113 protein-coding genes (2 of these 113 cut by a window edge) are annotated in these 112,698 nt (G+C 65.0%); 77 read left to right on the top strand and 36 right to left on the bottom strand.

Translation table 11 applies throughout. The features are described 5' to 3' along the window. Together L2Y97_RS07995 and L2Y97_RS07990 are read left to right on the top strand one after the other, a co-directional pair. Positions 1-767, top strand: the 3' portion of a protein-coding gene (locus tag L2Y97_RS07995) for a hypothetical protein (protein WP_247435158.1). 724 nt of this gene lie to the left of the window's left edge; only the last 767 of its 1,491 coding nucleotides appear in the window; the start codon falls outside the window, past its left edge; it ends in the stop codon at positions 765-767. 242 nt (positions 768-1,009) lie between these two features. Continuing rightward, complete coding sequence (locus L2Y97_RS07990; RefSeq protein WP_247435155.1) at positions 1,010-1,996, top strand: glycosyltransferase family 9 protein; 987 nt, start codon at positions 1,010-1,012, stop codon at positions 1,994-1,996. Between the two features lies 1 nt (position 1,997). Here L2Y97_RS07990 and L2Y97_RS07985 read toward each other — a convergent pair whose 3' ends face one another. The 3 genes from L2Y97_RS07985 to L2Y97_RS07975 all read right to left on the bottom strand — a co-directional run bounded on the left by L2Y97_RS07985 (position 1,998) and on the right by L2Y97_RS07975 (position 5,606). After that, positions 1,998-3,401, bottom strand: a complete 1,404-nt coding sequence (locus L2Y97_RS07985; RefSeq protein WP_247435153.1) for a sensor histidine kinase — start codon at positions 3,399-3,401, stop codon at positions 1,998-2,000. Further along, the gene (locus tag L2Y97_RS07980) at positions 3,398-4,063 is read right to left on the bottom strand and encodes a response regulator (protein ID WP_247435151.1); all 666 of its coding nucleotides are present in this window, start codon (positions 4,061-4,063) and stop codon (positions 3,398-3,400) included. The genes L2Y97_RS07985 and L2Y97_RS07980 overlap by 4 nt, the downstream gene beginning before the upstream one ends. A gap of 64 nt (positions 4,064-4,127) precedes the next feature. After that, positions 4,128-5,606, bottom strand: a complete 1,479-nt coding sequence (locus L2Y97_RS07975) for a SulP family inorganic anion transporter (protein WP_247435148.1) — start codon at positions 5,604-5,606, stop codon at positions 4,128-4,130. A 324-nt stretch (positions 5,607-5,930) separates the two neighbouring features. Here L2Y97_RS07975 and L2Y97_RS07970 point away from each other — a divergent pair, with 324 nt between their 5' ends. After that, positions 5,931-6,425: a hypothetical protein gene (locus L2Y97_RS07970; protein WP_247435146.1), complete on the top strand. Its 495-nt coding sequence runs from the start codon at positions 5,931-5,933 to the stop codon at positions 6,423-6,425. A gap of 288 nt (positions 6,426-6,713) precedes the next feature. On the opposite strand, the gene L2Y97_RS07965 is transcribed toward L2Y97_RS07970, so the two are convergent. From L2Y97_RS07965 to L2Y97_RS07945, 5 genes are all read right to left on the bottom strand, one after another. After that, the gene (locus L2Y97_RS07965) at positions 6,714-9,719 is read right to left on the bottom strand and encodes an outer membrane beta-barrel protein (RefSeq protein ID WP_247435143.1); all 3,006 of its coding nucleotides are present in this window, start codon (positions 9,717-9,719) and stop codon (positions 6,714-6,716) included. Positions 9,720-9,831: 112 nt separating this feature from the next. Continuing rightward, the gene (locus L2Y97_RS07960; protein WP_247435141.1) at positions 9,832-11,790 is read right to left on the bottom strand and encodes an alpha-galactosidase; all 1,959 of its coding nucleotides are present in this window, start codon (positions 11,788-11,790) and stop codon (positions 9,832-9,834) included. Positions 11,791-11,813: 23 nt separating this feature from the next. Beyond that, positions 11,814-12,737 (bottom strand): 1-phosphofructokinase family hexose kinase, encoded by a 924-nt coding sequence (locus L2Y97_RS07955; RefSeq protein WP_247435138.1) that lies wholly within the window; start codon positions 12,735-12,737, stop codon positions 11,814-11,816. Then, positions 12,734-13,657, bottom strand: a complete 924-nt coding sequence (locus L2Y97_RS07950; RefSeq protein WP_247435135.1) for a carbohydrate kinase family protein — start codon at positions 13,655-13,657, stop codon at positions 12,734-12,736. Before L2Y97_RS07950 ends, L2Y97_RS07955 begins: the two co-directional genes overlap by 4 nt. Further along, on the bottom strand, positions 13,654-14,829 hold the full coding sequence (locus L2Y97_RS07945) for an SIS domain-containing protein (protein ID WP_247435132.1): 1,176 nt from the start codon (positions 14,827-14,829) through the stop codon (positions 13,654-13,656). The genes L2Y97_RS07950 and L2Y97_RS07945 overlap by 4 nt, the downstream gene beginning before the upstream one ends. A gap of 80 nt (positions 14,830-14,909) precedes the next feature. On the opposite strand from L2Y97_RS07945, the gene L2Y97_RS07940 reads away from it, so the two are divergent. The 3 genes from L2Y97_RS07940 to agaR are packed head-to-tail and all read left to right on the top strand — an operon-like array spanning position 14,910 to position 17,860. Next, positions 14,910-15,815, top strand: coding sequence for a class I fructose-bisphosphate aldolase (locus L2Y97_RS07940; RefSeq protein ID WP_247435129.1), 906 nt, complete (start codon positions 14,910-14,912; stop codon positions 15,813-15,815). A 12-nt stretch (positions 15,816-15,827) separates the two neighbouring features. Further along, positions 15,828-17,048: an amidohydrolase family protein gene (locus tag L2Y97_RS07935; protein WP_247435126.1), complete on the top strand. Its 1,221-nt coding sequence runs from the start codon at positions 15,828-15,830 to the stop codon at positions 17,046-17,048. 8 nt (positions 17,049-17,056) lie between these two features. Next, positions 17,057-17,860: a transcriptional repressor AgaR gene (gene agaR, locus L2Y97_RS07930; protein WP_247435123.1), complete on the top strand. Its 804-nt coding sequence runs from the start codon at positions 17,057-17,059 to the stop codon at positions 17,858-17,860. A gap of 62 nt (positions 17,861-17,922) precedes the next feature. On the opposite strand, the gene L2Y97_RS07925 is transcribed toward agaR, so the two are convergent. Next, positions 17,923-18,849: a LysR family transcriptional regulator gene (locus L2Y97_RS07925; protein WP_247435121.1), complete on the bottom strand. Its 927-nt coding sequence runs from the start codon at positions 18,847-18,849 to the stop codon at positions 17,923-17,925. A 114-nt stretch (positions 18,850-18,963) separates the two neighbouring features. Here L2Y97_RS07925 and L2Y97_RS07920 point away from each other — a divergent pair, with 114 nt between their 5' ends. Beyond that, a complete protein-coding gene (locus L2Y97_RS07920) occupies positions 18,964-20,148 on the top strand; it encodes an MFS transporter (RefSeq protein WP_247435118.1) in 1,185 nt (394 codons plus the stop codon). 9 nt (positions 20,149-20,157) lie between these two features. On the opposite strand, the gene L2Y97_RS07915 is transcribed toward L2Y97_RS07920, so the two are convergent. Beyond that, positions 20,158-20,574: a hypothetical protein gene (locus tag L2Y97_RS07915; RefSeq protein ID WP_247435115.1), complete on the bottom strand. Its 417-nt coding sequence runs from the start codon at positions 20,572-20,574 to the stop codon at positions 20,158-20,160. Between the two features lie 126 nt (positions 20,575-20,700). On the opposite strand from L2Y97_RS07915, the gene L2Y97_RS07910 reads away from it, so the two are divergent. Both L2Y97_RS07910 and L2Y97_RS07905 read left to right on the top strand, forming a co-directional pair. Then, complete coding sequence (locus tag L2Y97_RS07910) at positions 20,701-21,462, top strand: helix-turn-helix transcriptional regulator (RefSeq protein WP_247435112.1); 762 nt, start codon at positions 20,701-20,703, stop codon at positions 21,460-21,462. A 64-nt stretch (positions 21,463-21,526) separates the two neighbouring features. Next, positions 21,527-22,447, top strand: coding sequence for a DMT family transporter (locus tag L2Y97_RS07905; protein ID WP_247435109.1), 921 nt, complete (start codon positions 21,527-21,529; stop codon positions 22,445-22,447). An 11-nt stretch (positions 22,448-22,458) separates the two neighbouring features. On the opposite strand, the gene L2Y97_RS07900 is transcribed toward L2Y97_RS07905, so the two are convergent. From L2Y97_RS07900 to L2Y97_RS07890, 3 genes are read right to left on the bottom strand one after another with little or no spacing between them, the layout of a single operon-like run. Next, entirely contained in the window at positions 22,459-23,121 is a 663-nt protein-coding gene (locus L2Y97_RS07900) for a DUF1345 domain-containing protein (protein WP_247435107.1), read from the bottom strand. Positions 23,122-23,172: 51 nt separating this feature from the next. Next, complete coding sequence (locus L2Y97_RS07895) at positions 23,173-25,377, bottom strand: M28 family peptidase (protein ID WP_247435104.1); 2,205 nt, start codon at positions 25,375-25,377, stop codon at positions 23,173-23,175. Between the two features lie 5 nt (positions 25,378-25,382). Beyond that, the gene (locus L2Y97_RS07890) at positions 25,383-27,767 is read right to left on the bottom strand and encodes a TonB-dependent receptor plug domain-containing protein (protein ID WP_247435102.1); all 2,385 of its coding nucleotides are present in this window, start codon (positions 27,765-27,767) and stop codon (positions 25,383-25,385) included. Positions 27,768-28,221: 454 nt separating this feature from the next. On the opposite strand from L2Y97_RS07890, the gene L2Y97_RS07885 reads away from it, so the two are divergent. Continuing rightward, positions 28,222-28,755, top strand: coding sequence for a DUF6630 family protein (locus L2Y97_RS07885; RefSeq protein WP_247435099.1), 534 nt, complete (start codon positions 28,222-28,224; stop codon positions 28,753-28,755). A gap of 10 nt (positions 28,756-28,765) precedes the next feature. Here the strand turns inward: L2Y97_RS07885 and L2Y97_RS07880 are convergent, their stop codons facing one another. Continuing rightward, entirely contained in the window at positions 28,766-29,659 is an 894-nt protein-coding gene (locus tag L2Y97_RS07880; RefSeq protein WP_247435096.1) for a LysR family transcriptional regulator, read from the bottom strand. A 119-nt stretch (positions 29,660-29,778) separates the two neighbouring features. Here L2Y97_RS07880 and L2Y97_RS07875 point away from each other — a divergent pair, with 119 nt between their 5' ends. From L2Y97_RS07875 to mfd, 5 genes are all read left to right on the top strand, one after another. Continuing rightward, positions 29,779-30,411 carry an NAD(P)-dependent oxidoreductase gene (locus L2Y97_RS07875; RefSeq protein WP_247435093.1) on the top strand — a complete coding sequence of 211 codons (633 nt, stop codon included), beginning with the start codon at positions 29,779-29,781 and terminating at the stop codon, positions 30,409-30,411. A 70-nt stretch (positions 30,412-30,481) separates the two neighbouring features. Then, positions 30,482-31,384 (top strand): 23S rRNA (adenine(2030)-N(6))-methyltransferase RlmJ, encoded by a 903-nt coding sequence (locus tag L2Y97_RS07870; protein ID WP_247435090.1) that lies wholly within the window; start codon positions 30,482-30,484, stop codon positions 31,382-31,384. Between the two features lie 28 nt (positions 31,385-31,412). Continuing rightward, on the top strand, positions 31,413-31,919 hold the full coding sequence (locus L2Y97_RS07865) for a Slp family lipoprotein (protein WP_247435086.1): 507 nt from the start codon (positions 31,413-31,415) through the stop codon (positions 31,917-31,919). Positions 31,920-31,951: 32 nt separating this feature from the next. Continuing rightward, complete coding sequence (locus L2Y97_RS07860) at positions 31,952-32,860, top strand: cation diffusion facilitator family transporter (RefSeq protein ID WP_247435083.1); 909 nt, start codon at positions 31,952-31,954, stop codon at positions 32,858-32,860. Between the two features lie 78 nt (positions 32,861-32,938). After that, on the top strand, positions 32,939-36,388 hold the full coding sequence (gene mfd, locus L2Y97_RS07855) for a transcription-repair coupling factor (protein WP_247435080.1): 3,450 nt from the start codon (positions 32,939-32,941) through the stop codon (positions 36,386-36,388). A gap of 87 nt (positions 36,389-36,475) precedes the next feature. Here mfd and egtD read toward each other — a convergent pair whose 3' ends face one another. Then, positions 36,476-37,459, bottom strand: a complete 984-nt coding sequence (gene egtD / locus L2Y97_RS07850) for an L-histidine N(alpha)-methyltransferase (protein ID WP_247435078.1) — start codon at positions 37,457-37,459, stop codon at positions 36,476-36,478. Beyond that, a complete protein-coding gene (gene egtB / locus L2Y97_RS07845) occupies positions 37,456-38,724 on the bottom strand; it encodes an ergothioneine biosynthesis protein EgtB (RefSeq protein WP_247435075.1) in 1,269 nt (422 codons plus the stop codon). Before egtB ends, egtD begins: the two co-directional genes overlap by 4 nt. Before the next feature lie 187 nt (positions 38,725-38,911). On the opposite strand from egtB, the gene L2Y97_RS07840 reads away from it, so the two are divergent. Beyond that, positions 38,912-39,349, top strand: a complete 438-nt coding sequence (locus tag L2Y97_RS07840) for a DUF6491 family protein (RefSeq protein ID WP_247435072.1) — start codon at positions 38,912-38,914, stop codon at positions 39,347-39,349. A gap of 61 nt (positions 39,350-39,410) precedes the next feature. On the opposite strand, the gene L2Y97_RS07835 is transcribed toward L2Y97_RS07840, so the two are convergent. The 3 genes from L2Y97_RS07835 to L2Y97_RS07825 all read right to left on the bottom strand — a co-directional run bounded on the left by L2Y97_RS07835 (position 39,411) and on the right by L2Y97_RS07825 (position 42,545). Continuing rightward, a complete protein-coding gene (locus L2Y97_RS07835; protein WP_247435070.1) occupies positions 39,411-39,809 on the bottom strand; it encodes a hypothetical protein in 399 nt (132 codons plus the stop codon). Positions 39,810-39,885: 76 nt separating this feature from the next. Beyond that, entirely contained in the window at positions 39,886-42,030 is a 2,145-nt protein-coding gene (gene rlmKL / locus L2Y97_RS07830) for a bifunctional 23S rRNA (guanine(2069)-N(7))-methyltransferase RlmK/23S rRNA (guanine(2445)-N(2))-methyltransferase RlmL (RefSeq protein ID WP_247435067.1), read from the bottom strand. Next, entirely contained in the window at positions 42,027-42,545 is a 519-nt protein-coding gene (locus L2Y97_RS07825; RefSeq protein ID WP_247435064.1) for an alpha/beta hydrolase, read from the bottom strand. Before L2Y97_RS07825 ends, rlmKL begins: the two co-directional genes overlap by 4 nt. A 45-nt stretch (positions 42,546-42,590) precedes the next feature. On the opposite strand from L2Y97_RS07825, the gene L2Y97_RS07820 reads away from it, so the two are divergent. From L2Y97_RS07820 to L2Y97_RS07810, 3 genes are read left to right on the top strand one after another with little or no spacing between them, the layout of a single operon-like run. Beyond that, positions 42,591-43,148, top strand: coding sequence for an N-acetylmuramoyl-L-alanine amidase (locus tag L2Y97_RS07820; RefSeq protein ID WP_247435061.1), 558 nt, complete (start codon positions 42,591-42,593; stop codon positions 43,146-43,148). 46 nt (positions 43,149-43,194) lie between these two features. Then, complete coding sequence (tesB, locus tag L2Y97_RS07815) at positions 43,195-44,061, top strand: acyl-CoA thioesterase II (RefSeq protein ID WP_247435059.1); 867 nt, start codon at positions 43,195-43,197, stop codon at positions 44,059-44,061. A 4-nt stretch (positions 44,062-44,065) separates the two neighbouring features. Next, positions 44,066-44,956: a LysR family transcriptional regulator gene (locus L2Y97_RS07810; RefSeq protein WP_247435056.1), complete on the top strand. Its 891-nt coding sequence runs from the start codon at positions 44,066-44,068 to the stop codon at positions 44,954-44,956. A 34-nt stretch (positions 44,957-44,990) separates the two neighbouring features. Here L2Y97_RS07810 and L2Y97_RS07805 read toward each other — a convergent pair whose 3' ends face one another. The 8 genes from L2Y97_RS07805 to L2Y97_RS07770 all read right to left on the bottom strand — a co-directional run bounded on the left by L2Y97_RS07805 (position 44,991) and on the right by L2Y97_RS07770 (position 50,551). Then, positions 44,991-46,220 (bottom strand): MFS transporter, encoded by a 1,230-nt coding sequence (locus L2Y97_RS07805; RefSeq protein ID WP_247435053.1) that lies wholly within the window; start codon positions 46,218-46,220, stop codon positions 44,991-44,993. 176 nt (positions 46,221-46,396) lie between these two features. Further along, positions 46,397-46,852, bottom strand: a complete 456-nt coding sequence (locus L2Y97_RS07800; RefSeq protein WP_247435050.1) for a hypothetical protein — start codon at positions 46,850-46,852, stop codon at positions 46,397-46,399. A 54-nt stretch (positions 46,853-46,906) separates the two neighbouring features. After that, the gene (locus L2Y97_RS07795; RefSeq protein ID WP_247435048.1) at positions 46,907-47,875 is read right to left on the bottom strand and encodes a multidrug resistance efflux transporter family protein; all 969 of its coding nucleotides are present in this window, start codon (positions 47,873-47,875) and stop codon (positions 46,907-46,909) included. A gap of 55 nt (positions 47,876-47,930) precedes the next feature. Continuing rightward, complete coding sequence (locus L2Y97_RS07790) at positions 47,931-48,269, bottom strand: hypothetical protein (protein ID WP_247435045.1); 339 nt, start codon at positions 48,267-48,269, stop codon at positions 47,931-47,933. A gap of 107 nt (positions 48,270-48,376) precedes the next feature. Next, complete coding sequence (locus L2Y97_RS07785; protein ID WP_247435043.1) at positions 48,377-48,724, bottom strand: hypothetical protein; 348 nt, start codon at positions 48,722-48,724, stop codon at positions 48,377-48,379. A 111-nt stretch (positions 48,725-48,835) separates the two neighbouring features. Next, positions 48,836-49,246 carry a hypothetical protein gene (locus L2Y97_RS07780; RefSeq protein WP_247435040.1) on the bottom strand — a complete coding sequence of 137 codons (411 nt, stop codon included), beginning with the start codon at positions 49,244-49,246 and terminating at the stop codon, positions 48,836-48,838. Between the two features lie 235 nt (positions 49,247-49,481). Beyond that, complete coding sequence (locus L2Y97_RS07775) at positions 49,482-49,898, bottom strand: hypothetical protein (RefSeq protein WP_247435037.1); 417 nt, start codon at positions 49,896-49,898, stop codon at positions 49,482-49,484. 11 nt (positions 49,899-49,909) lie between these two features. Continuing rightward, positions 49,910-50,551, bottom strand: coding sequence for a DUF5671 domain-containing protein (locus L2Y97_RS07770; RefSeq protein ID WP_247435034.1), 642 nt, complete (start codon positions 50,549-50,551; stop codon positions 49,910-49,912). A gap of 104 nt (positions 50,552-50,655) precedes the next feature. Between L2Y97_RS07770 and L2Y97_RS07765 the strand changes: the two genes are divergently transcribed. Beyond that, positions 50,656-51,879: a hypothetical protein gene (locus L2Y97_RS07765; protein WP_247435031.1), complete on the top strand. Its 1,224-nt coding sequence runs from the start codon at positions 50,656-50,658 to the stop codon at positions 51,877-51,879. 19 nt (positions 51,880-51,898) lie between these two features. Here L2Y97_RS07765 and recJ read toward each other — a convergent pair whose 3' ends face one another. Genes recJ through abc-f form a run of 3 tightly spaced genes read right to left on the bottom strand, consistent with a single transcriptional unit; the run spans position 51,899 to position 56,438 of the window. Next, the gene (gene recJ / locus L2Y97_RS07760; RefSeq protein ID WP_247435030.1) at positions 51,899-53,605 is read right to left on the bottom strand and encodes a single-stranded-DNA-specific exonuclease RecJ; all 1,707 of its coding nucleotides are present in this window, start codon (positions 53,603-53,605) and stop codon (positions 51,899-51,901) included. Then, on the bottom strand, positions 53,602-54,543 hold the full coding sequence (locus L2Y97_RS07755; protein WP_247435027.1) for a phosphoglycerate mutase: 942 nt from the start codon (positions 54,541-54,543) through the stop codon (positions 53,602-53,604). The genes recJ and L2Y97_RS07755 overlap by 4 nt, the downstream gene beginning before the upstream one ends. 2 nt (positions 54,544-54,545) lie before the next feature. Then, positions 54,546-56,438 carry a ribosomal protection-like ABC-F family protein gene (abc-f, locus tag L2Y97_RS07750; RefSeq protein ID WP_247435024.1) on the bottom strand — a complete coding sequence of 631 codons (1,893 nt, stop codon included), beginning with the start codon at positions 56,436-56,438 and terminating at the stop codon, positions 54,546-54,548. Between the two features lie 177 nt (positions 56,439-56,615). Between abc-f and L2Y97_RS07745 the strand changes: the two genes are divergently transcribed. The 6 genes from L2Y97_RS07745 (at position 56,616) to L2Y97_RS07720 (ending at position 61,223) form a co-directional block, all read left to right on the top strand. After that, entirely contained in the window at positions 56,616-56,945 is a 330-nt protein-coding gene (locus L2Y97_RS07745; protein ID WP_247435022.1) for a hypothetical protein, read from the top strand. Between the two features lie 81 nt (positions 56,946-57,026). After that, positions 57,027-58,064 carry an agmatine deiminase family protein gene (locus tag L2Y97_RS07740; RefSeq protein ID WP_247435020.1) on the top strand — a complete coding sequence of 346 codons (1,038 nt, stop codon included), beginning with the start codon at positions 57,027-57,029 and terminating at the stop codon, positions 58,062-58,064. Positions 58,065-58,085: 21 nt separating this feature from the next. After that, positions 58,086-58,976, top strand: a complete 891-nt coding sequence (locus tag L2Y97_RS07735; RefSeq protein WP_247435017.1) for a carbon-nitrogen hydrolase — start codon at positions 58,086-58,088, stop codon at positions 58,974-58,976. Between the two features lie 88 nt (positions 58,977-59,064). Beyond that, on the top strand, positions 59,065-60,315 hold the full coding sequence (locus L2Y97_RS07730; protein ID WP_247435014.1) for a TraB/GumN family protein: 1,251 nt from the start codon (positions 59,065-59,067) through the stop codon (positions 60,313-60,315). A gap of 201 nt (positions 60,316-60,516) precedes the next feature. Next, positions 60,517-60,855 carry a c-type cytochrome gene (locus tag L2Y97_RS07725; RefSeq protein WP_247435011.1) on the top strand — a complete coding sequence of 113 codons (339 nt, stop codon included), beginning with the start codon at positions 60,517-60,519 and terminating at the stop codon, positions 60,853-60,855. A 14-nt stretch (positions 60,856-60,869) separates the two neighbouring features. After that, a complete protein-coding gene (locus L2Y97_RS07720; protein WP_343218394.1) occupies positions 60,870-61,223 on the top strand; it encodes a c-type cytochrome in 354 nt (117 codons plus the stop codon). 83 nt (positions 61,224-61,306) lie between these two features. Here L2Y97_RS07720 and L2Y97_RS07715 read toward each other — a convergent pair whose 3' ends face one another. Beyond that, entirely contained in the window at positions 61,307-61,900 is a 594-nt protein-coding gene (locus L2Y97_RS07715) for an NfuA family Fe-S biogenesis protein (RefSeq protein ID WP_247435008.1), read from the bottom strand. 142 nt (positions 61,901-62,042) lie between these two features. On the opposite strand from L2Y97_RS07715, the gene L2Y97_RS07710 reads away from it, so the two are divergent. Beyond that, on the top strand, positions 62,043-62,384 hold the full coding sequence (locus tag L2Y97_RS07710; protein WP_247435005.1) for a 4a-hydroxytetrahydrobiopterin dehydratase: 342 nt from the start codon (positions 62,043-62,045) through the stop codon (positions 62,382-62,384). Position 62,385: 1 nt separating this feature from the next. After that, the gene (locus L2Y97_RS07705; protein WP_247435003.1) at positions 62,386-63,777 is read left to right on the top strand and encodes a CPBP family glutamic-type intramembrane protease; all 1,392 of its coding nucleotides are present in this window, start codon (positions 62,386-62,388) and stop codon (positions 63,775-63,777) included. Between the two features lie 27 nt (positions 63,778-63,804). Here the strand turns inward: L2Y97_RS07705 and L2Y97_RS07700 are convergent, their stop codons facing one another. Next, positions 63,805-64,752, bottom strand: coding sequence for an RluA family pseudouridine synthase (locus tag L2Y97_RS07700; RefSeq protein WP_256452080.1), 948 nt, complete (start codon positions 64,750-64,752; stop codon positions 63,805-63,807). A 360-nt stretch (positions 64,753-65,112) separates the two neighbouring features. Here L2Y97_RS07700 and rne point away from each other — a divergent pair, with 360 nt between their 5' ends. Next, the gene (rne, locus tag L2Y97_RS07695) at positions 65,113-68,481 is read left to right on the top strand and encodes a ribonuclease E (protein ID WP_425492852.1); all 3,369 of its coding nucleotides are present in this window, start codon (positions 65,113-65,115) and stop codon (positions 68,479-68,481) included. A gap of 106 nt (positions 68,482-68,587) precedes the next feature. Here the strand turns inward: rne and L2Y97_RS07690 are convergent, their stop codons facing one another. Further along, the gene (locus L2Y97_RS07690) at positions 68,588-69,241 is read right to left on the bottom strand and encodes a response regulator (RefSeq protein ID WP_247434994.1); all 654 of its coding nucleotides are present in this window, start codon (positions 69,239-69,241) and stop codon (positions 68,588-68,590) included. A 220-nt stretch (positions 69,242-69,461) separates the two neighbouring features. Here L2Y97_RS07690 and L2Y97_RS07685 point away from each other — a divergent pair, with 220 nt between their 5' ends. After that, positions 69,462-69,722: a hypothetical protein gene (locus L2Y97_RS07685; protein WP_247434991.1), complete on the top strand. Its 261-nt coding sequence runs from the start codon at positions 69,462-69,464 to the stop codon at positions 69,720-69,722. 18 nt (positions 69,723-69,740) lie between these two features. Here the strand turns inward: L2Y97_RS07685 and L2Y97_RS07680 are convergent, their stop codons facing one another. Beyond that, entirely contained in the window at positions 69,741-69,932 is a 192-nt protein-coding gene (locus L2Y97_RS07680) for a hypothetical protein (RefSeq protein WP_247434989.1), read from the bottom strand. 239 nt (positions 69,933-70,171) lie between these two features. Here L2Y97_RS07680 and L2Y97_RS07675 point away from each other — a divergent pair, with 239 nt between their 5' ends. From L2Y97_RS07675 to L2Y97_RS07510, 34 genes are all read left to right on the top strand, one after another. Continuing rightward, positions 70,172-71,287, top strand: a complete 1,116-nt coding sequence (locus L2Y97_RS07675) for a serine hydrolase domain-containing protein (protein WP_247434986.1) — start codon at positions 70,172-70,174, stop codon at positions 71,285-71,287. Positions 71,288-72,142: 855 nt separating this feature from the next. After that, positions 72,143-72,898, top strand: a complete 756-nt coding sequence (locus tag L2Y97_RS07670) for a hypothetical protein (protein WP_247434983.1) — start codon at positions 72,143-72,145, stop codon at positions 72,896-72,898. Positions 72,899-73,017: 119 nt separating this feature from the next. After that, positions 73,018-73,230: an AlpA family transcriptional regulator gene (locus tag L2Y97_RS07665; protein WP_011347600.1), complete on the top strand. Its 213-nt coding sequence runs from the start codon at positions 73,018-73,020 to the stop codon at positions 73,228-73,230. A 42-nt stretch (positions 73,231-73,272) separates the two neighbouring features. Further along, on the top strand, positions 73,273-74,148 hold the full coding sequence (locus L2Y97_RS07660; protein WP_247434980.1) for a ParA family protein: 876 nt from the start codon (positions 73,273-73,275) through the stop codon (positions 74,146-74,148). Continuing rightward, entirely contained in the window at positions 74,132-74,380 is a 249-nt protein-coding gene (locus L2Y97_RS07655) for a type II toxin-antitoxin system HicA family toxin (protein WP_242558360.1), read from the top strand. Before L2Y97_RS07660 ends, L2Y97_RS07655 begins: the two co-directional genes overlap by 17 nt. Further along, positions 74,373-76,031, top strand: coding sequence for a ParB family protein (locus L2Y97_RS07650; RefSeq protein ID WP_247434977.1), 1,659 nt, complete (start codon positions 74,373-74,375; stop codon positions 76,029-76,031). The genes L2Y97_RS07655 and L2Y97_RS07650 overlap by 8 nt, the downstream gene beginning before the upstream one ends. Positions 76,032-76,046: 15 nt before the next feature. After that, positions 76,047-76,607 (top strand): DUF2857 domain-containing protein, encoded by a 561-nt coding sequence (locus L2Y97_RS07645; RefSeq protein ID WP_029044111.1) that lies wholly within the window; start codon positions 76,047-76,049, stop codon positions 76,605-76,607. A 3-nt stretch (positions 76,608-76,610) separates the two neighbouring features. Continuing rightward, on the top strand, positions 76,611-77,843 hold the full coding sequence (locus L2Y97_RS07640; protein WP_247434975.1) for an STY4528 family pathogenicity island replication protein: 1,233 nt from the start codon (positions 76,611-76,613) through the stop codon (positions 77,841-77,843). A gap of 317 nt (positions 77,844-78,160) precedes the next feature. After that, on the top strand, positions 78,161-78,940 hold the full coding sequence (locus tag L2Y97_RS07635) for a PFL_4669 family integrating conjugative element protein (protein ID WP_028690963.1): 780 nt from the start codon (positions 78,161-78,163) through the stop codon (positions 78,938-78,940). Further along, positions 78,937-79,464 (top strand): DUF3158 family protein, encoded by a 528-nt coding sequence (locus tag L2Y97_RS07630; RefSeq protein WP_242558359.1) that lies wholly within the window; start codon positions 78,937-78,939, stop codon positions 79,462-79,464. The genes L2Y97_RS07635 and L2Y97_RS07630 overlap by 4 nt, the downstream gene beginning before the upstream one ends. A 73-nt stretch (positions 79,465-79,537) precedes the next feature. Continuing rightward, positions 79,538-79,978: a single-stranded DNA-binding protein gene (locus L2Y97_RS07625; RefSeq protein WP_028690961.1), complete on the top strand. Its 441-nt coding sequence runs from the start codon at positions 79,538-79,540 to the stop codon at positions 79,976-79,978. 282 nt (positions 79,979-80,260) lie between these two features. Next, positions 80,261-82,273: a DNA topoisomerase III gene (locus L2Y97_RS07620; RefSeq protein WP_247434972.1), complete on the top strand. Its 2,013-nt coding sequence runs from the start codon at positions 80,261-80,263 to the stop codon at positions 82,271-82,273. A gap of 531 nt (positions 82,274-82,804) precedes the next feature. Continuing rightward, positions 82,805-84,400: a DNA cytosine methyltransferase gene (locus tag L2Y97_RS07615; protein ID WP_247434969.1), complete on the top strand. Its 1,596-nt coding sequence runs from the start codon at positions 82,805-82,807 to the stop codon at positions 84,398-84,400. Between the two features lie 243 nt (positions 84,401-84,643). Next, positions 84,644-85,201: a hypothetical protein gene (locus tag L2Y97_RS07610; protein WP_242558355.1), complete on the top strand. Its 558-nt coding sequence runs from the start codon at positions 84,644-84,646 to the stop codon at positions 85,199-85,201. 332 nt (positions 85,202-85,533) lie between these two features. Further along, on the top strand, positions 85,534-85,746 hold the full coding sequence (locus tag L2Y97_RS07605; protein WP_033465114.1) for a hypothetical protein: 213 nt from the start codon (positions 85,534-85,536) through the stop codon (positions 85,744-85,746). 21 nt (positions 85,747-85,767) lie between these two features. Further along, positions 85,768-86,160 (top strand): hypothetical protein, encoded by a 393-nt coding sequence (locus tag L2Y97_RS07600; protein ID WP_247434966.1) that lies wholly within the window; start codon positions 85,768-85,770, stop codon positions 86,158-86,160. Between the two features lie 175 nt (positions 86,161-86,335). Next, positions 86,336-87,022, top strand: coding sequence for a hypothetical protein (locus L2Y97_RS07595; protein ID WP_247434964.1), 687 nt, complete (start codon positions 86,336-86,338; stop codon positions 87,020-87,022). A gap of 79 nt (positions 87,023-87,101) precedes the next feature. Beyond that, the gene (locus L2Y97_RS07590; protein WP_247434961.1) at positions 87,102-87,839 is read left to right on the top strand and encodes a DUF5983 family protein; all 738 of its coding nucleotides are present in this window, start codon (positions 87,102-87,104) and stop codon (positions 87,837-87,839) included. A gap of 97 nt (positions 87,840-87,936) precedes the next feature. Then, the gene (locus L2Y97_RS07585) at positions 87,937-88,215 is read left to right on the top strand and encodes a uridylate kinase (RefSeq protein WP_242558351.1); all 279 of its coding nucleotides are present in this window, start codon (positions 87,937-87,939) and stop codon (positions 88,213-88,215) included. Between the two features lie 284 nt (positions 88,216-88,499). After that, positions 88,500-89,309 (top strand): GTPase, encoded by an 810-nt coding sequence (locus L2Y97_RS07580; protein ID WP_242558350.1) that lies wholly within the window; start codon positions 88,500-88,502, stop codon positions 89,307-89,309. Further along, entirely contained in the window at positions 89,306-89,524 is a 219-nt protein-coding gene (locus tag L2Y97_RS07575) for a hypothetical protein (protein WP_242558349.1), read from the top strand. Before L2Y97_RS07580 ends, L2Y97_RS07575 begins: the two co-directional genes overlap by 4 nt. Before the next feature lie 92 nt (positions 89,525-89,616). Further along, positions 89,617-89,970, top strand: a complete 354-nt coding sequence (locus L2Y97_RS07570; protein ID WP_242558348.1) for a DUF3085 domain-containing protein — start codon at positions 89,617-89,619, stop codon at positions 89,968-89,970. 148 nt (positions 89,971-90,118) lie between these two features. Then, complete coding sequence (locus L2Y97_RS07565) at positions 90,119-90,961, top strand: phosphoadenosine phosphosulfate reductase domain-containing protein (RefSeq protein ID WP_242558347.1); 843 nt, start codon at positions 90,119-90,121, stop codon at positions 90,959-90,961. A gap of 40 nt (positions 90,962-91,001) precedes the next feature. Then, a complete protein-coding gene (locus L2Y97_RS07560; RefSeq protein WP_247434958.1) occupies positions 91,002-91,286 on the top strand; it encodes an XF1762 family protein in 285 nt (94 codons plus the stop codon). A 452-nt stretch (positions 91,287-91,738) separates the two neighbouring features. Further along, on the top strand, positions 91,739-92,656 hold the full coding sequence (locus tag L2Y97_RS07555; RefSeq protein WP_247434955.1) for a DUF3577 domain-containing protein: 918 nt from the start codon (positions 91,739-91,741) through the stop codon (positions 92,654-92,656). A 57-nt stretch (positions 92,657-92,713) separates the two neighbouring features. Continuing rightward, positions 92,714-93,415, top strand: a complete 702-nt coding sequence (locus L2Y97_RS07550; protein WP_247434952.1) for a DUF3275 family protein — start codon at positions 92,714-92,716, stop codon at positions 93,413-93,415. 95 nt (positions 93,416-93,510) lie between these two features. After that, positions 93,511-93,834, top strand: coding sequence for a hypothetical protein (locus L2Y97_RS07545; RefSeq protein WP_247434949.1), 324 nt, complete (start codon positions 93,511-93,513; stop codon positions 93,832-93,834). 102 nt (positions 93,835-93,936) lie between these two features. Continuing rightward, the gene (locus L2Y97_RS07540) at positions 93,937-94,344 is read left to right on the top strand and encodes a hypothetical protein (RefSeq protein ID WP_247434947.1); all 408 of its coding nucleotides are present in this window, start codon (positions 93,937-93,939) and stop codon (positions 94,342-94,344) included. A gap of 16 nt (positions 94,345-94,360) precedes the next feature. After that, positions 94,361-94,621 carry a hypothetical protein gene (locus tag L2Y97_RS07535; protein WP_247434944.1) on the top strand — a complete coding sequence of 87 codons (261 nt, stop codon included), beginning with the start codon at positions 94,361-94,363 and terminating at the stop codon, positions 94,619-94,621. 76 nt (positions 94,622-94,697) lie between these two features. Beyond that, the gene (locus L2Y97_RS07530) at positions 94,698-95,345 is read left to right on the top strand and encodes a hypothetical protein (RefSeq protein ID WP_247434941.1); all 648 of its coding nucleotides are present in this window, start codon (positions 94,698-94,700) and stop codon (positions 95,343-95,345) included. Positions 95,346-95,409: 64 nt separating this feature from the next. After that, positions 95,410-96,519 carry a DUF6094 domain-containing protein gene (locus L2Y97_RS07525; RefSeq protein WP_242558342.1) on the top strand — a complete coding sequence of 370 codons (1,110 nt, stop codon included), beginning with the start codon at positions 95,410-95,412 and terminating at the stop codon, positions 96,517-96,519. A 103-nt stretch (positions 96,520-96,622) separates the two neighbouring features. Then, positions 96,623-96,934 carry a hypothetical protein gene (locus L2Y97_RS07520; RefSeq protein WP_247434939.1) on the top strand — a complete coding sequence of 104 codons (312 nt, stop codon included), beginning with the start codon at positions 96,623-96,625 and terminating at the stop codon, positions 96,932-96,934. Positions 96,935-97,038: 104 nt separating this feature from the next. Continuing rightward, positions 97,039-99,318 (top strand): helicase-related protein, encoded by a 2,280-nt coding sequence (locus tag L2Y97_RS07515; protein ID WP_247434936.1) that lies wholly within the window; start codon positions 97,039-97,041, stop codon positions 99,316-99,318. Between the two features lie 138 nt (positions 99,319-99,456). Beyond that, positions 99,457-99,903 (top strand): competence protein CoiA, encoded by a 447-nt coding sequence (locus L2Y97_RS07510; RefSeq protein WP_247434934.1) that lies wholly within the window; start codon positions 99,457-99,459, stop codon positions 99,901-99,903. 381 nt (positions 99,904-100,284) lie between these two features. Here L2Y97_RS07510 and L2Y97_RS07505 read toward each other — a convergent pair whose 3' ends face one another. After that, the gene (locus tag L2Y97_RS07505; RefSeq protein WP_081651628.1) at positions 100,285-102,099 is read right to left on the bottom strand and encodes an ATP-dependent helicase; all 1,815 of its coding nucleotides are present in this window, start codon (positions 102,097-102,099) and stop codon (positions 100,285-100,287) included. Then, positions 102,086-103,849, bottom strand: a complete 1,764-nt coding sequence (locus L2Y97_RS07500) for an ATP-dependent nuclease (protein ID WP_247434931.1) — start codon at positions 103,847-103,849, stop codon at positions 102,086-102,088. The genes L2Y97_RS07505 and L2Y97_RS07500 overlap by 14 nt, the downstream gene beginning before the upstream one ends. 243 nt (positions 103,850-104,092) lie before the next feature. Between L2Y97_RS07500 and pilL2 the strand changes: the two genes are divergently transcribed. From pilL2 to L2Y97_RS07435, 13 genes are all read left to right on the top strand, one after another. Continuing rightward, positions 104,093-104,692 carry a PFGI-1 class ICE element type IV pilus protein PilL2 gene (gene pilL2, locus L2Y97_RS07495; RefSeq protein ID WP_247436735.1) on the top strand — a complete coding sequence of 200 codons (600 nt, stop codon included), beginning with the start codon at positions 104,093-104,095 and terminating at the stop codon, positions 104,690-104,692. Then, on the top strand, positions 104,689-105,342 hold the full coding sequence (locus L2Y97_RS07490) for a hypothetical protein (RefSeq protein WP_247434929.1): 654 nt from the start codon (positions 104,689-104,691) through the stop codon (positions 105,340-105,342). The genes pilL2 and L2Y97_RS07490 overlap by 4 nt, the downstream gene beginning before the upstream one ends. 14 nt (positions 105,343-105,356) lie before the next feature. Beyond that, positions 105,357-106,082: a TIGR03759 family integrating conjugative element protein gene (locus tag L2Y97_RS07485; RefSeq protein WP_020207151.1), complete on the top strand. Its 726-nt coding sequence runs from the start codon at positions 105,357-105,359 to the stop codon at positions 106,080-106,082. After that, positions 106,064-106,654: a transglycosylase SLT domain-containing protein gene (locus L2Y97_RS07480; RefSeq protein WP_242558338.1), complete on the top strand. Its 591-nt coding sequence runs from the start codon at positions 106,064-106,066 to the stop codon at positions 106,652-106,654. Before L2Y97_RS07485 ends, L2Y97_RS07480 begins: the two co-directional genes overlap by 19 nt. Then, positions 106,651-107,199, top strand: a complete 549-nt coding sequence (locus L2Y97_RS07475; RefSeq protein WP_242558337.1) for an integrating conjugative element protein — start codon at positions 106,651-106,653, stop codon at positions 107,197-107,199. The genes L2Y97_RS07480 and L2Y97_RS07475 overlap by 4 nt, the downstream gene beginning before the upstream one ends. Before the next feature lie 4 nt (positions 107,200-107,203). After that, entirely contained in the window at positions 107,204-109,390 is a 2,187-nt protein-coding gene (traD, locus tag L2Y97_RS07470) for a type IV conjugative transfer system coupling protein TraD (protein WP_247434928.1), read from the top strand. Continuing rightward, complete coding sequence (locus L2Y97_RS07465) at positions 109,387-110,136, top strand: TIGR03747 family integrating conjugative element membrane protein (RefSeq protein WP_247434927.1); 750 nt, start codon at positions 109,387-109,389, stop codon at positions 110,134-110,136. The genes traD and L2Y97_RS07465 overlap by 4 nt, the downstream gene beginning before the upstream one ends. Before the next feature lie 98 nt (positions 110,137-110,234). Continuing rightward, positions 110,235-110,621, top strand: coding sequence for an integrative conjugative element protein, RAQPRD family (locus tag L2Y97_RS07460; RefSeq protein ID WP_020207137.1), 387 nt, complete (start codon positions 110,235-110,237; stop codon positions 110,619-110,621). Beyond that, positions 110,618-110,851: a TIGR03758 family integrating conjugative element protein gene (locus L2Y97_RS07455; RefSeq protein ID WP_003050225.1), complete on the top strand. Its 234-nt coding sequence runs from the start codon at positions 110,618-110,620 to the stop codon at positions 110,849-110,851. The genes L2Y97_RS07460 and L2Y97_RS07455 overlap by 4 nt, the downstream gene beginning before the upstream one ends. Positions 110,852-110,867: 16 nt before the next feature. After that, on the top strand, positions 110,868-111,227 hold the full coding sequence (locus L2Y97_RS07450; RefSeq protein ID WP_027015295.1) for a TIGR03745 family integrating conjugative element membrane protein: 360 nt from the start codon (positions 110,868-110,870) through the stop codon (positions 111,225-111,227). Between the two features lie 12 nt (positions 111,228-111,239). Then, on the top strand, positions 111,240-111,650 hold the full coding sequence (locus L2Y97_RS07445) for a TIGR03750 family conjugal transfer protein (protein ID WP_242558334.1): 411 nt from the start codon (positions 111,240-111,242) through the stop codon (positions 111,648-111,650). After that, positions 111,647-112,339 (top strand): PFL_4703 family integrating conjugative element protein, encoded by a 693-nt coding sequence (locus tag L2Y97_RS07440; protein ID WP_247434925.1) that lies wholly within the window; start codon positions 111,647-111,649, stop codon positions 112,337-112,339. The genes L2Y97_RS07445 and L2Y97_RS07440 overlap by 4 nt, the downstream gene beginning before the upstream one ends. 53 nt (positions 112,340-112,392) lie before the next feature. After that, a protein-coding gene (locus tag L2Y97_RS07435) for a TIGR03749 family integrating conjugative element protein (protein WP_425492851.1) crosses the window boundary here: on the top strand, positions 112,393-112,698 show its beginning. The gene runs 567 nt beyond the window's last position; only the first 306 of its 873 coding nucleotides appear in the window; its start codon is at positions 112,393-112,395; its stop codon lies beyond the right edge, outside the window.

Genomic DNA, 112,698 nt, shown 5'->3' with positions numbered 1-112,698 from the left:
CGACATGGGGCAACCGCACGCAACGCGATGCGTCCGTTGCCAGCTACCTCGATCAGATCGATGCCGCGGCGCGCCGCGGCCATGCCGATGCGTCGCTGGTCAGCCTGTTCAAGGATGGCTTCAGCCAGCTCAACAGCCACTACCCCTCCACGCCCGCGAGCGCATCGACCCGTAGCTCGGTGCGCAACCTGTCGGGCAATGACCATGCCATGCTCACCGGCCTGGCGGATTTCGACGTGTCCATCTCGCAGGCAACGCAGGCGCCGAATCCCCGGCAAGGCAGCGAGCTGGATACCTTCAACTACGATGCCTCGCAATCGACGGCACTCAGCGGCCGCAACGCCAGCGACAGGCACATCACGCAATCGCAACAAAGCCACCTGAAAGCGAGCTTCCACACCTCGCCCTGGCCCGACGTTCCACTCAACCTCACCGACAAGATCGGCTCGCAGAACTACAACTACACACAGATCGACGACTCTGCCCACGCCAGCACGAATATCGCGTACGCCAAGGGCGAGCTGGTCGCAGCCACGATCAGCCAGGATGCGAGCCAGGATACGCACGTTATGAAGTACATGGTCGGCCAGCTGATTGATGACAGTGACACGCCCTCGCACCGGGATGCGACCCGCGACCTGTTGCCCTTGCTGACGCAAAACGCGCGCCACCCAGGCACTGCGGAGGAACAGGCCATGGCGGCGGATACGCTGCACGCCTACACGAAGCTGCAGGCGGATCCGTCACGCATCGCTTTGCACGATTAATTCAGTACTCGTCCCGCTAAGGCGCCACTAAGTAAGCAACTTGTCATGCCATTGACAGGAGGCACTAAGGTGGGGGCGGCAAGGTGTGCGCATCACTCGCCCCCTGTCGTGCCATCGGAACCCGTATGCCAACGATTGCTGCCGCCTCACGCACCGCGCCCTCGCCGGAGGGGAAGCGCACGCCCATGCACGGACGGCTGCAATCCTTTCGCCGGCGTGCTGCCGCGTGGATGGCAAAGCGAATGGTTCCGCACAGCGCCAATATCGTTGGGCCGGGTGAACTTCCGCGGGGTGGCATCCAGCGGATCCTCGTGTGCCGGCCGAACCATCGGCTGGGCAATACATTGATGGTGACACCGTTGATCGCCGAGCTCGAGGCGCGCTTCCCGGGCGCGGAAGTCGATATCCTTGGATCCGGGGCGGCGACGCAAAGCGTCTTTGCCGGGTACCCGTCGATCGGCGAACTGTTCCTGCTGGACCGGCGCGCGCTACGCAGGCCGATCGCCACCGCGCGTACCATCGGCCGTTTGCGTTCCAAGCGCTACGACCTGGTGATCGATGCGGCATCAGGCTCATCCTCGGGCCGCATTGCGTCCAGCATGGCGCAGGCGCGGTACCAGATAAGGGTCGAGGGCACCGGCGGCTCGCCCACGCATTTTGCGATGCGTCCGGTACATGCGCTACGCGTGGCACTAGGTATCAGCCCAACAAAGTGGCCATCACTCGATCTGCGCCTGCGCGATACCGAGCGCGCAACGGGGATGGAAACGCTGCAACGCGTATTGCACGCGGGGCCCGAAGGAAATGCGGCCCCCGTCCTGGCGATCTTTCCCAACGCGACAGGTGCAAAGCGGCACGACACGACGTGGTGGCAGCGCTTCATCGCCGAGCTCACCGCGGGCATCGGCGAACGCCGGATCGTCGAACTGGTGGCCGCTGATGGTGTGTCGCGACTGGATAACGCCTACCCCACCTATTTCACCAGCGATCCGCGCAAGCTGGCCGCCTTTATCGATGCCGCAGGCACCTACATCAGCGCCGATTGCGGGGTGATGCACCTGGCCGCTGCGACGCGTGCCACCACCATCGGCCTGTTTAGCCGGACGGATCCGAAGCGCTATGCCCCTATCGGCGATGCGAATGCTTCGGTGATCTGTGAAGATGGCTGCCCCGAGCGCACCGCCGCGCGGGTCGCGGCTTTGCTGTCAGGCGCAAGCACGCGCGCTTAGATCACGCACCCTGCACCACGGGCACTGCGAGGGGGATGGACACCCGCACCTTCAGGCCATGCCCCCACGGTGCATCGCCCAGGCTGACGGTTGCCCCATGCAACTGCGCCACGCGTTGGACGATGGAAAGGCCGACACCAAACCCATCGCCCAGGCCAGTGGCTTCGCGATGGAAGCGCTGGAACACGGCATCTCGACGGTCGGGCGGAATGCCGGGGCCATCGTCCACGACATCCATGGTGGCGGTGCCGTCGCTCGCCGCCAGGGCCAACATGACGCGACCACCCAACGGTGCATGGCGCGCGGCGTTTTCGAGAAGGTTACGGAGCATCGCGGCGAGCGCTTCCGGGTAGCCCGGCACCGTGACGGCCTCCTCAGGCATGTGTACGGTGAGCAGGAAACGGGTGCAATCCACGGTCGGTGCCCATTCGGCCAGCACATCGCTGGCCAGGCCTTTCAGGTCGACGCGTTCCAGCGGCAAGCGCGCGTGTTCATCCAGGTGGGCCAGCACGAGCAGCTGCTCCGTGCGCCGCGACAGGATCCGCAGGCTCGCGAGGGCATCCGGCAGCAGCTCCGCCGAGGTGGCCGTCGTACCGAACGCGACGGCGCTATCCAGGTTGATCATCGTGGCGGCGATCGGGGTCCGTAACTCATGGGCCACATCGGCGCTGAAACGGCGCTCGCGCTCAAGCGCCGTTTCGATGCTATCGATCTGCGTGTTGAGGGCTTCGACGATGGGTGCCATCTCGCGCGGCGTATCGGCGACCACGACCGGCTCACGCGCCCCGGGTTTGCGCCGGGCCAGCAGCGCCGCAAGGGTATCCAGTGGCCGGAGGCCCTTGCGCACCGCCCAGCGCAGCGCGATGAACAGCAATGGCAACCCGATCAGGATAGGCAGCGTCCGTTCCATCGCCACTGCATTGGTCACGTCACGGCGCGTATCGTGCCGCTCGGCCACGCTGATCGTGACACCCAGCGTCGGATCCATGCGCGTATACACGTGCCAGCGGCGCCGGCGAATCTCGAGCGACACCACCTGGCCATCTGCGGGCAGGTCACGCGGCAGCTCACGCATGTTATCCGTCACGAGGATCGGATCGCCTTCCTTGTCCGTTACCCGGTATCCCACCTCGGCCTCGTAGGTGGACGCGGGCCCGACACCATTGGCAATGACGGGGACGGACGGCAGGGCTTCCAGGCGGGCGTGGTTCTGCACGGCCATGACCCCGGTCTGCCGCAGCAGCGCATCCAGGGTTTCGGCGGTCTGCCGTAGCCGAACATCGGAAAGCGCGTTGAGTTCCGAAATGGTGCGCAGGGCCGCGAGGAGCCCGAGCGGAAGCAGCACGGCCAGCACGGCGAGGGCAACACGACGACGCAGGCCCTGCTGTAGCGAACCGTGGCTCACGCGGGATCGACCGGCACCATGTAGCCAAAACCGCGCACCGTACGAATGCTGTCGGTGCCGAGCTTGCGGCGCAGGGAGTGCACCAGCACTTCCAGCGCATTGGGTCCCACCTCGGATTCGCTACCGTAGACGGAGCTTTCGATCGCGTCGCGTCGGACAATGCGCCCTGCCCGCTCCATCAGCACGTGCATCAGGGCGAACTCGCGCCGGGTCAGGTCCACCCGCTGGCCACCCACCGATAGCTCCATCCGCCCGACATCCAGGCGCATGTGCCCCGCCTCGATCAGGTTATCGGCCAGGCCTTGCGCACGCCGGGCGATCGAGCGGATGCGCGCCGCGAGTTCATCCAGGTGGAACGGCTTGACCAGGTAGTCATCGGCCCCGGCATCGAGCCCCTCCACCCGCGCCTCGATGCTATCCCGGGCGGTAACCACGAGAACCGGGGTGCGGATGCCGGCCCGGCGCGCCTCGCGCAGGACCTGCACCCCGTCCTTGTTCGGCAGGCCCAGGTCGAGCAGCACCAGGTCGACGTTTTCCTGGCGCAGGGCCTCAAGGGCCTCGTTGCCCGTGCGCAGCCACATCACGACATGGGTGAGCTGTTCCAGCGCGCGCTTGATCGCGGCACCCAGCCGCTCGTCGTCCTCGACCACGATGATGTTCACAGGGACCTCCGAGTCTTCAACGCCCCTATTCTGCTACATCAACCCCGAACGGAAACCTGCGCCGTCAATGCCCGGGGGCTGGCCGATCTCCATCCTTGTCATGAGTGGCAAGACGCGCAACCAGTGTGGCACTGGCCCGGTTGAGCCCGCGAATATCCACGGGCAGGCCGCGATCGCGGAATTTGAGCACGACCTTGTCCAGCGCCCCGACCGCGGTCAGGTCCCAGAAGTGCGCCTCCTCGACATCGATGATCACGGCCGACAGCCCATCTTCACGCACGTCGAACTCGTCCACGAAGGCATCGGCCGAGGCAAAGAAAACCTGCCCTTTGACCGAATACGTGCGTTCGCCCTGGCCGGAGAGCGAGCTATCCACATCGAGCAGCTTCCCCACCTTGGTGGCGAAGAACACCGCCGAGAGGACGACCCCAGTCAGCACGCCGCGGGCGAGATCATGCGTCCACACGGTCACCACCACAGTGGCCAGCATCACCACGCTCGAACTGGTGGGATGCGAGCGAAGCGTTGCCAGCGAGCGCCAGCTGAACGTGCTGAGCGAGACCATGATCATCACGGCGACCAGCGCGGCCATCGGGATCTGGCTTACCCATGGCGCGCCGAACACGACGAGCATCAGCAAGACCACGCCCGCAACGAGGGTGGAAAGGCGCCCGCGGCCACCCGATTTCACGTTGATCACCGACTGACCGATCATGGCGCAACCGGCCATGCCGCCCATCAGGCCCGTGGCGATATTGGCCAGGCCCTGTCCCACGCACTCACGATTCTTGTCCGATCGCGTATCGGTCATATCGTTGACGATCTGCAACGTCATCATCGACTCCAGCAGGCCAACCACCGCCATGGTCAGTGCATGCGGCAACACGATCTTCAGCGTATCGAGGTTCAGCGGCACATCCGGCCAGAGGAAGCGCGGCAGGGAATCAGGCAATGCACCCATGTCGCCAACGCGATGGATATCCATACGAAACACGATGGCTACGATCGTCAGCACGACAATCGCGACCAGTGGAGACGGCACGGCCTTGGTCACGTAGGGGAACAGGTAGATGATGGCCAGCCCCGCCGCGCACATGGGATAGACCATCCATGCCACGCCAACCAGTTCAGGTAGCTGGGCAAGGAAGATCAGGATGGCAAGCGCATTGACGAACCCGGTCACCACCGAACGCGATACAAATCGCATCAGCGAGCCGAGCTTCAACGCGCCGATCACCATCTGGATCACGCCGGTGCACATCGTGGTGAGGAACAGGTATTGCAGGCCATGCTCCTTTACCAGCCCCACCATCAGCAGCGCCATGGCACCGGTGGCGGCCGAAATCATGGCCGGGCGGCCGCCCGCGAACGCAATCACCACGGCCATCGAAAACGACGCGTAGAGGCCGATCTTCGGGTCCACGCCCGCGATGATCGAAAAGGCAATGGCTTCAGGGATAAGGGCAAGGGCAACGACGAGGCCCGACAGGACGTCGCCGCGCACGTTGAAGAACCATTGCTGGTTCCAACGGGTGGTATGCATAAGGTGTTTTCCAGGTGCGCCGGCGAAACGCGCGGCAAGCGTCAACCCCGCGGCGCAAGGCCACGGCCGTGATGAATCAAACGGCGGCAGATCAGGGTGGCGTAAGCACCGGGCAAGTCTCGGGAAGCGTGCGAAGCCCCAAAGAATACCATGCCCCTGCAGGAGCGCGCTTGCGCGCGATGGGAGGCGCAGGTGGCAACGATGACAGTCTGACGGGACAGGACCTCACGCCACTACAGGAATAGACCTACAATCAACGCGTCGCGACTGCCTCAGACTGGCAAGCCCTGAGCCAACGCCGAGCCCCCCATGGAAGCCCTCCGCATGTCAGATGACGATTTCAGCAGCAAGGTTCGACAATTCGCGCGGGAACGGACATCCGAACCTGCCATCGACTGGGATGTCAGGCGGACATGGTGGACATCACGGGTCGACGATCTCTTTCAGAAGATCGGGGCATGGATTGAACCCCTTCTTAGCGACGGAACGGCAGACCTCCAACCTGGAATGCTGACCCTCAAGGAGGACTACATTGGCACCTACCCAATCACTCAGGGTGTTATCCGCATCGGCGGCGAGTCGGTTCAGATCATCCCCCGGGGCACATTGATCGTTGGTGCAGCCGGCCGTGTCGACCTCAAAGGCCCCGTAGGCGACGCCATGCTCTTGCTCGTGCAACCGAGCACCCCATCGACCGATCCGCAGTGGATTCACGCATCCTGGTACCTCGCCAACGCGCAGTCGCGAACGGCCCTGGCTCCCCTGGACCAACAGGTATTTCAGAATACGTTGCTCGATATCCTCGGGATTGCGACCTGATCATGCTGTTCTTAGATCAGGCATTGGACCGCCCACGGCCGCTATTGGTCGCTCAAGACGAATCTGAGTGGTACGACGAGCATTCAGGCGTCGACCACCCTCATGAACCTCGAAAAGCAGTTGGATCTGTTTTGCGTAGCGTCAGGCTGGGCACCGTTCCCATCGCGTTGAGGGCAAATCACTGCCGGGACATCCCCCCGGCGTCGGAGCGCGCTTGCGCGCGATGGGGCATGTCGCGAGCACCCATCGCGCGCAAGCGCGCTCCTACAGAGGGGCGTTAGCCCGGGATTAGTAGTCGTACGTGATGGAGAAGCGGACGTAGCGCGGGTCCTGCAGGTACAGCGGGGTGCGGTACAGGGGGTTGGGTGTGCCTGTGGCGTCCTGGTAGTAGTGCGGGTTGATGCTCAGTTCGGCCTGTTCATTGGTCACGTTGAACACGTCCAGATTCAGGCCGAGCTTGTGGTCGGCGAACGCCGGGGTCCAGTGCAGACCCAGATCCAGCTGGCGCTGCCAGGGCATGTTGCCGGTGGACCCCGGGGGCGCGGGGCGGCCGTCGCAGAAGTGGTAGTTCGAGTTGTACCCTGCCGGGTCCGAGTTATCGCTGCCGAACAGGCCCAGGCACGTGGAGGGGCTGCCCGAGATCAGCGACAGGTTGCCCGACACCATCCACTCCGGCGTGATCTGCCAGTACCCGTACATCTTCAACTGGTGCTTGTGGTTGTTCCCTTGCAGGCCGTTGCTGTAGACCATCAGTGCCGGGAAATCCCAGTCCTCCGATTGTGACGGGCCATCGGACTGCACGTTGGATTGGGTCAGCCCCTCCGTGTTGCCGTAGCTCCGCGAATACGTGTAATCGACACGGCCGTACCACGTGCCATCGAACGGGTGCTCCAGGAAAGTATCCAGTGCGTAGTAGTTGCGCTTGATCTTCGGGAAACCCATCTCCGCATTGCTGAGCTTCACGTCGTGAGCGCTGCCCGCGTCGTCCAGCACGACGAAGGTGTTGGCCTTACCGGGATTGATCAGGTAACAGCTGTTCACTGACGCGGCAGTTATGCCCTTGGCCGCAGCCGCATTCGTGATCCGGTCCACGTCGCAGAAGTCATCGATGCCCGTGCGCAACACACGGCGCGAGAGTTTGGCCCCGTAGACCCAGCGGTTATCAATGCTCTTGCTGAAGCCCAGCATGTACTCGTCCTGATACTCGGACTTCAGGCCCTTCGCGGTCACGGTGCGTGGATCGGGCGGCACGCCGAACGCGTTGTTGGCCGACACCGGGCCGGACAACGCCGTAAGCCCGGTCGGCGTCCCGTCCGCGCCGATGCCCGAGTAGGTGAAGTACTGGGTGGTGCTCGTGTAACCCGCGGCCGCGCTCAGCGCCGGCGCCAGGGGTGACCCAAGGTAATAGCGCCCCACGTTGCCATACACCTTGAACGACGCGTCGCCTTCAACGTCCCAGCTGAAGCCCAGCCGCGGCGCCCACTGCGGCTTCGTCTGGGTGATATAGGGCTGGCTATCGCTGTTGTAGTTGGTGAACTGGTCGTTGCGCAGACCAAGCGACAGCAGCAGGCGGTCGGTGGCCTGCCACTGGTCTTCGATGTACTGGGCGCGCTCCGTCGTGCGCACCGTGGCGACGGCAGAGGATACGTTCTTCATCACGTAGTAGCCGCCCGCACCGTCAGGCGTGCTGTTGGGCGCGGCCACTCCCAGGCTCGGGGCCGGACTGTTGCCTGGCAGGGTGGTGAACCCGTAAGACCACGAATAGCCTGGGCCAGAGGTACGCGCGCCCTGGTCCTCCGCTGTGGCCTTGAGGTTATCGATGCCCGCGGTAATCGTATGGTCACCCAACTGCCAGGCCAGGCTCACCCGCAGGTTGTTCGATCGATTGCCTTGGTCCGGATCGTAAATGCTCGACACCGTCTGGCCGGCCGAGCGAGGCGTCCCACCCGTGAACGCGGGGTTCTGGTTTTCCGTGCCGCTCACATAGGTCAGCGCCTCGTTGTAGCCCACGGGCGCTTCGTAATTCAGCGTGTGCATCTTGCCGTACTGCGCACTCAGCGTCAGGGTGTCGGTCAGGTACCCGGTGTACTTCGCGGTCCACAGGTTGCCGCCGGTCTTGATAGTGTCGGCGTGGCCGATCTGATCCCCACGCTGCAGCGCATTGAAATCGTACTTGTAGATGTCACCGCTGGTTTCGCGGGTATTCGATGCACCCGTGACCTCAAGGATGTTGCTGTCAGAGATGTTCCAGTCGAGCTTGCCGTACCACTTGGGCATCTTGTACTCGTACGACGTGTACGGGCTGGTGGAGGTCACCGCACCCAGCCTGTCACCCTCGCTCTTCGCCCACTCACCCGACGCGAAGAAGAACAGCTTGTCCTTGATCAGCGGGCCGCCGACATAAGCGTCATACACCGTGTTCCAGTTGCTGTTCTTGCTGCGTGGGACATACAGGTTCCTGGCAACGGGCACCGGTGGCAGGCCATTCTGGTAGTACGTGTTGTCGTACGACGCACGAAGCGATGCGGGATCCCAACTGAGCTTGCCACCGAAGTGCCAGTCGTTGGTGCCGCGCTTGCCCACCATGTTCAGCACCCCACCATCGGAACGCCCGTACTGCGCGCTGTAGCCGCCGGTGTACACCTCCTGCTGGTCGATCGAACCGTACGGCAGCGTCAGGCCGCCTGCGGCCTGCAACGGATCGGTCGTATTGAAGCCGTTGATGTAGTACGCGTTCTCGTTGGCCGCGGAGCCGCCAAAGCTGATCAGCGATTGCCCGGTCGGCCCGGTGAAGCCACCGGCATTGCCGACGACACCCGGCGCCAGGCGCGCCGCCGCCTCCGCGTTGAACCCCAAGGGCAGTTTCGCCAGCTGCTGCGAGGTAATGACGGTACGCGAATCGACACTGGCCACATCGATGGGCGGCAGCGTGCTGGCTGAAACCGATACGCCTTCCAGGTTCTGCGTATCGGACGCGGCTGCCGGCGCCGCGAAGGAAACATCAGTGGCTGCACCCACGCGCAACGCCACATTCTGATGGCTCTGCACCGTCGCGCCGGCCTTGCGCAGCGATACGGTGTAGTTGCCCAGCGGCAGCTGCGCGATGGCGTAGCGGCCGCGCGCATCCACCGGCACATCGCGCTGGAACCCCGTGCCGCTTTCAATATGCACGGTATCACCCGTACCCGGCGCCACCTGGCCGCTGATCGTACCGGTGGTCGACTGCGCCAGCACACCCCCGCTGGCCAGGCCCGCCGCGATCACCACGGCCAAAACACGTTTGCGATACGTCATGCCCTGCTCTCCCCATTTTCAGGCAACACTCCCCCCTCGCGACCATGCCCCCCCGGCGTGCGCGTGAGATGAGCGATGTGGACGCCCCCGTGGTCCGGGGGCGTGGTTGTGGTTACGGCGTCAGTTCGAGTGTCATCACCTGGAACGGCTGCAACGTGATGGTGGTCGGCGTATCGGCGTCCAGCGGCTGTGCCGGCTTGCCTTCATCCGCCTTCCATGGGCTGCGAGCCTGGAAGTGGCGCTTTGCGCCCGGCGGCAGTTCAAGCTGGCGGTCCAGGTCGATCACGAATGCCTGCGGCTTATCCGAGGGATTGCGCAAGGTCAGGATGGCCTTCGCAGGCGTCCACGACGCCCAGCCATACACATCCAGCCGGCCCGGATCGCCACCCACCCAGTGGGTATCGCGCAGGACACCAGCGTTCGTTCGCGACCAGCGGGCGGCTTCCGCCAGCGTGTCCCAGTCTTCGCTTGAGAGCAGTTCTGGCGTGATGTACAGCTCCTGCAAGGCCGTGCCGCTGCCAAAGTACGAATGCACTTCGTTGCCGAAGTCATGCCCTGGGTCCGTGTTGAGCTTTCGGTTCTCCCGCGCGTAGATGATCCCGTGCAGCATCAGCGAATTCAGTGGGAACAGCGGACCCTTTTCCACGATGTTGTGGTAGGTCTCGCGGTCACGGTAGGTAATCCAGCGCTCGCGCTTGGTGCCTACGCCCACCAGCTCATCATCCTCACCATCACGCCAGATCGAATCGGCGTACATCAGCCAGAACGGCGATGCCAGCGTGCCCGTGGTGAGGTTGATGAACAGATCCGGTTTGGCCGTACGCAGGTCATCTATCAGGTGGATCGCCGCATCGAAGTCGCTATCGAAAACGCTGCCCGGGAATACCTTGTTGGCGTTGCCCGTGCCATCGAACTTGAACTGGTTGACGCCGTTGTCCTTCACCAGTGCCATCGTCACATCGTGGAAGCGCTGGTAATACTTCGGGCCAGAAAGCGCCATGCCCTTGTCGACAATCTCGTAGCCGGCTTCGCCCGCACGCTTTGCGCGCTCTTTCGAAGGCGGGCCATAGCCACCCCACGGCGACAGCCACATACCCGGCGCTGCACCATAAGCCTTCGCGGCTTCGGCCAGCGGCTTGAAACCGTGCGGGAAATCCTTGCTGAAGGCCCAGCTGCCGCTGTAATCATCCCAGCCGTCATCGAACAGGAACGAATCCAGCGTGACGCCGCGCTTCGTGGCCAGCTCGTCACCGATGTGGTGGATGCGCTCGAGCGCCTGCTGCTCGGTGTACGGGGTGAAGTAGCCGATGTCGTACCACGAGTTGTAGTGCAGGAACGTGCGGTACGGGTGGGCGCGCTCGCGCTCGACATAGGTGAGGAAATCGCGGCGGAGCTGGTTATCGTGGGTGGCGCCGATGGCCGCTGAGTACGTCACCGACGTGCCTTTGCGCAGTGGCAGCTCGCGTTCGACCCACAGCTGTACTTTCGTGCCGCCGCTCACCAGGCTCTTCGACAGCGGGTTTTCGAAGCCGAGCCAGTCGCGACCTGAAATGACCGGCGATCCGTCAACGCTACCGACGACTTCCGAGTCAGGTAGCTTCGCCTGCAGCAGATCCACACGACGCACCGGCTCGTCTGCCTTCAATGCGCTGATCGTCACCACTTCGCGCAGGTAGTCGGAGCCGTCACGCTGTACCCAGGCCACATCGACGCGAAAGCGCTGGGCTGCATCAGTAAAGCTGGCCTTCAGTGCTTTACCTGGCAGCCGCTCCGCGCCACGCGAGGCCTTGGTATCGGCCTTCAGGGTTTCGGCCTGTACCTTGCCGGTGAGACGGAAGTCGTTGGGCCCGAGCACGCTGCCATCGGCCATGGTGAGCTGGAACGGCGTGGCGATGGGAAGCTCGCGCTGGTTGATGTGGTCGGTAGCCACCACGTTGGTGACCTTACCATCGCTAACCTGCCAAGCCAGCGTCATGGCGCCCTTGCCGAAATCATCCGCCATCGCCAGCGGTGCCAGCGTCAGCGCACATGCCGCGACCAGCGCACGCACCGGAAACCCTGCCTTCCCCATCCACTCTCTCCCAAGCTCGTTGACTACACATCCAATGGCTCGATACGGACGAGCGGCTGCAAGCCGTCCACCGTGTCGAGCCTTACGAATCCTGTTTCTTCACCCAGCGCATTGGCCGCACCGCATGCGACGGCCAGGCGTAGCGCAACGCCAAGCGCCTCACCGCGGACCAGGCCGGCGACGAGGCCACCAAGGAAGCAATCCCCGGAGCCCACGGTGTTGCGTACACCTTGCACGTGCAGCGTGGCTTGCCATGCGCCGTGCTCGTTCACCGCAACCGCACCCTGCGCCCCCAGCGTCAGCACCGCATGACGCACGCCGCGTGCGTGCAGTGCGCGGACTACCGCCGCAGCGTCGCCCATCGTATTCACCGGGGTGCCGAGCAAGTCAGCGGCTTCGGCCGCGTTGGGCTTCAGCACCCACGGCGAGGCCTCCGCGGCCAGGCGCAGCGCATCGCCACTCGCATCGATCGCGCACGGCAGCGCGAGCTCGCCGGCGATGCCTGCGTAATACGCCGGGTCAAAGCCGGGCGGCAGGCTGCCGGTACACACCACGGCTTCGCTCTCCAGCGCCCAGTGCCTCAGCACTTGGTCGAGCACAAAGCGTGTGTCTTCACCGGGATCGTCACTGCGCTCCAGCACCTCGGTGATACGGCCACTTGCCTCGCGTATGGCAAGGCACTGGCGCAACGGCACCGGCGAACGTACAGCGCGAAAATCAACGCCGCGCAGGCGCAGGCGCTCGCTGAACTCCGCCGCATGCGCGTCATCGCACAGGCCTACGAGCGTGACCGGGACACCGAGTGCCGCCAACGTCTGCGCCACATGCACACCTTTGCCGCCCGGCCGCTCATCGGCCGGCGTGGAACGGTTCACTTCGCCGGCCCGTAACGAACCCACGTCGACAAGACGATCGATGGCGCTGTTGAAACCAGCGACGGTGATCATGGATAAGCGTCCAGCAGCGCGTGCACATCGGCCACACCGGCCTGTGCGAGCGTGCCACCCAATGCACGCGTGGAGAGTGCGCCGCATGCCGCGGCCCAACGCAGGCAGGTCTCGAGAGGTTGCCGATCGAGCCATGCGTGCAGGAAACCGGCGTTAAAGTTGTCGCCCGCGCCCGTGGTATCGACAGCGGCCACCGCGAAGGCAGGCACGCGCACTACGTGGTCGCCATGCAGCGCCAGGCAACCGTCCCGGCCGTGCTTAACCACGACCGTCGGGCCAAGGGCGGCAAGTGTGCGCAGCGCATCCTCCACGTGATCGGTCTTTGCCAGCGCGCAAGCCTCGACGGCGTTGGGCAGGAACACATCGACCAGGCGCAGGGATGCAAGCAGGCCGGCATCCCAGGCGCCAGACGGGTCGAATCCGGGATCAAGGGACACGGTCAGGCCCGCCGCGCGGGCACGCACGAGCAGGTCGGTCATATCGCCCTGCAGGCACCGCTGCAGGAAATAGGAGGAGATATGCAGATGGGCCGCGCCGCGTAGCAGCGCATCGGGTATATCCGCGCCGCGCAGGTCGGCGATGGCGCCCGGGAACGTCACCAGCGCACGATCGGCGGCACCGGAAAGTGCCACGGTCAGCCCGGTCGCCTGGGTCGCATCGGTGATCACGGCATCGGTATCGATGCCTGCATCGCGCAGCGCCGCCACGCAGAACCGGCCGCGCTCATCATCACCCCGACGGCCAACAAAGCGCACCGCGTCGCCCAGCTTGGCGAGGCCAAGCGCGCAGATCATCGAGGAACTGCCCGGTACCTGGCTGGCACCGCTGGCCAGCATTTCCGTGCCGAACACCGGCGGCGCGTCGATCCCGGTAAGGATCAGGTCGACGTTCATCTCACCGGCGACGACGATCGTGTTCACGCAGCGCCCCCATCGTGCAGCGTGAATCCACCCACCACGCGGGTCAACACACCTTCCGACGGAGTATCGGGACGGTGGCCCAATTGCAGGCAGCGGAAGAACGCGAACAGCTGGCCAACAACGGTGTGCACCAGCAGTTGTTGCGCGGGCGGCAGTGCGTAAAGTCCGGGCAGATCCACCGCGAGACCGCGCGAACCGGCCAGCTCCGGCTCGATATCCTGGCCCACGACGATGCGGGTAGCCCCCAACCCCTTGGTGTTGAGCTCGCGCAGCAGGTCGGTTTCGTAGGCACGCACGCTGGCATCGCCCGAGAGATACGCGACCAGGACGCCGCCCCGGTTCAGCCATGCCATGGGGCCATGGCGGAAACCCAGGAAGCTTTCCGCCAACGTCACGGTGTCGCCGCCGCTCATTTCAAGCATCTTCAACGCGGTTTCGCGCGCCACGCCGTAACCGCCGGCGCTACCCAGATACACCGCCGTGTCCCGCTCACCCGCGGCCATGGCCGCCAGCGCATCGGCATACACATCGAACACCCGCTCCACCAGCGCGGCCGCGCCATCGGCAGGGCGTGTCGCACCCAGCGCGCTGGCCGCCAGCAGCATGTTGGTGAAACTGCTGGTCATCACGAGGCTGCGATCATTGGTGCGCGGATCCAGCACGATCACATCCACGCGCGGCTCATCGGCATAGCGGGTGGCGAGCCGGCCACGGCCGTTGCAGGTGATGACCAGGTGGCGCCAACCGGGTGCGTGGGCCAGCACCGCATCGACGGCGCCCACGCTTTCGGGGCTATCGCCTGAGCGGGCGATCGAGACCAGCAAGCCATCCGGGCCAGGTAGCGCACCGGTACGGTGGGTAAGCAGATCGCCTGCAGGGATGGCCCGGGCCGGGATACCGAGTTCGGCCTGGAGCACCGGTGCCAGCGCCTCGCCTACGTACACGGAGCTACCGGAACCGGTAAGGGCAAGTTGTGCCGGGCGCCCCGCGGCGGCGTGATCCAGGATGGCGCGAAACGCCGCGCCCTGGGAGCCGGCGGTCGCTCGCCACGTCGCGGGCTGTTGCAGGATCTCGCGCAGCGTGTCCACATACCCCAGTTCAAGCTGTCGGGCATCGGGCAAGCCACGCAGGCCGGCGAGGGTGGGAACGGATTCGTTGGAAGGGACGGTCATCGTGGGGCTTGACTTACGATAGGTTGAAAACGAAAGATAACGAAACTTTCGATTGCAGAGTAGCCCCGAGGAATCACGACATGCAAGCCCCGACCCACGAGACCCCCACGCTCGCCACCCTCGACCTGCCACCGGGCAAGCGTACGCGCCTGCAGCGCATGCTCTACGGCCACGGGCCGGGCAACGGCACCCTGCTCGTCCTGCCGCTCGACCAGGGCCTGGAACATGGCCCCACGGACTTCTTCCCTCACCCGCCCGCGCTGGATCCGACGTACCAGTTCCAGCTGGCCGAGGCCGGCGGCTTTTCCGCCATCGCCCTGGGTATCGGTCTGGCGCAGAAGTACATCGGCCAGTACGCCGGCCGCGTACCGCTCATCCTGAAACTCAACGGCAAGACCAACATTCCCGACGATGGCGATGCCACGTCACCGCAGTTCGCCTCCGTCGAAGACGCCGTGCGCCTGGGCGCCGATGCCGTCGGTTACACGCTGTACGTCGGTTCGCCGCGCCAGCACGATGAGCTGCGCCAGCTGCGCCAGGTACGTGAAGACTGCGATCGCTTTGGCATGCCGCTGGTGCTTTGGTCGTACCCGCGTGGCGCCGCGATCGATGCACGCGGCGGCAAAGGCTCGCTCTACGCCCAGGACTATGCGGCCCGTGTCGCGCTGGAAGTGGGTGCGGATATCGTGAAACTGCACGAGCCCGACGACCGCCGCGATGGCGTACCCGGCCCGTATGCCTCGCTCGATGAAGATGCCGCCGGGCGCACCTCGCGCGTCGTCCGCTCCGCGGGTCGCACCATCGTGCTGTTCTCTGGTGGCGAGAAGAACGACGACGATGATGCCGTGCTGCGCAAGGTGGAGTTCTACATGCAGCAGGGCGCAACGGGTGTGATGTTCGGCCGCAACATGTGGCTGCGCCCGTTCGAGCAGGCGGTGGCGCTGACCCGCCAGGTGCATGAGATCATGAAGCGCTACCCGCGCTGAAAAGGCTGGCTGATGACTGACGACCGCCACGATGACGCCTGGGCCGGCTGCCTGTGTTGTTCGCCGCCCGCCGCCCAGGCTTCCGGCGGTGGCGGGGCCGGCAAGAACCCGCTGGAGACGGCCCCGGCTGATGCCAGCCTGCGCCTGGTCGATTTCGCCCCCCGCAGCATGTTGGCCACGACGGGCACGCGTATCGAGACACCGCGTTTCCCGGTGATCGACATGCACACCCACCTGACCTGGATGAAACGAACGCGTGGTGGCGTGTCGCTGGGCGAGGAGATGGTGCAGTTCGCCGCACCGGATGACGTGCTGCCCCTGATGGACCGCAAGGGCATCCGCTGCATGGTGAACCTCACCGGTGGCGTCGGCCGTGGGCTCGAGGATTCCATCGCCCGTTTCGACCGGGCTGCCCCGGGGCGCTTCCTCACCCTCACCGAACCGTCGTTCCACCTGTTCGGCGAGGCGCATTACCCGGCGCTGCAGGCGGATGCGCTGGCCGCGGCGGCACGGCTGGGGGCCCGCGGCCTGAAGCTGCTAAAGACCCTGGGCCTGTACCTGCGCGAGGGCATCGACAGCGGTGCGCTCGTTGGGCTCGACGACCCGCGGTTTGATCCCATGTGGGAAACCTGCGCAACTTACGGGCTACCCGTGTTCCTGCACACGGCCGACCCGCTCGCGTTCTTCCAGCCGACCGACCGCCACAACGAGCGCTACGAAGAACTCGCCCAACACCCGGACTGGTCGTTCTACGGCCGGGATTACCCATCGCACGCCGAGCTCATGGCCGCGCGCGACCGGGTGATCGCGAAGCACCCCGGCACGACCTTCGTCCTGCTCCACGTCGGCAATCAGGGGGAACGCCTCGACGACCTGGCCGCCACCCTCGCCCGCTTCCCGAATACGATGGTGGATATCAGCGCGCGCATTGGCGAACTGGGCCGCCAGCCGCGGCGGAGCCGGGCGTTCATCGATCGGTTCCAGGATCGCGTGCTGTTTGGCACCGATGCGGTGCCCCCGCCCTACGGCAACGCGGTGCCGCAACAGCTGCTGTGCGATGAGCTCTACGAGATCTACTACCGGTTCCTCGAGACCGAGGACGAGTACTTCGATTACGCCCCGGCGGATACACCGCCACAGGGGCGCTGGTCCATCTACGGCCTGGGCCTGTCTTCGGCTATCCTGCGCAAGGTCTACCACGACAACGCGGCTCGCCTGCTGCGCCTGGATTAGAAAAGCGAATGAGCGAACGACGCGGCAAGGCGCCGCCGAAGAAACTGCTGATCGAGGAGCGCCGGCGCGCCATCGTCGAACTCCTCCGACAGGAAGGCCGGGTTACCGTCGATGACCTGGTCACGCGCTATGCGGTCTCCGCCGTGACGATTCGCGGCGACCTGGAAGCCCTGGAACTGGCCGGCTCAGCCAAGCGCTCGCACGGCGGCGCCGTGCCAGCGGAACCCTCGCCCCAGGATGTGCCCCTGCTGATCAAGGAGACCCGCCGGCTCGCGGAGAAGCGCCGCATCGGCGACGCGGCGGCGCGCATGGTGGGCGATGGGGAAACCATCATCCTGGACTCCGGCTCCACCACCGTGGAGATCGCCCGCTGCATCCGCCAGCGCAAGTGGAGCTCGCTCACGGTTATCACCAATGCGTTGAATATCGCGCTGGAACTCAGTGGGCTGCCTACGGTGCGCGTGATGATGCTGGGCGGCATGCTGCGGCAGACGTCCTATTCACTGGTGGGCATGGACGCCGAACGTGCCCTCGCCCGCCTCTCCGCCGATCGCCTGTTCCTGGGCGTGGATGGCCTGGATACCAAGGTGGGCGTGACCACGCCCGATCCTCAGGAAGCCAGCCTCAACGCACTGATGGTGAAGTGCTCACGCGAAGTGGTTGCCGTGCTCGATGCCAGCAAGATCGGCCAGCGCAGCCTCGCCGTCATCACCCCCATCAGCGGCATCAACGTGGTGATCACCGACACCAGCGCCCCGAAGGACGCCATCCACGCGCTGCGCGAACAAGGCGTGGAAGTCCAGTTGGTCTAAACCACCCTGCACGCTCGTCCTACCTTGCCCGCTGCCGCAGGGGCACGCCTCGCACAACGACATCAGCGTGATGCGATATCGGGCATGTGCGGCGTTCCGCCGCGCAACGTGCCGTCAGGAAACATGTGTTCACTGAAGAAATCGATGAATACGCGAAGCTTGGGCAGCACATGGCGGCCTGACGGCCACAGCAGATGGAAGCTGCTCGACGCGTCGAGGTAGGCATCGAGCAGCGTCACCACCGATCCATTCGCAAGCGCGTGCCGGGCGGAATGATCGGGCACGAAAGCGATGCCGTGGCCACGCGCGGCGAAGTGCACGCGGCTCTGGATATCGTTGCACACGAGTGATTCGGGCAGGCGCAACTCCGCGCCACCCCGCAGCGGCCACACCTCGAGTCGGCCCGTGCTTGGGTAGCGGTAGTGCATGCACTTGTGCCTGACGAGATCGGCAGGTGTGCGCGGCGTGCCGTGTTCGCGGAGATACGCGGGCGATGCAATGAGGTAGCGATTGAAACTACCGAGGTAACGCCCCGCCAGCCGCGAGTCGGCCGGCTCGCCCACGCGCAGCACGGCATCGAAACCCTCCTCGATCACATCCACCATGCGGTCGGTGAAATCCAGATCGAGCACGATATCGGGGTAGGCCGCGACGAAATCCGCGAGCACCGGCAAGACGAGATCGTTGACGGTTGGCAGGCTCACCCGCAACCGCCCTTGCGGGTTACCCACGCGTTCGGAGAGTTCGGTTTTCGCGGCCTCCGCTTCCGCGAGAATCCGTCGGCAGCGGGCGAGGAACAAATGCCCCTCCGCAGTGAGGGTGACGCTGCGCGTGCTGCGGTGGAACAGGCGCACCCCCATGGAGGCCTCAAGGCGGGCGACGCTCTTGCCCACGGCCGCGGCGGAGACGCCGAGCACACGGCCGGCATCAACGAAGCTGCGCGTCTCGGCGACACGGACGAAGGTGTGCAGGCTGCCGAAGCTATCCACAGCAGATTCCCGATTGCGGACATTTTTGTCCCTTATGAGGCGAACTCTACCCGGCTTTATCCGCTATCGCATCCCACCTATGCTCGTTGCCATTGATTTTCATGGAGATTCCCGATGACCCGGATGCAGAGGGAGGCTACGGCCGTACCCCACGTTTTCCCCTGGACCGGCCTGCTGTGCCTGGCCGCGGCGGGTTTCATCACGATCATCACCGAGGCGCTGCCCGCCGGCCTCCTGCCCACGATGAGCGCGAGCCTGGGCGTGAGTGAAGCGCTGATTGGCCAGCTGGTGACGGTGTATGCGCTGGGTTCGGTGCTTGCGGCCATCCCCGTGGTCGCCCACACGCGGCGCTTCAACCGGCGGCCGCTCTTGCTCACGGCCATTGCCGGCTTCGCCGTGGCGAACACGATCACGGCACTGTCGGGCTCGTACACGCTGATCCTGGCGGCGCGGTTCGTGGCCGGCGTGAGTGGCGGCCTGCTCTGGGCGCTGGTGGCGGGGCATGCCCTGCGCATGGTGCCTGGCGAACGGCAAGGCCGGGCCATGGCGGTGGCGCTGGTCGGCGCACCGCTGGCGCTGTCGCTGGGTATCCCCGCGGGCACCTGGCTGGGCAACGCCATCGGCTGGCGCGCCACGTTCGGCATCATGTCGGCCTTCAGCGTGGGCCTCTTCGCGTGGGCGCGTTTCGCGCTGCCGGATTACCCTGGGCTAACGAATCCTGGGCCGCTTCGCCTGCGCAAGGTGATCGCCCTGCCGGGTGTCGCGCAGGTGCTGGGCACCCTGCTCGTCTTCATCCTGGCGCACAACATCATCTACACGTACATCGCGCCACTCGTGGCCACGGCGGGTGCCGGCGCCGCGGTGGATCGCTACCTGCTGGTGTTCGGGCTGGCGTCGGTCGCTGGCATCTGGCTCGCGGGTGCGTTCGGTGATGCGCACATGCGCGCGCTCGTTGTCGGCGGTGTCATCGGCTTCCTGGCCTCCGCGCTGGCCATCGCGATGTTCCCGCACGTACTGCCGGTGCTCGTCGCGGCGCTGGCGGTATGGGGAGTGGGCTTCGGCGCCACGCCCACGCTGTTGCAGACCGCCCTGGCACGCAACGCAGGCGAATCGGCCGATGTCGCGCAGTCGCTATTGGTCACCGGCTGGAACGTGGCACTGGCCTTGGGCGGCATCGTAGGCGGCGCCGTGCTGGACCGCGCCGGTGCAGGCGCGCTGGCATGGAGCACCCTGCCACTGATCGTGGTGGCGCTGCTTATCGCGTGGCGGCCAGCGGCATGGCGCCGCCCGGCCGCCTAACCCTGTGAATCAGGTGCCGTCGGCCGGCACTTCCACCACGTCGCGCACGCTGTACACATCGATCGCGTACGGCGCGGCGGCATCGCCGGTGGAGGTGAAGCGGCCGAACACCGTGGCATCCGCACGGACGTTCTTCTCGGAGATGATCCGGCGGAAACTGGATACATCGCGCTTGCGGCCGTTGCCATCATCGATGGTCAGGGCGACACCGCCCTTGCAGGTCGCATCGGCCAGCGTGGCGACCTTGCCCTCGCTGGTGGCGACGCCACGCACGGTCACCGTGGTACCCACGTAACGCGCGGCGGTACCCAGCACGGTGCACAGGCTGTCGGGCGGAGTTTCGTCGCCACGCGCAAAGGCAGGGCTGGCGGCAAAAACAAGGCCCAGGGTGACCCCCGTCACCCGGATGAAGGTTGGCACATTCATGGTGATTCCCCCGTTGTTACGGGCCGAAAAGGCCCTGCCGTATGGACGGCTGAACGGAAGATCCCCCCAATGCCGCAACGCGTCAATAAGAAAAATGGGCATGCAACTGCGCTTAGAATGGCTTCCATGGCCGCTTTCCCCGCCCAACCGGACCTCAGCCTGCGTAGTTACGACGGCGATACCGGCACCGACCGCCACGACTGGGCGCAACTGGTGCTGCCCGTCCGCGGGTCGCTGACCCTGGACATCGCTGGCCGCGAAGGCCGCCTGGGTGTGGCGCGCGCAGCTTACGTACCGACCCAGGCGTGGCATACCACCATCGGCGACCGGCCCAACCAGTCGCTGGTCCTCGATGTGGCAGGGGTCGATATCCCCGATGCCCTTGCCGATCGGTTGGCCAGCGAGGCCTTCGTACCCATGGCACCGCCCGCGGTGGCGCTGGTCGACTACATGCGCCTGCTGGTCGAGGAGGGCACGCACGGAGCGGATCAGCTCGTGCGCTGGGTACCCCTGCTACTGGATGCACTGGGCCGCCAGCGGCCACGTCCGCTTAGCCGGCTACAGGCCATGCTGGCCGCCGTGGAAGAGGCGCTCGCCCTGCCATGGACGGCGGCTGACATGGCCCGGCACGCCAACCTCAGTACCAGCCGCGTGCACGAGCTCTTCCGTGCCGAACTCGGCACGACCCCTCGCGCGTGGCTCGCCGAGCGGCGCCTCGCGCGTGCCCGCGAGTGGCTGGCGCGCTCCGACCGTCCTATCGCCACGATCGCGACCGAGGTCGGTTACGGCGACCAGAGCGCCATGACCCGAGCGATGCGCGACGCGATGGATACGACGCCCGCGGCCTACCGCCGGCAGCAACGCGAGGCGGCGACAAAAATCCCGTAGCCCCTGCCAAGCCCATGGCGCGGTAGCGCTGCCATCATGGCGGTGCGTACTTCAAGGAATCCGCGTGGACGGCAAGGCCAACCTGACCCTGGGCATCCTCTTCGGCATCGTGGCCGGGGCACTTTGGGGCACGGTGTTCGTCGCACCGCAGCTCGCTCGTGATTTCACCGGCCTGCAACTGGCTGCGGGGCGTTACCTTGTTTACGGGGTGGTTTCCGCGGTGCTGCTTGTCCCGCGCTGGCCGGCGCTGCGTGGGTGGATGGAACCACGCCATTGGCGTGCCCTCGTCGGGCTCAGCCTGCTGGCAAACATCATTTACTACATCGCGCTCGCCACCGCCGTGCAATGGGGTGGTGTGGCCATGGCCTCGCTGGTCATCGGCTTCCTGCCCGTGGCGGTGACCGTGGTGGGCAGCCGCGCCGTGGGTGCGGTGCCGCTACGACGCCTCGCGCCATCGCTGCTGTTCAGTGCCATCGCCATCCTCTGCATCGGCGGCCAGGCGCTGGCCGGCGGTGGCGCGTTCGAATGGCGCCGGGCCGTGGGGTTTCTGTGCGCTGTCACGGCACTCGTCTCCTGGACGATCTATGCGTTGCGCAACGCACGGTGGCTGCACGAGCTACCGCATGTCTCCGCCCACGACTGGAACCTGCTCACGGGCCTGGTCACCGGTGCGCTTTCGCTGCTGCTGGTGCCTGCGGCGTTGTACTTCGATACCACCGCGCATACGGTGGTCGCCTGGACGCGCTTCGCCGCGATCAGCGCCGGCATGGCCGTGCTCGCATCGATCCTGGGCAACAACTTCTGGAACCGCATGAGCCGCATGCTGCCGCTCACCCTGGTCGGCCAGATGATCCTGTTCGAAACCCTGTTCGCGCTGCTCTACGGGTTCCTCTGGGAATGGCGCGTGCCTGTCCTCACCGAATGGATCGCCATGGCGTGCGTCGGCCTGAGCGTGATCACCTGCCTGCACGCCCACCGTCGCTGACTGGGTCCACCCTAGGCTTTACCGGCGGCAATATTCACGCTGATCGCAATGATGAACACATTGAAGAAGAACGCGATCGCGCTATGCATCAGCGCGATGCGCCGCAGGTACCGCGTGCAGATCTGCACATCCGAAACCTGGAAGGTCATCCCGATGGTGAACGAGAAGTACGCGAAGTCCCAGTAGTCCGGATCCTCGTCACCGGGAAAATCCAGGCCCTTGTGCTTGTCGCCAAAGTTGCCGTAGAACCCGTGCGCGTAGTGCAGTGCGAACAGCGTATTCATGAACGCCCAGGCCAGGATGATCGTGCTGGCGGCCACGGCGATAGCGATCGCCCCGCCCTTCTGCGCCGATTCCAGCTCCGTGCTCACCGCCACGAGCACCGCAGCCGATAGCACCACACCCGCCAGCAGCGTGGTCCAGCGCCCCACATCCTGCGCCTTCGCCTGCGCCTCGATCGTCGCCTTATCCGCGTGGGCGAAGATGCGAAGGATCAGCAGCAGGTACACCAGCGCGCCAAGGTCAAACCCCAGCATGAACGACAACGCGTGGGGGATGCGTGTCGTCTCCAGGATGCCGATCGTGACGGCGGCGACGAGAGCGCCTACCAGCAAACGGGGGCGGGCCTCGACGTAGCGCCGGGCCCACCAGTGGGGTTTGGGCTGTCCGGTCATGGGGCGGACTATAGCCGGTGGGTGTGAAGTCGGCGCGAGAAGCTTTGGCCCCTACAGGAGCGTGGTCGCTTTCTTTAGCACCGCGGTGGCCTTGCGAGTTGCTTCCGTGGTCAGCGCGATTTCTTGCGCGGCCTGCTTCCAGTCCTTTGCGCCGATGGCGTCGCCGATGCCGGGGAGTGGCGCAACCTCTTCGCCTTCCTTGCGGCTGGGGGCCTGGAGGAGGTGGCGGTACCAGGGGCGTTGCGGTAGCCCAGCGGGCTGGAGCCATACCGTCGCGAATTCGCGAAGTGCCGCGTTGACCCTGGCCGCCTTTGCCGCAGGCAGGTCGCCTGCTCGGGTAGCGGCGGCGTCGTACGCAGTGGCCACGGCGAGCAGTTCCTTCTGCGCTGCCTGCAAACCGGACAGGTCCAGCGCCTGCCAGCGATCGTCGATGCGTGCCGGTGGTGCCAGTTGGCGATACGCGACGGAAGCAAGGCGATAGGCATCGGCGTCAACCAGTGCGTTGTGCCTTGCCGCGTCCTGGTGCGCCTTCAACGCACCGGCCTGTAGCCGGTCGATATCCTTGCCTAACGATTGCGCGAAGGTCGTGTATCGCCACGGCAGCGCGTCGGCATTCGCGGTGCGCAGCACCAGACGCGCATTGGTCTTAGCCAGCAGGCTCACGTAAGCCAGGCCCGGATCACCAAACCGCTGGTAGTGCGTGTACGTGTCGTACAGCGAGTGGTAGATCGGCACGCTCTCTTCGTCGCCGTCGCGGTCGTAACCGTAGCGCACGTGGAGCGACGGCACGCCGAAGCGGTGGGCAAACGGCAGGTAATCGGAGCCGGTACCCAGGCGTTCCGGGATGATCGTGCCATCGGCGTCCTTGCCCTTCTCCGCCGCATCCACCGCGCGCTTCGCCAGCCGACGGGCCTGTACCGTCGCACCGGTTTCCGGATCACGCAGGTCAGTGGCCACGCCATCAATGAGTGCGGCCAGCGAGGGATCGCCGCCGGCGGAAAGGAAACCGCGCCCCGTGGTGTCGTTGTTGAGATAGAACACCGCATGCGTCGCAAGCTCGGCAGCGTGGCGCTCCGCCCATGCCTTCGAGCCGAGGATGCCAAGCTCCTCGCCATCCCAGCTGGCGAAGACGAGCGTGCGCTTCGGCCGCTGCCCTGCCTTTGCGAGTTCGCCAAGCGCCTTCGCCTCGGCGAGCAACGCTGTGGTGCCCGCCAGCGGATCCCATGCGCCATAGACCCACGCATCGTGATGCACGCCGCGGATCACCCATTCGTCCGGCCAGGTGCTGCCCTTGAGCGTGGCCACCACGTTGTAGAGGGTGCGCCATTCCCACGGCGAAGCGACTTCGAGGTGCACCGGTGCATCGCCGCCGACGTGATACGTGAGCGGCAAACCACCCTGCCACCGCAACGGTACGGCCTTGCCGCCCAGCGCACTCAGGAAATGCGCCGCGTCGCCGTAGCCGATCGTGACTACCGGGATCGACAGATCGGCCGTGTGGTGTTCCGTTTGCAGGGTCTTCGCCCCCTTGGCATCCAGCACGCTATCGATCCCCAGCGTGCCACGTTGCACGGTGCGATCCGTGCGCCAGGCACCCGTGGGGTACACATCGCCCTTCGGGAAACCGTCGGCCTCGGGATCGGAATAGATCACCACACCGACGGCACCGTGCTGCTGGGCCAGGCGGGGTTTCACCCAACGGCCGGCCCCGCTGGATTTCACCAGGACCACTTTGCCCTTTACCGATTCACCAAGGCGATCGAGCTCATCGTAGTCCCGTGCAAGCCCCTCGTTGACGAACACCAGCGGCGCATCGACGCGGCCATCGGGGCTGTACGACTCCATGCCAGGCAGGACGCCTGCACGATGGGCCGTGTCGGGATCGCCCGCCACCTCAGGCTCCGTGAAGTCGGCGGCATAATGATCGCCGCCGACCAGCGACAGCTTCTGCGTCGTCGGATACGCCACAAGCACACGCACCGGCTCCACCTTCACATCCCAGCCCCAGCTACGCAGGCTGGCCGCGATGAAGTCAGCATTCGCCTTGTTGTGCGGCGAGCCGACATGGTTGGGCGCGGAGGTCAGCTGTTTGAGCCACCCATCCAGATCGGCTTTGGCGATGGTGCCGTCCACGCGCTGCTCGATACCGCGTTCCGCAGCGGCGGCGGATGGGCCAAAGCCCACCAGCGGAGCCTCCTGCGCAGCGACTGCGCCGGCGGCGACGGCGAGAACAAACGAAGTTAAAAGTACACGCATGCTTATCACTTCCAACGGTAGGTCACGCTGGCGTAGTAGTAACGGCCGTTCCAGCTCAGTGGCGAGAACAGGCTGTACTTGAAGTTACCATTGGTGGAGTTGGCGTACTTCACCTGCTCCGGTCGCGCGTTGGTCACATTGTCGGCGCCCGCCGTGAACGTCCAGCTATCCAGCGTGTAATCCGCGGAAAGGTCCAGCGTCCAGCGGTGGTCGAAGTTCTGGTCGAGCGCCGCGCCGCTGTTGCTGTAAACGGTGTAGCTGCCGTAACGCTGCACGTTGGCGTGGCCGCCCCAGCGCCCGTGCAGGTAATCAAAGCCCACATCCAGCTTGGTACGCGGGTTCGTATCGCCCAGCAGGCCCAGCCGCTCGCGGCGCTCCACGCGCTGCACGGCGACACCCAGCTCATCGAGGATGGCCGGGTTGGGCTTCACCTTCGTCACTTCGTTTTCGTTGTACGCCCAGCCGAGCGTCGTATTCAGGCGATCGCCATTGGCGAAATCGAAGCCGTACTGGCTGACGAAGTCGATACCCCGCGTGCGCGTATCCACGGCATTGGTGAAGTAGCGGATGGACTGGTAGTTCGCATCCACGCCGTTCGCGGCGAGGTAGGCGTTCACCGCCGGGGTATTGACCGGGATGTTCGACGACAGGTTGATGCGGTTGGTGATCTTGATCCAGTACACGTCCACGCTCACGTTCCAGCCAGTGAGCGGCTCCGCCACCAGGCCCAGCGTGGCGCTGCGCGATTTCTCCGGCTTCAGCTTCTCCGCGCCCAGCAGCGAGGCCGCCGCCGCATCCACCGGGAAGGTGCCCGACTGCACCAGGACCTGGCCCTGGCCCAGGTCCTGCAGCTGCGAGGAAATGTCCGCGTAGTGCTGCTGCACCAGCGTGGGTGCGCGGAAGCCGGTACCCACGCTGCCACGCACGGCGAAGCGCGGGGTGAAGTCGAAGCGGCCGGACAGCGAGCCCGACGTGGTGCCGCCGAAATCGCTGTAGTGCTCATGGCGGCCCGCGAGCGACACCGCGAAACGATCGGTGAGATTGGTTTCCAGGTCGATGTACTCGGAGACATCGTGGCGCTGCCAGTTGCCCTGCAGGTCACCGGTGATGCCGCCATTGGCGCCGTACTGCGACACCGCATCACCCGGGGTCACCTTGTACGCCTGGCGCAGGTATTCCAGGCCGAACGACACGCTCACCGAGTTCGGCAGCCAGCTCGGCGTGAACTCCTTGCTGATATCCACGTTGCCCGTCTGCTGCTGGGTCTTGTAATCCGCGCCCTGGATGAAGAACGGTGTGTAGCCATATGCCTTATACCAGTCGGCATTGATCGAGTGGCTGCGCTGGTCGTACTCATTGGAGCCGTGCGTGGCGGAGACGTCGTAATGCCAGCCATCGCCCAGCTCGCCGCGCAGGCCGGCCGTGAGCGTGGTATCGCTCACGATCGGGATGCTGATCGGCAAATAGCCTTGCGGGTAAATCGCCGGCACGTTGGTGGAGTCGCCGCGGTGCCGGTACAGGCTGGCCGTTTCATCGCGGTCGCGGCGGTAGATGGCCGTGAAGTACACCTCGGCCGCCTTGCTGAACTCGTACTGGCCGGTGAGCGATACCTTGTTCGACTGCACGGCCGGGTCACCCAGCCAGTACACCTTCTTGCCGTAGGTCGTGCCCACGGCCGAGCTGCCGTAGTCGCGGCCCGCGCGGTTGGTCCCGTCGTTGTTCTGGGTATCGATCGCCACGTGGATCGAGCCCTTGTCGCCCAGCTTGAAGCCGGTATCGGCGCTGAGCTGGCGTTGCAGGCCGTCACCCGCATCGTAGCCACCGAACTTCGCGGTGACCTGGCCGCCCTCGCCGCCCTTCTTCAGGATGACGTTGATGACGCCGCCGATCGCATCCGAGCCATAGCGTGCCGACTGGCCATCGCGCAGCACCTCGATCCGCTCGATCGCGGCGATGGGAATCGCATTCAGGTCCACCGGATTCGATCCGCGGCCGATCGCACCTCCAAGGTTCAGGAAGGCGCCGGCGTGCTGGCGTTTGCCATCGATCAGCACCAGCACCTGGTCCGGACTGAGCCCACGCAGCGTGACGGGCCGTGCCACTTCGGCACCGCTGATCGTAGTGGGCTGCGGGAAGTTCAAGGATGGCACCAGCCGCGCCAGCGCCGCCGTGAGCTGGGTGGCGCCGGTCTGTTGGAGCTGCTGCGGCGTGATCACATCGATCGGCTGCAGCGAGCTGGAGACGGTGCGTTCGGTACTGCGCGTGCCGGTGACGATCACGGTATCGAGATTGCTGGCCTTGGCGGCGTCCTGGGCCTGCGCAGTGCCCGCAAGGGCCAACGACACGGCGATGAACAACGGCGCGCGACGGCGCATGGAACGGTAAGACATGAGGTGCAATTCCCCTGGGGATGAAAATAAGCAACGAGCGCCCGTGGCGGCGCGTGAGCGACACCAGGGTGACAAAAGGATGGACGGCAGGGACGGCGACGTAGGCCGCGGGCGAACCCGCGGTCTTTACTTCGTCAGCGCGCTACAAGCGTGGAGATGGCGCCAGGATCAGCCCAGGCAACAACAACACGCGCGCACCACGAAACATCGCGGCATGGCCGCGGACATGTTCGGGAGGTTGGGCGTGTGGTGGTTGTGTGTGTTCACTGGGAGGTTGTTTCGCCTGGCTGTTGCCGCCCGAAGGCGGCGGATGGCAGTGGGCCGCGGCCATGGAACGGTTGGCCGCCTGCCATTTGTTGCACCGCGTCGTGCATTTGTCAACTCAACACACTTCGCCAAAACGGCGACGCCGGCCCTATGTCATCATTCACGCCTACGCACGAGGCCTATCCCCATGAGCGATTACGACGACGATTACGAGTACGAACGCGAGCACGACGACGAGGAAGAAGACAGCGTCGAATCGCAGGTCTGGCACCTTCTGCTCCTGATCAATCCCGGCGACGAAGACGCCGCGATGCAGCAGTTCACCGCATACCGCGATGACGTCGAAGAGGAAGGTGAAGACGACCCCATGGCCATCGTGGCGAAAGTCATCGACTGGCGCTCGGGCTTCGAGGTGGATGCTGACGACACCCGCGCGCTGATCGAAGCGATCAACGAGCTGGTATCGCGCTGGAGCGGGGTCGAGATCGACTGGGGTGGCGACCCCGATGACGACGAGTTCCACGAAGAGGTCGACGGGCCCGAGATCTTCTCGCGCGCGTTCGATTCGCTGAACGAGCGTGGCTACACGCTGTGGTCGCGCGAAGCCGATGAGGACGATGTCTACGCCGGCTGGATCACCTCGTCGCGCGACGATGAGCAGATGCGCGTACTCGCCACCCAGCTGGGCATCAACCTGCGCCTGGGCAAGGATGTGATGTAACCCGCGCGCCTCACGGCACGCCCATGCGCTCCTTCAGCAGATCGATGAAGGAGCGCACTTTCACGGTGGGCTGGCCGGCGTACACGGCATAGACACCGCCAGTGGGTAGTTGCTGGCCAGGCAGCAACGCGACAAGCCGCCCCGCCACCAGGTCGTCGTGGGCGACGTAATCCGGCAGCACGGCGATGCCGACACCGGCCATTACCAGCGCATGCACGGCCAGCGTGCTGTTCGCGCTGGCCACCGGGTCCACCTGCACTGCCTTCGCTTCACCGGCCGCATCGGTGAAGGTCCATCGGGTCGGTGACGGCAGCACCGTAAGGGCGACCCAACGGTGCTTCGCGAGCGCTTCGGGGGTGGCAGGCACCCCGTGCTCGGCAAGGTACGCCGGCGTAGCAACCAGACATTGCCGCACATCGGCCAGCTTCGCCGAACGCAGTGACGAATCACGCAGCCAGCCGATGCGGATCGCCACATCGAACCGTTCAGCGATCAGGTCGACGATGGTGTCGCTCACCACCAGTTCCGGCCGGACCTGCGGGTAACGGCGCACGTACTCGGCCAGGGCGGGGGCCACGATAAAGGGGCCATGGTCGCCGGCCGCGGCGATACGCAGGGTCCCCATCGGCGTGTCGCGGCATTCGCCCAGGCGCGTGATCGCCGCCTCGGCATCGGCCACCACCCTGGCGCAATCCTCGTAGAACCGCTCACCGGCATCCGTGAGCGACATTTTCCGCGTGCTGCGCAGGACCAGGGTCATACCCAACTCCTCCTCCAGCTTCGCCAGGTGCTGGCTGACCATGGCCTTGGTGGTGCCCAGTTGCTCGGCGGCCGCCGTGAACGACCCGGCGCGGATCAGGGTGACGAACACCGCCAGGCGATTGAGGTTGATGTCATTAGCCATGGGGGCACCCGGCAATCGTAAAGTCATACTTTACGATGAATTGCGAAATAAGGTGTTTTTGCGAAACGATGAGAGGCGCATGCTAACGGCCAGCTCCCTTCCCATCGCAAGGACCCTCCATGAACATCGTGCTCTTCGGCGCCACCGGCAACATCGGCAAGGTCATCCTGCAGGAGGCCCTGGACCGTGGTCACCACGTCACGGCCATCGTCCGCGACCCCGCCAAGCTGACCGTGCAGAACCCCCATCTGAAGGTGGCCAAGGGCGACCTGCTCACTCCGGCGAGCTACGAGGCCGCGCTCGCGGGCGCCGAGGCCGCTATCGCCAGCGTCAACGATCCCAACCCGGACAACGTGCCGAAGCAGGCCGAGGTGCTGCTCGATACCCTCGCGAAGGCCGGCGTAAAGCGCTTCGCCTGGGTGGGTGGCGCCGGTTCCCTGGAAGTGGCACCGGGCGTGCGCGTGATCGACGACCCGAACTTCCCGCCCGCATGGAAGCCCTCGGCCATGGGCATGGTCAAGGCGCTGGAGGTGTTCCGCGCCAGCAAGGCGAACATCGACTGGACCTTCATCAGTCCAGCCGCACACATCGAGCCCGGCGAGCGCACGGGCAAATACCGCATCGGCGGCGACCAGTTGCTGGTCGATGCCCAGGGCAACAGCCACATCTCGCAGGCGGATTACGCCATCGGCCTGCTCGACCGGCTGGAAAAAGGCGACGCCGCCCGCAAGCGGATCACGCTGGCCTATTAAGCCTCCTACAGACGCAGCGGCCCCCGGCCGCCCAACCGGGCTGCGGGGCCGAGCGGCTATACTTGGCCGCATGAACTATCGCCACGCCTACCACGCCGGCAACTTTGCCGATGTCATGAAGCACATGGTGCTCGTGGCCCTTATCGATGCGCTGAAGCAGAAGGCCACCCCCTTCTGCTACATCGACACCCACGCCGGCAGCGGCCGTTACGACCTGCGTGGCATGCAGGCCCGCAAGACCGGTGAGGCCGACGAGGGCGTCGCCCAGCTGAAGGCAGCCACCGGCCTGCCGCCGCTGCTCTGGAAATGGCTCGAGACCGTGCGCGCCTGCAACGAAGGCGACGACATCCGTTACTACCCGGGCTCGCCGTGGATCGCCGCGCACCTCATGCGCGAGAACGACACGGCGCAGCTTTGCGAGCTGCATAGCGAAGAAGCGGGCAACCTGCGCCAGTTGTTCCATCACGACGGCCGCGTGCACGTGCACAACCGCGATGGCTACGAGGCCATGAAGGCCCTGGTGCCCCCGAAGGAAAAACGCGGCGTCGTACTCATCGACCCACCGTTCGAACAGCAGGATGCCGAGTTCCGCGTCATCGAAAAGGCGCTGAAGGCCGCCATGGAAAAGTGGCCCACCGGCATGTTTGCCGTGTGGTACCCGATCAAGCTACGCAGCCACGTGCAGCCGTTCCACCGCTGGCTGGCCACCAAGAGCGGCGCCAAGCGCGTGCTCATGGCCGAACTGCTGCTGCACAAGGATGAGTCCCCGCTGCGCCTCAATGGCACGGGGATGGTAATCGTGAACGCGCCGTGGAAGCTCGATGAAGCCCTGCGCGATAGCCTGAAAGTGTTGCCAAAGCTGCTCGGCCAGCCCGGCGAAGCCGAATACCGGCTGACCTGGCTGGTAGAGGAAGGCAAGGATCCGGCGCCTCTACACGTGGCGCATCCACCACGTTCAGTACCAAGGCGCTAAAGTCAGGTCACACGCCAGGAGCCGACCCATGCGCCCGTCCACCGTCCGCCTCGCTGTCCCTGCTGCCCTGCTCACGCTCGCCCTTGGCGGCTGTGCACCGGCGCCCATCTACAAGGCCACGCCGAACACGGTAGCCGTACCGCCGGCGCAGGTATCCCGTGAGCCGGAGCGCTATGGCAGTTCCGATGTGATCTGGGGTGGCCGCATCGTGCAGGTCAAGAACTACGCCGACCACAGCGAAGTCGAGGTCCTGGCTTATCCCCTGGACAGCTCGCAGCGCCCCAAGGCGGATGACACCGGCAGCGGCCGCTTCATCGCCGCCATGCCCGGTTATGTGGAAAGCCTCGACTTCCCGGCCGGTGGCCTCGTGACCTTTGCCGGTCGCCTCAACGGCACGCGCACGGGCAACGTCGGCCAGGCCAGTTACACCTTCCCGCTGGTGTCGGTGAACCAGTCGCACGTCTGGACGGCCAAGGAAATGCAGGGCGGCCATCCAAACGTCAGCTTCGGTGTGGGCGTCGGCGTCATCCGGTAAGATCTTGCGATCTTTCAGGGACAGGGAACCACATGTCGGGCCACGCTGATTCAAAGCGCGCGATCTTCCTCGCGCTCGGTGCCAACTTCGCCATCTTCGTCGCCAAGCTGGTCGCCGCCCTTTTTACAGGGTCCGGCGCCATGATGGCCGAAGCGGTGCACTCGCTGGCCGATTGCGGCAACCAGGGGCTGCTCCTGCTGGGCATGCGCCAGGCCAAGCGGCCGCCCTCCCCGGACTATCCGTTGGGATGGGGCCGTGCCCTGTACTTCTGGTCGTTCCTCGTCGCCATCCTGCTGTTTAGCGTGGGCGGCATGTTCTCGGTGTACGAGGGCGTGCACAAGCTGACCCACGCCGAACCGCTGAGCTGGCCATGGCTGGCCGTGGGCGTGCTTGTATTCTCGATCGCCACCGAAGGCGTGTCGATGCATGGCTGCATGCAGGAAGTGAACAAGGCCCGCGGCGACCAGCCGCTGTGGCAGTGGTTCCGCGAAACGCGCGCCAGCGAACTGCTGGTGATCTTCGGTGAAGACCTCGCCGCGTTGATCGGCCTGTGCCTGGCCCTGGCTGCCGTGGTGCTGACCATGATCACCGGCAACCTCATCTTCGATGCCATCGGCACCATCTGCATTGGCGTGCTGCTGATCGTCGTGGCCGTGGCCGTGGCCCGCGAGGTCAAGGCGCTGCTGATCGGCCAGGGCGTCGAGCCCAAGCGCCGTGCCGAGATGGTGGCGTTCCTCGAGGCACGCGCGGAGGTCGACCAGGTCTACAACCTGCTGACCCTGCAGATGGGCCCCGATGTCATGGTGGCGATCAAGGCGAAGATGGCCCCCACGCCCACGCCCCGGGCCATGATCGAGGCCATCAACATCGTCGAGGCCGATTTCAAGGCCCGCTTCAAGGATGTGCGCTGGAGCTTCTTCGAGCCTGATTACGCGGACTGACGGGCGACAAGCCTACAAAGCGCTGACGCGGCGGCCTGTACAATGGTCGACTTATCTGTTTGAAGACGCCCCGAACCGATGCCCGTAGCCCTGCCCCGCCCGCCCCTGCCCGCCAACGCCAAGACCCGCCGCTATTGGGCCGTGCCCCATGGCTCGTCCTGGGCCCTGGAAGTGGCGGAGGCGGCCCGCGCGCACGATGGCCTGCTGGTGGTCGTGGTGCGCGATACGCGCAGCGCGGATAACCTCGAAAGCGAACTGGGCGTCTTCGCCGGCGAGCTCCCCGTGCTGCATTTCCCGGACTGGGAAACGCTGCCCTACGACGTGTTCAGCCCGCACCCGGAAGTGGTCTCGCAGCGCATCGCCACGCTGTACCGCCTGCCGGCGGTCAAACGCGGTGTCCTGGTCGTTCCGGTTGCCACGCTCATGCAGCGTATCGCGCCGCGCACGCACATCACCGGTTCGGGCCTGGTGCTGCGCAAGGGCCAGAAGCTGGATATCAGCGCCGAGCAGCGCCGCCTCGAGGCGGCGGGTTACCGCAACGTGCCGCAAGTGGCCGAGCCGGGTGATTTCGCAGTGCGCGGTGCGCTGATCGATATCTACGCCATGGGTGCGAGCGAGCCGTACCGCATCGAACTGTTCGATGACGAGATCGAATCGATCCGCACGTTCGATACCGAGACGCAGCGCTCGCAGCACCAGGTGGAAGGTGTCGACCTGCTGCCCGCCCGCGAATTCCCGGTGACGGATGAGGCCGCCAAGGCCTTCCGCACGGCGCTGCGTGATCGCTTCCCGATCGATGTGCGCCGCTGCCCGCTCTACCAGGACATGAAGGAAGGCGTGACGCCCGGCGGCATCGAGTACTACCTGCCGCTGTTCTTCGCGAAGACGGAAACGCTGTTCGAGTACATCGCGGATAACGCCCTGTTCGTGCTCGGCGAAGGCGTGCTCGAATCCGCCGCTGCCTTCTGGCAACAGGTGGGCGACCGCTACGACCAGCGCGCGCACGATATCGAACGCCCGGTGCTGCCGCCCGCGGAGATCTACCTTCCACCGGACAACCTGCGCGAACAGCTGAACAAGCAGGTCCGCATCGATGTCGTCGAGAAAGGCCACGAACACGCCGTGGACCTGGGCACGCAGCCGGCCCCCGAGCTGCCGCTCAACCGCAAGGGCGAAGAGCCTGGCACGGCGCTGCGCCATTTCCTTGCCCATTACCCCGGCCGCACGCTGATCGCCGCCGATTCGGCAGGCCGCCGCGAAGCGCTGATCGAGCAGCTCGCCGGCGCAGGCATGAAGCCGGTGAACACCGAGAGCTGGAAAACGTTCCTCGCTGGCGATGAAAAATTCGCCATCAGCGTGGCATCGCTCGAACAGGGCTTTGCCTTGAACGAGCCCGCACTCACCGTGCTGACCGAGCGCGAATTGTTCGGCGAGCGCGTGCGCACCGAGCGACGCAAACGCGTCGGCGCGGCGCGCGATCCCGAAAGCATCATCAAGGACCTGACCGAGCTGCAGATCGGCTCGCCCATCGTGCATATCGACCATGGCGTGGGCCGCTACCAGGGCCTGTTGACCCTGGATGTCGGCGACATGCCGGGTGAGTTCCTCACCATTGAATACGCCAAGGGCGACAAGCTGTACGTGCCCGTGGCGCAGCTGGGCCTGGTCAGCCGCTACACCGGCACCGCACCCGAACTGGCGCCATTGCATTCGCTGGGTGGCGATGCCTGGGAACGCGCCCGCAAGAAGGCCGCCGAGAAGGTCCGCGACGTGGCCGCCGAGCTGCTGGCGATCTACGCCCAGCGCGAAAACAAGGTGGGCGAGGCGCTGTCGGTGGATCGGCAGATGATCGAAGAGTTCGCCGCCACCTTCCCGTTCGAGGAGACGGCCGACCAGCAACGGGCGATCGATGCCGTGATCGTCGACCTGGCCGCGCCGCGTGCCATGGATCGCGTGGTCTGCGGTGACGTGGGCTTCGGCAAGACCGAGGTCGCGCTGCGCGCCGCGTTCGCCGCCGCCACCGCCGGCAAGCAGGTGGCCGTGCTGGTACCGACCACCCTGCTCGCGCAGCAGCACTATCGCAACTTCGCGGATCGCTTCGCCGACTGGCCGGTGCGCGTGGAGGTCCTCTCCCGCTTCAAATCGAAGAAGGAAGTGGATAACGCGCTGGAGCGCCTGGCCGATGGCCAGGTGGATGTCATGGTCGGCACGCACAAGCTGCTGCAGCCCGATATCCGCTTCAAGAACCTGGGCCTGGTCATCGTCGATGAAGAGCAGCGCTTTGGCGTGCGCCAGAAGGAGCAGTTGAAGAAGCTGCGCGCCGAGGTGGACCTGCTCACCCTCACCGCGACGCCGATCCCGCGCACCCTGAACATGGCCATGAGCGGCTTGCGCGACCTCTCCATCATCGCCACGCCACCGGCGCACCGCACGGCCGTGCGCACGCTGATCTCAACCTGGCAGCCAGCCCTCGTCCGCGAGGCGATCCAGCGCGAGCTGGCCCGTGGCGGCCAGGTGTATTTCCTGCACAACGAAGTGGAATCGATCGAGCGCCAGGCCCGCGAACTGGGTGAACTCATTCCCGAAGCACGCATCCGCGTGGCCCACGGCCAGATGCCGGAGCGCGAACTGGAACAGGTCATGGCGGATTTCCACCGCCAGCGGTTCAACGTGCTGGTGTCGACCACCATCATCGAGTCGGGTATCGACATCCCGACCGCCAACACCATTATCGTGAATCGCGCCGATCGCTTCGGCCTGGCACAGCTGCACCAGCTGCGTGGCCGCGTGGGCCGTTCGCACCACCGCGCATATGCTTACCTGATCGTGCCCGACCGCAAGGCGATGACCCCCGATGCCGAGAAGCGCCTCGAAGCGCTGGCCTCACTCGAGGAGCTGGGTGCCGGCTTCACCCTCGCGACCCACGATCTCGAGATCCGTGGCGCGGGCGAAATGCTGGGCGAGGAACAATCCGGCCAGATCCAGGAGATCGGCTTTGGCCTCTACACCGAGCTGCTGGATCGCGCGGTGCGTGCATTGCGCTCGGGCAAGATCCCTGACTTCGATCTCACCTCGGAACACGAGACCGAAGTCGAACTGCACCTGCCGGCGCTGATCCCCGACGATTACCTGCCTGACGTGCACACCCGCCTGACCCTGTACAAGCGCATCGCCAGCGCACGTAACGACGAGGGCCTGCGCGAGCTGCAGGTGGAAATGATCGATCGCTTCGGGCTGCTGCCCGACCAGGCCAAGTGCCTGTTCGCCGTGGCCCAGCTGAAGTTGATGGCCACGCCGTTGGGTATTCGCAAGGTCGATTTCGGCCCTAATGGCGGGCGCATCACGTTCCGTGAAAAGCCGGATATCGATCCGGTGGCACTCATCCGCCTGATCCAGCAACAGCCGCGCATCTTCAAGATGGATGGGCAGGACAAGCTGCGCGTGATCATGGAGCTGCCCGGCAGCGCCGAGCGCATCCGCACGGCGCAGGAAACGCTGGTGTCGCTGGGTGCGAGGCGCCCGACGTAACCGGTGGACCTGTAGGAGCGCGCTTGCGCGCGATGGGTTCTCGACGGAACCTCCATCGCGCGCAAGCGCGCTCCTACAGGTGTTGCATCAGACCGTGGGCGTGGAGCGCACCAGGTACTGCACGCTGAAGCGTTTGTCGGCGTCCATCCAGACCTGGGCCACCGACAGGCCAGCCTTCCCGGCCATCTGGGCAAAATCTTCCAGCGAGTACTTGCAGCTGTACTCGACCTGCATGGCCTCGTCCTCGCGGAACGGGAACACATCGTGCCCCACGTGCACATCCTGCCGCTTCGTGCTTACCAACGTCGTTTCAATGCGGCCGGCAAGCGCGTTGTAGCGCGCACGATGGCGGAACGCGCCCACGTCGAAATCGGTGCCGATCTCCCGGTTCAGACGCACCAGCATGTTGAGGGTGAAATCCCTCGTGACGCCCGCCGCATCGTTATAGGCGGCCTCGATCTGCGCCGGATCCTTCTTCAGATCCACGCCGACGATAATGCCGCCGCCATCGCTCATTTCAGCGCGCATCTGGCGGAGGATCTTGATCGCTTCCTTGGTTTCGAAATTACCGATCGTAGAGCCGGGAAAATAGATCACCGTGCGGCGCGGCGAACGCGCCGCCACGGGCAGGCGCAAAGGCTGGGTAAAGTCGGCACAGACCGGCTGCATGGGCACGTGTGGGAACTGGTTGGCCAGCTCAGCGACACTCTCCATCAAGGCCGTGCGCGAAATCTCTACCGGTACGTAAGCGACAGGCGTCTCAAGGTGCTCAAGCAACATGCGCGTCTTGATACCACTGCCACTGCCGTACTCGACCAGGCGCACATCAGGTCCGAGCGCCTGCGCGATGTCTCCTGCGTGATCGCGCATGATCGCGATCTCAGTGCGTGTCAGGTAATACTCAGGCTGCTCGCAGATCGCCTCGAACAGCGCCGATCCGCGCTCATCGTAGAACAGGCGGGATGGCAGTTTCTTCGGCTTGGCAGCGAGGCCGCGGCGAACGGTATGCAGGGTGTCTTCGATATCCGGGTGGCGATCATCCAGGCGGATGTCATTCGGTTGAGCGCTCATCGATCGTTTCCAAGTCGTAGCCCCGAAAACTGCCAACGGGCGTGGGGCGGAAAAAAGTTGCGGTAGGTCGCACGCACATGATCAGCGGGCGTGGCACAGGAACCGCCGCGGAGGATCCATTGCCCATTCATAAACTTTCCGTTGTATTCGCCCAACGCACCATCGAGCGGACGAAAGCCCGGATAACTGACATAAGGGCTCATCGTCCATTCCCAACAGTCGCCGTACATCTGGCCGAGTTGTGTTTCAAAGGATGCGGCACGAGGTTGGAACACCCCGCTATCCTGAAGGTTCCCGCGTACGGGTAACCCCGCCGCCATCGTCTCCCATTCCACTTCGGTCGGCAGGCGTGCACCGGCCCAGCGTGCAAACGCATCCGCTTCGAAATAGCTGATATGGCACACCGGCGCATGTGGATCGATGGTGCGGCGGCCCTGCAGGGTGAATTCCGTTTCGCACGCCTCGTCCCAGTACAAAGGGCGCTCCCAGCTTTCTGCCTGTACCGTGGCCCATCCATCGGAAAGCCATAGCGTTGGCGTGCGGTAGCCACCGTCAGCGACGAAAGCACGGTACTCCGCATTCGTGACAGGACGGTTAGCGATGGAACCGGCTTGCCGGTACGTGCGATGACGCGGACCTTCGTTATCGAAATGAAAGCCATCACCGTCATAACCCACGTCGACGATGCCTTCGTCGAACGGCACGAACCGCAACGGTGGAGCAGCAATGGAAAGTGCACGCGGCGCATCGGGAGCGTAGGCGGGTTCCAAGGGGTTCTGCGCAAAGGCGTGCTTGATATCAGTGAGCAGCAACTCCTGGTGCTGCTGTTCATGCTGTACACCCAGCTCAACCAGCCCCGGCAGCTCAGCATCGTCTGCCCGCGCGATGCGTTCGGCGATCGCATCATCGATGCGCGCCCGGTAATCGAGGACCTCGTCGAGCGATGGGCGGGTCAGCAGCCCGCGTCGCGGGCGCGCATGCATGGGACCCACCGACTGGTAATAGCTATTGAACAGGTAGAACCATTCCGGGTTGGGCGACACGTAAGCGTCGTTACGCCCCAGGATGAACTGCTCGAAGAACCACGTCGTATGCGCCAGGTGCCATTTGGTCGGGCTGGCATCCGGCATGGACTGGATAACCGTGTCTTCCGGCTGCAACCGCGCCGCCAGTTCGCGCGTTCGGTGGCGAATGCGCAGGAAACGTTCGGCAAGGGCCACGGCGGAATGCGTGGAGGGGATGATGCCGAGCGGACGAGCGGTCATGCGTCTGTTTCCATGGGCAGCCGACTATCCGTCAGCCATGACGGATGACCATGCCCTAGGAAACGTTCAATGGGTGTGAGTGGTTGCGTCCGGGGCCTTAACGGAAGGTGGACCAAGCCCCTGCCCCCTCTCGTTTTTTGCTGCGACTGGGCTTAACGTGGTATTCCCAACCACCGAGGGTTTCGCCATGAGTGCCCGTTACCTGACTGCCGCATGCCTGCTCCTCGTCTCCGTGGCGGCCAGCGCCGCCGATGGCCCGGCCCCGCCCCGCCACGAGCTCGAGTTCAACAGCTGCATGCGCACTGACCGGATCTCGAACTATTCCGTCGTGGATGACCAGACCGTCATCGTTGCCAATGGCCCCAACTTCTTCAAGATCGGCACCGACGTGGCCTGCCCGCGCATGGGTATCGGCGGTGGCGTGCGGTTCAAATCGTCGGCCAGTAACCAGGCCATCGGTAATGGGCGCATCTGCGGGAGCATTGATGAAAAGATCGTCCGCCGCGACGATCCGCCCTGCCAGATCATCTCCGTAGAGAGCATCGACAAGGCGACCTACCAACAGCTGGAGAAGAAGGCGAAGCACAAGGGTGCCGGCCCGGGGATCAGCGGCGCAGCGAAGTAACCGGCCATAAAAAAAGCCCGGCTTGAGAGCCGGGCTTTTTTTTGTTCAGGCTAGCCGGCGATCAATAGCCGTCGTCACGCACGTAACGGGTCGAGTAGCCATCGTCGTAGGTGGTGGTCGTGGTCGTGACGCGGCGGGTGACCACCGGGCCATCGTCATACACCACCGTGCGCGGCTGGCTGTAGTAGACGGGGCCACGATCGACGACGACCGTGCGCGGCTGGGTGGCGTTGTAAACCAGGGCGCCTACCGTGCCGGCGACAATAGCGCCGGCGATCCAGCGGCCGCTGTGGTCGTAGTAGCCACCGCGGTGGTAGCCACCGTAGTAACCGCCACCGTGATAGTAGCCACCACCCCGGTAACCGCCATGGCCCCAGCCACCCGCGAACGAGGCTGGCGCAAACGCCATAAGGCCCACGGCAGCAAGGGCGACGGCGGACTTAACGAACTTGGCTTTCATGACAGTTACCTCCTCAGGTGAGCGCAGATTCGCGCCCGGCCACTGAATCCGGACTGAAGTTTTCTGCACTCCCCGTTCACGTTTTCCACGGGTTCACGAACGGCTTCCTGAGCAGCCAGCAGCCATGGATATCGTGGCGGCGGGCGAAGTCGAACGGGATGCTGGGTGCGCTCCAGTCTTCAATAGTGAAATGGGGTTCCAGGGCCGCCCGATCAAGCTGGAAACGGCGGAAATTATTCGAGAAGACAATCACGCCTTCAGGCAGCAGGCGCTCAGCGCAAAGCAGGAGAAGCTTGACGTGATCGCGCTGCACATCGAAGTCGTCGGCTTTCTTCGAGTTGGAGAAGGTCGGCGGGTCGACGTAGATCAGGCCGTACTGCATGGAACGGGTTTCCAGGAACTTCACCGCATCTTCCTGGATCAGGCGGTGACGGTTGCCGGTAAAGCCATTCAGGGCAAGGTTCTTCGATGCCCAGTCGAGGTACGTGCCGGAAAGATCGACCGTGGTGGTATCGCGGGCATTGCCGTCCGCGGCGTAGACGCTGGCCGTGCCGGTGTAGGCGAACAGGTTGAGGAAATGCTTGCCGGAGGCAAGTTCCCGGATCTTGGCGCGCACCAGGCGGTGGTCAAGGAACAGGCCGGTGTCGAGGTAGTCGGTGGGGTTGATGAGGAACTTAAGTCCGCCCTCGTGCACCTCGACGAACTGGCCCTGCTGATCGAACTGGCCGTACTTCGAGCCGCCCTTACCGCGCTCGCGCGTCTTCACGGCGATGCGGTCGCGCGGGATCTCCAGGACCTCGGCAGCCACGCGCACCACCTCGCGCAGGCGGTTACGCGCCACGTCCACCGGGACGTCCTGGGGCGCCTTGTATTCCTGGATGTGCAACCAGCCTTCGTACACGTCGATCGCGGCCGCGTATTCCGGCAAGTCCTGGTCGTACGCTCGCCAGCAGGTGATGCCCTCGCGGGTCAGCCGCTTGCGAAGATGGCGGACGTTCTTCTCCAGCCGGTTCTTGAGCATCTGCGCGCCCTCGGAGAGCGGCTTCGGCTCGCGCGCCGGTGCTTCGCCCCTCGCACGCAGGCTGAACGTGAGCAGCGGCGTTTCCAGCGCGCCGTTGTAAAGCGCATAGCGCTTGTCCGGCGACAGGCGCATGGCCCGGCCCAGCTCTTCATCGCCCGCGAGCACGGCAGCACGCCAGCCCGGGAAGCGATCCTTCAAGGCCTGGCCCAGCGCACGGTACAGGTGCGGCAGCTCGGCGCGGTCGCCCAGGCGCTCGCCGTACGGCGGATTGGTGATGACCAGGCCTAGCGGGGTCTCCGGCGGCGGCTCCACGTGGACCGCATCGCGGCGATCGAGGTGGATGAAACCAGCCACACCCGCCGTCTGGGCGTTGCGCTTGGCGGTCTGCACCATGTGTGCATCGGTATCGCTGCCGAAGAACACCGGGCGCAGATTGCGCATGCCCTCGTCGGTGGTGGTCTTGGCCTCCTCCCACAGCTGCTTCCACAGGGCGTAATCGTGCTTGCGCCAACCGAGGAAACCGAAGTACCCGCGGCGCAGGCCCGGCGCGGCGCCCGCGGCCATCAGGGCACCTTCGATCAGCAGCGTGCCGGATCCGCACATGGGATCCACCAGCGCCCCGCCTTCGGCGTAAATGCGTGGCCACTGCGCACGCACGAGCATCGCGGCGGCGAGGTTTTCCTTCAGCGGGGCCTCGCCCTGCCGCTCGCGCCAGCCACGGCGGTGCAGCGGCGAACCCGAAAGATCGATCGACAACGTGGCCCGGTCACGGCGGACGCGCACGTTCACCTGTACATCCGGCTCGTCGGTTTCCACATCGGGCCGGGCGCCGCTGGCGGTGCGGAACTGATCGACGATCGCGTCCTTGGTCTTCAGCGCGATGAACTGGCTATGGGTGAGTTTGCTCAGCGCCGTGTTGGCATCCACGGCAAGGGTGCCATGCGGCGCCAGGTGCTCGGCCCACGCGATGGACTGCACGCCCTGGTAGAGGTCTTCAGGCGTCTCGGCACCGAACTCAGCCAGCGGTAACAGCACGCGGCTGGCCATGCGCGACCACAGGCAAGCGCGATACGCGACCTCCATGCCACCGGAGAAGGCGACACCGGCAAGGGCCTCCTTCACGTCGGTCGCACCGATGGCGATCAGCTCGTCCTTGAGCAGATATTCCAGGCCCTTCGGGCAGGTGGCGAAGAAGTTCATGCCAGGCTATCCAGGAAGCGGCGGAATTCGGCGTCGATATCGCCAAGGGTGTCGGAGAGGCGGTGGTCGTCCTGCACCAGCAGCAGGGGCGCACCCTGGCCGCGGGCGAAGGCGATGGCGCCCTCGACCGGGCATACGTCGTCGGCATAACCATGCACGAGGAAGGTGGTTAGGCCAGCGCTTGCGGCGAAGGCGCGCGGGTAACCGGGGATCTCCGCCGGCAGGGCCAGCAGGAACAGCCCGGCCACCGGGGCATCCAGCGAGGCCAGGCCCGACACGAACGCGCCCATGCTCGAGCCAACCAGTACCGGGGGCACCGGCGAGGCCTTAATGGCGTTCGCCAGCCGCGCCAGGCGCGGATCGATGGAGCCGGCGTGGCCCTTCAGGTCGTCCTCCCGGTAATCCGGGCGGTGGGTGGTCCAGCCGAGGCTTTCGGCCGTGGCCGCCAGGGCGCTCACCTTGGTGGCGTCAGGGCCGGAATCGGACCCGTGGGAAAGAATGATGTGGCCGCGCATGGCGGTCTCCGTACGCGGATCGACTGGCTATGTTATCAAAGCGGCATGATCGACATCCTGTACGCCCCCCTGCCCTATGAAAGCCGGCTGCCCGAACGGGCGGCCGACTCCGTCGACCTGGTGGTCATCCATTGCACCGAACTGCCTGACCTGGCCATGGCCCGCGAGTACGGGGAGCGGGTGCTTTATGAGGACCGCGGCACCGGCGCCAGCGGGCATTACTACATCGATCGCGACGGTTCGATCTTCTGCTACGTCGATCCGAACCGGGTGGCCAACCACACCCGCGGCTACAACCCTCGCTCCATCGGCATCGAGCTGGTGAACCTGGGCCGTTACCCGGACTGGTTCCACACCGCGAAGCAGGAGATGACCGAGCCCTACCCCGAGGCGCAGATCACCGCGTTGCGGGCCCTGCTCGACGACCTGATCCGCCGTTTCCCCTCCCTGCGCCACATTGCCGGCCATGAGGACCTGGATACCGCCATGGTGCCCTCCAGCGATGACCCGGAGAACGAAGTACCACGCAAACGCGACCCCGGCCCGCAGTTCCCCTGGGCCCGCGCATACGACGACGGGCGGCTGGGCCGGATCAAGGCCTGATTCTTTATAATCGGCAGCCATCGCGCACCGTTCCGAAGGGATACCCATGCAGGACAACCACGTCGGCGAGCTCGTCGAACTGCTCGAACTTGAGCGCCTCGAAGACAACCTGTTCCGCGGCCAGAGCCGCGACATCGGCACCCGCTTCGTCTTTGGCGGCCAGGTGCTGGGCCAGGCGCTCTCCGCCGCCCAGCGCACGGTGCCGGACGACCGCGTCGCTCACTCGCTGCACGCTTACTTCCTGCGTGCCGGCGATATCGACGCGCCTATCGTGTACAGCGTGGAACGCACCCGCGATGGCGGCTCGTTCTCTGCCCGTCGCGTCGTGGCGATCCAGCACGGCCAGCCGATCCTGAACGGCTCCATCTCGTTCCAGGTGCCCGAGACCGGATATGAGCACCAGATGTCGATGCCCGAAGTGCCGGCCCCTGAAGACGTGGAGACCACGCCCGCGCTTTCTGAGGATCAGCTCGCCCGCCTTCCAGAAAAAACCCAGCGCTGGCTGGGCAAGGATGGCCCGTTCGAATTCCGCCACGTATGGCCGCGCGATGAATTACGCCCGGCGAAGCGTCCGCCCTACCAGCACATCTGGTTCCGCCTGACCGCACCGATCGCCGATACGCTTTCGCTGCACCAGGCCCTGCTCGCCTACGCGTCGGATTTCCATCTGATCGGCACCGCCACGCTGCCGCACGGCATCTCGTACCTGACGCGTAACATGCAGATGGCGAGCCTGGACCACGCGTTGTGGTTCCACCGCGAGTTCCGTATCGACGACTGGCTGCTGTATTCGTTCGACAGCCCCACGTCGCAGGGCGGCCGTGGGCTGGCCCGCGGCATGATCTACACGCGCGATGGCCAGCTAATCGCCAGCACGGCGCAGGAAGGCCTCATTCGCGTCCGCCCCGACTGACCCCATGACGATCGAGCTGCGGCACCTGCGGTACTTCATCGCCGTCGCCGACGAGCTCCACTTCAGCCGTGCCGCCGAGCGGCTGGGCATCTCCCAGCCGCCGCTGAGCCAGCAGATCCGCGACCTGGAGGCGCAGCTTGGCGTGCGCCTGCTCCGGCGCACCAACCGCCGTGTGGAACTGACGGATGCGGGCCGCGTTTATCTTGATGCGGCCCGCGACATCACCGCCCGTGTGGATGAAGCCGGTGACCTGGCCCGACGAGCCGAGCGTGGGGAGATCGGTGAACTGCATGTGGGTTTCACCCAGAGCACGCCGCTCATCGAACGGTTCCCGCGCGCGGTGCGCGCGTTTCGCGAAGCCTACCCGGCTGTGCGGCTGGTGCTGAAGGAACACAACACGCTTCAACAGATCGAACGGCTGCTGGAAGGTACACAACAAGTGGGATTGATTCGCGGCACCGACCTTCCACCGCCGCTGGTCGCACGCAAGCTCGTGGATGATCCGCTCGTTGCGGTCCTGCGCGCCGATCATCCCCTGGCCAAAGGCCGCCGCCCACGTGTTCGCGTGGAGCAGCTTGCCGATGAACCCTTCGTCGTCTTCAGCCGCAACGCCGGCACAGGCGTCGCCGCGCAGGTACAGGCGATGTGCCGCAACGCAGGCTTCGCGCCACGCGTGGCGCAGGAAGCCGGTGAATCCGCCACGATGGTTGGCCTCGTCGCCGCCGGGCTTGGCGTCGCCGTGCTGCCGGAATCCATGCGCCTGCTGCACGTGGAAGGCGTGGCCTATGTGCCGATCGATTCGCCCGATGCGGCCAGCGCACTGCACCTCGTCCATCGCCGCTCCGACAATTCGCCGCTGGTTACTGCCTTCATGCGGCTCATGTTGAAAGCCTGAGCTTTTCTTTGCGTAGGAGCGCGCTCCTACAGAGTCAGGATGCTGCTTGCGGTTTGAGGCCGCGCAGCTTTATCGCGATAACCAGTCCCGCCAGCACCAACACAGTCACGTAGATGGCGACGCCATGCCAGCCGCCATGCGTCCAGAAAACGCCACCCAGCGAGCCGGCGATGCTTGAGCCCATGTAATACGAGAAGAGATACATGGACGACGCGTGCGCCTTGGCCTTGTTGGCCCGCAGGCCAACCCAGCCACTGGCGATGGAATGGCCGCCGAAGAAGCCGAAGGTGATCATGGCGATGCCGACGACGATGGCCCAGATCACGCTGCTTGCGCTAAGCGCGACACCCACGAGCATGATGACCAGCGCGGTCCACATCACCTTCCCGCGGCCCAGCTTGCCGGCCAGCGCGCCCATCCAGGCCGACGCACCCACGCCGATGAGGTACACCATGAAAATGGCACCCACATGCGATTGCGACAGCGAGAACGGTGGGGCGAGGAGCCGGAACGATACGTAGTTGTAGATGGTGACGAACGCACCCATGAGCAGGAAGCCCTCGGCGAACAGCCACGGCAGGCCCGTGTCCTTGAGCAGGTCACGGAATACGGCGACGAGGGCGCGCGGGTGCGCCTTGCGCTTTTCGAAATGCAGCGACGGCGGAAGACCCTTCGCCACAAGGAACGCCGCAAGAAGGCCAAGGGCGCCTATCACGCCAACGGCGACACGCCACGACGCGTGATCGGCCGTGAATCCGGAAATGAGCCGGCCACTCATTCCGCCGATGGCGTTGCCGCCGATGTACAGGCCCATGGCGAAGCCCAGCGATTCGCCGTGCACCTCTTCGCTGAGGTACGTCATGGCAACAGCGGGCAGGCCCGCGAGCGTCACGCCCAGCAGCGCACGCGCCGCGAGCAACAGCCCCCAGCTCGGCGTCACGGCCGTAAGCAACACCAGGACAGACGAGGAAAGCAGTGACGCCAGCATGATCGGCTTGCGCCCGAACGCATCGGAGATGGCGCCGGCGAACAACATGCCAACGGCCATCACCGCCGTCGTCAGCGAGAGCGACAGCGAACTGGTCGCGGCATCCACGCCGAAGTCGCGCGAGAACGCCGGCATCAGCGGCTGCACGCAATACAGCAGGCCAAACGTAGCGAAGCCCGACGAGAACAAGGCGAGATTGGTACGCCGGAACGCGGGCGTGCCATGGCGAATGCGCCGATCAACAACCGCCGGCGCGGCGGGGGACGAGCCGTCCACGGGAACCTCCGGGGAATAACCTGATGCTTAGGCTAAACCCTGAATTGAGTCGAATCGATACCGCAAAACGTCCGGTTCGATACTTGAAACGACTCAATTGTAGGAGCGCGCTCGCGCTCGATGGGGGCTTGCCGCGAACCCGGATCGCGCGCAAGCGCGCTCCTATAACGGCGATTTCAACGGACGGCGGTGCCCGCTTGCTGCCCATCCCACTGCACCGCCTGGGACAACTCCTCCTCGGTGAGGGCCAGATCCCCCGAATCTGTGGCGGCATGCACCGCAACGATGTGCCCATCGTGCCGCGAGAGTTCCCGGTTGCCGGCATCGGTGACGGCCTTGGCACGCTCATCATCCGAAGCCAGTAGCACCAGCAAGGTCTTCGTGCCTGCGACGAACTTCACCCCGCTGGTGGCACCCGACTTCGCCAGCTCGGCCGATGCCAGCGGCACGGCCTTCACCTTGCCCGCCCAGCGCGGCGGGGCGACGAAGGTGTACCCCGCCGCCTCATCGCGCCACTGGAAGCGCTTCATGGGCTCGGCGGCAGGCGCCCTTTGGCCGTGGGTACCCGGCGGCGGCTCGGCCATGGCGGCGAGTGGCAGGGCGAGAAGCAGCAGGGCAGCTGTGGTTTTCATGGGGAAGGCTCCGTTAGCGGGGCCAGCCTACGCGGTCCGCCTGTTGGCATGGCGTCAAGCCCCGCGATCGCCCGGGTCCTTGGCAACCCCTTCCCTACCGCTCACCCACGCAAACAAGGCAATGCCCACGATGATGCCGACCGCACCCAGGCCCGATACCGCATCCGGGAACGACTCGTGCAGGAACAACACACCAATGACGGTAGCGAGTAGAAGCTCAGCCGCCTGCATCGCCTCGACAGCCGCCAACGCGGTGGGCTGACGACCGACCAGCTCGGTGGCGTGAAAGAACAGGATGGTGGCGATGGCGCCGGACGATAGCGCGGTGCCGGCGGCCAGCAATGCCTCGCGCGGGGTCGGCGGCCCGATGGTCGCGAGCGTTACCGCGGCAAGCACCAGCCACAGCGGCCAGCTGGCGAGCGTCATGCCGAACACGCGCTGCACCGGACCGAGTTTCGTGCCGGTGCGCTCCAGGTGCAAAAGGATCTTTCGGTTACCCAATGGGTATGCGAAGGCGGCGAAGGCGACCGCACCCACGGCCAGCCACGCCGAGGCATCCAGGCCACCATGGGCGTGGCCAAACTGAAGCAGCATCACCCCGCCGACGATCAGCGCACCGATCGCCAGCGAGCCGATGTGCCAGCGCGCCCGTTCATCGCCGTAGATGAAGGGCGCCATCAGGGGCCCGGCAAGCACGGTCATCTGGAAGCTACCTGCTACCAGCCACGACGGCCCGCTGGTCGCCGCCCACGTCAGCGGCACGCCAAACAGCACGAAACCCACCGTGCTCCAGATGAGCCACGTGCGCGGATGGGAACGGAGTTCGATGGGCAGCTTCCCGAGCCCGCCCTTGAAGGGAAGCACGGCCGCCAGCATGGGCAGCGTAAACAGGTAGCGCAGGATCACCGCCCATTGCCAATGGCCGCCGCCACTGACGACGGCACGGTTAAGCACATAGGTAAACGTGAAGAACAGCGCCGACAGCAGCGCGATCGCCACGGCCTTCAGGGCGGTGGAACGCATGGATGGCCTTGCGGGGAAAACGAACCCCGACTATGCCAGCCACGCCGGGCGTTCGTCAGCCCGCTTCGTTGAGTTCCAGGAACAGCTCCTGCAATTCGCCACCGATCGGCCTGCCATTCACCACAAGCCCGACCGAACCCTTCACCCCGGCTACCGGGCAGCAGCCATCGGCGATACCGAGCAGGTTGGCGGTGGTCTCGACCATCACCTGGCACACGATATCCATGAGCGTGGCCTTGCCCTCGGCATCCAGGTTCTGAAAGAGGGAGAGCGCCCTCACCCAATGCGGATCCACGGCGTTTTCGGGCGGCATGCTGAACAGGTTCGCGTAGACCGCGAGGTTGTCGCGGACCACGGCATCCTGCAGGGCCTGAACGAAGCGTTCGGCATTCATGGGGGTATGACCAGGGAAAGGGGACTGACCGCTATATAGGTACCCCAGCCACCGGACTCAACTCACGGCATGTGAAGGCCATTCAGCCAACGACCGCCCACCCTTTCCTAATGATTCTCCCGAGCCGCCCGCCGCGGCCGACGATGCGCCGGCACATATCCAGGCCAGATCGCATCGTAGAAATAACGTTCCTGAGCCGAAGGCGGCTCATACGGCTTGCTCGCCGCCGGAATACGCTGACGCAACGCCGCCTCGTTGTGCTCCGCCCAGCGCATGACCATTCGCTGCATCAATGAGACGCCCTTCAACACCAGGCCCTGCCCGGCCTTGGGCCCATAGCGCCAGCGTACGACCCACTGGTCGCCCTGCGGGCTGACCCGCGCAAACGCGCGCGTCGTCCCTTCCAGGATCGCGTATTGCCGTTCCCCCATTTGCACCCAGTGCACCATCGCCATGGAAGGGACGGTACGCCGCGCCAGTCTCAGAAATGTGGACGGAGCGGACCGTAAGCGGAGGAGTACGCCGCAGCTTCCTGATTTGGATCAGGGAAGGCCCCGACCTATTCGTTAGTGTGGAGCGACGGCAGCTTCGACAGCATCACGAACCGCCTGCCTGAGCCGTCCATCCGGGCTGTCGACGATCGGGTAGTTCGAGCTCCCGTACGAGCGCATGCTCGGACCGTTCGTGATGCGCAGGCCACTAAAGCCATCCATGGCTAGCTGCTGCGTTCCGCCACCCCACGACGCGGCGCTCCAGGCATCGTTGGCGAGGCAGACAAGTTTCTCCAGCGTGGTGGGTGCCAGCGTGCCCTCCCTCACGGCCTCGCGCGCCGGGCGCCCCCTGTCGTCCGTGTAGCTGTTGAAATGAACACCGGCCCAGGCGGGTCGTGAAAAATCGCGCTGGTCGAACGCACCAGGGTCCTCACAACGGTACAGCTCCCACGCGTGGCCGGTGTCGATATCCACTGTCCACGACATGTCGCAACCGAAACCGCCTCCCGACATGCTGACCAGGTCCAGAGGTATAGCGATCCCTTCGGGGACACCCAGGCTTGCTTTTGGCAGAGGCTGAGCACGACTGAAGCGCTGCGCCAGATCACCGTAAGGTTGTCCATGACAAGTGGGGGCAGCCTGGACGACGAACGGGACCACCGCAAGGAATGCGACAAGCAAGCGTCCTTTCAAGATGAGCTCCTTCTAGTGAGCGCGCAGCCTACAGGCGGTAAGCCTCAAGGTGGTACGCCTTGCCTGGGTTCTTTACGTCTGCGGTGCGATCGAAGCAAGTGCGCCCTTTGCCATGCTGGCGAAAAGGCATCTCGGGGCGAGTCGATGTGTCACTCGCCAACGCGAACACGGCGCACAGCTGATAGTCCAGCCCCTTGTGCATGTAGCCAAAGATCTCGTGCGTTACCGGATCCACCCTTTCAGTCTCTGTCCCGATCTCGATCAGGCTATCCGGCAGGGAGCCGTAGTGTGACGCATGTACTTCAAGGCGAGTGCCCAACCAAGTCAGGAGCGCCGACCGACGCTCATCCTGCGCAAGCATCCGTTGATAGCCAGGCGTCCCGTTGATCCACAGGCCGGCACCTACCGCCACAACCATAACAACCGACACCATGATGCCGAGCACACCGCGCCCCGTCATGGCTCCACCTCATCCCGGCGCAAATCGCGCAGGTAATAGGCGAATGCGACGATGGCGAGCACTGCCGCCACGATGACCTTGAGCACGAAACGCATCGTGAGTTCACCACCCAGGAACCGATCGACCAGCGTGGTGAAGTCGCAGATCAATGCCACCGCAGCGATAAACAACGTGAGGTAGGTCAGCCAGCGACGCACCGCGGACTGCCGCTTCACCGGCTGCTTCGTCAGCGCCCGCTCGTTGCGCCACGACAGGAGCAGGAACACCGGGAAGGCGATGATGACGGATGCCATCGACCAGCGAAGATCCGGCCCCAGCCGGAAATACTCCACGGTCTGGATCGTATCCGGGTAGGCACGATCGATGAGGTTGAACAGTAGCGACCCGAGGTGGAACGCACTCAGGTACAACGTAGTGAAGATCACCAGGTAGATGAACGCCTCGCGGGCGGAAAGATACGGACGTGGCCGGGGAACGGGAATGGGAAACGCCGAATCCGCATAGGCGGCCAGCGCCGGGTGTACTTGCTCGGGCGCCCATCCGGCCTGGGTCAGAACCTCTTCTATCGCCTGCCGCGATTGCCCCCGTTCCAGCGCGGCGTGGACGAAACGTTCCAGTTCCTGCGTGCTGCCTGCCATGCGCCATCTCCCTGGGTCCAAGTGCGTCGGAGCATACCCGTTGCGGGGGATGCAATCACTTGCGATTACCGTATGATCTCGCGGCCCATCGCGAGTGCCACCCCGTGTCTGCCGAGCCAAGTGCCCTCTCTGTCCCTCGTACACGCCCGATCTGGCGACAGCTGGCCGGCGTGCATGAGTACCTGCCGCCTGCCGTTCGGCATGTGTTCTGGCCGTTCATTCTCTCGCGCCTGCTCGTGATCGTGATCCTGGCCTGCACCCCGTTGATGCAGCAAGGCCTTGCGGATCACTGGGGCTCGCGCGACAACATGAACATACGAATCTCGCCCAAGGCCATTGCGGAAGGCTTCCGGCGGGTCGCCATCCACAACGATGCGGCGTTCTATCACGACATTGCGGCAAACGGTTACGAGGAGCGTCCGTTCGATACCAGCCGCGCCTCCACCTGGGCGTTTTTTCCGCTTCACCCCATGATGTGGCGTGGCGTGGCCAACATCACGGGCGAGTGGCTGTGGTCTGGCGTCTTGCTCGTGAATCTGCTGGCCTTCGCGGCCTTCTGTTTGCTGTGGTCACTCGCGCGCACCGTTACGACATCCGTGGCTCTGGCCGACTACGCCGTTATCGCCGCTCTCTGCTGGCCCTCCACCTATTTCATGATGCTGCCGCACAGCGAGGCGCTGTTCTTCACCCTCGTGACAGCCGCCTTCCTTGGTGAGGTGCTTAAGCACCCACTGCTCAGTCCCGTCATCGGCGCGTTTGCCAGCGCGGCCCGTGTCAACGGCGCATTCCTGGCCCCGGCCCTGCTTGTTGACCGGTGGTACCGGGGCGAGCGCCGGGCCCGTGACCTGGTGCCACTCGGCCTTGTCGGCATGGGGCTGGGGGCATACATGGCCTACCTATGGCATGCCACAGGCAACCCCCTCGCTTTCAAGGATATCCAGGTGATCTGGGGCCGTTCGCTTCACGCCCCCTGGATAGCCTTGCTCGACTACATCAACCGTCCACTTCAGCTGGCGGAGCCCTGGAACCCAAAGATCGTGAATTTCGCGGCCGTCGTCATGGCCGGTTGCAGCATGGTCACCTGCTGGAAGCGAGGCTGGCGAGGTCTCGCCATCTTCACCGGCCTGACCGTTCTTGCGCCGCTTTCGACCGGAACGCTGACATCCATGTATCGGTACGTCAGCGTGGCTCCCGGTGTATATATCGCGCTGGCCGTATGGGCTGAAGGCAAGCCGCGTTTCGGCATGCTTTGGCTGGCCACATCGGTTTTCGCCCTGACCCTGCTGTGCACGCTCTTTACCCTCGGGATTGATATCGGCGGGGCGTGAATCGCGCGCAAGGGCGCTCCTACATGGGCTCCATGTGGGTGATGAGCAAACGGACGCTTTCCCTGCCCTGCCAGTCGTTCACCGTGAGCTCGTAGGCGGCGCGGAAACGCTGGGGCGGCGGGGTGCCGTCGTAGCAGCTGAACATCACCGCATCGAGCGGCGCGCCGCCTTGCTCGTGACGAAGCTGGAAACGCAGGTGTTTCGTGCCCATGGGCTTCCACGAGGCACACTCAAAGACGTTCTCGAACACGGGCGAAGGAAATGCCTGGCCCCAGGGGCCGGCGAAACGCAGCTGCTTCGCGAGATCCAGGGTGTGGTCGCGGTAATCGAGCTCGCCATCGGTCTGGACCACCGCCTGCAGGCGGTCGTCATCCAGGTGTGCGCGTGCGGTCGCATCGAAGATCGCGGCGAAGCGTTCGAAGGCGCTGGCCTGCATGCTGAGGCCCGCCGCCATCGCGTGGCCGCCGAAGCGCAGGATCAGGCCGGGGTGCTTCGCGTCGATTTCGGCAAGCGCATCGCGGATGTGAAATCCCGGAATCGAACGCGCAGAGCCACGCAGTTCGTCGGTGTCATCGCCTGCGGGTGCAAACGCAAGCACGGGCCGATGAAGTTTTTCCTTCAGCTTCGACGCAACCAGACCCACGATGCCCGCGTGCCAACCCGGATCGAACAGCGCGACGCCCACGGCATCGACATGCGCAGCGCGCGACACCATGGCCTCGGCTTCCTCGACCATGCCCGCCTGCATCTCGCGGCGCTCCTGGTTAATCGCGCTTAGCTGCTCAGCGTAGCGGCGGGCGACGCCGGTATCGTCGGTAAGCAGGCAAGCAACGCCCAGCGACATATCTTCCAGGCGCCCAGCCGCATTCAGGCGCGGACCGATGGCGAACGCGAGATCGGTAGCGGTGACGGTGGACACCGAGCGATTCGAGGCCTCGATCAACGCGGTGATGCCCGCGCACGCCTTGCCTGCGCGCATGCGCTTCAGGCCCGCATCGACGAATACGCGATTGTTAAAGTCGAGCGGCACCAGATCGGCCACGGTGCCGAGGGCTACCAAGTCCAGCAGCGCACCGAGGTCCGGCTCGTTGCCTTCGGCGAAACGCCCGGCGTCGCGCATGGCTGCACGCACCGCGAGCAGCAAGTAGAACATGACGCCGACGCCCGCGAGCGCTTTGCTGGGAAAACCATCGCCGTCGAGGTTCGGATTCACCATCGCGTCGGCGGCCGGCAGCGTATCGCCCGGCAGGTGGTGATCGGTGATGAGTACGCGGATGCCTCGAGCATGCGCGGCCGCAACACCCGCAACGCTGGCCACACCGTTATCCACGGTGACGATCAGATCGGGCGTGGGTTCCAGCGACGCGACGAGAGCCTCACTCAGGCCATACCCGTGGACGAAACGATTGGGCACAACATGGCTGACATGCTTCGCGCCAAGCAGGCGCATGCCGCGCTGGGCAACGGCGGCGCCAGTCGCACCATCGCAATCGTAATCACCAGCGATGACGATGCGCTGATCGCGATCGATCGCCTCGATGAGCAACTCGACGGCGCGGTCCATGCCGCCGAGCAGCGTGGGCGAATGCAAGCGTGCAAGGCGGTGTTCGGCGCCATCCGGCGTCGTAACGCCGCGGGCGGCATAAATGCGCTGGATGACCGGATGGACATGGGCAGGCCAGCCGCTGGGTGCCACATCCGCCATGCGCTTGCGCCAGGTCTTCATGCCTTGGACTTACGCCAGAAGCGCATGCGGTGGGCTTTCTTCAGCACGATGCGGCGGCCATCGGCGAAGGCCAGGCGGAGCTCGGTACCGGATTCGAGGCGAGCTTCGAGGTACGGCCACCAATCGCGATCGAATTCCGAGGGTTGTACGTCCTGCAAGTCCAGAAGTTCTGCGTGACCGGCCTCACCAGTGGCGGGGATCGCGCGCGAGCGCGCTCCTGCAAGGGGGGCGCGGGGCTGGACGTCGACGCCAGCCTTGTGGCCTAGCGCCCAGATGAGCAGGTCGTCGCTATAGATGCGGGACTGGCCGCATTCAACCCATTCGGGGAGCGTACCGGCGCCCCACAGCCATACGCTGTTGATGGGCGGCAAGCTGTTATAGGCGCGATTGGCGTTGGCAGGGTGGTTGTGCAGTACCACCTGGGCCTCGTTGAGCAAGGCGCGCCAGCGGCGGCCGTGCTCCCCCTTGGGCAGCTGCTCGAACAAATCAGCACCGAGCGCTTCTTCGGGCTCGGGGAACGTCGGCACCTGCACGTAGTTCGGCACCTTGAGCTGCCAGTGTTGCGGATCGCCTACCAGAAGCGTCATGCCCTCTTCCGCGAACGTGTCGCTGAGTGCATCGACCATGCTCGCCGCATCGGCGGGGCTTACCGCAAGATTGCCGCAGCCGAGCAGGCGCGCGCCGCTCAGCTCCGGCTGCACCCACGCGGGATCTGCGCACACCCACAGCGCCGTGCCGGCATCGCCCGCCACGCTCTGGCGAATCAACGCGGCAGCGGGCAACGGGCCATCGGGCCAGCGGAAAAACTCGGCGACCGCGTGCATGTAGCCGGGCAAGGCCGTCGGCAGCGCCGTACCGCGCGCCAGCCACTGGTTGAAGGCGTCAACGAAGCTGAGCTTGTCGCGCCCGGGCAGCAGCACATTCAACACGGTCGCCATGCTCAGGCCTCGATCTGTTCGAGCAGTTCCATCCATTCGAACTCAAGCGTCTCCTTCTCGCCGCGCAGTTCGGCCTGGCGCTGGCCAAGGCGCGCCAGTTCGGCGGTGGGGCCACCATAAACGGCCGGATCCGCCAATTTCGTTTCGATCGCCAGCAGCTCCTTGTCCATGCCTTCCACCAGCGATTCAATTTTCTTCACGCGGGCACGCACCGCTTTTTCCTTCTCGCGATCTTCCGGGGAAAGCTTGCGCTTCTCCTTCGCGTTGTTTTCCTTTACCGGTGCATCGGCCGGCGCCGAAGCCACCGCCGCCGTCTTGCGCGTGGTGGCACGCGTGCGCAGCCACTTGGCGTAGTCGTCCAGGTCGCCGTCGAACGGGCCGACATCGCCATCGGCCACGCGCCAGAATTCGTCACAGACCATGCCGAGCAGGTGGCGATCGTGCGAAACCAACACCAGCGCGCCATCAAAATCAGAGAGCGCGTCGGCCAGCGCTTCGCGCATATCCAGGTCGAGATGGTTGGTCGGTTCGTCGAGCAGCAACAGGTTTGGCTTGTCCCACGCGATCAGCGCGAGGGCAAGGCGGGCGCGCTCGCCACCGGAGAACGCATCCACGTGCTCGAAGACGCGATCGGCCGGGAAATTCCACGTACCGAGGTAATCGCGCAGGACCTGTTGGCCGGCGTTGGGTGCCTTGTCCTGCAGGTGATCGAACGCGCTCCAGCCATCGTGCAGGCTTTCGACCGTGTGCTGGGCGAAGTAGCCGATCTTCAGGTCCTTGTGGAACGGCCGCTCCCCGGCCATCGGCGCGAGTTCGCCGACAAGGGATTTCACCATGGTGGATTTGCCGGCGCCATTCGGGCCAAGCAGGCCGATGCGGTCGCCCGCTTCCAGGCCAAACCCGATGTCCTTCAGCACCACGCGATCGCCGTAGCCGGCATCCACGTGATCCAGCCGCAACATGGAGGTGGGCAGGCGTTCGGGCTTGGGGAAGCTGAAGCTGAAGGGGCGCTCGGCGCGAACCGCTTCGGTACCGCTCATCTTTTCCAGGCGCTTCATGCGCGACTGTGCCTGCTTGGCCTTGCTGGCCTTGGCCTTGAAGCGGTCGATGAAGGATTGCAGGTGCGCACGCTCCGCCTGCTCGCGCACATGCGCGATCTGTTGCTGGCGCAGGTGTTCGGCGCGCTGGCGCTCGAACTGCGAGTAGTTGCCCGTGTAGAGCTTCGCCGTGCCGTCGTGCAAGTGCATGGTGTGGGTGGTCACCGTGTCGAGGAACTCACGGTCATGCGAAATGATCAGCAACGTGCCCTGGTAGCGGCGCAGCCATTCTTCGAGCCACAGCACCGCATCGAGATCGAGATGGTTGGTGGGCTCATCGAGCAGCAGCAGGTCCGAGGGCGCCATGAGCGCACGCGCCAGGTTCAGGCGTACGCGCCAGCCACCCGAGAACGAGGCCACGGCCTGCTCGTGGGTTTCCGGCGAAAAGCCCAGGCCGTGCAGCAGGCGCCCGGCACGGGCGCGGCCGTCGTAGCCATTGACCTCCTCGATGCGCAGATGGGCCATGGCCACCGCCTCGAGGTCCCCGGAGTCATACGCATCCTGTTCGGCCTTCAGGGCCGCGGCCACTTCCACATCGCCGCCCAGCACGTAGTCGATCGCGGCATCGGGCAAGGCAGGGGTTTCCTGGGCGACGGAGGCCATGCGTACCTTCGACGGCATGTCGAGGTCGCCCTTCTCCGGTTCCAGCTCGCCCTTGAGCGCAGCGAACAAGGTGGACTTGCCACAGCCGTTACGGCCGATGACGGCCAGGCTCCACCCGGTCTGGATGGTCAGGTCCATGTTATCGAGCAGGGTGCGGGTGCCCCGGCGCAGGGCGAGGTTACGGAACGAGATCATGGCGGGCCAGAAGAAGGCGAAAGGCGACTGCGCATGATAGCGGGCCCGCCCTCCCGCGTCGCCCGAATGCGACTTACGGCACAGCCGTGAAGACCGCGGCACGCCGCCCATGGCGCCGCATCGGGCGATCTGTTAAAACGCTGTCCTGCGCCGCATGGGGAGCGCGACGGAGCCATCATGAACACCATCAAGCCTGTTTTCACCGCGATCGCGCTGGCCCTCGTGGCCGTTGCCGCGGCTCCGACCGCCCGCGCGGGCGATACCCTCCTGATGCAGCGTGTGCAGCAGGAGAAGGGCATGAACCTGCCGACCAAGGGCATGAGCATGGCCGACGTGGAGCGCCGCTTCGGCGCACCCACCTCCAAGCTGGATGCCCGCGGTGGCGGCAGCAGCAAGCAGCCGGTGATCAATCGCTGGATGTACCCGGGCTATATCGTGTACTTCGAGCGCAGCCACGTGATCCACACGGTGCTGAACACGCCCGCCGGCAATAACACCCACCCCTAAGCCGCAAGGCGGGGTGCAAGACAGGCAGGCGTCATCGGGAAGCCCTACAATAGGCGGCTTCCCCGGACCTCCCTGCCCGCCATGACCCAGACCGCTTCTTACCGCCTTCCCGCCGAATGGGAGCCGCAGGCCGGCGTCCTTATCGCCTGGCCGCACGCGGACACCGACTGGGCCGACCGCCTTGCCGAGGTGGAGACCACCTATGTGGCGCTGGCGGCGGCGGTTACCCGCTTTGAACCGCTGCACATCATCGTGGCCGATGCCGAGCTGCGCGAACGCGCCCGCCTGGCCATCGAAGAGGCCGGCGCCGACATGTCGCGCGTGCATTTCATCGAACTCCCCTACGACGACACCTGGCTGCGCGATTCAGGCCCGATCACGCTGACCGGCCCCAACGGCGTGCTACTGAACGACTACCGCTTCACCGGCTGGGGCGGCAAGTTCGGCGCCGAGCAGGATGACGCGATCATCGCGGGCCTGCTCCAGCGTGGCGTGCTGAGCGGCCTGCCGCACAAGCGCATCGACTGGGCACTGGAAGGTGGCGGCATCGAGAGCGACGGCCGGGGCACCATCCTGACCACCTGGAAGTGCCTGGTGCAGCGCCACCCGGATCTCTCACGCGAATCCATGACCGATACCCTGGCCACCACCCTGCACGCCGATCGCGTGCTGTGGCTGGAGCACGGCTACCTTGAAGGCGACGACACCGACGCCCATATCGATACGCTCGCGCGCTTCAGCCCGGATGGCGGCATCGTCTTCCAGGCGTGCGACGATGCCAGCGATCCGCACTTCGAGGAACTGGGCCAGATGGCCGCCGAACTCGCCGAGCTGCGTTCGCCGGAAGACAAGCCGTACCCGCTGCACCCGCTGCCCTGGGCCCAACCGATCATCGACGAAGGACGCCGCCTGGCCGCGTCCTACGCGAACTACCTGATCGTGAATGGCGCGGTGCTGGTGCCGGCCTACGGCGACCGCGTCGATGCGGAAGCGGCCCGGATCATCGGGCTGGCCCACCCGGGCCGCGAAGTGGTGCAGGTACCGTGCCGCCCGCTCATCTGGCAGAACGGCAGCCTGCATTGCATCACCATGCAGTTGCCCGCCGATATCGCCAAATAAGTACGTCGAGGATAGACAACCATGACCCGCAAGACCCTCAAGGTCGCCCTCCTCCAGGAAACCGATCGCGGCAGCCGCGATGCCAACCTCGATGCCATCGAGTCGGCGCTGCGCGAAGCGGCAAAGGCCGGCGTCGAACTGGTGTTGCTGCAGGAGTTGCACAACGGCCCGTACTTCTGCCAGCACGAAAGCGTGGCGGAGTTCGATCGCGCCGAGACCATTCCCGGCCCGGGCACCGATCGCATCGGCAAGCTCGCCGAGGAACTGAAGCTCGTCGTCGTCGCATCCATCTTCGAAAAGCGCGCCACGGGCCTGTACCACAACACCGCCGTGGTCTTTGATCGCTCGGCCGTCATCGCGGGCAAGTACCGCAAGATGCACATCCCGGACGACCCGGCGTTCTACGAGAAGTTCTACTTCACCCCGGGCGATATCGGCTTTGAGCCGATCCAGACCTCGGTGGGCAAGCTCGGCGTGCTCGTGTGCTGGGACCAGTGGTACCCGGAAGCCGCGCGCCTGATGGCGCTGGCCGGCGCCGACCTGCTGTTCTACCCCACGGCCATCGGCTGGGATCCGAACGATGACGATGCCGAGAAAGCGCGCCAGCGCGAAGCCTGGATCACGGTGCAACGCGGCCACGCCGTTGCCAACGGCCTGCCGCTGCTGTCGTGCAACCGCACGGGCTACGAAGCGGATCCCTCCGGCGTGGGCAGCGGCATCCAGTTCTGGGGCTCCAGCTTTGTCGCTGGCCCGCAGGGCGAGTTCCTGGCCCAGGCGGGTACGGATGGCCGCGAACTGCTCATCGTAGATGTCGACATGGAGCGCAGCGAGCACGTCCGCCGCATCTGGCCGTTCCTGCGTGACCGCCGCATCGATGCGTATGGCGACCTGGTGAAGCGGTACAGGGATTGATGTACCTAAAGCGTCAGGAAGTAAATCGTCAGTAACATCCCTGCGGCGACCGCGCCGTGCTGACGATTTACGCTTCGCAACTTACCCCATGCGCAGGACCCCCATGCTCCCGGACGAGACAACGCCCAACGAAGTGACAGCCCTCACCGGCCAGCCCGTCACGCGCATGACACGCGACGGCGTGGATTACGTCATCCTCGGCACGGCGCACGTCTCGCGCGCCAGCGTCGAAGCGGTGAACGCCCTGCTCGATACCGAGCACTTCGATGCCGTTGCCGTGGAGCTGTGCGCCAGCCGCGCACACGGCATCCGCGACCCGGAAGCGTTCAAGCAGATGGACCTGTTCCAGGTCATCCGCCAGGGCAAGGCCGGCATGGTTGCCGCCAGCCTCGTGCTTGGTTCGTTCCAGAAGCGCCTTGCCGCGCAATACGGCATTGAGCCGGGCGCGGAAATGAAGGCCGCGATGGACGGGGCGGATGCGCGCGGCATCCCCGTGTGGCTGGTCGATCGCGAAGTCGGGACCACGCTCAAGCGCGCCTGGCGCAGCGTGGGCTTCTTCCAGCGTTTTGGCCTGTTGGCCGGCATGCTCGGCAGCGTGTTCGAGCGCGAAGATATCGCCGAAGAAGACATCGAGAAGCTGAAGCAATCCGACCTGCTCGAGAGTGCCTTCAGTGATTTTGCGAAAGGCTCGGCGCCGCTGTACCGCGCCCTCATCGCCGAGCGCGATGAGTTCATGGCCGCCAAGCTGCGCGAGTATGGCGACCGCATGGATCCCGCCGCACCCAGCCGCAAGGTGCTGGTGGTCATTGGTGCCGGTCACCTGAAGGGTATGAGCGCGGAGCTGGCGAACCAGCACGGCCATCCTCAGGCGTTGTCCGATGAGCTTGCCGTGACCCCACCCGCCGCGAAGTGGCCGAAGTTTCTGGCCGTCGGCATCGTGCTCGCCATCTTCGCGGTCATCGGCTTCGCGTTCTACCGCAACCCCAGCCTGGGTAAGGAAGCCCTGCTCAACTGGGTCTTGTTAACCGGCGGCCTTTCGGCACTCGGTGCACTCATCGCTGGCGCGCATCCGCTCAGCATCATCGCCGCGTTTGTCGCCGGCCCGGTCAAGCCGTTCCGCCCCGGCATCCCCTCCGGTGCCGTAAGTGCCATGGTCGAGGCATGGATCCGCAAGCCGCGCGTGGTCGACTTCGAGCAGTTGCGTGATGACATCACGCACTGGACCGGCTGGTGGAAGAACCGCGTGGCCCGCACGCTGCTCAACTTCTTCCTGGTGTGCATCGGCACCATCGCCGGCGAGTACATCGCCGGGATCCATATCATCCGCAGCTTGCTCTGACGGGCCGCCCTGCGCTATCGCAGGCCCCATCACGCGCAAGCGCGCTCCGGCCCGCCACACGGATGCCACGCCCGCCAACATGCGCGGCCAGAGGGCCCGCCACCCTATGCTGCGCCGCCGGTTGTCGCCCGCGCGAAGGCGCCTCTATACTCCAAGGGCTGCTTTCACCCCCGGCCCCGCCCGGCACCCAGGGAATCATTGATGAAGCGTCTGTATCTGTCAGGTCTGATCGCTGTAGCCATGTGCGCCGCCACCGTAGCGCACGCAGAAGGGGATAAAACCAGGGGACGGCAGCTGATCTACACCTGCCAGGGCTGTCACGGGGTGCCGGGGTACGGCAACGTCTACCCGTCCTACCACGTGCCGCACATCGCCGGGCAAAACGAGCAATACATCGTCAATGCGCTGAAGGATTACCGGAAGGGCTTCGTCACTCCGGGTACGGGTCGCACGCACCCGACCATGGGCGCCCAGGCGGAAAGCCTGTCGGACAAGGACATTGCCGACATCGCCGCCTACCTTTCCAGTCTCGCCAAGTAAGCCGCCGAGGACGCATGATGATCCGTGGGTTCACCCTGACTCTCATCGGCGCCGCGCTGGCGCTGACCGCTTCGACATCCATGGCCGCCGGTGATCCGGCCGCTGGCGCCAAGAAAGTCGCTACCTGCGTGGCGTGCCACGGCCAGGATGGCAACTCGATCGATCCGCAATACCCGCGCCTGGCCGGCCAATACGCCGATTACCTTGCGCAGGCACTGCACGAATACAAGAACGGCAAGCGCGATAACCTGGTGATGAAGGGGTTTGCCGCCACGCTTTCCGATACGGATATCGAAGATATCTCCGCGTACTTCCACACGATGCCGACCAAGCTCAGCGGCCTCGAGGGGCATGTGCAGGGCGACTGACCCGCCCCGTTACGCGTAACAAAAAAGCCCGCTTTCGCGGGCTTTTTTGTTACGTGCAAGCGCGCTCCTACACAAGCCGCGGATCAGCCCGCCTTGCGCTCAAAATACGGCTTCTCGCCCGTGGCGTGGTCCGTGGCATCGCGCACCTCGGTCACTTCGGGAATGCGCTCGCGCAAGGTCTTTTCCACGCCATTCTTCAGCGTCACGTCGACCATGCCGCAGCCATGGCAGCCGCCACCGAAGCGGAGCACCACCACGCCCTCGGCCGTGACTTCCACCAGTGAGATGCGCCCGCCGTGGGAGGCGATACCGGGAGCAATCTCGGTCTCCAGCACGTATTTCACGCGCTCGACCACACCGGCACCCTCGCCCGGCGCCTCGCCCTTGATCCGCGGTGCGCGGATGTTGAGCTGGCTGCCCGTGGGGGTCATCTCGTAATCGATGCTGGCCGGATCGAGCCACGGCATGCTTTCGCTATCGACGTAGAGATTGAAGCCCTGGCACTCGATGGTCCACTCATCGCCCGTCAGCTCGGTGGTGGAACAGAACTCCAGCTCACACTGCGCCGCGGGGGTACCGGCCGAGACGACGCGCAGGCGCACGCCAAGGCCATCCTCACCCTGCTGGGCGATCAGGCGCTGGAAATGCGCCTGGGCGCGTTCCGTGATATCGATCATGGTGGCTCCGAAAGACATGCCCGGCGCGGGGATCGCCGGGAAACAAGACCATTTTAGTACGGTTTCGATCTGGGCGCGCCCTTTTGACAATTCAACCGCGACCATCGACCCTTCGCTCCTTTCTCCGGATGGATACGCCGCCATGTCGCTCTCGCCCCTCGCCACCCAGCATTGCCAGCCCCGCAAAGGCGCCGAGCACGCCCTCGACAGCAACACCATCCAGGGCTATCTGAAGGACCTGCCGGGCTGGGCAGTCACGGCTGACGGCAAGGCGATCGTGAAGGACTTCCCGTTCAAGGATTTCCACCACACGCTCGGCTTTATCAACGCGGTGGGCTTCATGGCGAACCAGGAAGACCACCACCCCGACCTCGAGGCTGGCTACGGCCATTGCCACATCCTGTGGTCCACCCACGATGTGGGCGGGCTGTCGCTGAACGACTTGATCTGCGCCGCGCGCGTCGAGGCCCTGCTCGACCGCTGACGTGCCCTCACGCCGCTACCGCGCGCTGGCACTGGCGATGGCCGCCCTGGCTGTCGCCACCTGCTTCCTGCTGCCCCTGTTGGCGGCCCGCGTGGTGCGCGGCGCGCTGGAACGTGGCAGCGCCCAGGACCGTGCCGCCTATGCAAGCGGCGCATCACCATGGTCGTGGCGATTTCGCGAGGCGGATGATCTCGTCGCCGGGAAGGTATTTGGTGATGCTGCGCTTAAATCCGGCGAACACGGGCTTATCGTGGCGCCAACGGGCAGCGGACGCGGCGAACTGGGCTTTCCGCTAAGCCGGCAGGCCGACCTGGCCCGCCTCAACCTGCTTCGCGTGGATGCGAGCGCGCCTGGCGGGCGATTCAGCGCTATCGCCCGGCCCACACTGGAAGCACCCCTGGTGCGCGCTGAACTTCCCGGTCTTTCCGCACCCATCCGGCTGGATCAGCTCACCTGGCGGGATGCGACAGGGGCGACGGTCCCGGCACCCCAGCGGGCAGCCATGCTCCGGCTTGGCTTCACCCTGCCGACGGGCGCCACCCTCACGCTTAGGGGGGCGAGCCTGGCCCGTGCCGGCGGCCCACCTCCCGAAACCGGCACGCCCATCCCCAACGGCTTGTCCGCAGAGGGCCTCCTTCATTGGCGCGACCAGCAGCGTGCGGTCGATCCGCTGGCGACCTTTGGCAGCGCACCCCCACCTGGCCCGGCACCCGCATGGCGACGCTGGGCCCCTGCCGCCGTTTACCTGGCGCTACTCGTTACCGGCGCCATGCGGTTGAGACGGCGCCGCGACGGCAGCCGGATCGACGACCTGGTAAACGCCGCGCTGGCGGTGGCCGGCCCACTCTGGCTCATCGCGGGCCTGGGGCTTGCGCCGCTGCCGGAGGCCAGTGCTGTCGCGATGTTCGCCGGGGGCATCATTTACGCCACCCTCCTCAGCTGGATTCGAGCGGTACCCCGCTGGCACTGGAAGGGCAGCTGGCGGATGGCCGGCTGGCCGCTCCTCGCCATCCCGGTCGCCCTCGGCATCGCCGCTGTTGCAGGACACACACCCGCCTGGCCGCCCGTCGGCCGCGCACTCCTCTATATAGGGTGGGCGTTTTTCCAGCAGTGGCTGATGCTGGCCGTGGTCGCCGGGCTACTGGCCCGGGCGTTGCCACGACCGGCGGCCGTCCTTCTGACGGCGCTGGCCTTCGCCTTGCTCCACACGCCCAACGGCCTGCTGATGCAGCTGTGCTTCGTGGCCGAACTGGGCTGGGCGTGGTGGTATTTGCACAACCGGTCGCTGCTGCCCGTGGCCGTGGCCCACGCGGCGGCGGCGGTCATCATGCAAGCCTGCATGGCGGGCGGCGTGCTTCGCAGCCTCGAGGTCAGCGCCCGGTTCCTGAGCTGATCCGCCACGTCCCGCTCCTACACGCGCTTAACTACGGAGATTGTCCAGGAACTGCTTGAGATCGTCGGGCAACGGCGCGGAAAAGTCGTAGTTCTTGCCATCGAGGTCGAAGCTCATGCGGGCCGCGTGCAGGAACATCCGCTTCAGCCCCTTGGCGCGCAGGCGCTTGTTCGCCTCCGGATCGCCGTACTTCGGGTCGCCGGCGAGCGGGTGGCCAATGTACTGGGCGTGGACGCGGATCTGATGGGTGCGGCCCGTGCCCAGGGTCGCGCGCATGAGGCGGCTGCCCGGGTACTGTTCCACTTCCTGGAAAAAGGTGAGCGACGGCTTGCCGGCGTCATCGACACGGACCATGCGCTCACCGCCATGCATCACGGACTTGAGCAGCGGCGCGTTCACATCGAACTTGGCCTTCCGCGGGGTACCCGTCATGAGGCAGAGGTACTGCTTCACCACCTGGTTATCGCGGATCAGGGCCTGGAGGCCGGTCAGGCCGGCCCGGCTCTTCGAAAAGACCAGGACACCACTGGTGTCGCGGTCGAGGCGGTGGACCAGCTCCAGGTGCTCGTTGGGGCGCGCGGCGCGCAGCAGCTCGATCGCACCATGGCTCACCCCGCTGCCACCATGGGCGGCAATGCCCACCGGCTTGTCGATGACCAGGAAGTGCTTGTCTTCAAAGATGACTGCATCCGTGACGGCCTTGACCATCCCGCTCGGAGCCACGCCTTCTTCTTTCTCCGCAATGCGAATGGGCGGAATACGCAGCATATCGCCGGCCGCCAGACGGGTATCCGGCTTGGCGCGCTTGCCGTTAATACGGACCTGGCCCGTTCTCAGGATGCGATAGACCAGGCTTTTAGGGACCCCTTTGCACAGGGTCATTAGCGCGTTATCTACACGCTGCCCGTCCCTCTCGGGGCCGATTTCGACCTGCCGCACACCTTGGCCGCCGTCGAGGGAAGTTGCCGTCTGCATTGATAAAACTCGAAATTGATAGGATACTCGGCGAGCGCCAGGCTCCGCTGAAGACTTATTCTCTCGCGGGGTGCCGGTTCCGTCACGTAAGGCGAGTGTCGCGCTATCCCATCCGAGGGGTTGGGAGGCGAAAGACACCCTATATCGTAACGGTTCGGGTTGCAGTTGTCCGGTTATCCGTAAGGAAACGGGCCGGTTGCAAGGCGCTTATTAACGAATCACGCCGGGACCAGGCATCGGCCCCGGATACCAAGCCGCTTAAAGCCTCATCGCAGCGGCGCGATCCCCGGCAGGCCGCCACACGGGCGCCACCGCGGCGCGCGGCCGCGCGGCAAGGCCGAGGAACCTACAATGAAGCGTATGTTGATCAACGCGACTCAGCGCGAAGAGTTGCGCGTGGCCATCGTCGATGGCCAGAACCTTTACGATCTCGACATCGAAATCCCGTCCCGGGAACAGAAAAAGGCCAATATTTACAAAGGCCGCATCACCCGCGTCGAACCCTCCCTTGAAGCCTGCTTCGTCGATTACGGCGCCGAGCGCCATGGCTTCCTGCCGCTGAAGGAAATCTCCCGCGATTACTTCAACCCCAACGCGGAAGGTAAATCGAATATCCGCGAGCTCCTGAAGGAAGGCCAGGAGATCATCGTCCAGGTCGAGAAGGAAGAACGCGGTAACAAGGGCGCCGCCCTCACCACGTTCATCAGCCTCGCCGGCCGTTACATGGTGCTGATGCCGAACAACCCGCGTGCGGGTGGTGTGTCGCGCCGTATCGAAGGCGAGGATCGCCAGGCATTGAAGGAAGCCCTCGAGCACCTCTCGGTGCCGGATGAGATGGGCCTGATCGTGCGTACCGCCGGCATGGGCCGCGACGCCGAAGAACTGCAGTGGGATCTGGATTACCTGCTCCAGCTGTGGAAATCGATTTCGGCGGCCGCCACCTCGCAGAAAGCGCCGTTCCTGATCTACCAGGAATCGAAGCTGTTCATCCGCGCGCTGCGCGACTACCTGCGTAACGATATTGGCGAGATCCTCATCGACGAGGAATCGCTGTTCAAGGACGCGCGCGATTTCGTCCAGCAGGTCATGCCGAACAACCTGCGCAAGCTCAAGCTGTACCAGGACGCCACCCCGCTCTTCTCGCGCTACCAGATCGAAACCCAGATCGAATCGATCTTCGAGCGCAATGTGCGCCTGCCCTCGGGCGGCTCCATCGTCATCGACCAGACCGAAGCCCTGACCGCCATCGACATCAACTCGTCGAAGGCCACCAAGGGCAGCGATATCGAAGAGACGGCGTTCAACACCAACCTTGAGGCCGCGACCGAGATTGCCCGCCAGTTGCGCATCCGCGACGCCGGCGGCCTCATCGTCATCGACTTCATCGACATGGACAGCCCGCGCCACCAGCGCGAGGTGGAAGAGCGCCTGAAGGACGCCCTCAAGGCCGACCGTGCCCGCGTCCAGATCGGCCGCATCAGCCGCTTCGGCCTACTTGAGATGTCGCGCCAGCGCCTGCGCCCGAGCCTGGGCGAGGCCACGCAGAATGTATGCCCGCGTTGCGAAGGCCACGGCCATATCCGCAGCGTGGAGTCGCTGGGCCTGTCGACCCTGCGCCTCATCGAAGAACACGCCATGAAGGAGAACACCGGGCAGGTCCTGGTGCAGGCGCCGCCGTCGGTCGCCAACTTCATGCTCAACGAAAAGCGCGCCAGCGTCGTTGAAATCGAGCTGCGCCACAGCGTGCACGTGGTGGTCGTGGCCGACGACAAGCTCGAGACGCCGCACCTCGAAATCACCCGCATCCGCGAAGCGGACATGGGTGAACACAGCAAGCCGAGCTACGAGCGCACCACCCCGGTGGTCGCCACCGCCCTGCCGAAGATGGGCCAGATGCTGGGCAGCGGCGAGCAGCCGCTGGTGACCGGTGTCGTCCCCTCCTCGCCAGCGCCCATCCGCGATGACGAGCCGGAATCCGTCGCTGCGCCGGCCCAGGCCGCGCGCAGCACCGCACCGGCAGCGCCGACGGGCGGCTTCTTCTCGCGCCTGTTCAGTGGCCTGTTCGGTGGCGGCGCCAAGCCGGCACCGGTCGTCGTGGCTGCCCCGGCACCCGCCTCGGGCCGTCGTGAGGAATCGCGTTCGGGCGGCCGTAACGATCGCAACGACCGCAACCGTCGTGACGAGCGTCGTGGCGAAGGCCGTGGCAAGGGCGAGCAGCGCCAGGGCCAGCGAAAGGACAAGGAAAAGGACAACGCCCAGGGCCGCCAGGGCCAGCAGCAGCCGAAGGCCAAGCAGGACAAGGGCCAGCAGCGCCAGGGCGAGGACAAGGCCGCACGCCAGAAGGACGGCCAGCAGGCCCAGGGTGGTCGCCAGGGCGGCCGCCAGGATCAGCAGGAAAAGAACCCCAACAACAACGAGAACCGCCGCCAGCAGCAGCCGCGCAACGAGCGCCAGCAGCAGGGTGAAAAGGCAGACAAGGCCGAGAAGGTCGAGAAGGCCGCCACCCCGCCCCAGGCTCAGCGCCCCCAGGCCGAGAAGCCGGCGGCACCGGTGGCCGCGCCGGTCACCGACGAAGCACTGCTGACGGCCCCGGCCACCGAGCTGCCTGCCAGCACGGGCGAAGCCGTCGAGGCGAACACCGCCGTAGGCGAAGCCAGCCGCGAAGCCGGCGAAGGCGGCCAGCGCCGTCGCCGCGGCCGTCGTGGCGGCCGTCGCCGCCGTCGCCAGGAAGATGGTGCCCAGGCGGGTGCCATCGAGGGCGGCATCGAAGGTGCCGATCTCGATGACGAGGATGGTGATGACGACATCGGTGCCGGTCGCGACAGCGCCACCGTGCCGCCCGTGCTCGCTAGCACCGAAGCGACCGCCAACGCCGTGAAGGCCGAAGCCCCGCGCGCCGAGGCCACGCGCCCGGTAGAGCCAGGCGATGAAGAGCACGTGCCTTCCGCGCTCACCCTGCCTTCGCTGCCGAAGCTGCCGCCCATCCCGGGCAATACCGCGTCGACCGCCCCGGCCGCCACGGCGCATGAGCCGGTCTCGCCGGCCGATTCGGTCGACGTTCGTACCAGCGAGCGCCGCCAGACCGAATCGGATGCGCCGCTGAAGACGGCCCCGGTCGCTTCCTCGCACACGCCGGTACCGGCCGCCGCCGCGCCTTCTGAGTCCGTGCTCGATGCACCGGCCCGTGGCATCGCGTCCGATGAACTGGCCGTTCCCGCGCCGACGATCGAGCCGGTGAAGGCCGAGGTTGCTCCGGCGGCTCCGGCAGATCCCGCTATCGAAACCACCGAAGCCACCGTACCGGCCGTCGAACCGGCAACCCCGTCCGTGGAAGCGGTAAAGCCCGCGGAGGCCCCGAAGGCTAACGGCATCGCGCCCGACGACGTCGCCACGGCCCCCACCGATGACGCCAGCGAATCGGCGAAGACGGCGGAAGCTGAAAAGCAGCCGGTAGCGGTCGCTCCCGCCGCTGCCGAGGCACCGAAGCCCGCCCAGACGCCAACACCGGCGGTTGTCACCACGCCAGTTGCCACGGCACCGGCACCGGCACCGGCACCGGCTGCAGTGTCGTCGGCCGAACCGGCCACGCCGAAATCGCCCGAAGCATCGAACGTCTCGCACGTTTCGCACGCGCCGGCTGCCCCGACGGACCAGCCCACCTGGACGCCGCCGACCCAGGGCGACCTGCTCACGCGGCCGCGTCACGAGCCGCACGACGGCCAGGCGTAAACACGAGGCAGCGAGGGGGCTGAAAGCCTTCCCGCTGTTCCTCGGGCAATAAAAAACGCCGGGCCAGCCCGGCGTTTTTTTTGTTTCCAGCCCAGGATGAACCGGGCTAATTCCCTACCTGGTGGTTATGCGTGTCCAGCAGGCCATGGACCGTCATGAGGTGCGCAAGCCCAACGACGTGATCCACATGCAGCTTTTCCATTAAACGTTGCTTGTACGTGGAAACCGTTTTAGGGCTCAGGTTCAGGCGCTCCCCGATGCTGGTGAGCGGCATGCCGCGCACGAGCATCATCGACACCTCCATCTCGCGGGTGGATAGCGAATCGAACGGCGAATCCGAACCATCCAGCGTGGCCAACGCAAGCTGCTGGGCGACGGTAGGCGCGAGGTAACGACGGCCGCCGGCCACCGAACGTACGGCCGTCAGGAGCTCATCCGCCGAGCAGCCCTTGGTCAGATAGCCCAGCGCACCCGCATCGAGCAGGCGCTTTGGGAAGCGGGCATCGTCGACCACCGTGAGGATGACGATATTCGTTCGTAGCTTCGCGCGGATAACGCGCTCGGTGAGCTCCACGCCACTCATGCCCGGCATGTGCACATCCACCAGGGCGATATCGGGCGACTGCGCACGGATGAGGCGCAGGCCCTCCTCCGCGGTACCGGCCTCTCCCCTGATCCGGAGGTCAGCCTGCTGCTGCAGGATCATCCGGAAGCCGGTCCTGACCAGTTCATGGTCATCGACCAAAACAACACTAATCATTCATTGCCCTCCCTGGGCCGACTGTACTTCTTTGCGCGCTTTCGGCGCGCGGCCTGCGAATACATACAATGCCAGATGTGCAGGCGTGACAACCAGCGCACCTCTATGATTGAGCGCGGCCTGATGGCGCTGTAGCGGCGTTCGCCGCTCCCTGCGAGGTGACACCTCCCGATGTTCGTGTCATCGTCCGGCTCTAAAGCCTGTAGGCATTGGAAGCATCATGGATGATCGAACGTTCCTGCTCGGCAAGCTTGCCGCGCTCGAGTCCGCACTGGAAGCGGCTATATCGACCCACCCCGAACCGGGCATGCTCACGCTCGCCCTTTGCGAGGCCATGGCCAGGCACCCGTCTGCCGGGCATACCCCTGATGTACGGGCATTTGCCGAAGGATGGCTGGCGATCGTGACACCTTTATTGACCGCGCAGGCGATTACGCCCCGCCCTGCCGCGATCACATCGCATGAGCGCCGTCGCCACTGACGCAGCTTGAGAGCGTTCTCATTCGTTTCCCTCAAGCAACGCGTGCGCGTGCGCCTTCTTCGCTGCACGCACCGCAGCGCCGTGTCGCAGGAGCACGATACCCGCGAGGATAAGGATGGCGGGCCACAACTGGCCACCTGTCGCCCGGGCCAGAAGCTTGCCGGCGGCCATGGCGCCAATGGTGCTCGCGTGGCTGGTGGTGGCTGCCATGACCGCACTCCCCGTCGTACTACGTGGCACCCAGCGTCACCGCGACGGCATGGGGCCGATGTGAAACTCGCGGCTACGCAACCTTCGCACGCATCGGCGAACAGCGACCGTGCTTTTTCGATCCCCGCCGGGCCGCGCCCATCCCAGCCAATCGCCGTTTCGTCGGTTAGCCCGCCACCTTCCCATACCGCACTGGAAGACTCCGGCTACCCGTCCAACCAGCGATACGCGAGGGAATCATGGCACTCAGCAACGTTACCCGGCTCGCCCTGCTCGTCGTACCCCTGTGCACCCTCGTGGTGACACCCGCCGCGGCCGACCAGGGCCGCGCAAGAAGCGACATGGGCTTGTATGTAAGGCAATGCGCCAAGGCCTATGAATGCAGCGGCACGTACCTCGTCGCGCAGTCCGGGCACATCATTTACCAGGGCACGGTGGGCAGGGTATCCGCCACCCGCCGCACGCGCCTGACGATCGACTCGGCGTATGACATCGGCTCCATCAGCAAGCAATTCACTGCTGCGGCGATCGTCAGGCTTGCAGAACAACACAGGCTTGGCCTCGATGACCCGGTCGCGACACACCTGCCCGGTTTTCCGTATCCGCAGGTGACGATTCGCCAGTTGCTCAACCAGACCTCGGGCGTGCCCGATGTCATGCCCCACTACACGCAGATGATCCTCGACGGCAGCGCCAGGGCCCCTGTCGACCTGGACGACATCGTGGAGGTGCTGAAGGCCGAAAAGCTGCCGCTCACCTCGGCACCCGGCACTGCGTTCGCCTACAGCAATACCGGCTACACGTTGCTTGGCAAGCTCGTCGCCACGGTTTCGGGCAAGCCCTACGCGGACTACCTTCGCGACGAGTTCTTCATCCCGCTTGGTATGCAACACACGTGGGTAAGGACACCCGCCATGGAATCACGCGATGGGGTCGATCGCGCCTACGGCATGCGTGTCACGCGCAACGGGTCCATCAAGCCGTTCGACCAGGTGCCTGGGCTGTATGTCTACGGCGCGGGCGGTATCTACGCCACAGCGGGCGACCTGCTGCTTTGGACGGATGCCCTCCAGCACGGAAAAGTCATGTCGCCCGAGCATTGGCGGCAAGCGACCACGCCTGTGACGCTGGCGGATGGCTCGATAAGCCCGTACGGCTTTGGACTGAGCCTGAAACCAACCTACCTGGGTGCCGCTGCCGTGGCCCACGGCGGCCATTGGCGCGGATTCAAAAGCGACCTCACCTATCTGCCCGGCAGCGATGCCACGATCATCATCCTCACGAACAACGGCGAGGATGAGGAGGTCGAACGGGCGCGCGATGCCTTTGAAGGGATCCTGCGCAAGGATGGCTAGCGGCGGCAAAACCGGCCGATAACGCCATAAAACAAAACCCCGGCCAATGGCCGGGGTTTTGTAGAAATATGGAGCGGGAAACGAGACGTTTACTAGAGCAGTAAGTCGTTGTTTCCCAAACACTTTCTTCGCTTAGGTGGTCAGCGAAGACCTCAATTGTAGCCTTATTTTTCGTCCTCGGCAACAAGGATCATCCAAAGAGCACCACTAGCGGCCAAGGACACGTACCCAGCACATCAGACGCGCCCTCAGTCCGCGACGGACCAAGGTTCGCTGGCTGACCCTCTTCTCCCGCTTCAAGACCACGACGCAGGCCAGCCAGATGCCTCCGATGTCGGCGCAGTCCGCATGTCGCCTTGAAGCGGCAACCGCGAAGCGTCGAGCACACGTCCGCCATGTAGTCAGTTCACCATGAAAGAGCGCGCACCCTAGCCATCGGGCCTATGCGCGCGATTCTTTATCGGTATATCAGGATGCCTGGGTGGGTATGACAGGGGTGGTTTCGCTGCGTTTAACGGGACGGTAGACGACAACAGCCATGCCACTGCGCCTTGTGACACCGCTGGCATATAAGGCCATACCGAGACAGTTTTGCAGAAGCCGCAACTTATTACGACGCTGATAGCGTGAGCGTCACTGTCGAGCCTCTATCCCGATGCTCGACCTTCTAGCGGTCGATGAATTTTTACACATTGGGCACATGACGGCTACCAGTAGAACGAACTGGTGAGAGGTGCTCAAGCCTCATGACGAACCGGGCCTCGGGGTTCGCTTCCTGCACAGACAACTGCCCGACCACGGGGTCGGCGATAAAGGAGTCGGCCATGTAGTTCTTCTCCTGGAAGGAGACGGAGCATGCACGAGAACAAGAATGATGCACCAACATCAAAGGTGTTCTATCGCCCGATTGAAGCGTCCATCCGTTGGGCTGGGCTGCTGAGGTACGAGCCTGTGATCCTGGCCTCGATTTCATCTCCCAGGAATCTGCCAGAGTCGTTGGACTGCCCACGCTGGGGCGAACTGCGGCTGTACACCGAACGCATCTACGACGGCATCCTCAATGGTGAGCTGCCCTTCGGGGAGAACGGCATCACGACACGCGATATCGCATTGATCGAGTCCCCTGATCTGACGGTTCGCCATGTCGATCTGAAGCGCTGGATGCGCCAGCACTACCCCGAGCAACGTCCTGGCTTCCTGTTCTCGCGCAGCGAGCGCATCGCCCATCCTGTCATCTCGCTAGAAACGGGGCAAGCCATGTTGGTCGAACGACTCGCCCTTAAATCTGCCTTGGGTCTGTACAAGCGTCAACTGCAAGAATTGCAGGAGAAGCACGATGCTCTTCTCAAGCAGTCCACGGCGATCCCCGCGTGCGCTCAATGCCCCATCAGCGACCGGGCCGAAGCTACCTATCTGAACATCATCGGAGGGATGCTGGACCTGATGCTCGGCCAATCTCCATCTGGCATGCCGTACTCCAGCTTCAAGACCCAGGAAGCCGTTGTCAGCGCACTAGTTGCTCATCACGGCGGCGCCATGGGTATCGCGGAGCGGACGTTGAACGGCAAGTTCGCCACAGCAAGGCGCCGGCTGCGTAGCGCATCCCTCTGAATTTTTTCCAGCTTGTATGTGCAGTCGCGGAGATTGCATTTGCAATGTCTTTCCGCAGCCATGTCTATTGAATGGAGGTCACGCCAACAAACGCCACTGAGCGTTCAGGAGTGACCGCCATGTCGCAAACACCTGTACTGCCACCGAACGAGCGCCGCATCCTGCGCCTAGAAGAAGTCGAAGCGAAATCCGGCTTCAAACGCGCTCACATCTACAACCTGATGAAGAAACGCCAGTTCCCCCAGGCGCTGCGTCTGGGGGTGCGCGCAGTGGGTTGGGACTCCATCGAGATCGATCAGTGGATCGCCGAGCGCGTCAACAACCGGGCCTGACCCGTTCTCCCGCGGACTTCCCATCCTCACACGGAGAACGCCATGCAGGTCGTATCCATCATTTCAACCAAAGGTGGCGTCGGCAAAACCACCACGGCCGCGAACCTCGGCGGGCTTGCCGCGGACGCGGGGCTGCGTGTGCTGCTACTCGACCTCGACGTGCAGCCCACCTTGTCCTCGTACTACGAGCTAGGCCAACGCGCACCTGGTGGCATCTACGAGTTGCTGGCCTTCAACGAGCGCGACCTCGGGCTGCTTATTTCCCGCACGATCATCGCTGGCCTGGACTTGGTGCTCTCCAACGACCACCGAGGCGAGCTGAACACCTTGCTGCTGCACGCGCCAGATGGGCGCCTGCGGTTGCGCCATCTCTTGCCGGTCTTGGCACCTCTCTATGACCTGGTGCTGATCGACACCCAAGGCGCGCGCTCGGTGCTGCTGGAGATGGCGGTGCTCGCTTCCGACCTCGCGCTATCGCCCGTGACCCCGGAAATCCTCGCGGCGCGCGAGCTGCGGCGCGGCACCATGCAGTTGCTCGAAGACATTGCGCCGTACCGGCACCTGGGCATCGAGCCTCCACCACTGCATCTGCTCATCAATCGCGTCCATCCTGTGTCCGCCAATGCACGGCTGATCCAGCAGGCCCTGCGCGATCTTTTCCAGGACCACGCGGGCATCCGCGTGCTGTCCACCGACGTGCCGGCCATCGAGGCGTATCCGCGTGCAGCTACGCGCGGACTGCCGGTGCATCGGGTCGAATACCGCCAGCCGCCGGGCAGAGTCGCCCCCGCCGCGCTCGACACCATGCGCGGCCTCGCAGACGAACTGTTCCCGCAATGGCAGCACCGATTTGCCATGGTGTCCGGCCGTCCGCCACACCCTCTTGATACCGGGAGGCCTCATGGCGAACGCACATGAGCTTGCCCGAGGCCATAAGCGGCTTCGCGCCCTGATCGAGTTCGCGGTTAGCGAAGGGTGGCACGTCAAACGCACGCCGGGCGGCCACCTCAAATTCACCAAGGCTGGCTGCGCCGCGATCTACACCAGCTCGACCGCCAGCGACCACCGGGCGACCCTCAACGCCCGTGCGCAAATCCGCCGCGCCGAGCGCGAGGCCCGATCCCAAGCACAGGGAGGCGGCCATGGCTGAGATCACCTCCCAGCAGATGGCCGGCAAGCTGCTCGCGGCCGGATTCGAGCGCAACGGCCCGTCAGCCTCGGCCTTGAGCGACCCGATCGCCGACACCCCCATGGTCGTGACCCTGGATCAGTTGCGTCCCTACGACCACGATCCCAGGAAAAAACGCAACCCGGCCTACGAGGAAATCAAGGCGTCCATCCGTGAGCGCGGCCTGGACGCGGCGCCGGCCATCACTCGCCGACCAGGTGACGATCACTACATCATCCGCAACGGCGGAAATACGCGGCTGGCGATCCTGCGCGAACTATGGTCGGAGACCAAGGACGAGCGATTCTTCCGTATATCGTGCCTGTTCCGGCCTTGGCCCAGCCGCGGCGAAGTCGTCATGTTGACCGGCCACCTGGCCGAGAACGAATTGCGCGGGGGCCTCACGTTCATCGAGCGCGCCCTCGGCGTCGAGAAGGCGCGCGAGTTCTACGAGCAAGAAAGCGGCGCCACCTTGAGCCAGTCCGAGCTGGCCCGCCGCCTCGCTGCCGATGGCTTCCCGGTCCAACAGTCGCACATCAGCCGCATGAACGACGCGGTGCGCTACCTCCTGCCCGCGATCCCCACCGTGCTCTATGGCGGCCTCGGTCGCCATCAGGTCGAACGCCTGTCGGTCATGCGCAAAGCCTGCATGCTCGCGTGGGAGCGCTACGCCAAGGGCCGCTCACTGGTTCAGGACTTCGACGAGTTTTTCCAGGACGTGCTGTCGCAATTCGACGTCCAGGCCGACGAGTTCTCCGCGCAGCGCGTACAGGACGAGCTGATCGGCCAGATGGCCGAGTTGCTGGGTGTCGATTACGACGTGCTCGCCCTGGACATGACCGAATCCGAGAGCCGGCAGCGCGCCTTGGTCAGCGACCCAACACCGCCCTCGACGCCGCCTGCATTGCCGGAGCCGGGAACCATCGCGCGCCCACCTGCCAACACCGCGCCACCCACCGCAGGGGCTGCATCGGCAGCGCCGCCTGCGGGCCGACCTGCGGCAACGACCGCGACGCACGAGAGCGACGCGGATGCCAGCCAGGCGGGTGCGGCCAGCCCTGCGGCGGGGAGCGATCTGCTTCGGGAGCACATCGTCTCGCCGGCACCGACGACCGAACGGCTCCAGTCCATCCAGCGCATGGTCGCCGACCAGTTGGGTGATGCGCTGCCGCCCGACTTCTCGGCGAGCGTCTTGCAGTCCATCCCCGTGCAGGCCGGCGGGCTCTATCCGATATCCGATGTCTGGTACATCGATCCCGGCCTGGATACACCCGAGCGCTTGCGCATCCACATCGCACAGTTCGCCCGCGAAATCGCGGGCGAGGCAGACCTGGAAGAGTTCATTGATGACCGTGCAGACGGTATCGGTTTCGCCTGCCGGGCCCGCACCCAAAGCCCGGCGCCGCTGGGCCGTGCCGTCCTCGCGCTGTTGGCGTGCCTGGCCGGTCAGCGGCTCGCCGACGTCGGCCTGCATGACGGGCAAGTCGTCATCGACCTGCCGACGCTGCTGCACGGCCAGGGTGATGCGGCCCAGCGATTGAGCGACACCGCGCTGGTCAAGCTGTTCCGGCTGGTGCGGCTGGCCCGGCGCCTGCTCGACCTGGAAGCCGGCGCTGCGGACCTTGGAACGTGAGCGAGGAAGGCCAACATGTCCGCACCACACCCACTCAACCAGGCCGTGATCGCCCAAGCCCTCTATGACCTGCGCAATGGGCAACTGCGTCGTTGCAAACTGATGGGGTTTGGCGAGGAAGAACTGGACGCCCTCAAGCATCCCGCGCTGATTAGTGTGCTGGCCAACGCCAACGTCTCCTGGTGCTCGGTGACGGTCAACCGCGAAGTGCTCCGGCGGCTGCTCAAGCAGGCGCAGGACGTGGAGAAGGAAATCGCCACGGTCGATCGCATGCTCAGGCTGGGCGCGAGCACCGAGATGGTCAGTCGGTTCTATGGCTTGACCCACCAGGAGGTGGCGCTTCGCCGCGAAATCCTCGGCCTGCCGAAGCGGAAGGGCCGCCACCCCGTGCTGGACGAGAAACAGGACACGGAGCTGTGGCGGCAATGGAAGGCCGTGACCGGCAGTAGGAATGTCGATCTCGAAGACGAAACCTCCATCCTCGACGCCTCCATGGACTTGGCCGAAGGCATGTCGCTGCCTCTGTCGGTGGTCTGGGCCTCGATCAAGAGCTGGGTCGATCAGGGACTGGGTTGAGCCATGGCCGTGGACGACACCGCACCACGCCGTGGCCCCGTCGCACTCGGGGATCTGTTCGATGCTGCCCTGAAAGACCTCGCGCCCAAGCCCAGCCCCAGTGCGCCAGCACCCATGCCTACGCCGACGCCCGCCACGTCAGGCGATGCCTTCCTCTTCAGCGGCAACCGGCACGAGACCGTGCCGCGGCGGCTGTTCCTCGACCGTCGCCTGACGCCGCTGGAGCGCAACGCCTGGCAGGTGTTCCGGCTGATGCTCAACGACGACGGCGTGACAGCCTTCCCGACGTATGAGCAGCTTCGACCCTGGCTGGCGTCGATGCCCTGCGCCGGGCAGGCCTCGCATGAAACCGTGGCCCGAGCGTTGACGCTGTTGCGCCTCACCCGATGGTTGAGCCTGGTACGGCGACGGCGTGACCCCAAGACCGGCCGCATCCTCGGCAACCTCTACGTTCTGCACGATGAACCACTGACGCCCTTCGAGGCCATGCAGCTCGACGCCGACTACCTGGCACTGGTCAGCCAGTCCCTCGACCATTCGGCCAAGGCTGTCCAGATGGTCGGCCTGAACACCCTCAAGGAGATCGCGGAAGATCCGATGCTCTCCGGACGCACACTGCCGTCTCGGCTACAGGTCCTGGCCGAACGCCTCGCCAGCCAAGGCATCACGGCCGCCGAAAGTTATCCACAGGAGGATGCCGCCCACGATTCCGAAGAAGGAGCATCGAGCCTTCTTCGGAATGCGGACGACCCGTCTTCGGAATCCGAAGCAGGGGCGAAACCCGCGCCAGACGCCTCTCTTCGGAATCCGAAGCAGGCCCGTACAGTACGTAGTAGTCGTATTAATGAAGTACGTACTACCGCGCAGGCGCGCGCGCTGGGCGATCTGCAATGGCCCAAGCGCTTCACGGAACTGAAGGCAGAGCAGCAGACAGGTGCCAGGGTGGCATTGCAGCAGGTCGATGCCGCGCTGAGACAGGCCGTGCTGGACGACTGGGCCACACGATGCAGCAGTCATGGCATCCGCAATCCTGCGGGGTATCTGTTCGGCATCATCCAGCGCGCCATCCATGGCGAGTTCAATGCCTGGGCCAAGAAAGACGCGCCATCGGCATCCGTCCCGCCAAACGAGCGGCCACCACCAGCACCGCCACCTCAGCCGCAGGGTAAGCCAGTGCCGCCAGAAGTCGCCAAGCAGCACATCGAGCGGCTACGCAATCTGCTCGCCAGCAAGTGAGCCGGCATGCAAGGCGGTGAAGTAGATGCCCATGGCCACCAATAGAGCTATCCCCTGGGGATAGTTCCGCCGCTGGGCACAACGCCAAGCTGTCGCAGGCCTGGGATCGACCATCTGCCGCAGCATCGGTGTTGTCCCCCCTGATCCCGGCGTGCAGCGTTCGTTGGCGCTCCATGGAGCTATCCCCTGGGGATAGCTCGCGCCGCATGCAACCGCCGCGCCCTAAACCGGGGCCCGCCGGGATTCGGATTCTTGACTGACTGCCTTCCGCTTCCTGCCGAAGCTGGCCGCTCCTTTTCCAACAACGAGCGGACACCATGGCAACCAATGAACCTCTGCAACTGAATCTCGGCTCCCTGCGCAGCGCGATGTCGCTGACCCTGCACACCCATCACGCTTCCCGCATCTGGCACGGCCGCGCCGCCGCCGAGGGGCGACCGGGCATCGTCGGCCTGAACGGCTACATCGCCCAGATGAACAAGATGCGGCGGGGCTCGGAGCAGGACGACCCGTACTCGGACTGGTGGATGCTGCGCATCGAGGACAAGCTTGACCAGACCAAGGTCACGCTGCAATCGCTGCGCGAGCAGGTGGACCAGGCGCTGGCGAGCGTGCCACCGGCGCTCAGCCTGGGCGAAAACCTCAACGTGCAGCCGGTCAAGCTCCCGCTCTTCGTCAACGCGCAGCTCGGCTTTGCCGCGGTCTATCTCCTGGCCGACTACGACGACATCGCCCGCAAGCTGATCCTCGCCCACCACACCGCGCTCATCGACCGTAGCACCTTGGAACGCTGGCTCAACGAGGGCGCGCACGCGCTGCGCAGCCTGTTCTCGCTGGCCCAGCAGTATCGCTACTCGGGCTGCACCCGCGACGATTTCGCGGCGAAGAACGCCGCTGCGCGAGTCGCGCTGGAGAAGTACGGCGAACTGCCGCAGGAGGTGCTGGAGGGGACACGCCGCTCGAAGTTTGCGCCACCCGTCGTGCGCCGTGGCCTGCAACAGCGCGGCGACGGTCCTGCCACAGCGCCTCCGCCCAGCGACGAAGCCGCCACCGCAGAGCCGCCCGAAGCGTCAGCCGGCGAGGACGAGCCCGCATGAACGATCTGAACCAACCGACCCGCTACTTCCGGGGCCTGCAACAGGGTGCCTTCATGAGGCTAGAACACGCGGCCTCTCTAAAAGGCCTTTTAAAGCCTTTTAAGGGTAAAGGGGACTTCGAGGCCTGGGCCAGCCAGTGCTTCGCCATGCGCGACGAACTGATCGGTTTGGCGCAGCGGCAGGTGCTGGAGCAGGCATGCGGGCACCCCTTCCACCTGCTGCCCATCGAACTGGCCCAACAGACCACTGGCGCAGGAACCGTCTTCTTGCGCTGGCGCAGACACGACAGGTCGGCCATGGGCGTGGCGCTGTGGCGGGAGCTGATCGCCAGCAGCAGCACGCCCGTCAACCTGCTGGCCGACCTGCACGCGATCGAACTGCAGCGCATCACGTTGAACATGCAGATCAGCCTGCTGCACACCCTGGGCAGGCAGGCGCAGGAATGCGCCAGCAAGGCCGCCGAGGCGGACGACGCCTACCTGCGCCGGCTCACGTCCGTTCCTGCCGCAATGCGCGATCGGTGATTGCGCCGGGCATCCCAGCACGCGCCCGGCGCCGACGAGGCACGGGTATTTCAACCACCACGGAGATCACACCATGAGCACGCATTTTTCTGGCGAAGGCAACATCGGCTCGCCACCGGAGTACCGCGAATTCCCCAACGGCAATGACGAACCCAGCCGCTTGCTGCGCCTGAACGTCTATTTCGACAACCCCGTGCCCAAGAAGGATGGCACCTTCGAGGACCGCGGCGGCTTCTGGGCGCCGGTGGAAATCTGGCACCGCGACGCCGAGCACTGGAAGGACCTGTACCAGAAAGGCATGCGCGTGCTGGTCATCGGCCGCATGGAGCGCGAGCCTTGGACGGACAACGAGGATCAGCCGCGCGAAACCTGGCAAATCAATGCGCGCAGCGTCGGCATCCTGCCGTACCGCATCGAGTCCGTGGCCCTCAGTCCGAAGCCGCAGGAGGCAGAACCGAAGCCCCAGGCCGCTCAAGAATCGACCGCGCCGAAGGAGGCGAAGCGCAGGAAGTGAACCGGCATGGAGGGCGGCGGCCGCAATGCTTCGCTGCCCTCCATGCGCCCCGCAAGCTATCCCCAGGGGATAGCTCCATCAACGTCCATCGACTTCCACGCGCTCCCGCAAATCGCGGCTCCTGGTCCGCACACCTGCGGCCACGCGCCATCCCCGCCCAAGCCATTCCGTCCCGTGAAAGCGGTCGCCGGCGCATGCGGCTTGTTTGCTGCTGCCCCAGGTGGCGCTCGGCATCCTCGATTCCAGCAACTCCATGAACAACGGGAATCGGGATGGACGGACATGCGGCTGTTCTTGTGCGAGAAGCCCTCCCAGGGCAAAGACATTGGCCGGATTCTCGGTGCCACACAGCGCGGTGAAGGCTGCCTCAACGGTTCCGGCGTCACCGTCACCTGGTGCATCGGCCATCTCGTGGAAGCCGCAGCGCCCGAAGCCTACGACGAGAAGTTGAAGCGCTGGTCCATCGAGCAGTTGCCCATCATTCCCCAGCATTGGCGGGTCGAGGTCAAACCGAAAACCGCCACGCAGTTCAAGGTCGTCAAGGCGCTTCTGGCGAAGGCGACCCAGCTTGTCATCGCTACCGATGCCGACCGTGAGGGCGAGTTGATCGCGCGCGAGATCATCGACCTGTGCGGCTACCGCGGTCCCATCGAGCGGCTGTGGCTGTCGGCGCTCAACGACGCATCCATTCGCGCCGCACTCGGCAAGCTCCGGCCATCGGCCGAGACATTGCCGATGTACTACTCGGCGTTGGCGCGCTCTCGGGCGGACTGGCTCGTCGGCATGAACCTAAGCCGGTTGTTCACGGTGCTGGGGCGGCAGGCCGGCTACGACGGCGTGCTGTCGGTCGGCCGCGTCCAGACCCCGACGCTCAAACTGGTCGTTGACCGCGACCGTGAGATCGCAGCCTTCGTGTCCGTGCCGTACTGGGCCATCGACGTGTCCCTGTCCGCAGGCGGCCAGGCTTTCACCGCGCAGTGGGTTCCGCCCGAGGGCTGCACCGACGACGCGAGCCGGTGCCTGCAGCAGCCGGTGGCACAGCAGGCGGCACAGCAGATGCGCGCGGCCGGCAGCGCCCAGGTCGTCTCAGTCGAAACCGAGCGTGTGCGGGAAGGCCCGCCGCTGCCGTTCGACCTGGGGACCTTGCAGGAGGTGTGTTCCAGGCAGCTTGGGCTGGACGTGCAGGAGACACTGGAGATCGCCCAGGCCCTGTACGAGACGCACAAGGCCACGACGTACCCGCGTTCGGATTCCGGCTACCTCCCCGAAAGCATGTTCGCCGAGGTGCCCACGGTCCTGGACAGCCTGCTCAAGACCGATCCCGCGCTGCGCCCGATCATGGCCCAGCTCGACCGCTCCGTGCGCTCACGCGCCTGGAACGATGCGAAGGTGTCCGCGCACCACGGCATCATCCCGACGCTCGAACCGGCGAACCTCTCGGCCATGAGCGAGAAGGAGTCGGCGGTGTACAGGCTCATCCGGGCGCACTATCTGGCGCAGTTCCTTCCTCACCACGAGTTCGATCGCACCGTGGCGAACCTCTCCTGCGGCCAGCAAACGCTGGCGGCCACCGGCAAGCAGGTCGTCGTCAAAGGCTGGCGCCTGGTGCTGGCGGAACCTCAACCCGAGGAGGATGGCGACGGCGCAACACGCAGTCAGGTGCTGCCCGCGCTACGCGAGGGTCTGGCATGCCAGGTGGCCGGTGTCGATCTGAAGGCGCTCAAGACGTTGCCGCCTCGACCCTACACGCAGGGCGAGTTGGTCAAGTCCATGAAGGGCGTCGCCAAGCTGGTCTCGGACCCGCGCTTGAAACAGAAGCTCAAGGATACGGTCGGCATCGGCACCGAAGCGACGCGCGCCAACATCATCAGCGGCCTGATCGTCCGCGGCTACATCGTGAAGAAGGGGCGCGCGATCCGCGCCTCGGATGCGGCTTTCACCCTGATCGACGCCGTACCCGCGGCGATTGCCGATCCAGGCACCACCGCCGTCTGGGAACAGGCACTCGACATGATCGAAACCGGCCAGCTCACGCTGGACCTGTTCATCAACAAGCAGGCCGCATGGATCTCACAGTTGATCGCGCAGTATGGCAGCACGTCGCTGTCCATCAAGGTTCCCCAGGGGCCGGCTTGCCCACAATGCGGCGCGCCCACGCGCCAGCGCAGTGGCAAGACCGGCCCATTTTGGTCGTGCAGTCGCTATCCAGACTGCAAAGGCACGCTGCCGGTTGAATCCGGCGCGTCCAAGCGCGGTGCCTCGCGCCCGCGTCGCAGCGGCCGTAAAGGCTCCTGACCGACCCCGTTCCCCGTGAGCCGTGCCCGCCATCGGCGGCGTGGCCCGTGTCCCGCACGCCCTGCGGGACGCCCAGCGCGCAACGCCTTCTTGATCCGTGTGCGCGTCCCGCCCGGCCGTCCCCGGCCACGGGACCTGAAGGTAGCTTCTCTGCGAGCCGCCAAGCGCGTTCTGCTGATCTGCATTTCTTTCGCCCACTGCGAAGGGTCTCCCGATGGCTTGCCTAGCTGCGCGAGCCACCCGGAGACCCTTCGTGGTCAGCGGTATTCGGTGCCGGTGCCCGCCGGCGCAAAAACGGGCTCCTTTTGTGCGCGGATGTGCGCCAGACGATGCCGGCCCCAGCCACGACATGGGCCGGGTGTGATTGCTGACAGCAGACGGTTCTAGCGACGACCGGGCCTGCCAATCAGCCCACGGGTGGTTCCTCTTTCCTCCCGAGCCGAAGGCCGCTGCGCCTTCGGCGCCTTTCTCCTGCCCATCAACGTCCCGGCCCGGCCAACGACACCGGGCCACACGAACAGGAGACCCGCCATGAACCCCAAACCTTGCCATGCGCCGCGCAACGCGCCGCTGCTCTACGGCAGCGTGTGCAGCGGCATCGAGGCCGCGAGCCTCGCCTGGCAACCGCTCGGCCTCGAAGCCGCGTGGTTCGCCGAGATCGAACCGTTCCCGAGCGCCGTGCTCGCCCACCGCTACCCGCACGTGCCCAACCTGGGCGACATGACCGCGATCGCCCGCCAGGTGCGCGCCGGCACGGTGCCGGCGCCCGACATCCTGGTCGGCGGTACGCCGTGCCAGTCGTTCAGCGTTGCCGGCGCACGCCAGGGACTGAATGACCCGCGCGGTGCCTTGACCCTTGCCTATGTGGAGCTTGCAAATGCCATCGACCAAACCCGCCACCAAGACCGCCGCACGCCGGCAACGCTCGTCTGGGAAAACGTCCCCGGCGTCCTCAACGACCGCAGCAACGCCTTCGGGCATTTCCTGGGCGCACTGGCCGGAGAAAGCCGTGCGCTCCAACCGCCAGGGCAAAAATGGGCGCACGCAGGTTGTGTGTCTGGACCCCGGCGCCGCATCGCGTGGCGCGTGCTCGACGCCCAATATTTCGGCGTCGCCCAGCGTCGCCGTCGCGTGTTTCTTGTGGCAAGTGGTGGAGGTGGCCTCGATCCCGCAGAAGTACTTTTTGAGCGCGAAGGCCTGCTCGGGGATTCTTCGCCGGGCTTCGCGCCGTGGCAAGACGCTTCCCGCGCTGCTGGACATGGCATTGCAGCAGCAGGCTATGCCGGACTGAAGCAGCCCTATGGCAAGGTCACCATGACGTTCGGGTTCGGTGGCGGCAATACGGCAGGCCCCATCGACGTGGCCGCCTGCCTGACCGCCGCGCCCGGCCCGAAGAATGACTTCGAGGTCGAAACCTTCCTCGCTCAATCCATCGCGGGCAACATCACCCACACGCTCAGCACCGCCAATGGCGGCAAGGGCAGCAGCGAGGACGGCACCGGCAAAGGCGTTCCGATCATCGCTTTCACCGCCCAGGGCTACGGCGCGGATGCGGTAATGAACCGGGCACCGACGCTGCGCGCAGGCGGGCATCGCAGCAGCCATGCGAACGCAGGCGTGGTGCCTGCCATTGCCTTCGCGCAGAACAACCGCGGCGAAGTGCGCTTCGAGTCCGGCCATGGGCAGGTGGCTTGCACCGTCCTGTCCAACGGCAAGCCCGGCTACGGTGTGCCGATGGTGGCATGCGTTGCCCTGCGGGGCCGGCAGCATGGTCTTGCCGCCGAGTTGGGCGACGGCGTATCGACCGCACTGCGCACCAGCGGCGGCGGCGCGGACAAGCCCCATGTGTTGATCCCTGACTTCGAGGCGCATTTCCAATACGACTGGAATGAACCCAGTGCGGCGGACTGGTCGCAGTGGCGCGTGCGGCGGCTGATGCCCACGGAGTGCGAGCGGCTGCAGGGCATGCCCGACGACTACACGCTGATCCCGTACCGCGGCAAGCCTGCCGCAGATGCTCCACGCTACAAGGCAATTGGCAACTCCATGGCCGTCCCATGCATGGCTTGGCTGGGCAACCGGCTGGTGCAGTGCCTGCACAAGACGGACTCGACCGCTTCGGATTGATCGACGACGCAGCCTGCGGGCCGCGCCATTCTCCCTCCTGCATTGCCGACGTGTCGGCAGCAGCCCGCAGCCAGGGTGTCAAGGCTGCCGTGGATTCCACCCACGCCACCCGCCAGTTCGCCTCGGCATCTCACCGGCGAACGCTGCCCACCGGGGCATCGATGCCTCCTTTCTCCAACCCACGGGATGGTCGCCACGTCCCGTCAGGAACGTGTCGCCACCCGGTCGATTTCAGGACTTCCCATGGACACCATCACCAAGCAAGACCGCATCATGCTGAAGAACCTCAAGGTCGCCGACTTCGCCAGCGAGGAAACGCTGTGCTTCACCGCGACCGTCGTGTTCGACGGCACTCCCATCGCCGAGGCCCGCAACGACGGGCATGGCGGCTCGACGTTCCTCCGCGCGCTCAATGGCAAGACGACGCTGCTGGCTCAGGCCGAAGCCTTCGCCAAAGGCCTTCCGCCTGCGCCGCTCGATCTCGGCCAAGAGGGTGAAGACCCTCATTACATCGACATGACGCTCGACTTCCTGGTCGATGAGCTGGCCGATGCCATGCACGCGGAGCGCAAGGTGCGAGCCGCGTTCAACCGCGACATCGGCAACAAGGTGCTGTTCATCAAGGACGGCAAACTGCTGTTCATCAAGGGCATCAAGCTCAAGGCCATCGCCGACCGCAAGGCGTACTTCGCTTCGCTGCGCGCTCGTCAGGCCCAGCCCATCGTCATCCTCGCCGAGCTTCCGCCCGAGCAGGCATTCGACCTGTGGAAGCAGCATGTCCTGGGCGACAAGCCCGACTGACCCAGCGCCACCGCATCCTCCTGACAGCCCCGCACTCGATGCGGGGCTTTTCTTTTCCGGTGCCCATCAATCGGGGCTGGGCCGAATGCCGTTTTCCAACTGACGCGGCGCAGCCCTCGCACGAAGCTGCCTGCATGTTCGCTGATTCGTCAGCACATGCCAGCAGCCAGGGTTCCAGGCTGCCGCGGGGTTCTCTCCGCGCGACCCACCAGTCCGCATCGCATCAAGTCTGCGGACGCGCGTCCCAGTGACGCCGATGCACTTTCTTCAACCGCCTGCGGGAGCTGCCATCCCGTGAGGGACGAGGCCCCGCTTTTTCAAGGAGCCCGTCCATGTCCCAGCAAGCCTCTTTCGGCCAATTGGCCTCGACCTACTGCGGCAAGTTCCTGCCGCTCGAAGTCCTGCAAAGCGCCGCCGGCCACTACATCGGCACACGCGATACCGAAGGTCCCGTTTCGCGGGAATCCCGCGAGTACTTCCGCAGCTATGCCGCGGCTCAACGCGCCCTCGAAAGAGGCGGCTGGTCCCAGCTCGCCATTCCCTGATCCAACTGGAGGAATCACGTCATGAACCAGCTACTGCCGCAGGAAGTCGTCGATCAGATCATGCGGGAAGAGCAGCATTTCGCTGCCGCGCCCCAAGCCTTTTTCGAGGCCTGGAAGCGCGGTGTCGAGATTGCTGGTCCCGAGTGGTTCGGCGACGGCACCCGTGAAGGTCTGAACCAGGCCAAGAGCAAGTGGGATCTGCGTCCCGACATGCTGCGGCTCAACGATGCCCTCGGTGTCCTGAGCAGCGGGGAACGTATGTTCCTGTCCGCCATGGTCAGCTTCTACAACGCGCGCGAGGGCGGTGCCATGCTCAAGCGCTGCCACTTCCACGGGCTGTCGGATTTCGATGGTCTCGACCTGCAACGCCGCAAGGTCATCGCCGACCTGCTGATGAACTACAACGGCTGGTGAGCCGGTCTCCGGCACGCCACCGTCCTCTCGATCCCCCGTGAGGGACATGCGCCCACAAGGCCATGTCCCTCAATTTTTCTTCCCCATCGCCCGGCGCCAACGGCCTTGGGTTATTCCCTGCGGATGCCATCGTCCGCATGGGCTGGCTCCGCTCACTTCCCCGAAAGGAGCCAGCATGGCAAACAACTACTACGAAGGCACGGGCGTTCTCGTGCTCGACCACGTTACTCCCGTCATCAAAGCACTGTTCGGTGCTTTCAGGCTGGACGAACACCATCCCGGCAATGGGCAGGCCTACATCGCCCAGATCGCCGAGACCAATGATCCACGCTGGACAGATGTGCTGGACGGTCTGGAAAACCTGGCCACACAACTCGGCATCCCCATGCCCGACGACGAAGAGTTGTTGATTCCGCCTCTGCTTGAACGGCTGGCCGCGCACTTCGGTGCTGACCAGGACGGGGAGCTGGAGAACCTGATCGAGCACCACCAATTCGAGGACGGCGCCGACCTGGAAGCCTTGCTTCTGATCGCCTCCCGCTTCGATGACGGCCATCACCTGACCGCCATCCAGTTCGAGGGCTGCTGGTATTGCAGCAAGCCAAGGCTGTTCGAGTTCGGCGGCAACGGCTGCTACCTGAGCCGCGAGGTCCAGGTCTTCAGAACGTCCTCGCAGGCGCTCCAACTCGGCGACCAACTGCGCAAGGCCATCGTGGCCACCGACATCGAAGAGGCCTCGGCGTTGATCGCGTTGGAGGCCGCCAACCTGCTCGCCGGCATCAACGACGAGCATTTCCGCCTGAGTGTGCGCCATCGCGTCGCCGAACGACTGGCCCAGACGCCGACGATCAGCGCCGCCTGACGCATTTTCCACTTTCAACCCACCGGGTCCAATTCCCGGTGGCGGGGATTGGCTCCATTATTCAATCTGGAGAGTTCCCATGTCCCAGAAACCCAATCCCTTTCTCCGCGGCTACTGGCATCTGAAAATCGTCCGCACACTGTGCATCAGCTACGAGGACGGAAGCCCGCATGTCTGGCGAAACATTCACGCGAGCCAAGAACACCTCTCCGACGAGGAGCTGGTTTCATCGTCCTGCATCGTTACCAGCGATTTCGCCGTGGTCAGCAATGGTCCTGACCCCGTGAGTGCCGAGGTGCTGGCCGAATGCGATGCCGGTGAAGGCGTCAGCGGCCAAGGCGTGATCGGCGCCGTGGTCTATGCCATCCATGGCGACGACTTCGACGGCCGTCCGGTCCACGTCGGTGACACCTATTCGGCCGAGGCCGCGCGAGAAGTCGTGCAGCGCCTGAGTTTCGAGACCGGGTATTTCAGCCGGGCCTGGGAAATCAGTCGTGAGCACATCACCGTCGATACCTGGCACTACCTCGCCAACTTGGCAGACCTCGCCACGCCGGAGGCTTTCCTGTTCATCGCGTTCCGGGTTCCGTACAGCCCGGCGATCGGCATCAAGCTGATCTCCACGCCCTGGACGGACCAGAACCTGGAGCACGCCGAGGGCATCACCGCCGATCAGCTTCGGCAGGATCACCGGAACAAGGGCATGCCGGACGATCTGGCGAACATCCTTGAACTGGCTGGCCGGGCCGACGTGCGCATCCTGATCCTCGACGCCGACGCGCCTGCGCTACCGGGCCTGCCGCTGGCCGAGTCCTAGCAGCCGCGCGACGCGCCATCCTTCCTCGTTGTTTTCCCCCATACCAGCCCGTCTCCTGCCCGGAGCCGGGCTGGTTCATTTTCACAGGAGCACCCTCATGTTCCCCGACCTCATCCCGCCCGCACTCGACTTCGAGCACCAGCTTGGAGCCTGCGTCAACGCCATGAGCCAGGACGACGCCATCGGCCAGATCCTGGTATTCGAGCGCATGCGTGGCACGCTGCACATGCGCCATATCGCCAGCGCCGACCTGTTGGACACCGACGTGGACGACTACGAAATGGTCGTGTTCGACGGTGGCAACACCAGCGGCGATACATGGAAGCATGTCTTCTTCCCGCGTCAGCGCGAGCACTACTTCGTTTACGAAGCCTGACGCCCCCCAAGCCCCTTCCGAGGGGCTTTCTCTTGTCCGCAGCGAAGGAAAGCGGATGCGGCGCGGTGCGGTTTCCTGCGGGCGGGCCGCTCACTCCAGGGCCATCCTTGCCCCATGTTCGTCGGCGCTGCCGACACATGCCCAGGCAGCCAAGACCTTCGAGGCTGCAAGCGCGGGAAACCGTGCTGGTCGTTTCTTCCAACGGACGTACCGCGTCCATCCACCCACAAGGGACCTCTCCCTTGTGGGCAGGGAATCCCTTGTTCTTCCTCAAGGAGATTCCCATGGATCGCTCTCTCATCAAGACCCTGATGCCTTCGCTTGTCGCAGGCCATGTGCCCCGCAATGTGCGGTCGTTCAAGTACCGCGTGTTCGATGATCAGCCGCAGTCCTCTGCGCTGGGCTTCGCCATTGATCCCCAGCCCTTCGACGGCAAGGTGGTCGCGGCCAATGACGATGCCATCGTCGTCAAGCTCAAGCCCAGCGAGTTCGCGGTGCTCGACCCCAAGCTGGTGACCACCGTCCCGAGCGAAGGTGCCAAGGTGCATGTCCAACCGTATGCCCGCCGCCGCTTCGACGGCCTGCGCGCGGACACCCCGGAAGTCATCACCGAGAAAACCTCGGACGGTACGCCTTACACCATCACGAGGCACATCCTCGGTTCCGCACCGGCCAAGCTACCCATCCCCCAGCCGCAGTGCATGGAACTGGGCCAACTCATCGAGCAGATGGAGGAAATGCCGGCGCCTGACGGGTTCCGGCGGATCACCCACATGCTGGTCGATGCGGGCGCCCGGGACTTCACCTGGGTCGATCCCAAGCCGTCCAAGATCATCGAAACGCCTCCGGCGATCAGCTTCACGGTCTCGACCGCGAAGTTCGAGGGCCAGGTGACGATCCTCTACGACCGCGGCGGGGACACCTACGTGGTGGAACTGCACCGCAACGGCGAACTGGTCGATCGGCACGACGAGGTGTATTTCGACATGCTCGGCGAAGTGCTGGAACGGCTCATCGACGACGGGCGCTGGCGCCTGATCGACGTGAGCGTGATCGACGCGAAGGCGGCCCGCCGCCGGGCAGTGCCGGCATGACGTCCAAGGCCGGCGACTGCTGGGTGGTGTGCTCGCCCAACGAGTCGGCCCTCGGTGACAGCGCCGGTTTCTGGTCCAACGAGTTCGGCTGGGTCCCGTTCGACCAGGCGACGTGCTTCTCGGCGGAAGAGACCGAGAGCTTGCAGCTTCCGATCTCAACTGGCGGTGATGCGCGCTTCGTTCCATGGCAGGAGGCCCGACGGCACCACGGCTGAAGCCGAAGCCTGCCGGCCACAAGCCCCATGGGCCTTCCATCCATCCGGGTGGAGGGTCTTTTCTTTTCCATTCCACACAGGAGATTTCAATCATGTCCCTGCGATTCAAAAGCTCCGACCTGCGCCCCGTGCTGGCCGAGGCGATCGCCACCCAGGGCCGCGTGATCCTCGCCAAGGATCAGGGCGTGTACTTCCTCGCCGAGCGCGGGGAACGCCGCCCGGATGGTCGGGTGAAGCTGTTGGCCTATGCCGTCGGCTGCAACCCGGATACCGATCCGTTCGATGACTGGTGGGAACTGGCACGCGCCGAACTGGGCGGCGACGACTTCGGCGAGTTCTTCGATCCGAAGGAAGGCGTCTTCGCACGCATCCTGCACGGCACGGACGACCTAATGCTGTCTGCGACCGCCACGCATCTGTCGCTGGAGGTGGTCCCCCCGGCATAGCGCAACAACCACCGCGCGGCCCTCGCAGCCCCCATCCGGGGGCTTTCTTTTCTTCGTACCGCGGCCACCGCCGCGCGTGCGCGTTCGTCTCCGGCCGCCATGGCCTGCCTCGTCGGCCTGCCGCCGACATGCCCACGGAGACGACCGCATGCACGACCCGTTCAAGATCACCCAACCCACCTGCATCAGCTTCTCCGGGGGACGCACCAGCGCGTACATGCTCTGGCGTGTGTTGCAGGCCAATGGCGGCCTGCCTGCTGACACCGTGGTCTGCTTCGCCAACACCGGCAAGGAAGTGGAAGCGACCTTGCGCTTCGTGCGCGACTGCGCCGAACGCTGGCAGATCCCGATTCACTGGCTGGAATACATGCCCATGGAGCCGGGCTTCATGCTGGTCGATTTCGAGCGAGCCAGCCGTCAGGGCGAACCGTTCGAGGCGCTGATACGCAAGCGCCAGTACCTGCCCAATCCCGTTGCGCGCGGCTGCACGACCAGCCTGAAGATCCGCCCGATGCACCGCCACCTGCGGCATCTGGGCTGGACGGACTGGGACCAGATGATCGGCATCAGGGCCGACGAGCAACGGCGCGTCGCCAAGATTCGCGCACGCGGCCACTCCACCGAATCGACCCACGAAACCATGTGCATGCCGCTGGCGGATGCCGGCGTCACCGTGCGCGACGTGGGCACCTTCTGGCAGGCGCAACCGTTCGACCTCGACCTGCTGACGGTGAATGGCCGCACGCTCGAAGGCAACTGCGATCTGTGTTTCCTGAAGCCGCGCGGGCAGCGCCTGGCCCTCATCAAGGCCCGGCCCGAAGCGGCTGTGTGGTGGATTCGCATGGAATCCCTGAACCTGGCGAGCAAGCCCAGCGGGGCTCGGTTTCGCGCCGATGGTCCCAGCTACGCCGACCTGGCGCGCTTCGCTGCCGACCAGGGCGACCTGTTCGATGCCGCCGAGGAACCGCTCGCCTGCTTCTGCGGCGATTGATGCTGTGCGCACGGCATTGGCCTCGCCACGGCTGCAACTGGTGCTCGTGTCGCTGCGCACCGCCAATGCCTTCGTGCAGGAGCACCATCGGCACCACCGTCCGGTTCAAGGGGCGAAGTTCGCCCTGGCGGTCACGCTGTCCGGCAGCGACGGCATCTGTGGCGTGGCCATCGTCGGTCGCCCGGTCGCGCGTCACCTGGACGACGGCTGGACCCTCGAAGTCACCAGGCTCTGCACCGATGGCGCACCGAACGCCTGCAGCAAGCTCTACGGAGCCGCCTGGAAGGCGGCCAAGGCCCTGGGCTACACGCGGCTGATCACCTAACCGTGCCCGAGGAAGGCGGTGCCAGCCTGCGCGCTGCCGGCTGGCGGCTGGTCGGTACGCGCGGCGGCGGCACCTGGAGCCGCCCCAGCCGTCCGCGCGCCGACACCCCCGCCCACCTGCGCGGCCCCAAGTGCCTGTGGCGCGCGCCCGGCGGCGCGGACAAAGGGAAACGCCCGGATGCCGATTGATTGCTGCCGCGCGCGCGAGGCCCGGCCATGCTGGCCCCATGCCTGCTGACGTTGTCAGCGACATGCCAGGCAACCATAGGTCTTCGAGGTTGCGGCGCAGTTCCCACTGCGTGACCGACCCAGCTCGCACCGCATCCATCCGCGAGCGGCCACCAGTCTCTGGTGGCGGATGCTTTCGCCTTATCAACCCACCGCGGGGTTACGCACCTTTCCCCGCATGCGTGGGGCTGGTGTGTCTCCGCTTCTTCCCTATGGAGATTCACCATGAACACCACGTCCAACGAGAAATCGTATTTCGACCTCCACACCTCGGGCATCGGCTACATCCAGCGTGTCCGTGAAGTGCCTGTCCGGGGCGGCCGCCGTGCGCAGCCGTTCCTGGCATGCACCGTTGCCGCGCTGGTCGGCCCCGCCAGGGACCCCAGCTACCGCTACTTCGATGTCAAGGTCTCGGGTGCCGAGGCCAAGAACCTCGTCCAGCGCTACATTGGCGTTGACGATCCCAAACAGCGCCCGCTGGTGCGCTTCCGCCTCGGCGACCTCTGGGGCGATGCGTACATCCGCGACAAGGGCGAGCGCAAGGGCGAAGCCGCCGCGTCCCTCAAGGCGCGACTGCTCAAGGCCGAGCCGCTTGACCGGGCCGAACTGGCTTCAATCAGGCAGCACGAGCTGATCACCCGCGGCATCGGCTACCTCAGCCGTCCGAAGGACGTCACCCCCAAGGATGGCGATCCGTTCCTCGCATGCACCGTCGCTGCGCTGGCTGGGCCTGTCGATGAACCGGAGTATCGGTACATCGACACCATCGTTTCCACCCCTGAAGCCGAGCATCTGGTTCGCCGGTGCGTGCAGGCCATCGAAGGGGACCGCAAGGTGCTGATCGCCTTCCGTCTCAACGACATGAAGATCGATCCGTACATCCGCACCAAGGGCGAGCACGCCGGGGAACCGGGAGCAAGCCTGGAATCGACCCTGGTCCACATCGGTCTGATCAAGATCGACGGCACGAAGGTCTATCCGACAGGCCAGGCGCAAGCCGAGGCGCCGCAAGCCCAGGACGCACCCGCGCCCGAAGCCGAGGTTGCCGCCGACACCGCTGCCGACCAGCCTGCCGAGCCCGCCGAGCGCGAGCCCGAAGGTGAAGTCGAGGAGCAGGAGCCGGCATTGGCTGCTTCGTTCTGATCCGGCATGGCCCCTCGCGGGGCCTTGCCTTTTCCCTATTCCTCAAGGAGAACCATCATGGCAGCCACATCGGCACCCGCGACATCTACTTCCCCACGCTCTCTACTCCCCGTCGTTGTACCTGGCCAGCTTTCGATTCGCACAATCCGAGGCCGTAATGGTCCTTTCAGAGTCGGTTTTCTCACGACTCCGATCGGAAACTTCGCGGTAAAGGACGCGGAGCTTGAGCAGTACCCCGAAGGCAAGTACGACGGGGAATTCGTGGTCCGCTATATCTTTCTTAACCCGATCCCCATGAGGGATGGCTTCAAGTTCGAGATTCGATGCAACCTGGATGGCATGACGCTCTTCGGCGTTGACAAGCTGAGCCGCGAAGACATTCGCAGCTTCACCACCCATGACATCGATCCACTCGATGAAGAGCTAGGAAAGCAGCCTGCGGCAACGCCGGCCAAGCCCACCAAGGCATCCAGGTCAGCCAAACCTGCACCCGTGCAAACGTCCGCGGACCCGCTGGTCGATACCACGCCCTTCGGCGTGGACGCGCCGCCTGCTGCGGCTGCTGCCCCCGGCAGCACCGAGGATGGCGACGCCGCGCTGTTCGGCCTGTTGTGGCCGCTGGGCGAGTCTATGAAGCTGGATTCGACCATCGACCGCCGCGCCCTGCGCGCACAGATCGCCCGCCTGGGCGAACTGGGCTACGCGCTGGACTTCAAGACGCAGGAGTGGAGCCGCCAGGCCGAACTGCAACCTGCGTGATCGCAGACGCCGCATCCGCGGTGTTCTTCATTCACCCGCCGGGGTTCCTTCCCCATGCGGGGCGAGGCCCCGGCTTTTCTTCGGAGGTCTCCATCATGTCCACCATCGCTTGTGATACACCCCGTCCCACGCTGGATGAATCCGCGTGGCGGGCTCTTTGCACGGCGGCTGCCGAACGCGCCCAGCGCGGTTGCGGCCTGTCCTACGACCATTACGTGACGCTCTTCAGCTCGGAGATCGACACGCAAGCCAATCGATTGCCGGATGACCAGCGCGTTCAGGCGCTGGAAATCGCGACCCGGGAATGGGACTACGCAACGCCTGCCGAGCGGCAGGAAACCCAGGACTGGCTCGCCGACAACGGCTGCTGTTCGCATGGGATCACGCTGGGTTGCTGCCCGGCCGGTTGCGGTTCCTAGTCCGCATTGAGTTCCACCGCCGCACATGCGGCATTCCATCACCCGCTGGGGGTTCTTCCCCCACGGGGAGGCCTCCGGCTCTACTTCTTCAGGAGGCCTCTCATGGGCTGGTATTTCTCTCCCCAATCGCGGTCTGAACTGATCGGGGAACTGATCGCACCGCAGGAGACCGAGCGCGCCAGCGTGAAGGTCATCGCCCACGCGCTGCGCGGCAATGTCCTCTGGTCCGTCGCGGAAGTGACGGCCAAGGTCGAAGGCGTGCATCGTGATCTCGCACCGGGCCAATCCCTGTGCTACATCCGCTGCGATCTGCTGGAACGCAGCGGCAACCAGTGGGGCTACAAGCCGCTGGACGAGTCCATGCACCCGTACTACTACTCGTGCCCGCTGTCCTATCTGGACCTTGCACCGGAGCAGTCCGCCGAATGGCGTGCAGGCGTTCGCGCCTACCACGCACGGCGGCGCGCACCCACGGCCGTCACGGCACCCGCCGTAACGCTGATGGCCTGAGCCAGGAGGAACCGACATGGACCCGATCCTGGCTGCGCTCCCCGCCTCGCTGCTGAAGCTCGTAGAAGGCAGTTTGTCCAACGACGAAGTTTCCTCCGACGAGGAAATGCTGGGGTACTTCATCGACAACGGCCTCACCGAGGAGCAGGCACGGCAGGCACTGACCCACCGCGACCAGTACCTCAACAACATCTACCTGGACGGCTTCACGCCGATCACCGCGGTGGACGAGGTACTTCACTTCAATCCGCACACCCGGCAGTTCGAGCCGGACTGAGCGATTTTCTTCCACCCCCTGGGGCAGTACATGCCCCAGCGGGCGGTGCTGTTCCCGCTTATCCGAGGACACCACCATGCCCGCAAATACTTCTCCCACGCTGTACCGCATCGACGAATGCCCGGATGTGATGGCCGACGCCTGCGTCGGCGATGACCAGGGCAACCTGATCTTCCTGTCGTTCTGGGCGCGGGACACCGCCGTCCAGCAGTTCCTCGCTCGCCTGACCCTCGGGCGCGATGAGCAGGGACTGGACCAGTTTCACGTCATCACCGACCAGGGCGGCAGCGTCCCGGTGTTCATCGGCAACGTCGATCGCCTGGAAAAGCGCATCACCCGCGCCTACCGGCGAACGCTGTTCGGTTCGCTGTCCAACGTGTGGCTGTTCGACCGGCGCTGCGTCAAGCCCGACAAGGCCAACGCCAGCGCGCTGGCATTGCTGCCACGCGACAGCGCCCACCGGCTCGACCGCCTGTGGACGCTGGTGCGGGACACGTGCCCGTTGCCGCTACTCGACCACTGGCGCGAGACCGTGCTGGAACTGCTGCAAACCCGCGAGATGCTGGCCCGCCTTCCGTTCGCCCTCGGGCCGCTGGAAGGCCATCGTCTCGCCATCGACGTGCCGGCGCTGACCCTGGCGCTGGGCTCCCTGATCCGCAGTGACGTGCTCACCGCCTATCCCTCTCCGGCCAAGATTTGGACGCCGGAAGCGGTATCGGTTTGACACACCCTCGGAGGCACGCCTCGGCGTGCTTCCGCCATTCATCCCCGCCAACCAGGAGACTTCCATGGCTCTCATGTTCCCGCGGCTTGCCCGCAATTTCGTGAAGAACGGGTACTTCCCGACCGACGAACCCACGCTCGAAAGAGCCCTCAACGCACTGATGCCCAGCGACGGGCCGATGTGCATCCTCGATCCCTGCGCCGGCGAAGGCGTGGCGATCGCCGAAGCCGCCCACGCCCTCGGGCGCGAGCAGGCCAAGGCGTTCGCCGTCGAGTTCGACGCGGAGCGGGCACGCCATGCCCGCGGCCTGGTCGATCATTGCCTGCACGCGGACCTGATGGACACGATGATCTCCAAGCAGTCCTTCGGGCTGCTCTGGCTGAATCCCCCGTATGGCGACCTGGCGAAGGACGTCAACGGCAACATCGGCTATCAGGGCCAAGGCCGCGCCCGCCTCGAAAAGCTGTTCTACCAGCGCAGCCTGTCGCTGTTGCAGTACGGCGGCGTGCTGGTCTTCATCGTGCCCGGCTACGTGCTCGACGCGGAGTTGGTCGGCTGGCTAACGCGCCACTACACCGATCTGCGCATCTACCGAGCGGTGGAAACGCAGTTCAAGCAGGTGGTGATCTTCGGCCGGCGGGTGCGCCAGCGAGAGCTGGCCCCCGATGGCCTCAAGGGCGTGCGCAATCTGCTGCTGCAGGTTGGGCAAGGCGATGCCGAAGCCGAGGAGCTGCCGTGTGAATGGCCGTTCCTGCCGTATGTCATCCCCGCCAGTCCGGCCGAGCCGGAGCACTTCTTCCGCGTGACGATGGAGCCTGAGCAGTTCGCCGACGAAGTTGGCCGGTTGCATGGCCTCTGGCCGTCGCTGGACACGCACCTGGGGGCCGCGCAGCAGTCGCTGCGTCCTCCGGCGCGGGCTTTGTCCCACTGGCATCTCGCCCTGGCTCTGGCCGCGGGCGCGATTTCCGGCGTTGTGCGCTCCAAGACCGGGCGCCTGCTCGTCGTCAAAGGTGACACCCACAAGGACAAGACGCTCCAGCGGGAATTCACCGAACGCGAAGACGGCTCGATCGCCGAGACCCGCATCCTCACCGACAAGTTCGTGCCTGTCATCCGCGCGTGGGACATGACGCCGGGCTCCGCCACGCGGGGCGAGGTGTTGACCATCCGCTGATCGTTTCTCCACCGCCGACGGTTCGCCGTCGATTTCTTCCACCCACCGGGGTCCAGTCGCCCCGATGGGGTGCCGTGGCCCCTCCATCCTCAAGGAGCCTTCCATGGCAGCCCAAGCACTTCCCATCAGCCAGACACCGAGCCGGCGCTTCGCTCCCGGCCAGGTGGTCATGACCATCGGCGTCGATGACCTGGTCCAACAGGGCCGGCTCAACCCGATTCCGTATCTGCACCGCCATCTCAACGGCGACTGGGGCGATCTCGACGACTACGACAGGCGGCAAAACGATGCCGCGCTGGAGTCCGGTGAGGACCGCCTCTTTTCCTCATACCAGGTCGCACCCAGCCTGCAGCTCTGGATCATTACCGAATGGGATCGCAGTGTGACCACGCTGCTGCTGCCCAGCGAGTACTGATCTTCCTCAACGCGACGGCCGCGCGCCGTCCTTTCCTCCCACCACGGGGCATGCCATCGCCCCGCTGGGGGTGGTGCATGCCCCATTTTCTTTGGAGCATCACCATGTCTCTCGATCTCGATACCACCACCAACGATGCAACGCCCGTACAGGGCGAACTGCTCGATGCGGAATATTCCCCTCTGACCCTGAGCCTTCAGGATTTCGTCGAAGAGTTCGGCGACGAACTGCTCGACTCGCTCAACCGCGCCAACCCGCCGGTCTATACCGGCCAGCCGCAGGCGCACCGGCAACTCATCGTCGCCAGCCTCAAACGCAAGCTGTTCCAGGCCCAGGCCGAAGTCGTCCATGCCGCCGCCGAGCTGCTGATCGATCGTGGCGAACGCGCCGCGATCGTCAACGGCGAGATGGGCTGCGGCAAGACCACCGTCGGCATCGCCACGGCCGCCGTCCTCAACGCCGAAGGCTACCGCCGCACCCTGGTTCTTTCTCCACCGCACCTGGTCTACAAGTGGCGGCGCGAGATCCAGGAGACGGTGGCAGGCGCCAAGGTCTGGGTGCTCAACGGCCCGGACACGCTGGTCAAGCTCATCAAGCTGCGCGAGCAGTTGGGTGTGCAGCCCACGGGCCAGGAGTTCTTTGTCCTGGGGCGCGTGCGGATGCGGATGGGATTCCACTGGAAGCCTGTCTTCACCACGCGGCGCACCCGCCATGGCGACGTGGCAGCGTGCCCTGACTGCGGCACGCTCATCACCGACCTCGACGGCGAGCCGGTCAACCCGGTCGCGCTCGAAGCCGAGGAGTACCGCAGGAAGTGCAGCCATTGCGCCGCGCCCCTGTGGACGCTGATCCGCCCGCGCAGCCTGTCCGGCAGCGACCAATCCTCGGCCGTGCTGAAAGCCTTGAAGCGCATCCCGACCATCGGGGAAGTCACCGCGCAGAAGCTGATGCAGAAGTTCGGCGACGGATTCCTGGCGTCGATGCTGGGCGACAACATCCACGAGTTCATCAACCTCATGGATGGCAACGGCGAGCTGGTGTTTTCCGACCGCCAGGCCGCGCGCATGGAACGCGCGATGGCCAACATGGAGTTCGGCTTTGGCGAGGGCGGCTACCAGCCGTCCGAGTTCATCAAGAGATATCTGCCGCAAGGCACGTTCGACCTGCTCATCGCCGACGAGGCGCACGAGTACAAGAACGGCGGCAGTGCCCAAGGCCAGGCCATGGGCGTGCTGGCAGCGAAGGCTCGCAAGACCTTGCTGCTGACCGGCACGTTGATGGGCGGCTACGGCGACGATCTGTTCTACCTGCTGTTCCGAGCCCTTCCCGGGCGGATGATCGAAGACGGCTACCGCCCGACCACGAGCGGCAGCATGACCTCGGCCGCGATGGCGTTCATGCGCGATCACGGTGTCCTGAAGGACATTTATTCCGAGAGCACCGGCACGGCGCACAAGACCGCGAAAGGCACGAAAGTCAGTGTCAGAACGGTCAAGGCTCCGGGCTTCGGCCCCAAGGGCGTGCTGCGCTGCATCCTGCCGTTCACGATCTTCCTCAAGCTTCGAGACATCGGTGGCAACGTCCTGCCGCCGTATGACGAGGAGTTCCGTGAAGTCGCGATGGACACGGCACAAGCCGCGGCCTACCGTGATCTGGCGGGTCGGCTGACCGCGGAGTTGAAACAGGCTCTGGCGCGACGCGATACGACGCTGCTGGGCGTGGTGCTCAACGTGCTGCTGGCCTGGCCGGATTGCTGCTTCCGGTCGGAGACCGTGGTGCACCCGCGCACGCGCAACACCTTGGCGTTTGTCCCGGCTCAGTTCAACGAGTTCGAGGTGACGCCGAAAGAGCGCGAGTTGATCGACATCTGCAAGGAGGAGAAGGCACAGGGCCGCAAGGTCCTGGCCTACACGGTCTATACCGGCACGCGCGACACCACGTCGCGCCTGAAGGTGCTGCTGGAGCAGGAAGGCTTCAAGGTGGCGGTGCTACGCGCAAGCGTGGATGCCAGCCGCCGCGAGGATTGGATCGCCGAGCAATTGGACCGTGGCATCGACGTGCTCATCACCAACCCCGAGTTGGTCAAGACGGGACTGGACCTGTTGGAGTTTCCGACGATCGTGTTCATGCAGTCGGGCTACAACGTGTACTCGCTTCAACAGGCGGCCCGCCGCTCGTGGCGCATTGGGCAGAAAGAGTCCGTGCGCGTGATCTACCTCGGCTACGCCAGTTCCTCGCAGATGACCTGCCTGGAGCTGATGGCCAAGAAGATCATGGTCTCGCAGTCCACTTCGGGCGATGTACCCGAATCGGGGCTCGATGTCCTGAACCAGGATGGTGATTCCGTCGAGGTCGCATTGGCCCGGCAATTGGTAACAGCCTGATCTGCTGTCTGCCGGCATTCTTTCGGGGGTGCCGGCATTCTTCTAGGAAATTGCTGCTCGGAGGATTCGATCACCGCCCCGGTTCCAGCGCGGGGAAGGCTAAACTGATTGGACAATACCGAGATTCAAGGAGGCGCTATGGCTATGGTGATCGAAGCAGCATATGCAGATGGTACTGGTGCAGCTAACGCACTGCATCTGTCTCAGGCGCAGTGGGAAGAGTTGCAACGGGCGTACTGCGTCGGTGATCTGCTGATGCCGTGCTGCAACGCTCCAGCGATTCCCAAGGTTAGTGCTAATGGGTACCCCTTCTTCGCGCATCTAGGAGGTGCGTGCAGTACTTCCGAAGAAAGCCAATGGCACCTGGCGGCCAAGATACTTGTGCGCAGCGTGCTTGAAGATCTTGGATGCCGTGCCTCGGTTGAAATGCCGGGTTCGGGTGACGCAGGTCGCTGGCAGGCTGATGTCTGGGGAGAGCGCAATGGGGTTAGGTTGGCTGTCGAGATCCAAAGATCGTATCAGTCGCTCCGTGACTACCGTAAACGCCAAGAGCGGTACCGCGAGGCGGGCATCAAGTCTCTTTAGTTGTTGCGGCAGGAGCGATATAGCACTCTCACCAAGAGCATGGGAAAGGAGCGTCTGCGCACCGAGTTTGGGGGAAAGTTCCCTTCGGCCGGCCACTTCGGCCCGTGCCTTTCTGACCTGCCGGTCGCGATGCTTGAGCTAGATCCGGCCCCAGCGGTTAACGGGGCCGGATTCTTCACCGCAACCGTTCCAAACTTACTTGAGGCAGTGCTCAGTGAGCGCTTTCTTTGCATCAACGGTCTATGGTGTATCGATAACCTAAACTCGATGAATAACGCCGCCAGACTCTCGCGCGAACGTTTCACAGCCAATCGCTTGGCTGCAAACATGTAGCTCGACTGTGACGTTGCTCGACCAGCACTCCAGTTCCCTGGTTCACACTCAAATGCCAGCGGCGCGCATTCGCGTCTCCAGTTCATCAAGGAATGGCGAGCGCCCAAGGCGCATGGGGCCATAGCGGCCATCAACGAAGCCCGAATACAGCATGTGGACCTCGTCGCGAGCACGTGTGAGTCCCACATAGAAGAGCCGGCGACTTTCGCGCAACTTCTCTGGAGTTTCATTGCGCCACGGCAGATTTCCGAGGTCGAGTCCAACCATGATGACGACGTCGTACTCACAGCCCTTGGCGGAATGCAGTGTCAGCAGATTCAGGTGATCGGGCGAACCGTCCCGACCGCCCAAACTCGTGATGTCTAGCGAAGCCAGTGCACCGCCTTCGGCGAGCGCTGCCGTCATGCGATCCAGTTGCTCCTTCTGATCAGCGAGCGCCAATTCAGCCGTCAGCAGATGATCCACTACACCGTTGCGCAGCGAAGCAACAAACTCTCGCGCAGGTTGCTGGTCAGCGCGCAGATCCCATAGCAAGGCGGTTAGCTCTTGCTCTTCGCGCTTGGCCTGTGAATCGTCCAAGCTCGCCCGATGAAATGCGCGATAGCGGTCGAGTAGTCCACGCAATTGTGGGCGTCCGACACGCCAGCCACCCGCGCACCACGCCGCACAATCTTCTACCCAACTTGTTAGGGCAACCTTGCGGTAAGGCGCTGCGGTATCCACACGGATGTAATCGAGACCGCCGGTTGCCACAGCTTCAGCCACGATATCGCCTGCGCGATAGTCTTTGTATAGGATCGCGATATCGCCCAGTGTTCGTCCCGGCTTGGAGGCTAAGGCCGCCGGAATGATCTGCGCGACGGCGTGCGCAGCCTGGTCCGCCATACCACCCGGGCGCAGAACAAATTCGATGGTCGTTTGTCGCGCAGGATCGCTCGCTTGATAGCCTCGGGCTTCTCCAAGCGCCATCTCTGACGCAGTCACGATCCCTGCACCAGAACGGTAATTTAATTGAAGCTGGACAGGCTCAATGTCTCTGCGAGCCGCCAATTCCATGAGCAACGCGCCATCAGCTCCCGTAAATCCATATATCGACTGATCCGCATCCCCGACAGCGAAAAGTCGGACACCACCGTCGAAGGCAAGGCGTTTGACGATGCGATGCAGTGCCACGCCTAAATCCTGGTACTCATCCACCGCGAGCACGGGGAATTTTGCCTGAACCAGAGGTAGTACCCAGTCGTGCTCGGCGATCAAACGTTGGCCGAAGACAACCATGTCATCGTAGTCAATCAGCCCCTCGTCGCGTAGAGCGGCCTCGTAGGCCTCGGCCCAGGCAGCGAGTTCCTCCTCGCTACGCCAAGCGACGCTATTTCGATTGAGCACGGAACGGCGATGCCGCCCGAGATCAATAACTTTGTACGGATGGTTCTGGCCGAAAAGCGCATCTCCAGTTTGCTTCAACAACCGATCACTGACTCGTTGAGTGGCCACCGAAAGTGGGAAAGATATGGGCAGGCCGGCCAGGCGTCCATACGGCATCAAGAGATGACGCAGACAGAACCCATGTACCGTACCAATGAAAAGATTAGATGCCTGCTGAAGTCCCAAGCTTTCAATTCGGCGAGCGAGTTCGCGAGCGCACTCCTGGCTATAAGTGATGCACGCAACGCCACGAGGGGCCTCGACGTCTTCGGCCAGGATGCGGGCGAGCTTTAGGACGAGTGTCTTGGTCTTACCGCTCCCGGGACCAGCGAGTACCACACAATGTCCTTGAGAGTTGTAAGCTGCCAACTGCCCTGGATTTCCAGCCAACTCGGCAGCCTGCGCCAGGTAGGCTGTACCGACGTTACGCGACCGCATCGCGGATATGCTCCAGCGCAGAGCGAATGTAGGCCGGGCAAACGTCCTCAGACACCGACGGCGCAAGTGCCTGTGCAAATCTCCCCTTGCCAATCCGTTCAATCAACTTCAGCAGCCGGTCTTCATCGACCTGATCCGGATCATCCACCCACTCTTGCAATGCGTCCCGGGTGACTTGCCTCAGCGGCAACTCCTGCTCGATTACCGACTTCATCGCCTCGGTCATTCCGGCGGCAAATAGGTCGGATTCCAGCGTGCTCTCGTTGACGAAGTATCCAAACTCTGCGGCATATTTGAGCACATCATCTATATCCAGGTCATCGTAACCATATTCGTCATCGACCTCGTTTAAGAGATTAATTAATCGCCTGTGGGCTAGTGGGGGTTTGCCATTGACCGGGTCGCGATCTGTCAAAATTACATGCGGAATATTTAGCCCTTTAGGGCCCAAAAGCTTCACATAAGGAGTGAAGTTCGTCCCCCCGACCGAGCACACAGTGATTCCAAGTATGTCGAAAGGAATCCCGAGGGCCTCGGCGAACGCGGGGATGATGAAGCGCTCGGCGTCCCCTTCAACCAGAATCACTCCCCGGGAAAAGAATATTTCTCCGCGAGTGACGTCGATGTAGCGCTGGAGGTCGTCTTCATCCCTCTGTGTGAAAGGTGCTTTCGCGGTTGAAACCGCGACGGTTTTCCCGTCCGTTGCGTTATGACGTAGGAGAACGATGGACCTAATCGGTGTAACGCTTGCGATATGCGGCGAGTGAGTAGTGAGAATTGTCGTCAGCGGAGGGGCTTCGTCCTCATCTTCCGCTCTTGTGCCGAGAAAGTAGCGATAGACAAGACGCTGGACATGCGGATGCAGGTGCGCTTCGGGCTCCTCAACGACGAAGAATGTGTGGTCGCGCTCCCCTTCGGAGACGAGACGGTCGAGTTCGAGGCTCTTCAAGGCCAGGAAGATCAGATTCGCCGTTCCTAGGCTGGCATCGCCGACACCGCGAACACCGTTGTCGATGAGCAGCCGAAGGCTACGCAGCAATGCATCCACTCGTGTAGGTGCAAGTCCGAGCGATACCGGGACAGCATGTTGCCCCCCGGCGATTGCGATCAGCCGTTCGCTGATCCGTTCTGCTGTCGCTACCACTTCCTCGTGTCCAGCCAGCTCTCGCTGTGCTTGGTCGACCTGATTCTGAATCTCCTCACGGGCGTCATCATCCAACGACGCGGCAAGATCCTCAATGAGCGGCCTCAGTGGCGAATTGCGCCAGTTCGCAAGGTCCTTCTCAGCGTCGCGCAGGGCTACCTGAACATCTATTGGCAACATCCGGCGAAGTGCGCCGCCGATACGCATGTCGGGATCGTCGCCACCGAAGATCACATACTCATAGTCCTTCAACGATTCCGGGGCGCGCCCCAGGCCCGCCTTAGGCTGGAAGCGGTAGGTGAGTCGGGCCACCATGGGTGGGCCAGGATCAATCACGCAATCGTTGAGGTGAGCCATCAGCCGGGGATCGTTTGTGAAGTCCGTTAGATCCACAGAGACCTCAATGGTCGCACCAACCTTGTCTTCGCCAAGTCCATCCCAGAAATGTTCAAGCCCCAGTTGTCGATCGCGTTCAGACAAGCCCGGATCAAGGATCAACTGCAGTCCGCGAATGAAATTGCTCTTGCCAACCTTGTTCTCTCCCACGATGACGATACTTTCCCCCGTCTCGACATCAACATCCGAGAAATTGGCGAAATTGATCAACCTGACCCGAGAAACCCTCATTTACGCCCCCGTCCACTGGTGTTTTAACAAATAGTAGCAGTCAAGCGGCCGGCCTCCATCCGCCGACCGCGACTGAGCCTTTCCGTTACGGCCCCCTCAAGGCCGCTCTTGTTCGACTAGACCGCTGCCGGCAAATCGGACGCAGCGTGGTTCGCATTGTTTGCTGCTGCCCCGGGCCTTAGCGGCGATGGTAAGGGCTCGATGTTTCAGGACGCCGAGCTTATGTGCCCCTCTCCACCTTGGTTTCACCATCCCGAACGCCGCCTGCTGGCAGGAGTCCTCGGCCTGCTCTGGTCGGTGCTGGCTGGCGGCTGCGCTACGACGACTGCGCCGCCCGCAACTAATGCCATCGAGGAAGTCTCGGCCGCGCCCGAACCCGAGGCGCCCGAGTACATCCCCGTCGTGCGCTACGGTCGCTACACGCTGGTCGAGCTGGCACCCAAAGCAGCGCAACGCGACCTGCTGTTGCAGACCATCGACGTGTCCATGCCCGAAGATGCCCGCGCCACCGTCGGCGATGGGCTGCGGCATGTGCTCAAGCGTAGCGGTTACGGCCTGTGCCAGACGGCGCACGCGGTAATCGAGCTGTACGCGCTGCCGCTGCCGGCGGCGCACCTGCACCTCGGCCCCATGACCTTGCGCGATGCGCTGCTTACACTGGCTGGCCCGGCCTGGGAACTGCACGCGGATGATCGCGCACGGCAGATTTGCTTCGAACGGCCCGCCGACAGCGCGGCCGTCGAAACCGCATCCGAGCCACCCGCCGCCAAGGCGGTGCAAACGTTCCCGCTGGAGCCTTCGGTTTCGGGAGGCCAGCCATGAGCGCCCCACAGTCTGCCCGGCGCTCGGCCGCCGTCGTGGTGGTGGTGCAGAGCCTTCTGTGGCTGTGGCTGATCGGCCTCAGCGTCTTCGTAGCCTTGGGCTACCAGACCATGAACGACCAGGCCGACCAGGAACGGCTCGATTCCCGCCTGGAACGCCTGGATGCGCAGGCCGCGGGCCTGGCCGAGGCCATCGAGGCCATCCAGCGGCGTCCGACCGCCGCAACGGCGGCGGACCTCAAAGACACCCGTCAAGTCCTGGAAGCACGCGCTGCCCAGGTTGAGACAGCGCTGAGCGGCTATGCCGCTGCCGACGACCTTCAGGCGCTGCGCGCCGAGGTCGAGCAGGTCAAGGCGCGCCAGACGACTGCGCCTGTTCCGCGCGCCGCAGCACCCCTCCAGCCGCGCGCATCGAGCAAGGCCGCCGCCAAGCCCGAACCGCCCCAGATGCCGTTCCGCGTCGTCGGCGCCGAATTGCGCGCTGGCCAGCGCAGCGTGTCCGTCGCGCCGAGCAGCGCGGATTTCACGCCCGATCAGCTTCAGGTACTGCTGCCAGGTGACGCGCTCGGCCCGTGGCGTTTGCAGGCGGTCGAGGGCAACACCGCCGTGTTCCAGGCCGGCGACCAGACCCGTCGCGTGGCGATTCCCTGACCGGAGCACACCACATGAAGCCGTCGATCATCCTTTCCGCGCTCCTGCTGGCATCCGCCCAATTGCCCGCCTGGGCGCAGCAGCCGGTCACCGCCCCGGCCCGCAATGCGCAGAACCAGGAGCGTCCGCTGGTCGCCCGAACCCCGGACGACCAGGTAGCAAGCGACTGGGGCCTCCAACCGCAGGAATGGGCGCGCTACCGCGAGTTGATGGACGGGCCGCTGGGCATCTATTCGCCCAACCTGGACCCTCTGTCCGCCCTGGGCATCGAGGCCCGCAACGACGAGGAACGGCGGCGCTATGCAGAACTGCAGGTGCAAGTCGAAGCGCGCCGCGTCGAGAAGCTGCTTGCATATCAACGTGCCTACGACGAAGCCTGGCAGCGCCTGAACCCCGGCATGCAACGGGTGAACCTGCCTGACGACAAACCCAGCGTCGGTACAGTGCGCGGCAGCGGCCGCACGGCGGTGTTCGTCAAGGACGGCTGCGCGGCCTGCGGACAGCTCGTGCAACGCCTGCAATCCTCAGGTACCGAGTTCGACCTGTACATGGTCGGCAGCCGCCAGGACGACGCGCGCATCCGCGACTGGGCCAAGCGCGCACAGATCGACCCCACACGGGTGCGCGGCGGCAGCATCACGCTCAACCACGACGGTGGCCGCTGGCTGTCGCTGGGCCTGCCCGGCGATTTGCCTGCCGTCGTGCGCGAAGTGAACGGCCAATGGCAACGCCAACCCTGACGGCGCCGTTGCGCGCACTGGTGCTCGCTGCCGGCCTCTGCGCCTGCGCCGCCCAGGCCCAGGAGGTTCCGCCACCGGCCTACCAGCTTGCCGCCCAGCGCGCGGGCATTCCCTCGACGGTGCTCTACGCCGTGGCCTTGCAGGAGAGCGGCATCCGGCGCAACGGACGCATCGTCCCTTGGCCGTGGTCCCTCAACGTCGCCGGCCAATCGCGCCGCTATGCGACCCGTGCCGACGCCTGCGCCGGTTTGCAGCAAGCGATGCGCTCCACGCCGCACACGCGCATCGATGCGGGCCTGGGCCAGATCAACCTCGGCTACCAACAGCAGCGCTACGCCAGCGCGTGCGACTTGCTCGACCCGTACCGCAATCTCGCCATCGCCGCCGAGATCCTGAGAGAGCAGCACACCACCGGCGAAAACTGGCTGGTGGCGATCGGCCGCTACCACCGTCCTGCGGGTGGCGAGCCTGCCGCCCGCTATCGGCGCAGCGTGTCCCGCCACCTCGCGCGCGTGCAGGGCACGCGCTCAACCGCCGCGGTCCTCGCCGCGCGCCAGGAGACCTCCCCATGACGAAATCCCATCTGGCCCATCTCGCGGCGAAAGGCCTGCTCGTGCTGCTGGCGGGTCTGCCGCTGGCCTCGCGTGCCGGCGAGCCGCTGATCGTGGTCGAAGACCGTGGCGGCACGTCGGCGCTGCCGTACTACGAAGCCCTGAGCCTCCAGCCGCGCGCCAACACTCCGGCCCGATCGCCCATCCCGGCGACTCAGATCCCGGCCACGCCGGCGGATGAGGCCGCGATGCTGCCGATGCGCAGCGCCAAGCTCACGCCCGGCACCGTCGCGCGGCGAGCGATCGAGGCCCCGGGCCTGCGTCCCTTCGTGGTTGTGGGCGACGACGAGGCTTCCCAGGCCTGGTTGCGCCGCCATGCAGCCTCATTGCGCGAGCGCGGCGCGGTCGGTCTGGTGGTCAACGTCGAGACCGTGCAGAGTCTGGTGCGGCTGCGCGCCCTGGTGCCCGGCGTACCGCTTGCGCCCGTGTCCGGCGATGATTTGGCCGAGCGCCTGGGTCTGCGGCACTACCCGGCGCTGATCACGGCCACCGGCATCGAGCAATGAAGCCATGTCGGGGAAACAGCCGGTCGAGGTTCTGCTTCGCCCAGCGGTGGAGCTATATACCGTCGCGGCGTGTGCAGGCGCCGCGTTTCTGTCCCTGGTGGCCCCGTGGTCGCTCGCGCTGAGCCCCGCCATGGGCGTCGGCAGCGCACTGGCGTTCGGCGCCTACGGCGCGATCCGCTACCGCGATGCCCGCGTCATCCTTCGCTACCGACGCAACATCCGCCGCCTGTCGCGATATGTGAAGACCAGCAAGGACGTGCCGGTCAGCCAGCAGCGTCTGTTTGTGGGGCGCGGCTTTTTGTGGGAGCAGAAACACACCCATAGGCTCATGCAGACGTACCGGCCAGAGTTTCGGCGCTACGTCGAGCCGACGCCAGCCTACCGACTGGCGCGGCGCCTGGAGGAACGGCTGGAGTTCGCGCCGTTCCCACTGTCACGGCTGTCGAAACTCACCGGCTGGGACGTGCCTTTCAACCCAGTGCGCCCGCTGCCACCTGTGGGCGGACTGCCTCGGCTGCACGGCATCGAACCCGAGGAGGTGGACGTCAGCCTGCCGCTGGGCGAGCGCGTCGGGCACTCATTGGTCTTGGGGACAACCCGCGTGGGAAAGACGCGGCTGGCCGAGTTATTCGTGACGCAGGACATCCGCCGGAAGAACGTCGCAGGCGAGCACGAGGTCGTGATCGTCATTGACCCCAAGGGCGACGCCGACCTCCTGAAGCGGATGTACGTCGAGGCGCAACGCGCAGGCCGCGAGGGAGAGTTCTATGTGTTCCATTTGGGGTGGCCGGACATTTCCGCCCGTTATAACGCCGTGGGGCGCTTTGGACGCATCAGCGAGGTGGCGACCCGCATTGCGGGGCAACTCTCCGGTGAAGGCAACTCGGCGGCTTTCAGGGAATTTGCCTGGCGCTTCGTCAACATCATCGCCCGCGCCTTGGTGGAACTGGGTCAGCGCCCGGACTACATGCTGATCCAACGGCACGTCATCAACATCGACGCGCTGTTCATTGAGTACGCCCAGCACTACTTCGCTAAGACGGAGCCCAAAGCCTGGGAGGTGATCGTCCAGATCGAGGCCAAGCTCAACGAGAAGAACATCCCGCGCAACATGATCGGGCGCGAGAAGCGCGTGGTGGCGCTGGAGCAGTACCTGTCCCAAGCCCGCAACTACGACCCTGTGCTGGACGGTTTGCGCTCTGCCGTGCGGTACGACAAAACGTACTTCGACAAGATCGTCGCCAGCCTTTTGCCTCTGCTGGAAAAGCTCACGAGCGGCAAGATCGCGCAGCTCCTGGCCCCGAACTATTCCGACCTGGCCGACCCGCGCCCGATCTTCGATTGGATGCAGGTCATTAGGAAGCGGGCCATCGTCTATGTTGGCCTGGACGCGCTGTCCGATGCCGAGGTCGCCGCAGCGGTCGGCAACTCGATGTTCAGCGATCTCGTATCGGTCGCAGGCCATATCTACAAGCACGGGATCGACGATGGCCTGCCGGGCGCTTCGGACGGCGCGCGCGTGCCGATCAACGTCCATGCCGATGAGTTCAACGAGTTGATGGGCGACGAGTTTATTCCACTGATCAACAAAGGTGGTGGCGCCGGGCTGCAAGTCACCGCGTACACGCAGACCCTCTCGGACATCGAGGCCCGTATCGGCAATCGCGCGAAGGCCGGTCAGGTGATCGGCAACTTCAACAACCTCTTCATGCTGCGCGTGCGCGAGACGGCCACCGCCGAACTGCTGACCCGGCAACTGCCGAAAGTCGAGGTCTATACCACCACCATCGTCTCCGGCGCGACCGACAGCTCGGACATCCGCGGCGCGACGGATTTCACCAGTAACACCCAGGACCGCATCAGCATGTCCAGCGTGCCGATGATTGAGCCATCCCACGTGGTCGCCCTGCCTAAGGGGCAGTGCTTCGCGCTGCTGCAGGGTGGCCAGCTTTGGAAGGTTCGCATGCCGTTGCCGGCACCGGACCCCGATGAGGTCATGCCGCAGGATCTGCAACAACTCGCGGGCTACATGCGCCAGAGCTACAGCGAGGCCACGCAGTGGTGGGAGTTCACCAGTTCCCCGGCGCTGCAGGACGGGGCCTTGCCCGACGACTTGCTGGATGATGCTGCTGCGGCCGAACCTGGCCTTGTGGCCACCGACGACAGCGCCGGCAACGAGGCCTCGCCATGAAGGATGCCGCCTCGACCGCGCAGCGGGAGCAGAGCCAGCGCCAAGGCCTGATTGTCGGCACCATCACCTTACCGTTCCGGCTGCTCGGGGTGCTGATCGGCTCGCTGCTGTTCTCTATCGTCGTGGAGTGCGTCGGCATGCACCTGTTCTGGAAGGACCAGGGCTGGCGCCATTCCCAGCAGATGTTGCAGTACGAGCTGGGGCACCTGTCCAACCACTTCACGCGCAGCGTGGTCGTGCAGGAGCCGGGGCGCACGGCGCATGAGCTGGTGGATACCGGCTACGAATGGGTATTCGTGCGCTCGGGACTGCTGGAACGCATGAGCCAGACCGCCGAGCGCGCCCGTGCGCCCAGCCACGGCCAGACGCGCAACTTCCGCTATTACATCAGCCAGGTCTATGTCTGGACCGAGAGCTACCTGATCGCCGCGGCCTTCACGACGCTGACCTTCCTTGTGCGCCTGCTGGTCCTGGTGCTCACTTTGCCGCTGATCTGCACTGCGGCGTTCGTCGGCCTGATCGACGGCCTGGTGCGGCGCGACGTGCGCCGGTTCGGCGCAGGCCGCGAATCGGGCTTCATCTACCACCGCGCGAAAGCAAGCCTGATGCCGCTGGCTGTTCTGCCCTGGGTCACGTACCTGGCCTTGCCGATCTCGGTGCATCCACTACTGATTCTGCTGCCGAGCGCCGCCTTGCTGGGACTGGCCGTGAGCCTGACCGCAGGCAGCTTCAAGAAGTACCTCTAAGCCATCAATCCGGTCATCCGCGGGTTCCTATTGTTTGCAGCCTAAAGCAGCCCTGATCTCCACGATCAAGCCATTGCTGATCACACAGGAATGGCGCGATGGTGGCTTCAACCTGGCTGCGCGCCGCGCATCGCGGCGTGCCCACTTTTCTCGTGATGGCCCTCCTGCTGGGCCAGTCCCCTACGGCATTGGCCGAGGCCCCGGCGCAGCGCCAGGAGTTGGTCGCCGCGCTGCGCCAGCTCGACGCGCTGGAGCGCACCGTCGCCGACGGCGCCGCGCATGCCCCCATCCAGCCGGGCGAACGCTACCACTTCGATTACCCGCGGCTGCTGGCTGACCTGGCGCGTGTGCGCGCTGGCATCCAGGCCCACCTCACACCGTCGCGTGCCCAGCCGCGCGACCTCTCTGAACTGTCCGGCGACTACCGCACCGAGCGGGCCGCCTCGCCATCGCAGCCGACGACGACTGCGGAGAGCAAGCCATGAACGGCGCCCAGGTTTCGGCATTTCAAGCGAACAGCGGCATCGCGCCTTCCGCGATGGCGACCGTCTTGGTCGGCGTCGTGTTCGCGGTCCTGCTCGTCTGGGGCGTCTGGGCCATCCGAACGGCCTACGTGGGGTGGTCCGAGAGCCGCCTCAACCAGCGCCAGTTCCTCGGCGTCTGCATCCGCTTCGTCGCGATGTACCTCGTCCTGAGTTTCTTCCTCCTCTCCTGACCTGAAAGGCCTGACCATGCAAAACCGCATCCTCACTTCCCGTTTTGTCCAGCGCGCCGCCGTGGCCCTGGGCGCCGCCGCGCTGCCCGCGCTGTCGTTCGCGCAGGGGCTGCCGCAACTGGAGAACCCGACCCGCGGCACGGGCAACGGCATCATGGAAACGATCAGGAACTACGGCTACGACATCATCATGCTCGTGGCCCTGCTGGTCGTGGCGTCGATGTTCATTGGCGTGTGCTACCACGCCTATGGCACCTACGCGGAAATCCACACGGGCCGCAAGACCTGGGGCCAGTTCGGCCTCACCGTTGCCATCGGCGCGGTGCTGCTCGTGATCGGCATCTGGCTGCTCACCGAAGCCACCGGCATCCTGTAAGGCGAGGCCGGTATGTCCGAGCAGCAGCACGTCCGTGCTGACGGGACGGTCACGTTCCTTCCGCACCGGCTCAACCGCCATCCCGTTGTTGTGCGCGGCCTCACCGCCGACGAGCTGTGGATTTGCTGCGGCCTGTCCGGCGTCGCCGGCCTGCTGGTCGGTGCACCGCTGTCCTGGGTGTTCCGCACGATCGCGCTCGCGCCCACCTTCGTTGTGCTGGGCGTGGCCTTCGGCGTGTTCATCGGGGGCGGCATCCTGCGTCGCCTCAAGCGGGGACGTCCCGACACTTGGCTGTATCGGCAACTCCAGTGGCGCATCGCCACGCGCTTCCCGGCGGTGGCGGGCTGGGTGCGCGGCCATGTGCTGATTTCACGCTCCGGCTTCTGGACCACCCGAAGGTCTGTTGCAAGGGGGGCACGATGAGCCGCTTCAAGAACGAGATCACCCATCTGCAGGCGCACATCAAGACGCTTCGCCTGGGTGCTGGCGCGCTGGTCATCGTCGCCCTGGTCATGGGCGGCGGCTGGTGGAGCGCTCCGCGCGACCTGACCATCCACGTCCCGCCTGATCTGCGCTCCGGCAGTACCCGGAAGTGGTGGGAAGTGCCGCCCGAATCGGTCTACGCGTTCACGTTCTACGTGTTTCAGACCCTCAACCGCTGGCCGACGAATGGCGAAGAGGACTACGCGCGCAACCTCCACACGCTCTCGCCGTACCTCACCCCGTCGTGCCAGGCCTACCTGCGGGCGGACTACGACTACCGCCGCTCCACGGGCGAGCTGCGCCAGCGCGTGCGCGGCATCTACGAAATCCCTGGCCGCGGCTATGGCGACGACCCCATGGCGCGCGTGCGCGTGGTGTCCGACCGCGACTGGGTGGTGACGCTGGACATCACCGCCGACGAGTACTACGGCGCCGAGCAGGTCAAGCGAGCCCTGGTGCGCTACCCCGTGAAGGTCACGCGGGTGGACGTCGATCCGGCGCGCAACCCGTTCGGCCTGGCGCTCGACTGCTACGACGGCACGCCCCAGCGCATCAGTACGCCGGAGCCGACGCGCCCGACGCCAAGCGGCCTATCTCCGCAAGCGCCCCAAGGAGGAAGCACCCCATGAAGCATCCTGTATTCAAGCTGCCGGGGCTGTTGGCCGTGGCCGCCGCAGTGGTCATGTCCTCCGCTGCCCAGGCGGTGGAAATCCTGCGCTGGGAACGCATGCCGCTGGCGGTGCCCTTGAAGGTCGGCCAGGAGCGCATCGTGTTCATCGACCGCAACGTCCGCGTGGGCGTACCTGCGGGCGTCGGCGAGCGCCTACGGGTGCAGAGCGCGGGCGGCGCGGTGTACCTGCGCGCCAGCGAGCCGATCGAGCCCACGCGCCTGCAATTGCAGGACGCCGACACGGGCGCGCTGATCCTGCTGGACATTGCGGCGGAGCCAGCCAAGGACGGGGAAGCCGAGCTGGAACCAGTGCGCATC

This window comes from Luteibacter aegosomatissinici (assembly GCF_023078495.1).
Lineage (GTDB): Bacteria > Pseudomonadota > Gammaproteobacteria > Xanthomonadales > Rhodanobacteraceae > Luteibacter > Luteibacter aegosomatissinici.
Note: the sequence above shows the minus strand (reverse complement) of the source record. Positions and strands in the feature narration are given on the sequence as shown.

Excerpts from the sequence above, each read along its gene's own strand:
- L2Y97_RS07465 (WP_247434927.1), top strand. The coding sequence starts at position 109,387 with ATGAAGGATGCCGCCTCGACCGCGCAGCGGGAGCAGAGCCAGCGCCAA.
- L2Y97_RS07800 (WP_247435050.1), bottom strand. The coding sequence starts at position 46,852 with ATGAAAACCACAGCTGCCCTGCTGCTTCTCGCCCTGCCACTCGCCGCC.
- L2Y97_RS07630 (WP_242558359.1), top strand. The coding sequence starts at position 78,937 with ATGAACGATCTGAACCAACCGACCCGCTACTTCCGGGGCCTGCAACAG.
- L2Y97_RS07655 (WP_242558360.1), top strand. The coding sequence starts at position 74,132 with ATGGCGAACGCACATGAGCTTGCCCGAGGCCATAAGCGGCTTCGCGCC.
- L2Y97_RS07745 (WP_247435022.1), top strand. The coding sequence starts at position 56,616 with ATGAACACCATCAAGCCTGTTTTCACCGCGATCGCGCTGGCCCTCGTG.
- L2Y97_RS07895 (WP_247435104.1), bottom strand. The coding sequence starts at position 25,377 with ATGCGTGTACTTTTAACTTCGTTTGTTCTCGCCGTCGCCGCCGGCGCA.
- L2Y97_RS07890 (WP_247435102.1), bottom strand. The coding sequence starts at position 27,767 with ATGTCTTACCGTTCCATGCGCCGTCGCGCGCCGTTGTTCATCGCCGTG.
- L2Y97_RS07720 (WP_343218394.1), top strand. The coding sequence starts at position 60,870 with ATGATGATCCGTGGGTTCACCCTGACTCTCATCGGCGCCGCGCTGGCG.
- L2Y97_RS07780 (WP_247435040.1), bottom strand. The coding sequence starts at position 49,246 with ATGTCGTGGACAGTGGATATCGACACCGGCCACGCGTGGGAGCTGTAC.
- L2Y97_RS07585 (WP_242558351.1), top strand. The coding sequence starts at position 87,937 with ATGTTCCCCGACCTCATCCCGCCCGCACTCGACTTCGAGCACCAGCTT.
- L2Y97_RS07600 (WP_247434966.1), top strand. The coding sequence starts at position 85,768 with ATGAACCAGCTACTGCCGCAGGAAGTCGTCGATCAGATCATGCGGGAA.
- L2Y97_RS07675 (WP_247434986.1), top strand. The coding sequence starts at position 70,172 with ATGGCACTCAGCAACGTTACCCGGCTCGCCCTGCTCGTCGTACCCCTG.
- L2Y97_RS07880 (WP_247435096.1), bottom strand. The coding sequence starts at position 29,659 with ATGGCTAATGACATCAACCTCAATCGCCTGGCGGTGTTCGTCACCCTG.
- L2Y97_RS07485 (WP_020207151.1), top strand. The coding sequence starts at position 105,357 with ATGAAGCCGTCGATCATCCTTTCCGCGCTCCTGCTGGCATCCGCCCAA.
- L2Y97_RS07770 (WP_247435034.1), bottom strand. The coding sequence starts at position 50,551 with ATGGCAGGCAGCACGCAGGAACTGGAACGTTTCGTCCACGCCGCGCTG.
- L2Y97_RS07915 (WP_247435115.1), bottom strand. The coding sequence starts at position 20,574 with ATGAATGTGCCAACCTTCATCCGGGTGACGGGGGTCACCCTGGGCCTT.
- L2Y97_RS07665 (WP_011347600.1), top strand. The coding sequence starts at position 73,018 with ATGTCGCAAACACCTGTACTGCCACCGAACGAGCGCCGCATCCTGCGC.
- L2Y97_RS07945 (WP_247435132.1), bottom strand. The coding sequence starts at position 14,829 with ATGACCGTCCCTTCCAACGAATCCGTTCCCACCCTCGCCGGCCTGCGT.
- L2Y97_RS07820 (WP_247435061.1), top strand. The coding sequence starts at position 42,591 with ATGATCGACATCCTGTACGCCCCCCTGCCCTATGAAAGCCGGCTGCCC.
- L2Y97_RS07885 (WP_247435099.1), top strand. The coding sequence starts at position 28,222 with ATGAGCGATTACGACGACGATTACGAGTACGAACGCGAGCACGACGAC.
- L2Y97_RS07990 (WP_247435155.1), top strand. The coding sequence starts at position 1,010 with ATGGTTCCGCACAGCGCCAATATCGTTGGGCCGGGTGAACTTCCGCGG.
- L2Y97_RS07875 (WP_247435093.1), top strand. The coding sequence starts at position 29,779 with ATGAACATCGTGCTCTTCGGCGCCACCGGCAACATCGGCAAGGTCATC.
- L2Y97_RS07610 (WP_242558355.1), top strand. The coding sequence starts at position 84,644 with ATGGACACCATCACCAAGCAAGACCGCATCATGCTGAAGAACCTCAAG.
- L2Y97_RS07735 (WP_247435017.1), top strand. The coding sequence starts at position 58,086 with ATGACCCGCAAGACCCTCAAGGTCGCCCTCCTCCAGGAAACCGATCGC.
- rlmKL (WP_247435067.1), bottom strand. The coding sequence starts at position 42,030 with ATGAACTTCTTCGCCACCTGCCCGAAGGGCCTGGAATATCTGCTCAAG.
- L2Y97_RS07965 (WP_247435143.1), bottom strand. The coding sequence starts at position 9,719 with ATGACGTATCGCAAACGTGTTTTGGCCGTGGTGATCGCGGCGGGCCTG.
- L2Y97_RS07475 (WP_242558337.1), top strand. The coding sequence starts at position 106,651 with ATGACGAAATCCCATCTGGCCCATCTCGCGGCGAAAGGCCTGCTCGTG.
- L2Y97_RS07700 (WP_256452080.1), bottom strand. The coding sequence starts at position 64,752 with ATGCAGACGGCAACTTCCCTCGACGGCGGCCAAGGTGTGCGGCAGGTC.
- L2Y97_RS07570 (WP_242558348.1), top strand. The coding sequence starts at position 89,617 with ATGTCCCTGCGATTCAAAAGCTCCGACCTGCGCCCCGTGCTGGCCGAG.
- L2Y97_RS07785 (WP_247435043.1), bottom strand. The coding sequence starts at position 48,724 with ATGGCGATGGTGCACTGGGTGCAAATGGGGGAACGGCAATACGCGATC.
- L2Y97_RS07455 (WP_003050225.1), top strand. The coding sequence starts at position 110,618 with ATGAACGGCGCCCAGGTTTCGGCATTTCAAGCGAACAGCGGCATCGCG.
- egtB (WP_247435075.1), bottom strand. The coding sequence starts at position 38,724 with ATGACCGCTCGTCCGCTCGGCATCATCCCCTCCACGCATTCCGCCGTG.
- L2Y97_RS07445 (WP_242558334.1), top strand. The coding sequence starts at position 111,240 with ATGTCCGAGCAGCAGCACGTCCGTGCTGACGGGACGGTCACGTTCCTT.
- L2Y97_RS07970 (WP_247435146.1), top strand. The coding sequence starts at position 5,931 with ATGTCAGATGACGATTTCAGCAGCAAGGTTCGACAATTCGCGCGGGAA.
- L2Y97_RS07840 (WP_247435072.1), top strand. The coding sequence starts at position 38,912 with ATGAGTGCCCGTTACCTGACTGCCGCATGCCTGCTCCTCGTCTCCGTG.
- L2Y97_RS07955 (WP_247435138.1), bottom strand. The coding sequence starts at position 12,737 with ATGATCACCGTCGCTGGTTTCAACAGCGCCATCGATCGTCTTGTCGAC.
- L2Y97_RS07490 (WP_247434929.1), top strand. The coding sequence starts at position 104,689 with ATGAGCGCCCCACAGTCTGCCCGGCGCTCGGCCGCCGTCGTGGTGGTG.
- L2Y97_RS07960 (WP_247435141.1), bottom strand. The coding sequence starts at position 11,790 with ATGGGGAAGGCAGGGTTTCCGGTGCGTGCGCTGGTCGCGGCATGTGCG.
- L2Y97_RS07865 (WP_247435086.1), top strand. The coding sequence starts at position 31,413 with ATGCGCCCGTCCACCGTCCGCCTCGCTGTCCCTGCTGCCCTGCTCACG.
- L2Y97_RS07670 (WP_247434983.1), top strand. The coding sequence starts at position 72,143 with ATGCACGAGAACAAGAATGATGCACCAACATCAAAGGTGTTCTATCGC.
- L2Y97_RS07460 (WP_020207137.1), top strand. The coding sequence starts at position 110,235 with ATGGTGGCTTCAACCTGGCTGCGCGCCGCGCATCGCGGCGTGCCCACT.
- L2Y97_RS07725 (WP_247435011.1), top strand. The coding sequence starts at position 60,517 with ATGAAGCGTCTGTATCTGTCAGGTCTGATCGCTGTAGCCATGTGCGCC.
- L2Y97_RS07710 (WP_247435005.1), top strand. The coding sequence starts at position 62,043 with ATGTCGCTCTCGCCCCTCGCCACCCAGCATTGCCAGCCCCGCAAAGGC.
- L2Y97_RS07580 (WP_242558350.1), top strand. The coding sequence starts at position 88,500 with ATGGATCGCTCTCTCATCAAGACCCTGATGCCTTCGCTTGTCGCAGGC.
- L2Y97_RS07565 (WP_242558347.1), top strand. The coding sequence starts at position 90,119 with ATGCACGACCCGTTCAAGATCACCCAACCCACCTGCATCAGCTTCTCC.
- L2Y97_RS07975 (WP_247435148.1), bottom strand. The coding sequence starts at position 5,606 with ATGCATACCACCCGTTGGAACCAGCAATGGTTCTTCAACGTGCGCGGC.
- L2Y97_RS07520 (WP_247434939.1), top strand. The coding sequence starts at position 96,623 with ATGGCAGCCCAAGCACTTCCCATCAGCCAGACACCGAGCCGGCGCTTC.
- L2Y97_RS07625 (WP_028690961.1), top strand. The coding sequence starts at position 79,538 with ATGAGCACGCATTTTTCTGGCGAAGGCAACATCGGCTCGCCACCGGAG.
- L2Y97_RS07620 (WP_247434972.1), top strand. The coding sequence starts at position 80,261 with ATGCGGCTGTTCTTGTGCGAGAAGCCCTCCCAGGGCAAAGACATTGGC.
- L2Y97_RS07755 (WP_247435027.1), bottom strand. The coding sequence starts at position 54,543 with ATGGCGACCGTGTTGAATGTGCTGCTGCCCGGGCGCGACAAGCTCAGC.
- L2Y97_RS07645 (WP_029044111.1), top strand. The coding sequence starts at position 76,047 with ATGTCCGCACCACACCCACTCAACCAGGCCGTGATCGCCCAAGCCCTC.
- L2Y97_RS07910 (WP_247435112.1), top strand. The coding sequence starts at position 20,701 with ATGGCCGCTTTCCCCGCCCAACCGGACCTCAGCCTGCGTAGTTACGAC.
- recJ (WP_247435030.1), bottom strand. The coding sequence starts at position 53,605 with ATGAAGACCTGGCGCAAGCGCATGGCGGATGTGGCACCCAGCGGCTGG.
- tesB (WP_247435059.1), top strand. The coding sequence starts at position 43,195 with ATGCAGGACAACCACGTCGGCGAGCTCGTCGAACTGCTCGAACTTGAG.
- L2Y97_RS07835 (WP_247435070.1), bottom strand. The coding sequence starts at position 39,809 with ATGAAAGCCAAGTTCGTTAAGTCCGCCGTCGCCCTTGCTGCCGTGGGC.
- L2Y97_RS07740 (WP_247435020.1), top strand. The coding sequence starts at position 57,027 with ATGACCCAGACCGCTTCTTACCGCCTTCCCGCCGAATGGGAGCCGCAG.
- L2Y97_RS07715 (WP_247435008.1), bottom strand. The coding sequence starts at position 61,900 with ATGATCGATATCACGGAACGCGCCCAGGCGCATTTCCAGCGCCTGATC.
- L2Y97_RS07535 (WP_247434944.1), top strand. The coding sequence starts at position 94,361 with ATGGACCCGATCCTGGCTGCGCTCCCCGCCTCGCTGCTGAAGCTCGTA.
- L2Y97_RS07870 (WP_247435090.1), top strand. The coding sequence starts at position 30,482 with ATGAACTATCGCCACGCCTACCACGCCGGCAACTTTGCCGATGTCATG.
- abc-f (WP_247435024.1), bottom strand. The coding sequence starts at position 56,438 with ATGATCTCGTTCCGTAACCTCGCCCTGCGCCGGGGCACCCGCACCCTG.
- L2Y97_RS07480 (WP_242558338.1), top strand. The coding sequence starts at position 106,064 with ATGGCAACGCCAACCCTGACGGCGCCGTTGCGCGCACTGGTGCTCGCT.
- L2Y97_RS07810 (WP_247435056.1), top strand. The coding sequence starts at position 44,066 with ATGACGATCGAGCTGCGGCACCTGCGGTACTTCATCGCCGTCGCCGAC.
- L2Y97_RS07505 (WP_081651628.1), bottom strand. The coding sequence starts at position 102,099 with ATGCGGTCGCGTAACGTCGGTACAGCCTACCTGGCGCAGGCTGCCGAG.
- L2Y97_RS07685 (WP_247434991.1), top strand. The coding sequence starts at position 69,462 with ATGGATGATCGAACGTTCCTGCTCGGCAAGCTTGCCGCGCTCGAGTCC.
- L2Y97_RS07515 (WP_247434936.1), top strand. The coding sequence starts at position 97,039 with ATGTCTCTCGATCTCGATACCACCACCAACGATGCAACGCCCGTACAG.
- L2Y97_RS07525 (WP_242558342.1), top strand. The coding sequence starts at position 95,410 with ATGGCTCTCATGTTCCCGCGGCTTGCCCGCAATTTCGTGAAGAACGGG.
- L2Y97_RS07730 (WP_247435014.1), top strand. The coding sequence starts at position 59,065 with ATGCGCAGGACCCCCATGCTCCCGGACGAGACAACGCCCAACGAAGTG.
- L2Y97_RS07795 (WP_247435048.1), bottom strand. The coding sequence starts at position 47,875 with ATGCGTTCCACCGCCCTGAAGGCCGTGGCGATCGCGCTGCTGTCGGCG.
- L2Y97_RS07440 (WP_247434925.1), top strand. The coding sequence starts at position 111,647 with ATGAGCCGCTTCAAGAACGAGATCACCCATCTGCAGGCGCACATCAAG.
- L2Y97_RS07650 (WP_247434977.1), top strand. The coding sequence starts at position 74,373 with ATGGCTGAGATCACCTCCCAGCAGATGGCCGGCAAGCTGCTCGCGGCC.
- L2Y97_RS07605 (WP_033465114.1), top strand. The coding sequence starts at position 85,534 with ATGTCCCAGCAAGCCTCTTTCGGCCAATTGGCCTCGACCTACTGCGGC.
- rne (WP_425492852.1), top strand. The coding sequence starts at position 65,113 with ATGTTGATCAACGCGACTCAGCGCGAAGAGTTGCGCGTGGCCATCGTC.
- L2Y97_RS07790 (WP_247435045.1), bottom strand. The coding sequence starts at position 48,269 with ATGAATGCCGAACGCTTCGTTCAGGCCCTGCAGGATGCCGTGGTCCGC.
- L2Y97_RS07640 (WP_247434975.1), top strand. The coding sequence starts at position 76,611 with ATGGCCGTGGACGACACCGCACCACGCCGTGGCCCCGTCGCACTCGGG.
- L2Y97_RS07635 (WP_028690963.1), top strand. The coding sequence starts at position 78,161 with ATGGCAACCAATGAACCTCTGCAACTGAATCTCGGCTCCCTGCGCAGC.
- L2Y97_RS07540 (WP_247434947.1), top strand. The coding sequence starts at position 93,937 with ATGGGCTGGTATTTCTCTCCCCAATCGCGGTCTGAACTGATCGGGGAA.
- L2Y97_RS07550 (WP_247434952.1), top strand. The coding sequence starts at position 92,714 with ATGGCAGCCACATCGGCACCCGCGACATCTACTTCCCCACGCTCTCTA.
- L2Y97_RS07920 (WP_247435118.1), top strand. The coding sequence starts at position 18,964 with ATGACCCGGATGCAGAGGGAGGCTACGGCCGTACCCCACGTTTTCCCC.
- L2Y97_RS07510 (WP_247434934.1), top strand. The coding sequence starts at position 99,457 with ATGGCTATGGTGATCGAAGCAGCATATGCAGATGGTACTGGTGCAGCT.
- egtD (WP_247435078.1), bottom strand. The coding sequence starts at position 37,459 with ATGAGCGCTCAACCGAATGACATCCGCCTGGATGATCGCCACCCGGAT.
- L2Y97_RS07690 (WP_247434994.1), bottom strand. The coding sequence starts at position 69,241 with ATGATTAGTGTTGTTTTGGTCGATGACCATGAACTGGTCAGGACCGGC.
- L2Y97_RS07935 (WP_247435126.1), top strand. The coding sequence starts at position 15,828 with ATGACTGACGACCGCCACGATGACGCCTGGGCCGGCTGCCTGTGTTGT.
- L2Y97_RS07590 (WP_247434961.1), top strand. The coding sequence starts at position 87,102 with ATGTCCCAGAAACCCAATCCCTTTCTCCGCGGCTACTGGCATCTGAAA.
- L2Y97_RS07660 (WP_247434980.1), top strand. The coding sequence starts at position 73,273 with ATGCAGGTCGTATCCATCATTTCAACCAAAGGTGGCGTCGGCAAAACC.
- L2Y97_RS07940 (WP_247435129.1), top strand. The coding sequence starts at position 14,910 with ATGCAAGCCCCGACCCACGAGACCCCCACGCTCGCCACCCTCGACCTG.
- L2Y97_RS07545 (WP_247434949.1), top strand. The coding sequence starts at position 93,511 with ATGTCCACCATCGCTTGTGATACACCCCGTCCCACGCTGGATGAATCC.
- L2Y97_RS07575 (WP_242558349.1), top strand. The coding sequence starts at position 89,306 with ATGACGTCCAAGGCCGGCGACTGCTGGGTGGTGTGCTCGCCCAACGAG.
- traD (WP_247434928.1), top strand. The coding sequence starts at position 107,204 with ATGTCGGGGAAACAGCCGGTCGAGGTTCTGCTTCGCCCAGCGGTGGAG.
- pilL2 (WP_247436735.1), top strand. The coding sequence starts at position 104,093 with ATGTGCCCCTCTCCACCTTGGTTTCACCATCCCGAACGCCGCCTGCTG.
- agaR (WP_247435123.1), top strand. The coding sequence starts at position 17,057 with ATGAGCGAACGACGCGGCAAGGCGCCGCCGAAGAAACTGCTGATCGAG.
- L2Y97_RS07595 (WP_247434964.1), top strand. The coding sequence starts at position 86,336 with ATGGCAAACAACTACTACGAAGGCACGGGCGTTCTCGTGCTCGACCAC.
- L2Y97_RS07680 (WP_247434989.1), bottom strand. The coding sequence starts at position 69,932 with ATGGCAGCCACCACCAGCCACGCGAGCACCATTGGCGCCATGGCCGCC.
- L2Y97_RS07900 (WP_247435107.1), bottom strand. The coding sequence starts at position 23,121 with ATGACCGGACAGCCCAAACCCCACTGGTGGGCCCGGCGCTACGTCGAG.
- L2Y97_RS07555 (WP_247434955.1), top strand. The coding sequence starts at position 91,739 with ATGAACACCACGTCCAACGAGAAATCGTATTTCGACCTCCACACCTCG.
- L2Y97_RS07860 (WP_247435083.1), top strand. The coding sequence starts at position 31,952 with ATGTCGGGCCACGCTGATTCAAAGCGCGCGATCTTCCTCGCGCTCGGT.
- mfd (WP_247435080.1), top strand. The coding sequence starts at position 32,939 with ATGCCCGTAGCCCTGCCCCGCCCGCCCCTGCCCGCCAACGCCAAGACC.
- L2Y97_RS07530 (WP_247434941.1), top strand. The coding sequence starts at position 94,698 with ATGCCCGCAAATACTTCTCCCACGCTGTACCGCATCGACGAATGCCCG.
- L2Y97_RS07615 (WP_247434969.1), top strand. The coding sequence starts at position 82,805 with ATGAACCCCAAACCTTGCCATGCGCCGCGCAACGCGCCGCTGCTCTAC.
- L2Y97_RS07450 (WP_027015295.1), top strand. The coding sequence starts at position 110,868 with ATGCAAAACCGCATCCTCACTTCCCGTTTTGTCCAGCGCGCCGCCGTG.
- L2Y97_RS07825 (WP_247435064.1), bottom strand. The coding sequence starts at position 42,545 with ATGCGCGGCCACATCATTCTTTCCCACGGGTCCGATTCCGGCCCTGAC.